We start from the raw sequence: 115,343 nt of genomic DNA, 5'->3' as shown, positions 1-115,343 counted from the left end.
CGGCGTATTTTTGGCTGAGCGGAAAGATGACAAAGGCATTGTCTCAGACATGATAAACGGTGGCAATAATAATTAAATATTATTTTCCGGTAATCAGCTTTGCCATAATAAACGCGGCCCCCGCGGCAAGAGCTCCAATAATTACTACTTTTAACGCGCCGCTTAACGCAGGCTGGCCGGTCATTTTACTTTTGAAATAGCCAAAAATGAACAAGCAAATTATTGTTACCCCGCATGAGTAATAAAGTGCCTCTTGCGCCTCATGAATAATGATATAGGGTGAAAGCGGGATGATACCACCCACAATATAGGAAATGCCAATAGTGATGGCACTTTGGGTAGCGCGGTTTGCATTAGGTTCCTCCAGGCCCAGTTCATAACGCATCATAAATTCAACCCATTGTTTCTTGTCTTTTGCCATCTCATCTGCAATCTCGTCCTGTAGATGATTTGAAAGTCCGAAATCTGCAAATACCTTCTTTACTTCTGCTTTTTCCTGCTCAGGTACACGTTCAACCTCATCATATTCCCGCTTCAACTCGGATTGATAGTGGTCAGCTTCCGTTCGCCCGGCAAGATATCCGCCCAACCCCATGGCAATAGATCCGGCTACTATTTCGGCGATACCCGCGGTAACCACCAGGGTCGACGAACTTACCGCTCCGCTTAGCCCGGCTGCAAGTGCAAAAGGCACGGTTAAACCATCAGACATACCGATAACGATATCCCTGATGGTTTCTGAACTTGTTACATGATGTTCCCGATGCATAAGGCTTTATTTAAACTTCATTGCTAAAGTTACAATATTTGAATTTAAGCCCGTCGAGCGCATGTAATGCCCCGCCCTGATCTCCAGCGAATTGAAATGCTGCCATCCAAATACGCCGGTTGGCGGTGATAACCTGATATTGGCACCAACAAAGTTACTGTGGAGTGTTGACAAATCGTAATCGCTGGTATAGTACACAGCGGTTGGATCATGTTGCCCATAAGGTGCAAAGTACCTTGTACCCTTCTGATTATTATACCGATAATATGGACTTACCGATACAAAAGAGGTAAGCTTTATGGGTATCTCCAATTCGGCTGTGTGCGCCCGGATCCCCCAATTGTCCATGTAGTACCTGTAAAACGTTCTGATCACAAAATGATCATCCAGAAAATAATTGAACCTTACTGCAATTGGCAATTTATAACGGCTACCCGGCAGGTTTTCAACCCTTTCAGATCCATCGGTAAAATAATCACGTTGATATTTTGTTGCCAGTAACCCATGCTGATAGGACGGTTCGATAATGAACAAAGCCTGTAAACGTGTGGTAAGCACCTGCGAAATTGAAAACGAGGTACTAAATGAATTGCGGGGGCTATGGTCAACGTTACCCCGCCCGTCCCTCTCTGACCCTGACCCATATCCAGGGGGCCTTAATTCAACCGGCAATATAACCTTCCACGTATCAAGAAACACCTGTCCCTTAAAATCAAACTGCGTGTTTTTATCTTTTGTTACCCTGGTTAGGTTGATACCCCCGCCGAAAGACTGGTAATCAAACTCATGTGAATAAGACCCTGTTAAGCCAAATGCATTTCCCGTTTTATCATTAGATACTGTCCAATTTAGCGAGGGGTATACACGGGTGTCCTGCCTGGATGCGGAAGAAATACTGTAAGGATCGATCTTATCTGAAGAAGCGGACGTATAATGGTCAACACCCAATTCAAAAGTGAATGTGTGTTTATTTCCTCCTATTCCATATTTGGATAATTGCAGATCGAAGGTATTAGCAAAGTCAGTAAGTTTTTCTGTGCCGATACCACCTGTAACTGCCGAGTTGTTACCATCCTGATGGTAATAGGCAGATATGATGTTAATTTCATCAATTTTAAGCTTACGTGCCTGGTAATTGCTGCTATCTTTAACGGGCAAGGCTTTAGTTTGCGCATGCGAAGCAACTATTCCTAAATACAGAGCGGCAACGCATAAATATATTTTCCTCATTTCCGGTCGCCGTTTTAATTACATCCGCAGCCACCGCCGCTCTTTCCGCCATTTGCTCCTGAACCACCTTCACGGTACAATTGGAAACTTTGCTCAAACTTTTGCGATTTACGGGCTGATAGCTCCATCTCTGCATCATTAAGGCGATTTTTCTGATATGCTTTTACCGACATGCAAGATGTAAGGCCGAGCGCCGGTAAGCTACTTACCAGCATTAATTTAATCAGGGGTATTTTTTTCATGTACTAATTTTTAATATTAATATTACTGGAGGTGTAAAGGCGGTTATTGTCGTCGATGATCACACAGGCAAGTTGCTGTAGTTGATTTACCAGGTCCAATCCAACGCTGATCCCCATTACTGTTACGGGTGTGGCCATAGCGTCGGCAAACTCCGCGCTCGGACAAATAATGCTTACGCTTTTAATTCCGGTTACCGGCAAACCTGTTTTAGGATCGATGGTATGGGAATATTTTTTTCCATTTATCACAGCGTACTTTTCATAGTTACCGGATGTGGCAATGGCCATATCACTGATATTGAGCGTTGAAAACGGCGTCATCTGCTTATTCGGATCTGCTATTGCTATAGTCCATGGCTTACCATTAGGTTGTGTTCCCCAGGTAATCAGGTCGCCGGCTGCATTTACTATCCCGCTGTTTACTCCATTTTGCTGTAAAATGGCTTTCGCCCTATCAGCTGCATACCCCTTCCCTATCCCTCCAAAACCTATACGCATACCTTTTTCTTTAAGCATCACAGTCATGTGATCAGAATCCATGATCACATTTTTATAATTGATCAGTCGTACAGCATTTCGCGCGGTTTCGGCATTAGGCAGACTTTTCATATTTACATCAAAATTCCATAGGCTTTTATCAATTGATCCGTAAGTAATATCAAATGCTCCCTGCGTAAGCTCTGATATCCTTAGCGAACGCTGAATAAGTTGAAAAACCTCATGATCTATTTTTACCGGCTTTATTCCGGCGGCGGCATTGATCTGGTTGGTTTGGCTATCGTCACTGAATGTAGTTAGTAATTTTTCTATGCGGCTTATCTCCGCTACAGCCTGATCAATACATTTTGCGGCCCATTGCCCGTCATCTCCTACAACGCTTATCTCAAAACGGTTACCCATCAGTTTCAGCACACGTTGATGTACGGTTGCCCCGCTGCCAATGGCTGTCATTGGACAAACGCCTTGATCTGGTCAATAAACCGTTCAGTGGACTCATTTGGATAGCCGTCCCACTCTTTTAGTACCTTACCATGTTCGTCAACAAGCAGCGTAAATGGGAACTTACCGTCAGGATTGTATTTATCTGCAAGCGCTTCATTTAATTGTACCTGCTCCTTGCTTAGTTGATTTTTCTTTTGGCGGGGAAAATCAGCCCTTACCAGAACAAGTTTATATGCAGCGAAATCATTAAATTTTTCGGATTCCAAAATCTCTTTCCGCAGCCGGATGCAAGGGCCACACCAATCAGAGCCGGAAAAATTTATTACTATGAGCTTATGCGACGTTGCCGCTTCCGTCTGCGCTTTCTTAAAATCACCAAGCCATGTAACCGGCTTGCCTGTAAACAACAATAATGAGATGATTAGTAATTTCATTTTATTAACTGGTTAAGAGAATATCCGCAATGAGGTGCCGGTTAAAGTTGTTTGATATACGGTAAGGTTGCGGTTTGCAGGCGAATTTTTAACAACTCCGGCTTCCGTGAAAGCGGAACCATGATTATTGCAAAAAAACTGCTGTCCGCTGCTCTGATAAATAAGAGGATAGCTTTCATGGGTGCAAGATTGCTGAACAGCAATATAGCTGCCGGTTGTTGTTTTAGCCACTATTACACCTTTTGAGGCAAGATAACCGCCGTTCACGAGTAAAGCCGAGTTTGCCGAAAGGCTGAGATCAAGTGTAAAATCCACGCCGGTTGGCCCGGTGATACCTGCCGACGCATTGTCGGATTTTTTACTGCAGCCCATACAGTTAATCAGCGCGAATGACGCTGCCGTAATTCCGGCAATTGATAGAAATTCTTTTCTGTCCATAAATTTAAGATCGGGGTATATCAATAAATCTCAACTAACTTAAACAAGCCTCCTGAAGGTAAATCTCTGCGTAAAGCAATTCAGCTTCAGGTGCGTTTATTTAATTATTGCAATAGTATCTTTACATTCTGTAGTTTAGATGAAATCTCGGGTATTTAACAGATTTTAACAGATCGCGAATTTTAAAATATTAAAAAAGGGGCGAGAAAGAGAAAAAAGACCTGGTGCTAAAAAAGGTACGCAGAAGATCACGGTAAAAATCAAATTTGCTCCTGGTGTTAATTAAAGTCAACTATATTTCAAAACTATGTTGGCTTATTGTAAACACAATTATTGCCATTTAATATACATAAAACGATCACCATTCAATATCCATTCAGATTGTCGAAATCACATTCCACGAAAAAACAGAGCCAACAACAAACTATAAGCCAATAGCTTACAGAGCGTACAATAATACCGCAGGGGGAGAAAGATAGAGAATCCTTTGGTTGATAATGAAGCCTGTTGCAATATTAAAAAAAAGCGGAACCGGTTTTTCCGGTTCCGCAACGACGTCGGACAATGGTTCAATCCCTGCCCGCGATCATTTACCGAAACAGGAATAAATTCCATCCATCGGTTGATACAAAGTTAATCCGCCGCCCTAAGCCTGGCCAGGATAAAGATCAACTATAATGGTGACGCTCATCATTCAAAATGATTTGCCCTTTGCAGACATGTCTCAAGGCCTTCATGTGCAATACCATTGCAGATAAACCGCCCACATGTTTAATATACAAATAAAAAGTCAATTACCTGTCATTTTCAAATAGTGATATATATCATTTATTTACCTGACCACCAACATCATAAAAAAATAAAACAACAGCAATTTTGTGCTTAACATAAGTAGGTTAAAGCAGAAAATATGAAAGCATTAGTTTATCACGGCCCAGGTCAGAAAGCCTGGGAAGAAAAGCCCAAACCGGTACTGTTATCAACAAACGATGCCATTGTAAAAATCCTCAAAACAACGATTTGCGGTACAGATCTGCACATTATGAAAGGTGATGTTCCTGAAGTTGCCGATGGCAGGATCATAGGGCACGAAGGCGTGGGCGTGATCGAAGAAGTGGGGACCACTGTTAGTAATTTTAAGCCGGGCGACCACGTGATTATATCCTGTATCACATCTTGCGGTAAATGTAACTACTGTAAAAAGGGGATGTATTCTCACTGTACAGATGGCGGTTGGCTATTAGGGCACCTGATTGATGGCACGCAGGCAGAATATGTTCGTATCCCCCATGCAGACAACAGCCTTTTTCTGGTACCCAGCGGTTCTGACGAAGAAGCATTAGTGATGTTAAGCGATATATTGCCTACAGGCTTTGAATGCGGCGTGTTGAACGGCAAGGTACAACCTGGAGATACTATAGCCATAATAGGTGCCGGCCCTATCGGGATTGCCACTTTACTTACCGCACAATTTTATACACCTGCGGAAATTATCATGATCGATCAGGATGATAACCGGCTCGATGTGGCCAGGAAATTCGGCGCAACACAAATTATTAATAGCCGCAATGAAAATACAATTGAAGCGGTAATGAAACTCACCAACCAAACCGGCGTTGATGTGGCGATAGAAGCTGTCGGCATCCCCGAGACATTCGAGCTATGTGAGGCGATTATCGCCCCTGGCGGCCGTATCGCCAACATTGGCGTTCATGGAAAAAGTGTCCGTTTACACCTGGAAGACCTGTGGTCGAAAAACATTACCATCACGACCAGGCTCGTGGACACAGTGACTTCACCAATGTTGTTAAAAACGATACAATCAAAGAAAATAGCGCCCGCCAAACTAATCACACATCGTTTCAGATTAGATCAGGTGGCAGAAGCATACGATACATTTGGCAATGCCGCCGAAGAGAAAGCGCTGAAAGTTATTTTAAGTTCTTAAACAACACGCATATACATGCCGAATAAAACAACATCACAACAGTTAAACCTCGAATAAATCATGGAAAAGATATTAGTTACAACAGATCAATCCGTTAATTCCAAAGCGGCTATCCGTTTTGCGATTAAACTGGCCAGTCAGCGTAAAGCGCAATTAACCATCCTTCACGTATACCATCTTTTAAAACCCTTCAAATGGACAGACCACGCTTTTGCGGAGTATACAAATGAATTCAGAAAAAAAACGACAGAAGAATTGTCATCATTTATTGCAGGCATCTATCGTGATATCGATGAACGCGAAATTAACTACGAATTAGTTTTAGTATCCAATATCGATGTGGTTGATGGCATCACAGATTATGCCAGCAGGAACAGTTGTTCTTATATCTGCATCAGTACTCGTGGAGCGGGCACTATTGCAAAAATATTCGGCACGCATACCGCAAAATTGATCAGCTGTTCAACTGTGCCTGTTATATGCATACCAAGCGCATACCATTTAAAAGAATTGAAACACATCCTGTATGCTTCGGATATGACCGATTATGAAAACGAATTAAAAGAGGTTGTCGATTTTGCCAGGCCAATTGGTGCCAGTGTCGAGATGGTACATATCGCCTATCCTAATGAATTTGCTTTTGACAAAGAGTTGGCTGAAGCCACCTTACAGAAAAAAAACAGTTATAAAATTAGCCTTTTAAACCTGCAAAGAGATGTCAACAATAATTTACTGGAAGATATAGATCACGCTGTTAAGATCAGCAAACCGTCCCTTTTGGTCTTATTCACCCATCAGTCCAGATCTATGCTCGAAAAGCTATTTTTCCCTTCTAATGCCACAGAATATTCCTTTTATGGAAAGGTACCTTTACTCACCTTTAAAAAAAAGGATGGCAAATAATTTTGCCAAGGTCCCGTCCCTGAGTAGCGGTAAATAAAACCATTTTCAGCATGACCATGAAATACCCGATAGATCAGCCGTTTTCGTTAACAGTTGAAGAAGTTGCTAAATTGGTTCAAGCCAACACCGTTGAGGGGATTACTTATTATGAAGCAAAAAAGCGCAGCCGTGTTTATGGCTTAAATAGCTATAAAACTCAAAAACAAAAAAGCCTCTGGTTAATTCTGCTATATCAATTCAAAAACCCCATCGTCTATCTCCTTATAGCCGGATCACTCGCTTCACTTTACTTTAAAGATATTTTGGAAACCACAGCCATCCTGGCGGTTATCTTAATTAATGCGCTGATCGGCTTTTTTATGGAGTTTCAGGCACGCAACTCTATGAATGCGCTAAAAAAAATGGATATAGTAACGGCAAAGGTTATTCGTGGTGGTAAATCCAGATCGATCCCCTCCGAACAATTGGTACCAGGCGACCTGATTCCACTCGAAGCTGGAGATATTATACCTGCGGACGGTCGTTTAGTTGCTGTAAACCGTTTACAATGCGACGAATCATCGCTCACCGGCGAGTCCCTTCCTACTGATAAAACTGTTGAAACATTAAAAAAAGACACCGTTGTTGGCGACCAGCATAACATGGTTTTTAAGGGTACCTCAGTTATTAATGGTAACGGTAAAATGGTAGTAACCGGTATAGCGGCAAATACACAGTTGGGCACAATAACTTCGCTTGTAGAAACTTCGGTGGATACAATCACCCCGCTGGATAAAAAGCTGAATAGGTTAAGTCGGAAATTGATTTGGGTTACACTGGTCATGACCGCAATATTTTCAATAACCGGATTTATCCAACGCAAAGCCATATTAACCATTATAGAAACATCAATTGCGCTGGCAGTGGCAGCTATACCGGAAGGCTTACCTATCGTTGCTACCGTCGCGTTATCCTATGGTATGCTATTGATGGCCAGGCGTAATGCAATTGTCAAGAAACTATCTGCCGTAGAGACGTTGGGAAGCACCGGGGTTATCCTAACTGATAAAACCGGGACCCTAACCGAAAACAAGATATTTACCGATACTTTGGCGTTTCCGGAAGAAACCGTAAAAGCACAAGTAGAAAACAACCTGCTGAAATTTCCTAACGGAGCAGTTAAAAGCGCCGAAAATCTGGACAAACTACTTTTAACCGGTATTTTATGCAATAATGCTACTATTGAAGAAAAATATCCTGAGCCGGACCAACTTTCCGGTGACCCTGTAGAAGTTGCGTTAATAAAAACGGCCATTGCAGCGGGTTTAGACAACCATTTGTTAAGCAAACAATTTGTGCGTATTGCAGAAGTACCCTTTAGTTCGGAGATCATGATGATGGCAACTTTACATAAAACATCGTCAGGATACTTCACTGCTGCCAAAGGCTCGGTTGAAAGATTGCTGGATAAATGCAACTATTTACAGTCGGGTGCACACATCAAAATACTTGATAGCGCATCCCGTAAATCCATCCTGCTACAATCGGAGAAGATGGCGGCTGAAGGGCTGCGGGTGCTGGCATTTGCCTATCGGTCGGGTAACAACCTTGATACGCACAATTATTTAAATGACCTTGTTTACATTGGAATGACCGGCTTTCTTGACCCACCCAGGGTAGATATTAAAGGTGCTATGCTTAGTTGCAGAAAAGCAGGCATCAGGGTAGTGATGATCACTGGCGACCACCCGAAAACTGCTTTAAACATTGCCCGGAAGGTAAGCTTAATTGATGAGGACGACAAAGAGGTAATTACCGGCACTGAGTTACCACGGGCCGAGCTATTGACAAATGATTGGCGGCAGCGTATTTTGGCTGCTGCTGTTTTTGCAAGGGTTTCACCCAAACAGAAACTGGAAATCGCTCATGTATTTCAACAAGCCGGATCAATAGTTGCAATGACAGGAGATGGTGTAAACGATGCCCCGGCATTAAAGAATGCAGATGTGGGTATTGCAATGGGTATCAGAGGCACCCAGGTAGCGAAAGAGACGGCGAGTATTGTTTTGAAAGATGACTCTTTCACTTCAATCGTTCAGGCAGTGGCGCACGGGAGGGAGATTTTTCAAAACATTCAAAAGTTTGTGGTCTACCTGGTATCTTGCAACTTAAGCGAGATATTCATTGTTACCGTTTTAGGTGTAATTATACCTGGTGCCACGTTATTGCCATTACAAATTCTGTTTCTGAATATGGTGACAGACATATTTCCTGCATTGGCGCTGGGCTTAGGCACAGGGGATAAGACTGTGATGTCCAGACCGCCAAGAGCACCAGGAAAGAATATCATCACTAACAAAAAGTGGCTGGCAATCGCTTTGTATTCGGCTTCAATCACCTCAACTGTGGTTATTGCAGCTGTTTATTGCAAAGAAGCGCTGCATAGTGATGATCAAACCTGCAATAATATCGCGTTTATCACTCTTACCCTTGCTCAACTATTTCACGTATTCAACATGTCTTCGGAGGGCTCTGGATTTATAAATAATGAAATTACCCGGAACAAATGGATATGGATTGCCATTTTGATTTGCAGCGGTCTTCTTTTACTGGTTTTTGCACTGCCCGGCCTGCGTTTAGTATTAGGGTTATCGCAGCTCTCATTTAAGTTGTGGCTGTCCGCTACAACCGCCAGCCTGTTACCATTAGTTGTTTTTCAGGGCTACAAGGCTTTCCAGAAAATATATAGCCGAGAGAGTTAAACCTGCATCTGGCTCTTTACAGGCCGCTCATCGCCCAATAATACACCCCATTGCCTATAATTTTCGCTACGGTCAAACACGATCTTTAAAATGGATAGTACCGGCATCGCCAGGAACATGCCCGAAAGCCCCGCCATGCTTCCGCCAATAATAATACCAACGATGGAAACAAGCGGATTAATTTTTACCTGCGACCCTACGATACGCGGCATTAAAATATTGTTATCCAGAAATTGTACTACTGTAATAGCTCCCAATACAATCAGCACATCTGCAATACTATCTGACGAAGCGAGCGTTAACAGCACACCCAGGATATTGCCGATCAGGGCGCCCAGGTAGGGGATCAGGTTCAGAAAAGCGAAGATAATACCAATGAGGAGTGCATTCTGAATATCGAAAAACCATAATAGGCTACCTAAAAGAATAATGATATAGGTAATCTGTATCAGCAGCCCCACAAGATAACTTTTAACCATTTTTTCAGTTTGCCTTACTGCTTCTTCTACATTTAGATACTGCTCTTTTTTAAACCACATCAGCAGAAATCTTAAAAAAAGGTTCCTGTATAGAATGATCAGGTAGATATAAATCGGCAATAACCCAATAAATATAACCATGCCAGACAAAGATCCAGCCGCGCCGCTTAAAACTCCGCCTAAGGAACTGAATAACTTTTTGCTTTGCACATTAATGAATTTCACTTGTTCTGCCGGAGAGTATCCAAATGACTTGCTGATCCAGATACTTAGGTCATCCAGGTGTTTGGCCACGGTACGTTGAATCTGCGGAAAATCATCTAACAAAGCACCTATCTGACTGGAAAACAGCCAGATGATCAGCGCCACGACAATCGTTAATAACAATATTGGCAAAAAAACCGCAATAACCTCCGGCACTTTGAGCTTCCTGAAAAAACGAAAGACGGGTAAAAGTACCAGGCTGAAGAAGAACGCCATTAACAAAGGCATAATGATCGTATTACCAGCTATGATAATAGTTCCTAAAACAAACAGGCCAATTAGTTCTATGGCCCGCTTCACGGTCACCGGCATTTCTTTTACCATGGGGTGCAGTTTTACACTTTTGGAAGTGCGCTTTTTTTGATTACCCAATATAAGCCTTTTATATCAGTTTCCCATTTCGGAATAATAAGTACGAGTACTATCTCCTCTAACAAATCAAGAATGGTTAAAGCTGACACAAAGTAAAACAATATGTAAACCGGTTGGGGTAACCAATAGAAGAGCATAAGGAATACAGCCTGAAAAACCGCAACAAATTTGGCTAGGTAGGTATGGAAGCTACTAATCTTACGGTAGCGAAATAATGCTGCCGCGATCTGCGCGAAAAAGAGAAACACTTGAATTACAACTAATACGAGTTCCTGTTTAAGAAACGCAGGGTTCACCAAAACAATACCGATAATCGCTACCGCGATGGTAAGGTCGTCAGAGACAGAATCAAGAATTGAACCAAACGCACTGGTTACCTTGAATTTGCGCGCCAGATGGCCATCCACCGCATCTGTAAGAAAACTTACAATAAGCAACCATTTAAAAATTGAAAGCCGCTCATAAAATAATAATGTCAAAAGTAACGGAGCTGTCAATAACCTATAAAAGGTAATGCCATTTACTATATAATAACTCCTTTTATGCGCAAGGTTGACAAACATAACTCTATTCAATCATTATCCTTATCATTTTTCTCTTTTGATGCAGACATCGTATCAGTTCTGATTTCCGAATGCCTGATTTGTCCACCTAAATAGCCCGTCCTTGCAATCAGTCCAAAGCTTATCAAGGATACAGTGAGCGATATTAATGCTACACGCCTAACCTGTGATGTATTTTTCAATGTTGCAAAAAGCCCAATCAGTGAAACCCCACCTGTAAGTATTAAAGCGATCAAAGATACCAGGGCAGACTCCTCATGATCTTCAATGAGATATTTAGATATTCCTTTTAAATGTTCAATGGTTTCTTCAGCACCCTCGCCGGTTGCATAGGCTATACCGGCCCCAATTGCTGAGACAATCAAAACATTATAAGCAGCGATTAGTGTACCTTTGTTTCTTTTCCATATTCCATGGATCAGGACAAATGCACCCAAAGCCGTACCAACGATAGGCAGGTGCGTGATCAGCAGGTGGATGTGTGTTTGGTTCATGACTTTTTTATCAAAGGTGATCAACTAATAGCACTGTTTAAATAATAGTAATCAAGCCAATAAATGATCTTAATCATTTATTGGCGAATAATGAACGGATAGCTTTACAATCTAAAGAATTACACCATGAACACAATTCTAATGCTCACTGACTTTTCGGAAAATGCAAACCACGCCGCAAAAACCGCCGCAAAAGCTCTGAGGAATTTAAATGCAGATATATTGCTTTACAACACTTATTATGACCACCCTATACTTCCTACATATGCTGGCGGCCCCTGGGTGGTAGAAGAATTCGTTTTTCGTAAAGACGAAAGCGAGGTACGGCTGGGCCAATTGGCTAGTCAACTAAGGCATATTATTGCAGATCTAACTATAGAAGGCGTTGAACCTAAAATTGATTATCAAATTGGTGAAGGTTCACTTGGTCGAAATACAGCGGCGGTTATTCAGGATAATAATATTGATCTTGTTGTAATCGGCAGTAGTACAGATAGCTCTTTAGACCACTTAATCTTCGGCAGAGATACGATGCAGGTGATAGATCATTCGTCCCGCCCCGTATTGATCATCCCGCCAAAAGCGGATTTAGCCCAGCTTAAAAAAGTAACATTAGCCACGGCTTTCGAACTGGCCGATATCAATGCAATCAATTACTTAACCGGCTTACAAAAACAGTTACACTTTCACCTGGAAATTGTCCACGTATCCGCCATAGAAGAGGAAGGCGATACTGTAAAAGAAAAGGCTTTACTTAACCATATTGATGCAATTAAACAGGATAATATAACCTTTCAGGAAATAAGGGGAAAAGACGTGATTAAACGATTAAATAGGCTATGCAAAGATAACGGATCGGATATACTTACACTTGTTCATCATCAAAACTTTTTTTTGTCGGGGCTGTTTGACAAGTCTACAACGGTGGCCGCTTTAGACAACCAGCATTTACCTCTGATGGTCATTCCGTCTGAAATGATCTGATCAGTTCGTAACTAACTATTAGCTGATCAGATAAATGGCAATAAATAATTTCAATATACATGGCCTGAGCGAACAGGAAGTACTTGCGGCGAGATCTAAATACGGAGCGAACAGCCTTTCGTTTAAGAAAGAAAACGGATTTGTTAATGCGTTGATAGGATTGACAAAAGAACCGATGGTAATCTTATTGTTAGTTACCTCATGTATTTATTTTATTAGCGGAAAGGCGGGCGACGGTATTTTTTTGGCTTCAGCAATTGTACTCGTGTCGGGCATATCTTTGTATCAGGACTCCAGAAGCCGGAACGCGCTCGAAAAATTGAAGGACTTTTCGCAACCTAAATGCAAAGTGATCAGGCACGGAGAAGTTTTAGAAGTAAAAAAAGAAGAGCTTGTTATTGGCGACAGCCTGATAGTAGAGGAAGGCACTTTTATTACTGCTGATGGTGTTATTGAACATTCCAATGATTTTTCAATCAATGAAAGCATTCTCACAGGCGAATCCCTGGCTGTTTTTAAAGACAAATCCTCAGCAGACAATCTGATTTTCAGTGGCACAACAGTAGCAAGCGGACTGGCCATTGCAACCGTAACGGCAATAGGCAACCAAACACGATTAGGTAAAATTGGCAGGAGCCTGGAATCTATAGCAGAAGAAAAAACACCCCTGGAAATACAGATCAGCAATTTTGTAAAGAAAATGGTGATCGTGGGGGTAATTGTGTTTCTGACGGTGTGGGGGATAAACTATTTTCATTCGGCAAATATCTTAGACAGTCTCCTTAAAGCGCTTACGCTGGCCATGAGTATCCTGCCCGAGGAAATCCCTGTTGCATTTACCACCTTTATGGCGCTGGGGGCCTGGCGGCTTATGAAAATTGGGGTCGTTGTCAAGCAAATGAAAACGGTGGAGACTTTGGGCAGCGCATCGGTGATATGCACTGATAAAACCGGCACACTAACCGAGAATAAGATGAGCCTGGCGAAAGCGTATGTCCTGAAGGAAGATTGCATTTATAATCTTAATGAAAAGCTATCGACCGGCGCAGCAACAGAGCTAATCGCGCTTGCCATGTGGGCCAGCGAACCGATCCCTTTTGATCCGATGGAAGTTGCCCTGCACAATGCCTACACCCACACAAATCTGACAGATGAGCGTTCGGATTATAAAATGATCCACGAATATCCGCTGGGCGGCAAGCCGCCTATGATGACCCACCTTTTTGAAAATGGAAAAGGGAATCGCATTATCGCAGCCAAAGGTGCACCTGAAGCATTGATCGGCGTCAGCAACCTAAATCAAATCGAGAAAGAACACGTGACTGCTGCAATAGCGGCTTTGGCAATCGAAGGCTACCGGGTATTGGCCGTAGGCGAAGCAAATTTTGTGGGAAGTGATTTTCCTGCTACACAGCAGGAGTTTCATTTTGTATTCAAAGGGCTGGTTGCATTTTATGATCCGCCCAAGAAAAACATCACTGCTGTATTACAGGGCTTTTACAAAGCTGGCATTAAGGTTAAAATCATCACGGGCGATAATACAGAAACCAGCGGCGCTATCGCGAAGCAAATTGACTTCCATGGAGCAGACCAATGCATCAGCGGAGACATGCTGATGCAATTGTCAGAACAGGAACTTAGGGAGAAAGTAAAGAAAGCGAACATTTTTACACGTATGTTCCCGGATGCCAAGCTAAAGATCATCAATGCTTTAAAAGCCCAAAATGAGATAGTAGCAATGACCGGAGACGGAGTTAACGACGGCTCCGCACTGAAGGCGGCGCATATTGGCATTGCGATGGGAAAAAAGGGCACAGAGATAGCGAAGCAGGCTGCTTCATTAATTTTATTGGAGGATGACCTTTCGAAAATGGTTGATGCTGTAGCCATGGGCCGGCGTATCTACACTAACCTAAAAAAGGCCATACAGTATATTATTTCTATCCACATTCCTATCGTATTAACGGTATTTATACCACTGGCTTTAGGTTGGATTTATCCGAATATTTTTTCACCGGTGCATATTATTTTCCTGGAACTGATTATGGGGCCGACTTGTTCGATCATTTATGAAAACGAGCCAATAGAAAAGAATGCAATGTTGCAAAAGCCACGTCCGTTCAGCACCACATTCTTTAATTGGAAAGAGTTGGCGACCAGCATAGTACAGGGTGCAGCCATAACAATAGGAACACTCACGGTCTACCAATATGCCGTAAGCAAAGCAGCAGATGAACAAGTGACCCGTACCATGGTATTTACCACCCTGATATCGGCTAATGTTTTGCTCACCTTAGTCAATCGTTCGTTTTACTATTCGCTGTTTACAACTATCAAATATAAAAATAACCTTGTACTGCTGGTTATCGGGCTTACAATCTTTATATCATCTTCACTGATATACATCCGCCCTTTGGCAGTTTTCTTCGGTTTCAACTCGCTAAATATCAGTGACCTGGTGATGAGTACAATTATAGGGTTTACCTCCGTTATTTGGTTCGAGCTTTATAAAGCATGGTTACGTAAGGACTCAGAAGTAAAAACCTCGTGATAGAAAGTACGTTGATAGTACATTAAGATTTTGAAACAAGCATTTTAGATGGATAATTAATCCTGATGACTCCCTTATCAATTGATTAAGACATGATCTTCTTCGGTTCCATATTACCGGTTTTAGTTAGTATCGGTTAATATTTTTCAGAGGTTCTACAGCTTCATTGTGCCTCTTGTCACCACCTCCGGTTTTTCCGTGCTTAGCAACTTGTATATTCCCTACAATACTTACGCTTAAGAAATTTGACATACTTCATAAAGAAACATTTGTTAATTCATTTTTTTGTCTAAATTTGAATTGATAAAACTTAGACAAAATGAATTATTCCATTTCTGATCTTGAGCAATTGTCAGGTGTTTCTGTCCATAATATCCGTATTTGGGAAAGGAGGTACCGGGCATTTACCCCTTCAAGAACAGCTGGGAATACGCGCTTTTATGATGATGACCAACTAAAGAAATTATTGAGCATAGCCGGACTTTACCACGCTGGCTACAAAATTTCTAAAGCCTGCGCGTTAAGCCGGGAGGAAATGAACAAACTACTCAAGAATGAAATAGATAAAACGCGGCCAGCGCAACATCAGCATGAGTATTTCATTTCTCAGATCATCAGCAATGCATTAATTTTTCATGAGTATGCGGTAAATGAACTTATAACCAAATCGTTCGAGCAGAATGGAGTTTTAGGAACATATAAATTCGTGATATACCCCATGTTAGTCCGTGCCGGTTTAATGTGGCTAAACAATTCGCTTTGTCCATCACAGGAGCATTTTCTTTCGTCCATCATCAGGCAAAAGCTATTTTCAGCAATCAATGATTGTTTGGAGCAACAGCAAAATAGCAAACCGTTATGGCTGCTATTTTTACCGGAAGACGAAGATCATGATATTGGCCTGCTCCTTTCAAGCTATATGTTGCGGACTGCCGGCCATCGGGTGATTTATTTAGGTGCGCAGGTGCCAATGTTGGCTTTAAACCATACGGTTGAAAGCACGCAACCCCACAATCTCCTTTTTTTTATGACGCGTGTAAGGCCAATTGCTAATGCACAAGTATATATTGACCAGCTCGCGTCTACTTTCAAATCTGTTAAAATATACTTATCTGGCAACAAGCAAGTTATAAATAGTGTTCATTTTCCCAAAAACGTGTATTGGTTGGAAACGCTTCCGGATTTTGAACAAATAATCGCGCCGGTTATATGAGCAAAAAGGAACGAAAAGGGTACGCGATAACAGGCACTGACATTGCCGGATTAAGCGCCGCGGCGTACTTATTTTTGCAGGACACCCGAGCGTACCAGAACAAGGTGTTCCGCCTGCCAGCGTTTATGGCAATGTTTCAATACATCAATTATTAAACTATCTGAAAATCTAATCGATGAAAGAAAAATTTGACCGCCTTTCTGCGGAATGTAGTAAACTGGCAACACGCAGGTACAGTACCAGCTTTTTTCTGGGCATCAATTTTCTTGATAAAGAATTGCATAAGCCTATTTATGCCATCTATGGCTTTGTAAGACTTACTGACGAAATCGTGGACAGCTTTCATAATTATGACAAGCGTGAATTACTAAATAAATTTAGAAAGGATTGCTTTGAAGCGATAGAACTGGGTATCAGCCTAAATCCCATTCTTAACGCTTTCCAGGAAACAGTCAATAAATACCGTATAGATCACCAATTGATTAACCAATTTCTGCATAGCATGGAAATGGACCTGGACGACCAGCTTTATGATCAACAAAAATTTGAGGAATATATCCTTGGATCTGCTGAGGTGGTTGGCCTGATGTGCTTATACGTGTTCACAAACGGCGATAAGGACAGTTACGAAGCTCTTAAGCCGGGAGCCATGCGCTTAGGCGCGGCCTTTCAAAAGATTAATTTCCTGAGAGATATCGGCGCGGACTATCTTCAGCTCAACAGAAGCTACTTTCCGGGGATTGACCTTAAGCATTTTTCCGAAACAGATAAAAGAAATATAGAACAAGAGATTGAACAAGACTTCAATGAAGCGTTGAAGGACATCCGAAAGCTACCAAAATCTTCCCGCCGGGGCGTCTATCTGGCTTACCAGTATTATCGCGAGTTGTTTAAAAAGATTAAGCTTGCGAGCGCCTGCGTGGTTTTTTCTAAAAGATTCAGAATTTCTAATCGCAGCAAACTTATATTGATATTTGATACTTTGCTTAAACACCAACTCAATTACCTTTAAAAACCGTTTTTCAGATATCCAATTTTTCAGAGATGTGCCTTATAACTTTATCAATATTATCGCAGCAAATGAAATGTGAAACCCATATTTGATCATAGGTCTGTTTTTTATAAAACTACGTTTCAAAACCGGAAAATAATCTGGAGTGCCTGCCTTTCTAAAGTATAAATAAATTGTCCTGAACTATCCAATTTATTTAACAACAGGAAAGATCATAGTAAAACAAGTTTCTTTATAAGGGGTGCTCCAAAATTGGAGTGTACCGTTCATTAACTGAACATACCGCTTCACAATATTAAGCCCTAATCCCGTTCCGGAAATATGCCCGGTATTATTGATTCGGTAAAATTTTGAAAACAGTTGCATTTGATCCTGTTTTGCAATCCCTATACCATTATCTCTCACACTGATTAACAAATTTTCGGCGGTCAAATTGGTAACCAGTTCGATATTTGTTTCATCACCCGCATACTTAATGGCATTTGATAAAAGACTATTGATTGATTTTGAGATCAGCATCCGGTCCAGGCAAACAACGGTATTTTCCTGAACCGGTTTGTAAGTTAATTCCTGGCCGGGCCGGGCCATTTGTTTCATAGCAGCCATAATCTCTTCACAAAGCGGTACCAAATCGAAAGATGAAAATTCGGCTTCAGTCAAACCTTCTTCCAGCCTTTCAACAGATAAAAAATCTTCAAGGATATCTTCAAGATTATGAACTACCTGTTTGATCTTGGCAACATGTTTGACAATTGATGTTTTTTCATCTTTTTCCAGGTATTTAGCGATTAGGGTGGCTGACAGTAAAATAGAGCTTAACGGTGTACGAAATTCATGTGATGCCAAAGTCACAAACGTGCTTTTTAATTGGTTTAATTCAAACTCTTCCCTATATGCCCTGATACGGGCGTTTAATTCCTTCAGAATTAGATAAACTAAAAAAGATACAATGACCATTATTAAAACAGAACCGGCGACTATAACAACCCGGGTTTGTTTAGATGATAGTTTATAACCGGCCTCTTGCGAAGACAGGAACATTTCTTCCAGGTGCTTAAAGCGGCGGATGGTTTCGTTAATTTTTTCAATTTGTAACCTGAGGCTACCGCTTTCTGAAAAGGTCGTTCTCCGCAGCGTGTCTATTTGATGTTTCAAGTTAGTAACCTTTGTTAATTGATTATCATCAATTAACAAAGCTTTTAAGGAATTAACTTTTGTATTAAGCCTTTCATACTGCTGCGTATTTAAGCCGAAACTATCTTTAGGCGCTAACGGCTTTGAATACGTTTGGTACACCATAGCCTGATTAAACAGCATGTTCAGCGAGTCAGTTTTTCTAAGCACCTGGTAGGTACGTTCTATCCGTTTTTCATTTCTTTCTTGTTGGATTAACGTATTATAAGAAACTGCCCCTGTTAATATAACAAGTATAATTGAAGCAGCACAACCGATGTAAAAATCGAACCGAAAGCTTTTGAGCGCGGTTGGGGCCAATTGTCTGGTTATACGTAATCCTCCCTGGTTAAAATATTCCTGCTTTCGCTTCCTTCAGGGATTTTCATTGATTATTTATTTATCATCAAAAATCGCTCCTCAGAATATTAGAACAAATGACCTTGGGCACGCTATTTTAAATAGTTTATCACATATTGATAACAAATATTTAGTTAAACCGACTCCTGCAGCGAATGCCTGATGGCTTGAAAAAGTTCTTCAGGGTCAAATGGCTTGCGGATGTAGCCGCTTGCTCCCATCTCCAGGCCGATCGCTACATCCTTTTTTTCAGCACTGGCCGTTAAAAATATAAATGGAATAGCCCTGGTCGCGGCATTGTCTTGCAAATATTTAAGAACCTCATAACCATTAGCCTCAGGCATCATAATATCGCAAAGTATTAAATCAGGCAGGTGTTCAATAGCTAATATTAATCCTGTTTTTCCATTCAGTGCGGGGATGACGTTATAGCCTTCTAATTCCAACAATTCGCAGGTATTTTCGCGAATGTCGTTATTGTCTTCTACCAGTAAGATCGTTTTCATAGCCTTAGATTCATTGGAAATTCAATAATGAAAGTTATTCCGAGGTTAGCGTTGCTGATAAAACTGATGTTACCGTTCAATAACTCTACGTATTGTTTTACAAAAATAATTCTACCAATTGCCCTTCAAGCTCGGATTTATCATAGCCGAACAATTTTTATGCACATGGGTTAGATAACTCGATCCTCCCCCCCTTCACTTATCACCAAAACCCAACTGTAGTGTGCTGAAATAAAGCTTTAAACCCCGCTTCATTTTCAAAGAGATAAAGTATTTAACTCGTTCATAACACGAGAGATTGAGGTATAAGATGTTTTGCGATTGTTTAATAAAGTTAAAAAAATTCCCAAAAGTTTTAAACAAAAACTAATAGTAAATAAGCATTAAAAAATTACGAACTTACAAATTAACAAAAGGTGCTGTTAATTGAATGTGTGCTTTTCATGGCCGATTGGCATTCGCCGATCGTTTTATCAATTTGTCAGGAAAAAAAAGAGAAACACAGCCATTCCTATAATGATAAGTAATACAAATGAGAGCAAAAGAATAAGCGGCCAATTGCCGCGCAACCAGTTGGGCGACTTTTGGGCAATTTGAGTTAAATATTTTGTTTTCATGGTCATGGCTTTTATTTAGTTGAGGTTTTATCCGGATCGCTTTTCCACACTTTGGGTGTATAGCTTGTGCAGCGGCTTCAATTGCGTAAAGATAATTTACTCAACAGCTCACTTAAACTTTTTCAAACTAATCAGCTTTTGTCGGAGTTACCAATGGGTAATAAACACCGGAAGATTATTTAATTTAATGATCAGCTCTGCTGTACTGTCTTTAAAAAAATTAGACAGCCAGTTACGCCCATACGCTCCCATAACCAGGCATGCATTGTTCTCTCTAAGGGAATAATCAAATAACTCATCCTTTGGTTTTCCCCGTAAATCTTTAAAGTTGATCAGGTTATAATGCACCCTGAGGTATTCATAAAGCTTTTCCTTTTGCTCTTCATTAAATGCAGCATTTTCGTCCGCCTGCAGCACCATCATCTCAGCATCTTTCAATTCAGGAAATAAATAGGTAAACTGCTTGATTGCGAATAAAGCCGAAGCGCTGCCGTTAAAAGCAAAAATGATCTTATTGATTGGATGGGTATGGTGTGGTGCTATGATCACCGGGCATTCTGACTTCGCCAGCAGGTTTTTTACAAAGTCAGCCGGCATTTCGAGAGCGGACGAAGCGAACAATACAGGTCCTGAAACCAGAACATCCGCATATCGGCTTTCATTGATCAATTCCGTTTGCGGGACACCCTGATCACGATGGACCCTGCAATTGATACCCTGGGCTTCGCAGGCTTCTTTGAACACGCGTATGTTCAATTGAGCAGCTTTCTCCTTAAAAGCCTTTATTGGTTCTTCATCTGCATCTATGGTTTCTACATAAACACTGCCGTAGGCGAACTTAACACCAGCCTCGTGCGTAGGGGCCTGATCTTCTAAGAATATTCCGCAAAGCTGAGATCCTGTTAACCGGGCCAAATAAACACCGAATGCCACAGATTGTGGGTCCGGATTTTCTGCGTTTAACGCGAGCATAATCTTTTTCATAACCGTTTGTTTAAAGGGAAGCTTCCGTCTTTGACTGCCAGAGCTTCCCTTATTGTGACAGGGATGCAAGGTATTGAGGTCAGTTACTTAGCGAAATTCTCCCTTTTCGTTGAGTTTTACTTTCATGCGTTTATCGCCGTTTTCCAGCAGGAGCTTGAAGGTTTTATCAGCCTGATCCTTATGATCAAAATAATTAACCTGGTAAACATCCTGCGAAATACGCCAGTTTGGAAAGCGCTGCGAAACAGCAGTCCTGACTGCCTCGGGCAATTTTGTATTTTTAAACTTTTCGGCTGTTCGAAGGAGTTTGCCATCCTTATCATAGGCCGCGAGTATTTTCCCGTCAGGTATATAAAATGAGATATAGTACCCATCATAGTCATCATCATAAAATTCTGATTTTTTCACATCGTAACTGGCAGCTTTAAATTCGAGCATCCTAACTGGTTGCGACATTTCACGGTTATCTGTGGCATTTAAATATTTGTAAGTCGAAGCAACAATCCGCACTTCAGGTAAAATTACCTGAGCCGATGAGCATAGAGCAAAACCGACTATCAGCGCGGTTAGCATAAGCATGGGTTTGAACGTTTTCATGTTGTTTTGTTTTTAATGAATTAATAGACAAATTCCGGTTCTTCAATAGTCAGCTTATTTTCTACATGGCGTACACCGGGAGCTTCCCACGCAACATCTTCGGCATCTTCACTTTCGGTAAGGGAACGTACCTTCCCGGTCAGGACAACTTTGTTTCCGATTGTATCCACAGTTACTTTGCTGGCGTCGACAGTTGCATTCCTGCGGAAAGCATCTGCAATCTTTTTTTCCAACTCCAATGGGGTTAATTTCGGTTTAATGGTGATCCGGTTGAACACCGAACGCACTCCTGAAAGGTATTGAATCGCCGTCTGGGCATTAACACGCTGGTATTCCCACTCAAGTTCACCTTCCAGGGTAACGTCACCATCTTCTACCTTAATTTTTATCTTATCGTCAGGTACTACCGAATGCCATTTAAGTGCATTTAGTACTGCCTCAGCAATTTCTGCGTCTGTTCTCCAGTAGGCTGGCGACACACCAATATGAATATCTTCAGCGATGGCCTTGACACCGGCAACTTTTTTGGCCGCCCGCTCGGCAGTTAGCTTTTTGGAAAAGGAATCTACATTGCCTGATAATGTCACGATGCCATTCTTCACAGCAACGCCAATTTCAGATGAATTTAGAAATGGCTGCCATTTCAATTCATCCATTACATCTTTTTGGATTTGATTGTCTGTTCTCATAATTTTTGAATGTAATTAACTACAACAAAGAACCGAATAGCCGGCAGCTATCACCATGATGGTGATCATAAACTGATATGATGTTCATCATCAATGAGATAAGGCCACCAAACATTATCTTTCTGAGTTTCCTTAACCTGGCTACTATCAGGCGGCCAAAGCCCCCTCTTTGATTCCTTTTACTTCAAACTAATGGAGTTTTGTCACACTTCATTACGACACAAGTCACATTTTCGGCAAACACCCGTCATTTCAGGTTTGTCCGCTTCAACTCATCTTTATTTTATGAAAAAAGCGATACCAACAGTAAATAAAAACACTAAAAAAAAATATAAACCAACATTCAGTTGGGCTTGGGTATATGTGATCATTTTGCTGTATTTGATTCTTTCCCCATTCTTGTCCGGAGATAATGTTAAAGAGATCACCTGGCAGCAATTTTCGAAAGATATGCTAAGCCGAAAAGCTGTTGAAAAGTTAGAGGTGATCAATAAAGAGCATGTTAACGTATACATCAAAAGTTCATTTGCAGGCGATACCGCTTTCAAAACCGCATTTAAACCAGTAGTTGGCCGGGGCCTGAACTACGGGCCACATTACACTTTTACAATAGGATCAGTTGAATCTTTTGAACTTAATCTCGATAAAGCGGAGCAAGGTTTCCCCTTAAGTGAAAGGGTTTCGGTAAGGTATATCAACAAAAGCAACTGGTTCGTTAATATCCTCGGTTGGACTGTACCTTTCATCCTGATGTTTCTTATTTGGAATCTCATCATGAGGCGTATGGCGGGTACCGGAGCGCCCGGGGGATCTTCGATTTTTAGCTTCGGAAAATCAAGGGCTACATTGATTGAAAAACAAAACAGCACTGTCACCTTCGCCGACGTTGCCGGGCTGGAAGAAGCCAAGGTAGAAGTAAGTGAAATTGTCGACTTTCTAAAAACGCCTGACATATTCACCAAACTCGGGGCAAAGATACCTAAAGGTGTAATTTTAGTAGGGCCACCCGGGACGGGTAAAACAATGCTTGCAAAAGCCGTGGCCGGCGAAGCGCAGGTGCCGTTCTTTTCTATCTCCGGAGCTGCTTTTGTTGAAATGTTTGTTGGTGTTGGTGCTTCCCGGGTGCGCGATATGTTTCAACAGGCCAAAGAAAAGGCGCCCTGTATCATTTTTATTGATGAAATTGACGCAATCGGGCGTTCAAGAGGTAAAGGCGCATATTTAGGCGGTGTCAATGATGAACGTGAAAGCACATTAAACCAGTTATTGACCGAGATGGATGGTTTTGCTACCAATGCTGGGGTTATTGTGTTGGCGGCAACCAACCGGGCTGACATGCTGGACCCTGCCTTAATTAGGGCAGGAAGATTTGATCGTCATATTTACCTTGAGTTACCCAATTTAACGGAACGAGTGGCTATCTTTAAAGTGCACACCAAGCGGTTAACCATGGCCGATACCATTGACATTCCTGTGCTCGCGGCCCAAACGCCGGGCTTTTCAGGCGCAGATATTGCAAATATCTGTAATGAAGCAGCGTTAATTGCTGCTCGGAGGAAAGCCGACAGTGTACAAAATGCCGATTTTTCAGAAGCCATTTACCGTATAATTGCCGGGCTTGAAAAGAAAAGCAAAATCATTACGCCGGCCGAAAAGAAAGTAATAGCTTATCATGAGGCCGGCCATGCAGTTGCGAGTTGGTTGTTGGAAAATGTGGAACCATTGGTTAAAGTATCTATCATTCCCCGCGGGAAATCTTTAGGCGCGGCATTATACTTGCCAGAAGAGAAGCAACTGCGTAACAAAACTGCTTTCGTTGAACATTTATGTGCTACCCTGGCAGGCAGGGCGGCAGAAGAACTTACATTTGGCGAAATATCGTCCGGGGCGTTGGATGATTTGGAAAAAGCGACCAAAGAAGCAAGATCAATGGTTATGTATTATGGTTTTACCGAAAGGCTTGGAAACGTAAGTTATTACGATTCAACCGGTCAAACCGATCTGGCAATACAAAAACCCTTCAGCGAATCTACCAGCAAAATTATTGACGATGAAATAATTGGATTGCTGGCACAGGCCTACCAGAACGCGAAAGGAATTCTTGCCAAAAAGAAGCCTTTATTGGACCAGTTAGCAACCCTATTGTTAACTAAGGAAGAAATAGATAAAGGTGACCTCGAAAAGATTTTAGGCACACGGTCCGATTTTTTTCATTTACCCATACTTTAATAAATGATTATAAGGAGCTTGGGATTGATTGTCGGTGAATCAATTATTTTCACCAGAATTATATTGGGGATTATAGGTATTTAAAACTCAATTTACTTCGGGTATCTCAAATTCTTGTTCATAATAATAATTCATGCCATCATGTTCCCACTCAAGCATTGCCTTCCATTTACCGCTGCAGAGACCTGTTACCGAAATTTCAATTAAGCCCCCGTGCTGGTCATCAATTGGTACTACGCGTATTTCTGCCGGATAAAGTTTATTCAAAAGCCTGAGGAGGCCTTTTACGGGATGGCAAAAATTAAAAGTGAGCTTTTCCATGATCCGCACTTAATAAGTTCGCGTAACATTGCAATTTAATAACCCTGCTTTAAATGGCTTAGAAAGTAACCAGTATTCAAATATTGATAAATACCGGCTAAAGAAAAATGACGCTTATCATTAAATTAACCAATACAGTCAATTTACAGCACCAGGCACCGATTAACAGTATTGTTGCATTCAAAGTCAAGATATTACGCAGTACCACGGATCACATTACAACTGTTGATTTAAAGTGAATAAAAGTTCCTTATGGTAAGGCTTCATAATCTTTACTGTTAGTTTCAACTCATCCTGGATCTTAACCCGAAGAGTGTCTTGTGCGCATGGTTCGCCGTGTACCAGGTAAACCTCGGGTACCGAATTGTGAAACTGCTTTAACCAGGTAATCAATTCGGACTGATCGGCGTGAGCGGACAAACCTTCTATCTCCTGTACCTTCGCTACTACCGGGTAATATTGACCATGAATTTTCAATTCATGGATATGGTTAAGCAACGCCCTTCCCCGTGTGCCCTCGGCCTGGAAACCAATCAGGAGTATGGTGTTACGCGCATCGCCCAAATAACGCTTCAAATATTCCAGCACACGGCCTCCGGTTAGCATTCCACTTGCCGCAAGAACGATCTTAGGCCCTGCCCTTTTAATGATCTTTTCGGTATTCTTATAATCCTTGTTGATAGTTACGCTGTTAAACATGTCGGCACATTCTTTTTCATCAATAGTAAACCATTCGGGAAAGTGTACCAGGGTCTTTCCGGCAACTGCGGCCATAGGGCTATCAAGGTATACCGGAATGGATGACGGAATCAGATTATGTTGTTTTAAGCGATAGATCAGGTGCATCACTTCCTGGGCCCTGCCAACTGCAAAACATGGGATCAGGACATTACCCTTATTAAAAACAGTATCATTAATAGCACCCGCTAAATCCTGTGAAGTGTCATTTTTAGAGTGCAGGCGATCACCGTAAGTAGACTCCATGACTACAAAATCGGCTTGCCCTAATAACTCGGGGCCAGGTAATAGTTCTGACTGGTCACGCCCGATATCCCCGGAAAATACAATTGTCTTCTCAAAGCAACTTATTTTGACCGAACAAGCACCCGCGATGTGCCCACATGGGTACAAACTAAAACTTAGTTGTTTAGCCAGGCTGATTGTTTTGTGTATTTCACAAACTTCAAAATAGGGCAACGCAGCCTCAACATCTTTAACGGTGTACAGGGCCTTTGCCGGATGATGCCTGGAGTAACCGTATTTATTAGCCTTTTGGGCATCTTCTTCCTGTAGTTTGGCGCAGTCGCGCAAAATAAGCTCTACAAGGTCCCTGGTCGGCTGGCTCATGTAAATCTTGTTACGATACCCGTTCCGTACCAGTAAAGGGATATAGCCACAGTGATCGAGGTGTGCGTGGGTCAGTATCAGTGCACTAATATCAGCCAGGTTAACAGGCAGGCTTTCCCAGTTTTTTTCCCGCAAAGCCTTTATTCCCTGAAACAGGCCGCAATCGATCATAATGTTCCCCCCGGGGGTAAGCAGCAGATGCTTGGATCCGGTTACAGTACCTGCTGCACCTAATGATTGCAGGTAAACATTTTGTATTGCAGGCCCGGTTTCTATCGCCGACTCCCTGTCATTAAAAGATTCATTCATAATCTATTACTTATTACCATAAAGGTATTGCGATAGAGAAACCACCAAACTGACATCAATCACACCAAAGCGTGACAGTGGTCATTATACTTAGTGTATCCCATGGCGAAATTTGGATAACCAATCATTTAACAAACAAATTTATGACAGCCTTAATAAAATCACATCGCGTTCCATCATGGAAATCAATGATGGAGAATTTTTGGAGTCCAGACCGTTTTTTTGATAAAACTTCCAGCGGCGGAGAATTTCTCCCGGCTGTAAATATCCGTGAAACCAAAAATCATTATAAGCTTGACGTCGCTGTTCCCGGCTTTAAAAAAAACGATTTCAAAATCATTACCGAAGACGGCTTACTGACCATCAGTGCGGAAACCAATAAAGAAGAAAAGGAAGAGATTGATAGTTATACACGTAAGGAATTTTCCTTTGCTTCCTTCCGTCGCACATTTAAGCTGCCAGACAATGTTAAGGAAGACGGGGTGAATGCCAATTATCACAATGGCCTTTTGGAAATCGAACTTAAAAAAAGCGGCAGAAACCAGGCGGCAAAGAAAGAAATTAAAGTAGACTAAAAATTTTTGCCGGCAACACCGGCGATTTTGACAATCGGACGCTCTTCGGCCGGCTTAATAACAGTAACATGGAACATTTTATCAGAAAGTTTAGTGAAATCACCATCGGTGATATTGGCGATGTTGGTGGAAAAACAGCTTCATTGGGGGAAATTTACAATCAACTAACCAACAATGGAATAAATACGCCAAACGGCTTCGCTGTAACTGTAGCAGCTTTTCGTTATTTCATCGGGTTCAACCGGCTCGAAAAAAAGCTTATTGATTTGATGACCGGTTTAGACCGGCAGAACTTTTCTAACTTAACGATAAGCGGTGCCAGAGCCCGAAAACTGATCATGGACGCCGTTATGCCGAATGACCTGCAAATGGCGGTCATAGACGCCTACGATTATATTTTTGAAAATTCAGAACCGACTGTGGCCGTGCGAAGCAGTGCCACAGCAGAAGATTTGCCAGGCGCGAGTTTTGCAGGACAGCACGAATCCTTCCTGAATATTAAAGGTCATAGTGCTTTATTAACTGCAGTAAAGCAATGCTTTGCATCACTTTATACAGATCGGGCTATTAAATATCGGGAAGATAAAAATTTTGATCATGGGAAAGTTTATCTTTCAGTTGCAGTCCAGAAAATGGTGCGATCTGATATGGGGTGTTCCGGTATCGGATTTACTTTGGAACCAGAAAGTGGGTTCAAGGATATTATACATATTTCAGGTGTGTGGGGATTAGGAGAAAATATAGTACAAGGTACTGTTACGCCTGATGAATTCCTGGTGTTTAAACCAACTCTTAAAAAAAATTTAAGGTCCATTATCCAAAAAAACCTTGGCAGCAAAAACAAAACCATGGTTTGCGCAACTACCGACGATGCAACCAATCCAACAATAAATCAGGATACGCCCTGGGAACTCCGGCAAAAATTTGTGCTCAGCGATCAGGAAGTTGAAAAGCTTGCCAACTGGGCGTTGATCATCGAAGACCATTACCGTCAGCCTATGGACTTTGAATGGGCTAAAGACGGGTTCGATCACCAACTTTATATTATCCAGGCTCGTCCCGAAACTGTACATAATCAAGAAAAAAAGATACAGGTAAAAAGTTTTAAAATTGCCGAAAAAGGGGAAGTTATAACCATGGGGGCTGCCATAGGCAATGGCATTACAGCCGGCAGGGCACGCGTGCTCAAAACTCCTGACCAGGCTAACCTGCTTAAAGAAGGCGAAATTCTGGTTACCGAAACAACCAGCCCGGATTGGGACCCCGTATTGAAAAAGGTAGCGGGAATTGTTACTAATAATGGCGGCCGCACCAGCCATGCCGCTATTATAGCCCGGGAACTCGGCGCGGTGGCTGTAGTTGGAACAACAAACGGAACCTATAACATTGAGGATGGTGAGATGATAACCATTTGCTGCGCCGAAGGAAAGACGGGGATGGTTTACAGGGGCAAACTGGAGTGGACTGAAACGGTCAGTGATGTAAGCAAAACACACCTGCCGGTACACCCGAAAGCCCAACTAATCATAGCCGATCCCGGACAGGCCTTTAAATTATCGATGTTTCCGAACCACGGTGTTGGATTGATGCGAATTGAATTTATTATCGCGAACCAAATTGGGATACATCCAATGGCGCTCGTACACTTTAACCGGGTGTTGGACGAGCAGGAACGGGTAAAAATCGCTCACCTAACAGCTGGCTATGCCGATAAAAAAGCTTATTTTGTAGATAAACTTGTACAGGGTGTTGCCACGATAGCAGCGGCATTTTACCCGAAAGATGTGATCGTGAGGATGAGCGATTTTAAAACCAATGAATATGCCGGCCTCATTGGCGGAAGGTACTTTGAGCCAAAGGAAGAGAACCCGATGATTGGCTTCAGGGGGGCCTCCAGGTATTATGATGATCATTACCGCGACGGCTTCCTGCTTGAATGCGAGGCCATGAAAGTGGTTCGTGATGAAATGGGCTTCAATAATATTAAATTGATGATCCCTTTTTGCCGGACAGTTAAAGAGGGGCAAAAAGTCATCGATCTGATGTCGTCCTGCGGGCTTAAACGGGGCCTGAATGACCTTGAGATCTTCGTTATGGCAGAAATTCCCAGCAATGTATTACTTGCCGAGGAATTCGCGGAAGTATTTGACGGTTTCTCAATTGGTTCAAATGACCTTACACAATTAACATTAGGCATTGATCGGGATTCAGCACTCATAGCAGGCTTATTTGACGAACAGGACGCCGCGAGCAAACAACTGATCGTCATGATGATACAAAAGGCAAATAAACTGAAAAAAAAAGTAGGCCTGTGCGGCCAGGCGGCAAGCGATTCAGAAACGTTCACCAGGCTACTGGTTGAAACTGGCATCGACAGCATCGCTTTTAACGCGGACGCATTGATTAAAGGTATCGAAAATATTAATGATGCCTTGAAATCCTGCAAGAGCAAGTCTCAACCAAGTGCGGTATAAGAAAGGGAACCATGAGCTATCTCTTGGATAAACACAAACCGGTTTCTGCCTATGACACACCTGTTAAAACCATCTTCATATCCTGGTTAACCAGTTGTTCCGTCGGGCTTAAAAATGATTTGCGTCACTTATCAGTGGTATAGATATCAAAAAAAATGCTGTCCGATATCACAAATTTTTCTTCGGGCCCATATTAATTTTACCGTAGATCATTTTTTCAAATCAAGTTAAACAGATATAACGATGGCTTTCACTAAAAATATCAAAGCCTTTTTGAATGACACCGGGGATATCGCAGGATTTGCCGGCCAGTTTTTCTCTACCGGAATTAAACCGCGCTTTGAGGTCCGCGAATTATTAAACCAATGCTATATAATTGGATATAAATCGTTGCCGCTCATCGGCCTCACAGGTTTTATTATGGGCCTTGTTCTTACCATGCAGCTGCGGCCATCCCTGGTTGCCTATGGTGTTGAATCTCAACTTCCGGTGATGGTAGGCATTGCCATAGTTAGGGAGATAGGTCCGGTTATAACAGCGCTGATATTTGCAGGTAAAATAGCCAGCAGTATAGGAGCCGAACTTGGATCCATGAAGGTCACAGAGCAAATTGACGCAATGGAGGTAAGCGGAACCAATCCATTCAAGTACCTTGTCGCTACGCGTACCGTGGCAACTACATTAATGCTACCCGTGCTCACTGTCCTGGGCGACGCTATCGCCTTGTTCGGAGCATACATAGGCGTTAATATCAGGTCGGCCACCAGCTTTTATCTTTTTTTTATTCAGGTGTTTAGAAGTCTCAGTTTCGGCGACGTACTTCCTGCATTTTTTAAAACATTTTTCTTTGGTTTTGCTGTTGGAATCGTTGGTTGTTATAAAGGTTACACATCAAGCAAAGGTACCAGGGGTGTTGGAAGTTCGGCCAACTCAGCGGTTGTGTTATCATCTGTAGTAATCTTTTTCATCGACTTGCTGGCTGTGCAACTCACGGATCTGCTTGGTTTAAATTAAAGCATGAAAACACAAACAGCCACCGAAAACAACGTGATTGTGATAGAGAAACTTTGTAAGCATTTCGGCGATCATACCGTGCTGCAAGACTTTGCATTATCAGTCAAAAAAGAAGAGAATGTGGTAGTGCTTGGCAAATCCGGATCCGGCAAGTCAGTACTGATCAAATGCATTATCGGTTTGTTGAAACCTGATAGCGGAAACATTAAAGTTTTTGGTCAAAATGTCCCTGATATGTCTCACGAAGTACTCGATCAGGTCCGCGCCCGCATTGGCTTTCTTTTCCAGGGCAACGCATTGTACGATTCCATGACCGTTCGTGAGAACCTGGAATTTCCTTTACGCCGTCACTGGATTGCTGCTTCGCAGAACGAGGTGGAAGCCCTGGTTATGGAGGCTTTGGAAAACGTAGGGCTGGCGCATACTGTTGATCTGATGCCGGAAGAATTATCCGGCGGCATGCTAAAACGTGTTGCTCTCGCCAGGACCATGATCCTTAAACCGGAAGTGATATTATATGATGAACCAACAACAGGGCTCGATCCGGTTACAGCCCGGGAAATCGATAAATTAATTTTGAAACTGCAGGATAAATACCATACATCATCCATTATCATCACACACGACATGAACTGTGTAAAAAACACCGCCGACCGGGTGGCTCTGCTGCTGGACGGTCGTTGTTATGCACAAGGTACATACACCGATTTCGAACATTCGACAGATCCAAATATTCATCAATTTTTCGAATAAATTATGGCAAACCAAACAGCAGGCAATATAAAACTTGGCGCATTCGTACTATCAGGCCTATTTGTGTTAATACTTGCCTTCTATCTTATCGGCAAAAATCATAACCTGTTTGGTAGCGATTTCAACATACGGGTGAGGTTTTCTAACCTCAATGGCCTCACCGTTGGCAATAACGTACAGTTCTCCGGAATTCAATCTGGTACGGTAAAAAAGATCAACATGATCAATGATACTACAATTGAGGTAACATTATCAATCGACAACAAGTTCACATCCTATATTCATAAAAATGCGGTCGCCTCAATTGGCACAGAAGGGCTGATGGGCAATAAAATAGTAAACATAGTTCCTTCAAACTTACCGAGCCCACAAGTTACTGAAGATGATCTTCTTATAGCGCAAAAAAAAATCAGTACCGATGAAATGTTGCAAACCTTGTCCAAAACCAATAATAACGTTGCAGTTATCTCAGAAGCGTTAAAGGGCACTGTCCTGAAGGTTAACGGCAGCACATTCATGGCCCTGCTGAACGATAAAAATGTCTCCGGCAACTTACTTGCCTCTTTGCAAAATTTAAACAAAGCGAGCGCAAATGCTATCAAAATCACCAATGGCATAGATGATCTGATTGGCGGGATCAAAAATGGAAAAGGAGCGGCGGGGGTCTTGCTCAGGGACACCATAGCTGCCGGCAACCTACAGGCGGCTATTTCGAGTATCAGGAAAGCAAGCGATAACGCCGATTCGTTAACCTGGCAGCTGAATAACCTGGCGCGTACCGTAAACGGCCATTTAAACAGCGGGAATGGCTCGCTGCCAATGATTTTAAAAGATTCAGCATTTGCCAAAGACTTAAGGGCAACTATGTATAACCTGCGCCAGGGCACAGATGGATTCAATAAAAACATGGAAGCGCTCAAGCACAATTTCCTTTTTAGGGGCTATTTCAAAAGCCAGGAAAAAGCGCAAAGAAAACAACAGGCTGTGCAATCTCAATAAGCATTTGAGCAATATATTTTAATATGCAAATTCATAAATAACATATAGTGGCAAATGACTATTAACATGTTTAAAATTTTGTAATTCGCCTCTAATCACATTTTTTAATGACCGGAATCATTCTCTACATGTTGTTTACGAGTGATTTTTGTATATGTAAGTTAAACCAATTATGAAACAACTATCACAAAAAGTGGCCCTTGTAACCGGGGCCGGATCAGGGATTGGAAAAGCCATTGCAAAGCTTTTCGCCGAACAGGGCGCAAAAGTTATGCTTACCGATATCCATCAATCAAATATTGAAGCCGTCGCGGCTGAAATTCGCGCAAATGGCGGTATGGTAGCATGTATCGCTGCAGATATCTCCGTAAAGGGCGATGTGCAATTGGTGATGAAGTATGTTCACAACACTTTCGGCACACTTGATATTTTGGTAAATAATGCCGGCGTTATGGACAATTTTACTCCGGTGACCGATGTAACAGACGAATTATGGGAGAAAGTAATAGGAACAAACCTGAACGGTTGTTTTTTTGCCTGCCGTGAAGCTATACCTCTTTTCCTGGAAAGCGGCTCCGGTACAGTTATTAATATTGCATCCATCAGCGGCTTCCGGGGAGGCCGGGCCGGTGCCGCTTATACAGCATCTAAGCATGCAATAATCGGTTTAACTAAAAACATAGGATATCAATATGCGGATAAAAATATCCGCTGCAATGCTATAGCACCGGGGGGAGTGAATACCAATATCGTTTTTGGCATGGAACCCAATCCGTTTGGCTTTGAAAGGATGAACGCCGGAACAGGCAATGCACCAGGTGCTGCGGCTCCCGAAGCAATTGCTGAAGTTGCCCTTTTCCTTGCTTCGGTAAAATCAAGCTTTATTAATGGCTCCGTGCTAACAGCGGATGGAGGCTGGACAGCATATTAAGCTTTGTTGAAGAAACAATTCGGGCTTGTTTTTCTGGTTTAATTGCTGCCACCGGTTTTTACAGTGGCAGCAACAGGAAACATACCCCCGGGAGTCACTATCCCTTAAATCAATTACAACCACTCCGCAGAAAACCGGTTAAACTCGTGGCGCAAATCGTTGAATATTTTTTCTTCGTTAAGATAGCGCTCATGAACTCTTGAATGTTCGGCAGCTATACTTTCAGAAACCATAGTACCGGAAAGCAAAAGATCTGCTTTTATGTCAAGGTCATTACGGTGAATGTCTTGTTTTAGCTCCGTAAGGCATTTTTCATGGATGATGAACTGATTCTGAAAATGTTCCACTTGTTCCTGTACTTCGCGGGCCGTATTGTCGCCGGCAATCTCCTGCAACCTTTCCTGTAAAATAGCCAACTCCTGTGTGTAGAACGCGATGCCCCTTAACACATCGTTGTTAAGGTTCTTAATGTGCTTAATGTTGATTTGATTTTTCATAACACAAGGTTACAACGCGCGTTATTCCGGATGAATGACATCCGGCAACCCGGATAATGATATTGGTCATGTTATTACTGATTGTTGCTGATTTTAAGGCAAGTGACCACTATCATTTTCAAAGGTCGATAATATCATCTTTTTTTACTTGCCGAAAATCTATTTTTATGGTCGTTGGTGCGCCGGCAATGAAACGCATAGCTATGCCTCGCCGGAGGAAATGTTTTTCTCTAACCATCTGCTGGCAACAGAGCCGGAGATCTGCGATATATCGGTTACTCTCAAATGGTATATTAATGAACAGGTAACTTTCTGAAACAGGATATTAAGATTATTGTAAAGTAATAAAAGATTAATATGAAACACACTGGTAACATGCAGGCAATGGTGCTTGAAAAAGCCGGCGGACCACTGGTATATCGCCAGGTTCCCATTCCTCAGCCTTCTGACTATCAGGTACTGATCAAAATAATTGCCTGTGGTATCTGTCGTACCGACCTGCATATATTAGATGGCGAACTGGATAAACCAAAGCTTCCGCTGATACCCGGCCACGAAATTATCGGAACCGTAGTTAAAACAGGCGGTACAGTAACTGAACTTTCTTCCGGTCAGTTAGTGGGTGTTCCCTGGCTCGGTCATACCTGTGGGCGTTGTAAATTTTGCCTGTTGGGCATGGAAAATCTTTGTGATGCCCCCTTATTTACGGGATACACCATTGATGGCGGTTATTCCGAATATACGGTGGCCGACGCACGTTTTTGTTTTATATTAGACAAACGATATAATCAGCCGGCTTCAGCGCCCCTGCTCTGTGCAGGTTTGATTGGGTTTCGTTCCTATAGCATGATCGCACCATCGGCCAAAAATGTTGGTTTCTATGGATTTGGCGCTGCTGCTCATATCTTGATCCAGGTAGCTATAGCGCAGGGTAAACAAGTATTCGCGTTCACCAGAGATGGGGACGAGCGTGCGCAACGATTTGCAAAGACCATGGGTGCACACTGGGTTGGCGGAAGTTCCGACGTACCATCCGAAGTGTTGGATGCAGCTATAATTTTCGCTGCCGCAGGGGAACTTATTCCCAAAGCTTTAAAAGATGTAGGCAAAGGAGGCCAGGTAATCTGTGGTGGTATCCATATGAGCAATGTACCCGAATTTCCATATAGCTTGCTCTGGGGCGAACGATCCGTTAAGTCCGTGGCTAATTTAACCCGTCAGGATGGTTTGAATTTCTTTTCTATTTTAAAAAACATCGAAGTATTAACACAAACGAAAGTATTCCGCTTGTTTGAAGCCAATGAGGCGATAAATCAATTCAGATCAGGCCAAATTAGCGGAGCGGCTGTATTGGTTATGAATGATATATAATCAGCATTTCGCTAACTGGGCATACGTGTACGGATTGGGATAAGCAGCCACCTTTATCGATAAATGAATCCTTTTACAACACCTTGCTTTATGCATACAAACCGGTAAAAGTTAGTCATCAGCCATACGGTGAATATTTTCGATGAGAGGTTTGAGGTTGCTCCGCTCGAGATGATCAAACCCATTACGCATCACTGATTTCTTTTCAGGATCTTTTTCAATCCAGGCGCCCAATTTTAGCATAAGCCGGTCTTTACACGACAGTCCGGAAACGACACACCTGCCGGGCAGGAAAAATATTTCGGCAACATCTTTGATCTTGGTACCAAGATTATTTTTTATTATCTCCCGTTGTTGCGTCATGTCATTAACTGCGAAGCTGCAAACAATGAAAATGAAAAGCTTTTTGTCCTTTAGCCTGATGTCATTTTCCTTTAACCAATCGCGTAGTACCAGCCGGCCGATATAAACTGAACTGCCTATAACAATGGTATCATAAAGGGCTAAAACTGCAGGTGTTACATTCTCCACTTTTGATACCGGCATCTGCAATGTCTCTCCAAGCCAATGCGCATACTGCCTGGTTGCACCATATTTGCCCTGATAAATAATAATTCCATTCATAGCGGTAATTTGATTTGGTTATACAAGTTACTGAACCGGAGCTTATGCAAAAATGACAATGGTCATCCCTAAACCATCAATTACACCAAAGCCGATTATAGCGTCAGTCGATTCTTAACCCGAAACGAGATACATAAAGCTTTTATGAATACCACTCCCCTGTTATTCATGACGAGAATCAATGATCTTGCTGACAGAAATCACAGCATACATCGCTGATATATAGTTTATTTACATATTAATTACTCATTAACAGGGAGCATGAGAACAGATCAAGAAAGTCACTTAGAAAAAGCATTCAATTATTTGAAGCTGCCTGTGCAAGGTCTGGTGCAGGTTTCATCGTATCAATTACATACACTAACTCATTAGCTATGGTTACGAATCACAAAAACACCGCAATAACCTTTTGGATTGCTATCAGTTTGATAGCAATAATAGTACTGATGATGATTTTGTCTGGTATTAAAGTGTATGGTTATCCGTGGTAATTTTTAATTGGTAAAAACAGATAAATTCAGCGCGGAAATTCTGCGCATAGCGTCCCTATTGCATGCCTGTCTTTTTCGGCAAATTCAGTTTTTCATTTTAACCAATCGCTGCAGATCAAGCACTGTTATCACACTTCCATTCTTTTCAATCAGGCCCTCGTTACGAAAATCCGACAGGGTACGGCTAACTGTTTCAGTAGCCATACCTGCAAGTGCAGCCAGGTCTTCACGCGAGATCCGGACGCCTTCATTTGGGGAATCGCTTTGGCGATAAAGCCTCAGAATCGCGTCCGCCATCTTTTTTCTGACAGAATAATACGCAAGTTGCAGTAATCGCTCTTCGCTTTCCCTTATCTGGCCTGCCATCAATTTAATAAAACTATCCGTTACGTCCGGGTATAGGTTCAACATTTCCTGTAACTGCTCTTTTGGTATGAGGCACAATTGGCTATCCTCAAGGGCACTTGCGGTTTCTGAATATGCCTCACCGGCAAGCAATGCCTGAATACCAAGGTACTGGTCTGCTATATGTAAACCAGTAATCAATTCGCGCCCATCGTCTGCCAGTTTACTGGTCTTTATCTTTCCACTAAGAACAACGTATAGGCCATTTCCTCTGTCGCCTTCATAATAAATCACCTGGTTCTTTTTAAAAAAACGGATCTTGCGTTCCCGGATAACACGCTTTAGTTCGTTCAACCCATCAGTCCTGGCAACTATATTGCTCAGTTCGTCCAACCCCTTACTGTAAAATTCCTTTTGTTGCTTTTTCTTTTTCAACCTGCTTTCAATTGCATTAAGTAATTCTACGTCATCAAAAGGTTTGGTCAGGTAATCGTCGGCACCCATTTCCATGGCTTTACGTAAATCGATCCGTTCGGCTTTGGCGGTAAGAAAAATGAAAGGAATATTAGCGGTGTCGGCCGATTTTCCGAGCATAAACAGCACACCATACCCATCCATTTCCGGCATCATGACATCGCAAAGTATTAAATCAGGTAACTGGGTTTTAGCCAATTCCAATCCCATTTTACCATTACTTGCTGAAAATACGGTATAGCCGGCCAGCCCCAGTATTTCCACTACACCCTCGCGAATATCGCGGAATCTTCAATGATCAAGATTTTAAAACTCATATCGATGACCAGTATATTGTGTAATTTAAATCATTAAATTGAAGTGTCCAAATCCCGTGCTAATACAATGTATAACACAAAGCTATTGCAGCTGCCCCCATGGCAGCAAAACTGCTCCAAAGCAGCAATTTGGAAATAAACTTGCTATTGTACTCTCCCATGATTTTGGGGTTAGAGGAGATCCTGGCAATCAGGAACAATAGTGGTACCGCTGCTATCCCATTTAATACAGCCGCATAAACTAATGCCTTAACAGGATCGATGCCAATATAATTGATTAGTAATCCAATTAAAGTGGCAATGCATATCACGGCATAAAAAGAGCGCGCCTTTTTCAATTTTAAATTAAGCCCGGCCTTCCAGTTAAAAGCCTCACAAGCGGCATATCCTACCGAGCCGGAAAGTACCGGGATAGCCAATAAACCAAGGCCTATAATGCCGATTGAAAAAATTAATTTGGCCAAAAATCCGGCGTTAGGAAAGGTATGCACCAGCGGCTCTATCGCCCTTGCCGCATCAGACGCACTTTTTATGTCAGTTACACCGCTATTGTGCAAAACGGTTGCAGCAACCACTATAATACTCCAGGTTGTGAATTCTGAAAATATCATGCCGATAGTGTTATCAATACGCATTTTTTTAATTTGCATCCAACCGGGCCTGGGTTTATGCCGCGAAAGCCTTTCCTTTTCTTTCTGTTCTTCCACTTCCTGTGAGGCTTCCCAAAAAAACATATATGGAGAAATTGTGGTTCCCAATACCCCGGTTATGATAAATAGAAAATTAAAATTTAACTCAAAATGAGGGATAACAGTTGCTTTCAGCACGGTAAGCCATGGCTGGTGTACAATAAACAAAGTTATGGGATATGCCAACAAAGTTACCGCAAGCCATTTTAGTATCCTGGCGTAAGAATGATAAGAAGTAAAAATCTCCAGAAGAAGGGTTAACAGTGTAAAAAACAAGGTTAATACAACAAATGAGGCTGGGATAAGTAATTGGGCCGCAGCGGCCATGGCTCCTATATCGGCTCCGATATTGATTGTATTGGCCACTAATACGAGCCCGACAACTGCATATAAAACAGTTTTGCTGTAATGTTCCTTAATCACAGCTGATAGGCCTTTACCTGCTACCATGCCAATACGTGCGCAAGCTTCCTGAACGGCAATCATAAAAGGTAACATATATAGCGCTGTCCACAGTTGATTGTAGCCAAACTGTGCGCCGGTTTGCGAATAAGTTGCAATGCCAGAGGGGTCATCATCAGCAGCACCAGTAGTAAGGCCCGGGCCTAAAATTGAAAAAAATCTCAAAAAACGGTTCTTTTGTTTCTTAACCTGTTGATTCCCTTTCATGGTTTTGAATATCAGAAAATTATATTATTCTCGTACACTAAATGATGAATTTTCTGATGGCCTACTATGTTTTGACGCTGGTAGTAGTGGCCGCTTATAAGTTAAAGGTTCAAAATTTGATTTAACAATTTTTGCGCAAAACGAAGCTTATCTTATGCTCGTATTGCGTTGAAGCTTGCCGTAAATAGCCAATTCAAGGCTTGTGTCCATATTATAGATATCCTCAAACCTGATTAATTCACCTTTTTTTATGTCACATGTCAGGTAAGTGATTTTTATAGGAACAGGTTTATTAAGCACGAAATTATGTGTCTTTGATTTTTTAAGAATTTTAAACAATTTGTCGCTTTGCTCTGAAGCGTCATATTTGAGCAATAACGCGGCGAGCCCGGCAGCATTATCTAACCAGATACAACCATTACTTAAATCACGTTTATCTTTTTCAAACAGCTTTTGATCAGCAATTTGGTTTAAGTATATGTTGTACACATTTTGAAAATGAAAAACCAGCGATCCCAAGGTGTTATCACAGCCGGGAGCCTGTTTAGCGTAATAGCCCTGGGGTGAAGCCAATATGCTCTTAAGTTGGGCGTTAGTGATATCTGTTAATTGACCAGCCTTATTATAAATGCTGATCTGAAGCCGGTCAAGGAACAAACTATCAGCTATTGCTTTCGGGAGGATGTCGCGGATAAATATCCGGTCAGGAACAAGCCAGTCTGGAAAAGAAGTAAAATAAGTGATTTGGCTCTGCAAAGTCGGGCTGGGAGTTTGTGGCGTCCCGACAATAGCTTTAAATACCACCAATGTATCCGGCAAATGAAATGTCAACTCGTAGGTAGGGATATTGATTTGTATATATTTTTCCCCTTCATCAACGTTTGCCCACCTGATTCTTTCCATGTTGACGGCGATTTTCATTACATCATTTCCTGGGGTTCCATAGCAATCATCCGGAGCTTGTCCTCTGATTATGTGCAGCATTCCCTGAAAAGCAGTATAGAGTTTTGCATTAGGTTGTACTTCCAAAACAGCTTTCGTAAACTCCTGCGAATGTATAATGTCCCGCAGTTTAGCTTCTGCATGAAATGGTACATCCATGCCATAGTCTACCCTTTCGGATCCGTAGTCAGGATTAAGTTTTCCATAATGTAAATAGTTGAGCATGGTAATAACAGCATCGGTAAGCAAAACATCGAACTGCGCCTTTAAGGAGTCACTCACCGAGCCTGGATTTTCCAAAATATCGCGGAGCATATCAAACTGAAGCTCTTTAGGATGAAAATCATCATGCGATAATCCGTATTGTAACACACAATCTAAAAGCACCATTGCATTCCCGGTGTTTTGATGTGATTCCGGATTAGTCCATACCGGAAGGTAATTGTTTTGGCGATAAAACCGGGTAACGCTTTGTGGGTAATGTAATTGTTGCGACGTAGCAGCGCTTTTGAGCTGTTCGTTAATTACGTTATTGGTAATCCCCTTCTTTTCCTGGGCAAATACATTCACCAGAAAAAACGAACCGAAAGTGAATAACAAAAGAACCGACTTTTTCATTGCAATATTTTGTGAGTATCCAAATCTTCTTCAGTGCAGCCCATGGCTACATTGATATTGTGTAAAGTTTTGAATAACACCCAGCAAAAAGAATGACACACATCAAATAGCTTGTTGATGCAGATCATAAAATCATGACTGCCACTAAATTGGTGTGATCACCGTCACTATTCATCCTGATATTTATCAAACTTAAAATACTTAAGAGTGATGACATTAGCAATATGAAAATTGTTAGGAGCTTTAGTATTACTGATAATATAACAAACCATCAGATAAATATTGTAAAAGCGATAATTACTGCATCCACGTTTCTGTTCAGCGTTTCCTGTCAATTAAAAGGCGATAAAATAAGGCCGGTAGTTGCTTCCATATCAGAGTCTGTATATGCGTCCGGCATAATTAAAAGCGAGGATCAATATCAAGCTTTTGCCTCAGTTAGCGGTATCATTCAGGAGCAATTTGTAACTGAAGGCCAATATGTTACCGCTGGCACCCCCTTAATATCTATTAAAAAAGAAAATCAAAAGCTAAATGTTGAAAACGCGATGATATCGGCTTCATTTGCCGACTTTAAGCTAAATAAAGATAAACTGGCCGCAGCGGCAATCGTGGTTGATCAGGCCAGGTACAGAATGCTGAACGATTCGGTAATGTTGGTCAGGCAAAAAGAACTGTGGGGGCAGCAGATCGGTACTAAAGTACAGCTTGAGGAAAGGGAATTAGCTGTAGTCAATTCAAAAACAGCCTTACAAACAGCCATAATTAACTTCACAGAATTGAAAAGACAGTTGCGTTATAACGCCGCGCAAAGTATAAATAATCTCAGTATTAACAAACAACAGGAAAGCGACTTTACTGTTAAAAGCAATATAGACGGAATAGTATATAACCTTTACAAAAATCCTGGCGAAACTGTTGGCCCGCAAACGCCGTTGGCCCTCATTGGCAAAGCCGACAGTTTCTTACTTGAATTACAAGTGGACGAATATGATATCGTTAAAATAAATCCGGGGCTTACCGTTTTTGTCACGATGGACAGTTACAGAGGCAAGGTATTTGAAGCCAGAGTGACCAAAATATATCCGGAAATGAACGAACACACCAAAACATTTCGTGTTGAAGCTATTTTTACTACCCCGCCGCTAAAATTGTATCCTAACACTACTTTGGAAGCTAATATAATTATCCAAACCCGAAAAAAGGCTTTGCTTATCCCCAGAAGCTACTTGCTCAATGATTCCGTTGTGATAAGAAGCGACGGTGAAAAACTTAAAATAAAAACAGGGCTTAGTGATTACCTGCAAGTAGAAGTAATTTCTGGTCTCCAGTTAAATGATGAACTAATAAAACCGATACCATGAATTTTAAGCTGACCTGGAACATCGCGGTAGCTTTATTATTAGCCCACTTAAGACAGACGATTGTTGCCGCAACCGGTGTAACTTTTAGCATAACAATGTTTATTGCCCTATTGAGTTTTATGGGTGGCTTAAACAAGCTTTTAGATGGGCTGGTAATAAACCGCACCCCTCATATCAGATTGTATAATGAAATTGCAGCTGCACAGCATCAACCAGTGGACCTTACCAACGCATATCGCCACAGTTACAACTTTGTAAGCTCCGTCAAGCCGCAGAACAAGCGCCTGGGCATTTACAATAGCAAGGCTATAATGAAGGCTATCGCAGTCGATCCACGCGTGCAAGGACTTTCACCGCTAATTACCGCGCAAATATTCTACAATACGGGACAGGTTAATATCACCGGGCTTATTAACGGCATTGATCCGAATATGGAAAACGAACTTTTTTTATTTGGGGACTATATTATAGCGGGCAAATTCATTGACCTGAAAAACACTCCCAACAGTATTATTTTAGGAAAAGGCATTGCAAAAAAAATGATAGTCCATCTCGGAGACATCATTCACGTAACCCCGGCTAATGGCAACCAGGTGCCTTTAAAAGTAGTAGGAATTTATCAATCCGGTCTTGAAGAGATTGACAACAAGCAAAGTTATACTTCTATCGCAACAACCCAAAAATTACTTGACGAATCAAACAATTATATCACAGACATCCAGGTCAAATTAAAAAACATCACCGAAGCACCGAAAATTGCAGCTTATTACAGGCAGGTATTTAATATAGATGCGATGGATATTCAAACGGCCAATTCACAATTTGATACCGGTAGCTTTATCCGCTCGCTGATATCTTACACAGTTGGGGTAACTTTACTGATTGTAGCAGGTTTTGGGATATATAACATTCTGAATATGATGATTTATGAAAAGCTCGATTCAATCGCAATATTAAAAGCCACAGGATTTTCAGGCAAAGATGTCAGTCGCATATTTAGCACAATTGCATTAGGCATAGGTGTTTTTGGCGGCCTGGCAGGGTTGATTCTGGGTTTCATCTTATCTGTTATCATAAACCACATCCCATTTAATACAACCGCGCTTCCCACAATTAAAACCTATCCCATTGATTTCAATATAGGTTTTTATTTTGTCGCTGGTCTGTTCTCTTTTCTAACCACCTATTTTGCGGGATATTTTCCCTCTAAAAAAGCAAGTAAAGTAGATCCTGTAATCATTATAAGAGGGAAATAACATGGACTCAATAATATTAGAAGCTTTAAACATCTCAAAAACCTTTTATGAACCAAAAGCGGTAAAAGTATTGAGAGATGTTAATTTTTCGCTTCATAAAGGCGAATTCGCCTCAATTATGGGAAAATCAGGCTGCGGCAAGTCAACACTATTATATATTCTTTCAACCATGGACACTGATTATGAAGGAGACCTGAGGATTGATCATATCAGTATGAAACAAAAGAACGAACGGGAGCTGGCTTCCGTAAGAAACGAAAAAATAGGCTTCGTATTTCAGTTCCATTACCTGTTAAATGAATTCTCTGTACTCCGAAATGTGATGCTCCCAGGCCTGAGACTTGGGAAATACAGCGCAGAAGAAACTGAACACCGGGCTTTTGAAAAATTAAAAGTATTAGGCATTGAAACGGAAGCAAAAAAAAAGCCAAATCAATTATCTGGTGGGCAAAAGCAAAGGGTAGCCATTGCACGGGCATTGATCAATGATCCGCTAATTATCATGGCTGATGAGCCAACCGGTAATTTGGATAAAAAAAACACTGAAATCGTTTTTAACATTTTTAACGAGTTGATTACCAATTATCAACAGACGATACTTGTAGTTACACATGATAGTGAATTCGCGCGTAAGACCCAAAGAATTATTGAAATGGAAGACGGAACCATCATAAACTAATTGAAAAAACAGCAACCGCAACGGCATATAAGAATGCTTCTCAGCGGAATCCCATCATCCAAGGTTTTCTTGCTTTTATCCGGGCTTTCCTGGTCTTGTCGAACGATCTGCCAAGTCATTTTGTCAATCAACGAATTGGGCCATCCTGAAATTATTTCACAGTTACAGCTATCATAATTATAGTGATTTATTGGCAAAACCAGGTTTACATTAAGAGGCCGTATCAAAATAAATTGATGCGGCCTCACAGGCCGGAGGCAGCTGCTACCGGCAGATCTTTATTGATCTGCCAGTAATAATACAACTCGCTGGTGTTGTGGCCAGATGCGGTATAAACTGCCATTGGCGCTTTTTTCCAAAGTGCCCTGCCGCATGGCAAGCCGGTAGGTATGGCCATCAAATTCATACAGGGCGCTGTTGCCTGTCAATTGTTTAAACGGGGTTTTAGCGCCTTCCGTAATGCACAAGTCAAGGAACCAGTCGCCGGCCGGATGGTTCTTCGCAGTGATGGTCAGGGATTTCTCGCTCATATTGATTTCGAAAGAACCTTTACCAACAGGCCATGAAGCATGGGCCGTCGTCGTATTCAGATTTGTGAACACAGGATCTCCTCCCTGAACCGGCGCTTCCCCGCCCCCATCATTCATCATCAGGCGAAACCCCTCGGGTTTGCCGCGCTTTCCCCATTGAAAACCATCTGCCACCGGGAGCGTGTAAAAGAAACTTTGATTAACGGTGGTAACGTTATTCAGGTATTTATCCGGCACGGTTTCGTTAAACAGGTGGATATCGGTTATCCGCAACGTTCCATTTTCCCAAAGCAGGTTGGTCCTGTAGAACCTGCTGTTATACCAAACGGTTTTTTTATCGCTGTTTGTCAGGTCCCTGCTTACCGTAAAGGTAGTAGCCGGGGTTACCTTGTAGGTACGTTTAAACCATTCGCCCGACTGCGCCATGGTTTCTACGCGAACCTTGCCCTGTTTGCGGAGACGGGCAATAACGGGCATCTGCCATTCCAGCCCTTTTTTCATGGCATCCCAGGTGAATGAATTTTCCTGCCCAGCCTGCGTATAATTGTAGCCGAGCGAAGAATCGTTGGCAAAAGTTTGCAAAAACCAGTTGATCCACTGCTCATTTCCGCCAGCATGGGGGTAAACAGGCTCAAGCGTGGTTACCGAGCTGCCATCGGCATATTGCCGTATAGGGTCGCTGCCCAGCATCCTGAATACGGGCACGGGCAACTGCTTATCCGCGTGCTGGGCAGGCATATAAGCGTTTAAACGGCTCGGGTAATAGGCTTGGTTCCAGTAACCGCCCCAAAGGGTGAAACCATCGGTTCCTACCTGGTCTTTACAGTTGGCGGAGGCAACAATCTTATATTTATCATACATGTAATTCAGCGAATGCGCATCGATGACCCATGAAGCGATGGATTTGGGATAATACCCGAATACGCTTTTAAAATCAGCAAAATAAACGTCGATGATCTTTTCGCGTTCGGCAGGCGTGTAACCCACAGAAAAACCGATGTCTGAATGCCAGTCCCAGGCATATTTTCCCCGCCATTTGATCCCGGCTTTTTCAATCAGCGGTTGCGGCAGTTCCCACCATCCTCCAATCTCAAACTCACCTTTCGGAAGTGTTTTCAGCAATTCCTGGTAACGCTTATCAATCAGCGCATCGTACTGTAACAAAAAAGTTCCGCCCAGGTGATATTGCTTCATCAGCGCAATCTGGTTCACCACGGTTTGGTACAGGACATCTTTGGTGATGTTCGCATCACGTGGTTCGATATCACGGATAAAATTGACAATATTAACGATTTTAGGCGCATTGCCTGGCTTTGTTTTTTGAGCGAATAAAGGCGTGGTAACGACCGCTGCCATTACCGCTAAAGTGAAGATCAAAAGAGTTTTAAATCTCATAAACGATAGTGCTTTTATTTTATTTTCCGGGAACAGGTATCGGTAGCTTTGCGCGCGGATGATCAAGTATTCCGTTTGGCTGGTTTATAGCGATTGTAACCGCTAAGTTATAATAATTCGATTTCTTCAAATAGCCTGCTAAGATATATAATGCGTATCCGTAACCGTCCCCAACTGTCTGTCGGAGCAAACCCCAGAAGTGTTCGGAAGATTTTTAATTCCTCCACTGGGAGGGTGCGGCTGGATTTCGTGGTGGCAGGGAGGGGTTTATACATCATTTCAGGCGAATAAGTCTGTGAATGAAACCCCTCCCTACACCCTCCCAGGGGAGGGAATCGCACAATCCTCGCTTTTTTTATTTCTTCCGAACACTTCTGGAGCAAACCCGGTCGATCAACCGCTGTCTTGCCTTGCGTACCTCACCAAAGAAAACGACAACCATCAAAAACTCCGCAGATTTTGCCCCTCACTTGAACCACGCAAAATAATACACTATCCGGATCAGTTACTCCCCGTTTGCAGCATAATAGATAAGCATAAGGCAAGGTAATTATCGATTCAGGCTTAAGCTTGATTTGATTGCTGTCAGTTCCCCTAAAAGGCGCGTTTCTTTTACCATATCTTCCATGCCCAGCTCTTTGGCTATCCTTGCGATTTCCAGGTTGAGGGTGGCGATTTCCGTAGGGCGGTGTTCATTGATGTCCTGCAGGGTAGATATCAATTGTCCATCGGATGAGCGGCTGATGGCAAGCAATGTCTCGGTTACCTCTTCCTCCGGAAGGGAGACGCCACAAGCGTTAGCCACCTGGATACACTCTTTAATTATTTGTTTTCCGATTGCCAGCGTTTCATTATTACGGTGAAAAATACCGTTATCAATGTTCAGCAAAGGGCACACAGAGTTGAACACGCAGTTGACGATCACTTTTTTCCAGATCACTGCCTGGATGTTTAATTCTGGTTCAAAGGAAAATGCAGGGCTGTTTATTTCTGATACGACTGCTGCCAGACTTTCCTCATTGCCGTTGATCACCCCTAACGGGCAGGTTGCTACCGGTTTGAACCGTACCACGTTTTCGGAGGTAAACTGGCCCGTCACAAACAACACGCAACGATATAACTGCGTAAAACCAAGCATGATAAATGGCTGCTCCACATTCAGACCATTCTGCAAAAGGACGACAGGATAATGGACTCCCTTCAAAGCTAACTTCGCCGCTAAAGCGCTATTGGCAAATGATTTGGCGGTAATGACAACGATACCATCAATCGTTTTTATTTGACTGAAAGTTTTTACATCAATGTTTTCACTTACTTCTGATCCGTCGGGCAAGTTAACCCTGATCCTTTCAGATGTGCCCGGCAAGCCATCAACAGTTCCGCGGATCAACAGCACATTCTTACCGGCATGCTTTAATATAACCGCGAGCGTGCGGCCTATGACGCCCGCTCCTGCAATATATATCGTTTTCATATCTACTGTGTTTCCAGGTTATCGCTTGCAATAAACCACGAGGGAAGCTTTAGCCAGGGCTGCTTTGTTAAGCAGGTATCCTGATAACGCAGCCGGCGTGCCAGTTGCAATAACCAGTTTATCTGTATTCAACGCGTAAACCGTGATGATGTAGCGATGCGGTGCTTCTCCTTCACCAGGGCAGGGCCCCTGGTAGCCGGCAGCGCCCGTGTCGTTAATGCTTTGCAAACTACCGGCCGGCGCCGCGCTGGCCTTTGGGTCACCTGCTCCACGTTTCAGTTCTGTAACAATCGGGGGGATATTGACAATCACCCAATGCCAGAACCCACTCCCGGTGGGTGCATCAGCGTCATACATCGTAATCGCGAAGCTTTTTGTACCTGCAGGTGCATTTGACCAGCCGAGCTGCGGCGAATGATTTTGTCCGTTGCAGCCAAAATTGCCGGCAACAAATTCATTGGTAAACTGACCGCCAAGGTCTGCGCTTTTAAGGGTGAATGTCTGTGCTGAAGAGCAGTAATAACTGATTGCAAAGACGCAAAAGAGGATGAATTTTTTCATGCCTCAAATATGCCTGCGTATTGCATAAGGTAATTGTTGCGGAAAGTTCAGAATATATTGAGATAAGCTCAAATTATGGCGTTTTGCGGTAATTCGCCGGAGTTACGCCATATTTCCTTTTGAAAGCCGTGTTGAAATTAGACACGTGCTGATAACCGTAGTCCAGGTAGAGCTCGCTGGCCAACTTGCCTTTTAGCAGCTCAGTACAGGCCATTTCCAGTTTCCGCTCCCGGATGTATTTTTGAGGAGCTACCCCGTAATCTCTTTCGAAGTCACGCTTAAATGACGAGATGCTCCGGTTACTCAAAAAGGCAAGTTCATCGAGTGTAAGGCTGCTTAACAGGTTATTTTCAACAACAGTCTTTAGAGATATATCTGCAGGGTTGCAGAACATGCTGGTCAAAAGTTCGGGCGCCAATTCATGCAAAGCGGTTAGCAACTCAGTAAGTTTGAGTAAGGCCATTTCATAAGAAAGGTTTTGCCTGCCGGCGATCAGGGATTTGATGTTGCGCACATACTCATTGATATAAGTGTTGGTCTTGAAATAAATATACGGCGCATCGCCGGCGCTGGCTCCCCCCTTGCCGGAGCGGCTTACCGCGAATTCCTGCCCGATACTGCGCGGAAAAAAGACAATTACACTACCATAGGGCTCGGCATTATTGCTGTGCTCGGCAATAATTGAATTGCCCTCAGGTATCAACATGCCGTAACCCGGGGTAAGAACAGTATTTTCAGCGGCACGATAGATCTGTTTTTGACCATTTTGTACAAAGCTGACCGCGCACCGGCTAAAAAAAACGCGCGTACGGAAAGCGCTGCCCCTATCATGATAATCCACGAAAGTGATCTCACCGGCCGAAATGTGGGAATGGTGACGTGTAACTTCCGGTACCTGTATGATTTCCATGCTGTTTTTTGGAACAAATAAACCGCAAAATACGCTCAATCCAAAATGGGCGCGGATAAAAACCCGCGGTTCATAGACTAAAACCTTGACTTTTCCCTGATGCCGAATCAGCGATTCATTCCTTAGATTTGTTGTTAGTATGAAGAAAATTGGCTTTTTATCATTCGGACACTGGTCCGATCACCCTGCATATAAGACGCGTACCGCGGCTGATACCTTGCTGCAATCTATTGATCTGGCGGTTGCTGCCGAAGAGATCGGCCTTGACGGCGCTTATTTCCGCGTCCATCATTTCGCATCTCAACTGGCATCTCCCTTTCCTTTGCTATCGGCTATCGGTGCAAAAACAAGTCGGATTGAGATCGGTACAGGTGTGATAGATATGCGGTATGAGAACCCGCTTTATATGGTTGAAGACGCCGGTGCCTCCGATCTGATCTCGGGCGGGCGGTTACAGTTGGGCATCAGCCGCGGTTCTCCGGAACAGGTGATCGAGGGCTGGCGTTATTTTGGATATGAGCCTGCTGAGGACGAAAATGATGCGGATATGGGGCGTAAAAAAGCGATGGCTTTTTTGGATAAGTTAAAAGGTGTTGGGTTCGCCGAGCCAAACCCCTACCCTATGTTTCCAAATCCACCGGGCTTGTTACGTTTAGAGCCCTACTCAAAAGGACTGCGGGAACGCATTTGGTGGGGCGCCGCTTCGAACGCCACGGCCGTTTGGGCAGCCGAACAGGGAATGCACCTGCAAAGTTCCACATTAAAGTTCGATGAAAGCGGCAAACCTTTCCATGTACAGCAGGCCGAGCAAATCAAGGTGTATAAAGAGGCGTGGAAGAAGGCCGGTCATGATCGCGATGCAAGGGTGTCAGTAAGCCGTTCTATTTTTGCATTGGTAAACGACCAGGACAGGCTTTATTTTGGCCAGCAAGGGAAAGGAGCAGACAGCTTCGGTTATATCGAGGCAGACAAGCGGGCGGTCTTCGGCAGAAGTTACGCCGCCGAACCAGACCGGCTGATCGCCGAACTATCTAAAGATGAAGCCATCCAGGAAGCAGATACGGTACTTTTGACAATACCTAACACCTTAGGTGTTGATTACAATGTGCATGTGCTGTCTTCGATCCTGGAGCATGTAGCTCCCGGGCTGGGTTGGCGTTAAAACACTTGATAAGTGCTTGCAGAAAGCAGCCATCCTGATGGCAGGCGCCTATGGTTCGCGCTTCGAATTGTATGGCCCCCGCTGCCGGTGGCAGGCTATATGGTTTAACTGAACAAGATGCCTTCGCCCACAATGTCGCTAAGGCACTTGTTTATGGTCGGATCATTCCTGCCTTACCATATAACCTGCTGGCTCCATAAGCATTGCAGGAAAAAAAACAATAAAAACCGTTTTGTCATGATACATTATAATTGAATTATCCAACCCTGCTACCTAAAACTGATAAATATCATCTTTATCATTGATTTCTTGCAGGTAAAGCGGCCTGTAATGGCGGATATATTTGCATGTGCCCACACAATATCCATTTTCAGCATTTCCCGCCCGTTCCGAAGAACAGCAGCAGCGCGCGACGACGCTTTTTAAGAAAAAAAATCCCAATGATTGTTTTTTCCGCAATGATGCGGAATTTGACTGGCTCTACCCGGAGCATTTGCAGTCGTTATCACAAAAACAATGGACGCCTATTGCCATCGCCAAAAAGGCCGCCGAATATTTAGCAGTAAAAGGCGCCAAAGTACTGGATGTTGGTAGCGGCATAGGAAAATTCTGCTTAACCGCGGCGCATTTTTATCCTGATTCTTTTTATTTCGGGGTTGAACAGCGGCATGAACTGGTGCATTACGCCCAAACCACACAAAGATACCTGGATATTAACAATGTAAGTTTCATACATGCCAATATCACCCAGGTTAACTTTCATCAATTTGACCATTTCTATTTCTATAATTCTTTCTTTGAAAATTTAGACCAGGAGAATGCTATTGATGATCATATAGAGACTTCCTACGGCCTCTACGCTTATTATTCACGGTATTTAAAATCGATGCTGAATGATAAACCTTCGGGTACCAGAGTAGTAACCTATCAGAGTTTCGGAGAAGTTATTCCGATAGATTACAGCATGAAAGATCTCGCTTATGATTCCTTACTTCAGTTGTGGGTCAAAGATTAATTACGATTTAACTTAAACACATGAATAACAAACAGTTCCATTTTTTATGTATAGTGATACAATAAGCATTTCTTATTTCCGCAAAGACGCAGCTTTCGATACTTTGTATCCGATACATATCCGGGAACTATCACAAATGCACTGGACTGGCCTGGACATTTCGCTCGAAGCCAGCAATTTCCTTGCAGCCCCGGGGGCCAGAATCCTGGATATTGGCAGCGGTGTTGGCAAATTTTGCATCGCATCGGGCGTTTATCATCCGGAGGCTACCTTTTACGGCATTGAGCAGCGGGAAGCGTTGTTCAATTATGCAGAATCAGCCAAAGCGCAGATAGGTGTACCCAATGTGCAGTTTATGCATGGTAACCTCACTAACCTGGACTACGACCTGTTTGATCATTTTTATTTTTTCAATCCTTTTTATGAAAACATAGAACCAGGCATCCGGATCGATTATAGTGTCAATACTTCGTTTGATCTGTATAATTACTATACCTTGTTCATTTATGAAATGCTGAACAAAAGACCGGCCGGCACCCGGTTGGTTACTTTCCATGCACCGGAAAAACAGATTCCGGTTAGTTATCAATTAATGAACAATTCCTATAGCCGGGTGCTGAAAATGTGGATCAAGAAGTAAAGGCGGTGGTTAGCCTTGCCATAGAAAACATCAAAATCAAGCTGATGAACGCGGCAATATTTATTAAATAATAATTGAACGATAAAAAATAAAAATCATGAATTACCCCGAACATTTATTTTATACCAAAGACCATGAATGGATCAGCTTCGAGCAGGACCATGCATTGATCGGTATTACCGATTTTGCACAAAAGGAATTAGGTGATATCGTTTATGTTGATATCCCATGCCTGAACAAGATCATTGCTAAAGAGGCCATATTTGGCACAGTTGAAGCGGTAAAAACAGTCTCAGATCTTTTTATGCCGGTAAATGGTAAAGTAATAGCGGTTAATCCTTTGCTTGAAACTAAACCCGAACTGGTGAACCAGGACCCTTACGGATGCTGGATGATCAAAGTGCTGGTGAGCTTAGCAGAGGACCGCGAGTCGCTGTTGACAGCAGAGCAATACCTGGCACAGATCGGAGGTAACTAATCCTCTGCGTTGATACCATTTTGACGGTTTTAAGCCGAATATTAACCTTACCGGTTAAAAAAATAAAATCAACACATCATTTATTTAACACAAAACACAATGGAAAAATTTAAAGCGACAAAAGATTTGATAGATGCCATAGAGAAAGACATGTTCAATTTTTACGAAAAAGGCAACAAAGCTGCAGGAACCAGGGTTAGAAATGCTATGCAGCAATTAAAAGTTATGGCAACAGATATCCGTAAAGAAATAACAGAAAAGAAAAACAATAAATAATAGTTTAAGAACTGTTTTGGGAAAATAAACCTGGTCAACTTTGGCCTGGTTTATTTTATCAAGAACGGACTGATAAATCATTCTTTTTAATATATGATCGGATTTCCCTTACGTGTTACTTATCAGCAGCAAGATTTTATTTATTATATCATCGCTGCCCCGAGTAAAAAGAACCATACCCTTGAGATTCTTTTAGATGCTAAAAGTTACACCTTTATTCTGAGTTTAAATAAACTATGGATCGAAAAAGACCCGGATAAAGATCGTCCTCTTGATCAGGGGTTGGTGCTGGCTATAAGCAGAGCGGTGACCTTGCGTTATCCTATTTAATAACAGGATTATAACAGATCAAAGCCTTTATTAACCTGCATAGGATTTTTTTGAGGGATCGGTGTCCGATAAAACTTCATCTGCCCGTTTTAATGCCTTTTCAAATGTGTCCCGGACATTGCCTTTACCGATTTGAAATAATAAACGCGTCTTTTTTAATGCTCCTGTTACCTGTTCGCTGTTTGCTTCCGACAGGATAAGTTTAGTTCCTTTCTTTTTTATTTCCTGATGAACATCCCTTAATACCCTAATACCGGTTGCATCAATGACGGGTACATTCCTCATCCGGATAATCAATACCCGGGCGGGTTTTTCCAGCACCTTCATCGTGTCTTTAAATTTATAGGCCGCACCAAAGAACAAAGGACCATTGATCTCAAAAACGTCGACTCCTTTGGGGATAACTGATTGGTTAAATTCATCATCAGATAATTGATCCGGAGACAAAATCGTTTGCTGTACCGAACTGGACTGCATCATTTTGCGCATAAAAAGGAAAGCAGCAAGAATTATCCCAATTTCAATAGCTACGGTCAGGTCTACTAAGATGGTGAGGCCAAAGGTGATTAACAAAACGGAAGCATCACTTTTTGAGCCCTTAAATACGTCTATAAAATTCTCCAGTTCGCTCATATTCCAGGCTACCACCACCAATATACCTGCAAGTGTTGCCATGGGGATCAACGCTGCCCATTGGCCTATAAAAAGCATAATAAGAAGTAAGGCAATGGCATGTATGATCCCAGCTACGGGTGTACTTCCGCCATTTTTAATATTGGTAGCCGTCCTTGCTATTGCCCCTGTGGCCGGAATGCCCCCTAACACAGATGAACAGATATTGGCCACTCCCTGTGCAATGAGCTCTGTATTGGACCGATGATTTCCTCCGGTCATGCCATCTGCCACAACGGCTGATAATAAAGACTCAATACTGCACAGCAAAGCGATGGTAAAAGCAGGCCGGATCAACTGCCTAATGGTTTCCAGGCTTACATCTGGCATGACCGGGTGCGGTAAAGCAGCAGTGATCACTCCAAAACGGCTGCCAATAGTTTCTACCGGAAGATGGAAATACCGGACAAGCAGTGTGCTTATGACAATTGCGATCAGCGAACCGGGAACTTTCCGGGTTACCCTGGGCCACAGCAAAACAACCAGTAAGGTAAAAACCCCGATAAACAAGGCATAAAGGTTCAGCGAAGACAGGTGTCGGCTATAGCCGATCCATTTACTGATAAAATCAGCAGGGACATTTCCCATTTTCAACCCTAAAAAGTCTTTAACTTCTGAAGAAAAAATGATGACGGCGATCCCGGTAGTAAAACCAATGACCAGCGGATAGGGAATGTATTTAATAGTATTACCTAATTTAGCTACCCCATAATGATCAAAATGATTCCGGCAATAAATGTGGCAATAACCAACCCGCTGACACCGAACTGCTGAACGATCCATAAACCACAACGATAAATGCGCCTGTGGGTCCTCCTATCTGTACCTTGCTGCCTCCCAACGCGGATATAATTACCCCCGCAATGATAGCCGTAAAAATTCCTTTTTCGGGGATACGCCCGAAGCAATTGCAAAAGCTATGGCCAGGGGCAAAGCAACAACACCTACAATTATTCCGGCAACAACATCCTTATAAAATTGTGCAGGGGTGTAACCTTTAAGGGTGTCAATCAGCTTGGGCCTGAACAAATTCATCATCTTGTTCATTATTGAAACCATTTAAATTTATTCCCGTCCACCGGCATTTCAATATCAAGTTCGGGATGATAATGTACCTTGGGAGATAACCAGTAAAGCAATATTACGCGGGAATACCTAAAATTCAAAGGTGCAAGCAAGAACAAACCACCGAGAATGGTACTGAGATATAACCATGGCGAATCGTTATTTTGGGTTATCAGGAAAGTGGCGGCCCACAAGATGCCTCCCTCTGCTACATTCATAGCGTAGCTGATATACATCGCCGCATAAAAATAGCCGGGCTCTATCTCGAAGATCATCTGACAATGCGGGCAATTCAAGTTGATCTTGTTGGAACCAAAACGGTATGTTGCTCCTTCGAACATATTACCCCTGCGGCAGCGCGGGCATTTTGCATGGAGCATTGCCCATGATCTTGATGTTCTTACCATTAATACAAAGCTATAATTACTAATACAGGCTTGATATGGTATGACATCAGCAAACAAACTGATATTTATCAGTTTTAGACAGCAAGCCCGCGCCTGTACATGCTGTACGGGTTTCTCCGGTCATACCGGGCATACCAGCCAATAACATCGGCTTCATTAAATTTATATATTTGTAATATGAGTTTATCCGGAATTTTTCCAATTGATAAGTGGGAATTCACAACACAATCTGTTCTTAATACACTTTCCGAAGAAGATTATAACTTTTTAATCTCCCGGCAAGGCGCGCAGAAATATCAAAAAGGAGAAATCATCTTCAAAGAAGGCGTTGTACCTTCCGGTATCTATTTTATTCACCAGGGAAAAATAAAAAAATACAAAGTTGACCGGAATGGCCGGGAGCAGATCATATATGTAGCTAATAAAGGGGAATTAATAGGGTATCACGCGATTTTGGCGGAAGAGCGGAGCCCTGATTCTGCGGCTGCATTGGAAGACTGCCTGATCAGTTTTATCCCTAAAGAGGATTTTTTAACCATTCTGGACAGATCGCCGCTTTTCATGCGGCGCTTATTGAAATCATTGAGCCATGAATTTAGTGTATTGGCCAATAGTATTTCCGTGATCTCTCAGAGAACAGCATCTGAACGCCTCGCTATTTCGCTGATCATTTTGAGAGAAAAATTTAAAGGGGACGGATCAGGTGAAAAAGATGTTATTCTCAATATCTCAAGAATGGACCTGGCCGGCATGGCAGGGATCGCGCAGGAAAATGTGATCCGCTTGTTAAAAGAATTTAAAGAGGAAGGCGTACTGGAAACCGACGGCCGCAAAATATGGATCAAAGACATTAAACGCTTAGTTAAAAAATCGAACTACGGATTTGGGAACCCGTAGTTACGCAAGCGCAATTGCATCAGCGGGGAATTAATGACAATATCTTGTCAGTGTTCAATTTTTAAAAAACGGGTGTTCAATCAATTAAAATACAATTTCACAACTAATTGACTATCAATAACAATCTGTTCAGATTGCGATTTATTAGATTTTAATTAAATCTTAAATCATTGATTATCAATGGTAATTTATTTTGAAAAAATATCAACTGTTCACACTTTTAAAAGTTGAACACTCGTGAGTAAACAGTTACTTCAGCAACCTACAAGATTTAGCAGCCCCTTAATGATACCCCGGCGCCAAATGCCACCGGGGTAGTGAAGTGTAATTAGTCAGGGATAATTTATTTATCCCAAAACACAGGTGTATCCAGGTCATCCGCACCCATGCTGGCCACCGCCGCTCTGTAGTTATCGGCATTAATAGCCGCTTCTGTTTGCGGGTAGGTGTACCTGCGTACAAAGTTGCCTTTGATTTGCCTGCCCGGGTAGGTATTGGGCGCTAATGCAGGGTACCCACTCCTCCTGAAATTAGCCCATGTCTCTGCGCCGTTTCCAAACGAAGTTATCCAGTATTGTGTATTGATCAGTTTCAGGGCATTGGCGTCAGAATATGCAATTGCCGGGTTATTTAAATAGGCGTTTTGTGCATCGCTGCTGATGACAGCAGTAGCGTCGTAGCTGGTAAATTGATCCATGGCCGCCTTTACGCCGTTGTTATAATAAGTACTTGCCGTACCTGCTATATATCCCCTAAAAGCTGCCTCAGCCAGTAATAGCTGCGTTTGAGCATATGTTACAAAGAATTGCGGCGCGGTTATTTTACCAAATACACTATAGTTCACCTGCGAATACTTAAAGCCAGAGCCACTCACCCGCGAAAGCCCGGTGCTGTTGGCAATGTACCGCTATCATAGCCTATCGGCAAACCAAACTGGTTGGCTGAAGCAGTATCAGGTGCGAGGGATAATGCTTTTCCGGGTCGGCGTACATAGCCGAGATGTACTTCAGCCTTGGATCACCCGTGGATTTTAATTGCGTTATAAAAGGCTCGGCCAAATAATAAGTATTGGTTAGCTGTTGAATTTGTTGGGTAACCAGGTTAGGATAGGTATTGTTATATTTCAGGTAACAGTTATCGGCGTTAGATTGCATTACCCCTCCGGTAACAGCTGCCTGAACAATAGTTTTTGCCTTGCCCGGATCTAACTTAGAATAGCGCATCCCTATCCGAAGCAACAATGAATAGCCAAGCCGCTTCCATTGAGGAATATCTCCGCCAAAAAACACATCTCCCTTAACAAGATCCTTCGCAGGGTCTAACGCCGCGGTGGCTGCTGTCAGTTCGTTTACCAAGTCGGCATAAATATCCTGTTGCTTATCGTATTTAGGCAAAAAAGCAGAATTGAGGTAAGCCTGGCCGGCCTGGCTGTATGGCACATCTCCGTAAGTATCAACCAGCATCATATAATTATAAGCTCGCCATATCCTGGTTTCGTTGTACAAGTTAGTCCGGGAAGCGTTGCCTTTTAAATCCGGCAAAATGTGCTCAAGCAATTTTATGGTGTTTGGATAAGCGTTATTCCACCGCATCACTGTATAGGTTTGATTTAATACGTTGAAGTTAAACGCTGAGGTAACCCCACCAAAAGGATCAATAAACTGCTGAACAACCGTTGGTTCAGTTTCCATTAATGCCGCGTACGTTAAAACTTCCGCGTTGGAAAACAAAAACACCGGGTCGAGACTGGTGGTGTTGTTCGGATTGACATTTAACTCTCTGAATCCTTTATCGCAACCTGTTGCAGCAAACAGGCAGGCGGCCGATAATATGATCTTTATATATTTTTTCATGATCGTACTCTTTTAAAATTTGACGTTTAGGTTAAAACCATAAGTCCGCGTGGTAGGCAGCGAACTTTGCTCGTAACCGGTTAAAATATCACCACTTGATGAGATAGCCTCCGGATCGATATTAGGTGTGTATTTTTTAATGATAAGCACGTTGTGGCATACCGCTGAAAGCACAAGCCCTTTAATAAATTTGGTTTTCATCATTTTCGAAAAATCATAGCTAACTGAAAGGTTTCTCAACTTAATGAAGTCCGATTTATAAACGAAAGGATCCAGGATACCCTGCGAGCGATAATTGGCATAAAAGTCCTCGGCATTTACTGCTGTTGTGTTAGGTGTACCATCAGCATTCACCGCGTCAAACTTTACGCCTCCTTCCCTACCCACCAGCGACTCTTTTGACAAACCTTCTCTCAGGAAATTCAGGTTAGAACTTGACAATATTTTACCACCTTTTTTATAATCGATATGCGCCATCAGGGTAAACCTTTTGTAAGTAAATGTATTTACCCAACCACCTGTAGCTTTAGGCAATGCGCTGCCAAAAAGTGCAGGAGATGTACTTGCCACTGGTTTACCGCCTGATACGATGATCTTGCCATTGGAATCTCTGCGATAGGTTGAACCCTGGATCTGGTTTAACGGAAGACCAACCTGGTCAACAATGGAGCCGAAAAACTCCCCTGCACCCAGTGTTAATTGTTTTTGGCCGTTAGCCAGTGCTAAAACTTTAGAAGTATTTATAGCGGTATTAAACGCTGAACGCCAGCTAAAATTTGGTTTCCTGATAGGTACTAACTCCAGCAAAAACTCCATACCACGGTTTTGCAGCTCGCCAAGGTTTACAATGGTGCCAGTATAGCCCGACGCGTTGGAGATGGCAACGCTTAAGATTTGGTTAGTGGTATGCTTATCGTATGCGGCAATATCCAGGTTTACACGACTGCTGAACATACGCAGTTCAAGCCCAATTTCTTTTTCTTTTACGCTGTATGGCTTAATTGCCTGGTTTGGCGTAGTAACATTGCTGATACTCCCCAGCGGGACACCGTTGAACGCATTTTGTGAAAGCGTAAAGGTAAGTGAATTGCTGTAAGGGTTGATACCGTTGGCACTGCCCACGTTAGCGTAGGTCGCCCTGATTTTTCCGAAAGTTAACCATGAGGGCGGGTTCTTTAAAAACTCCGAAAAAACAAAACTGCCGCTTACTGATGGATAAAAATAATGGTTATGTTCGGGGCTTAGCACCGAGAACCAGTCGTTACGGCCGGTTACATTTAAAAACAAATACGACTTATAGCCAAACTCGGCGGTGCCATAAAGCGAGTTCACCGTTGATTTGGAAACCGCAAAGGCAGAGGTATTGGTTACGCCATTTCCGAGGGTATAAAAATCCCTTACGTAAAAGTTTGTGGCGGTAACAGTATATCCTTGTGATGAGGAGGGGAATGTATTTCCTCCTACCGTGGCATCAAAAGAAAAAGGGCCCCATTTGTGGCCGCCGCCTAATAAGAAGTCGGCGTTAAGCGCACGGTAGGTATTATCATTTGAGTTATAACTACCATTATAAAGGCCAACCGGTGCAGCCGCATTTGCTAAAGTACCTGTTGGCGAATTTTGTTCGTAGTAAGATGGACTGTATTCCATATTTACACGACCCTGTAAATAAAGCCAGTCAAAAAACTGGTATCGCAGGGTCGCAGTACCTAAAAGATGATCTTTAGTTTGCTTTGTAAATTGCTTTTGCATAATCCAATACGGATTGGTAAGCGTGGTGAAACGAGATGTAGGCGTTTCGTTGCCGTTGGCATCAATGGCGGCGGCTTTTAATACATCCAAACTAACCGAGTTACTATAACGGTACATGTAATTAGTAACCGATGAGCCCTGAATACCAATTACCGGAGGGTTATTATTATTCTCGTGGTCGTAATTCACATAAATTTGGGCAGACAACTTGGGGGTAAAATTATAATTGAGCCCCAAATTGAAGATCTTTTTGTGATAATCATTATTAGGAATTATGCCTTGCGCATCCTGATTTGAATAAGAAAACCTGAAGCTGCCTTTATCGTTACCGCCCGAAAACGCGATAGTATTGGTCCATGCGTTGGCAAGTCTGAAAAATTTGCTGATCCGGTTTCTTTCAGGCGCATACGGGCGTTGTACGCCATCAAACTGGAAGGTTGGAGCATTATCAAATTTTTCCCCAAAACTCCATGCGCCTGAACTTTGCGCCTGGCCCTGTGTTTTAGGGCGCACGTTATTTTCGCCTTGTCCGTACTCATATTGAAAATCGGTAAAATCAAGAGCTTGATTTTGAGTAAAGTTGGAAGTAAATTCAATACCGATACCAGCATTTTTATTACCGCTTTTAGTAGTGATGATCAACGCGCCGTTACTTGCCCTTGAACCGTAAAGTGCCGCGGCTGTAGCTCCTTTTAATACAGTCATCGACTCAATATCATCCGGGTTTATCTGCTGCATATTATCGCCCAAATCCACCGACTGGGTGTAACCGTTGGTGCTTGACGGGCTTTGTGATAAAGGAAGGCCGTTTAATACGATCAGCGGCGCATTATCTCCCTGGAACGCAGATTGCCCGCGCAGCCTGATCTTGGTGCTGCCGCCCGGGCCACTTGCCGGAGGAGATATGTCTAAACCGGCAACTTTTCCCTCAAGGGAGTTAACAAAGTTTGTTGAACGGTTAGTTGTTATTTCGCCAACGCGTACGTTTTCTGCCGCATATCCTAATTTTTTAGACTCGCGCTTTATACCTAACGCTGTTACTACAATCTCACTGATAGCAGTTGATTTTGGTTCAAGCGTAACGTTCAGCGTACTACGCCCGTTAAGGGGCTCGGTTTTTGGATTGTAGCCTACGTAGCTGAATAACAATACCGCGTTATCGGCAGATACCTGGAGTTTGTAATTACCGTTTGCGTCGGTCAAAACGCCGTTTTTTGTTCCTTTTTCGCTTACGCTAACGCCGATAAGCGGGCCGCCTTTTTCGTCGGTCACTTTACCGGTAACTATTTGTACCCTACTTCGGGGCTGGTTCGGGCTGCGACGGCGCTTTCCGCCTGCACATTCCCTGCAATCATAAGTGTAAAAAGAACACTTATTGCAATAAACAGCATCATTCCTGATACTTTGATTTCTTTTTCCACAATTTTAGGGTTAATTCAAATTGGCAAATCTTACTTCAACTTCTTTCTCAAAATTGGTAATTGCGAAAGAGCCTCTTTGGTGCGGCACTTTAAAAGCCGCTTTTTCATTTTAGTATTGTTTTCTCTTCATGTTGATGCAGGGTTTTAGTTTTAAATTGGTTTATATACAGTTTGTAGGTATAATCTATTTATAATAAAATATCTAATAATAAGACTCCGGCAAGCCCTATTACAGCTACCAGGCTTTCCATTACCGTCCATGAGCGCAGCGTTTCCTTTACCGTTAACCCGAAATATTCTTTGCATAACCAAAAAGCTGTGTCGTTTACATGCGAACCAAACAGGCTGCCCGCTCCAATAGCCAGCACCAGTAAATTGGTATTTACGCTGGGATGATGAGCTATAGGGAACAACACGCCTGCGGCAGTTACACCAGCCACAGTGGCCGAGCCGAGGCAAATTCGTAAACAAGCCGTTGCCAGCCACGCCAACAACAAGGGATGCATGGTGCTGCTGACCAGCATACCGGCAAGGGTATTACTTAAGTGGCTATCTGTAAAGACCTGCTTCAGTGCACCCGCACTGCCAATAATGAGTAATACCATGGCTATATCTTTTACTGCACCCATATAACCATCCATTATTTTTGCTAATGACCTGCCTCTACGCAAACCAAGCGTATACGTACTTACAGTTACGGTGACCAGCATCGCAATAATTGGTTCGGCGAGCCATTCAGATAAACTCTTTATCAAAGGATTATCCCTAAAAAGCACAGGCAGCAAATGGGCCAGGCAAATCAATACTACAGGTAAAAGAGATGACAGTATGCTGTTAACAATACCCGGTAGTTCATGAACAGGCAAGGCGGCCGAACTATGGGTAAATTGCAAGCCATTAGGTCCTATCTTTTTGAGGGTAGCCGAGAACATCGGTCCCGCAATTATTATAGCAGGAATAGCAATGATCAGCCCATAGCCAAATGTTTTTACAACATCTGCATGAAAAACGCTGATGAGTGTCATTGGCGAAGGATGAGGCGGTAAAAAGCCGTGCATTACCGATAGCGCCGTGAGCATAGGCATACCTACATACAACAGCGGCAAACGATAACTGGAAGCAACCGAAAAAATGATAGGCACCAAGAGTATAAACCCGACATTATAATACAAAGGGATGCCCACAATAAAGCCTGTAAGGGCCATAGCATAGCTTACATATTTAGCACCAAATAAGTCGTGCATAAAATGTGCTATGCGCTGGGCGGCGCCGCTTTCGGCAACCAATTTACCCAGCATGACACCCAATACTATAATAATTGCTACCGACCCTAAAGTGTCGCCGAGCCCTTTATTTACCGACGCGATAACCGCTGTAAATGGCATGCCGAAAAAGCAGCCCGCCAACAGTGCTACAATAATAAAGGCAAGAAATGCATTCACTTTTGCCCATGTTATCAGCACTACCAGCAATAAAATACAAAAAATCAGTATTAATATTGTCATTTACAATCAGGTTAATTTAATGCGAATCGCGGGTTACAACAGATCCTGAATTCCCAACCAGGAAATCCAGATCGGCCCCTTTATCAGCCTGCTGCACGTGGCGCTGGTACATGGATACGTACCCCCTATCGGTGTGGTAAGCAGGTTTTTGCCATAATAGTCTCCGTTTTTCCAACGCAGCCTCATCTACAAGCAGGTCAATCCTCCTCGCAGGTACATCGAGGCATATCAGATCACCGTTTTCAACAAGTGCCAGGTTACCGCCGATGGCAGATTCCGGTGAAATATGGAGCACAACTGTGCCGTATGCGGTGCCGCTCATCCTTCCGTCAGAGATCCTTACCATATCTGTAATACCTTTATCCAGCAGTTTTTTTGGCAGCACCATATTGCCAACTTCGGGCATGCCGGGATAACCTACCGGCCCAACATTTTTAAGCACCATCACACAGGTTTCGTCAATATCAAGTTGCGGGTCGTCAACCCTTGCGTGATAGTCTTCAATAGTTTCGAAAACCACTGCCCGACCAGTATGCTGCATCAGTGCTGGCGTTGCTGCCGAAGGCTTGATGACAGCACCATTTACAGCGAGGTTCCCTTTTAAAACGGCTATACCGGCCTCAGGGATAATTGGGGTATTATATGCTGCAATAACCTCATTATTATAGCAGATACCCTCGCCTTTGATGTTTTCCGCGTGCGATTTACCCGTTACGGTTATTGCACCCATATCCAGCTCATTGCTCAGTTCTTTCAAGATCACCGGTAACCCGCCTGCATAGTAGAAATCTTCCATCAGGTATTTTCCGGAAGGCATGAGGTTGAGTAACAAAGGTATTCTGCTGCCCAGCCTGTCAAAATCGTCGAGGCATAAGTCTACGCCAATACGTCCAGCAATTGCAGTAAGATGGATAATGAAATTGGTAGAGCCGCCTATTGCCGCATTTACTTTAATAGCGTTTTCGAAAGCGGCACGGGTAAGTATTTTGGATATGGTCAAACCTTCTTTTACCATTTCAACAATACGCCTGCCTGATAACTGCGCCAGCACTTTTTTCCTTGAATCAACCGCCGGGGTGGCCGCGGCCTGTGAAAGGCACATGCCCAGCGACTCCACCATACAAGCCATTGTTGAGGCGGTACCCATTGTCATACAATGGCCTGCACTTCTCGACATGCAGCTTTCGGCAGCAAGGTATTCGTCATTGGTTATTTTACCGGTTTTGAGGTCATCAGTCAGCTTCCATACTGCTGTGCCCGACCCAATATCAGTGCCACGATATTTACCGTTCAACATCGGTCCGCCCGGAACTACGATAGTAGGCAGACCTACGCTGGCCGCTCCCATCATGGTAGATGGTGTAGTTTTGTCGCAGCCAGTCAACAGCACCACTCCGTCTATCGGGTTGCCGCGTATTGATTCTTCGGCATCCATACTGGCCAGGTTGCGGAAAAGCATAGCTGTAGGTTTAAGCAAAGTTTCGCCCAAACTCATGATAGGAAATTCCACCGGGAAACCGCCGGCTTCATACACCCCGCGTTTAACAGCTTCGGCCAGGTCTCGCAAATGTGCATTGCAAGGAGTTAGCTCCGACCATGTATTGCAGATACCAATAACAGGTCGGCCGTCGAAAAGGTCGGTTGGCATACCCTGGTTTTTCATCCAGCTCCTGTATAAAAACCCCATTTTACCTGTTTTTCCAAACCAATCAGCACTTCTGAACTGTGACATTTTATGTTCTTTTATATTTTAATTTATCGTTGCCTTGGTACAATTACTTGCCAACCTGGTTTGTAAGCGTACCTATGTTACTTATTGTGATAGCTATTACGTCGCCATAGTTAAGTGTGAAAGAATCTGGCGGTACTATACCGGTACCGGTCATGAGGTATGCACCCGCAGGGAATGACATCTCCATAAAAAGGTAATTGGCAAGTTCCTGGTGTGTACGCTTCATTCTGCTGATCAAAATGGTATCAGCAAACACCTTATCATCACCTCTCCTTATTTCAATTTGAATTTCGGTGTCCGCCGAAATAGGTGTGCCCGGCACATAAAGGCATGGGCCAACGGCTGCCGCTCCGTCGTATGATTTAGCCTGAGGAAGATATAAGGATTTTCTCCTTCGATATCCCTTGAGGACATATCATTGCCAATCATATAACCCTCAATAGTACCTGCACTGCAGATGAACAGCACTAATTCTGGCTCAGGAACGTTCCATTTCGAATCTTTCCGGATACGAACGCTCCCCCTGGGCCAACCGCACGGGATGCCGAAGATTTAAAAAAGATTTCGGGACGTTCGGCGCTGTAAACCCTTGCATAGAAATCACCTCCACCGGCATCTTTAGATTCTTCCATCCGGGCATCCATGCTGCGCAGATAAGTGACACCCGACGCCCAGATCTCCTGATTGGCAATGGGAGCGCTTATGTTTTCCAGATCATAAGCAAGCGAAGGGTTGGCTGTAATACTTTGAATCTCTTTTAAAATTTCGCTGTGCAATGCCTGGCGGTTTATAAAATTGTCCCAGGTCCAATCCGGCGAACTGTAAAGCAGGCCGGCGTATTTCACAATAACTTTTTCGTTGGTTTTAAATATGTGCATAGCTATTTATTACTACCGGCATTTATGCGGCAGTTATTCCTTTATCAAAAAATGTAACAAATCGGTTACTTGGTTATGTACAAAGAATGCTAAAGCAAATCGCTTAAGCTTCCAAAAAAACACAGCGTTGATTTTTACACAAAAAAAATAACGCTCCCTCCACCTCAAGCTTCAGCAGGATTTTGCAAAGTAGCCTCGTGTGCGGGGCCGGGCTTTCTTTTATGCCAGTAAGAAGCCAATAAAGAACCGGTAATATTCATGAAGGTTGAAAAGATAACCGGCGCCAGGCCCAGCGTAGCAATTTTGCCCATCCCTTTGGCGAGGCCCGCGGCCATACCGCCGTTTTGCATTCCAACCTCAATAGCAATAGTACGACAGTCCCGCTCTTCCATCCCCAATGCCTTTGCCGACCAAAAACCCAATAAATAGCCTCCTATATTATGCAGCAATACCAATGCGGCCAGCAGTACACCCACTTTAAGCAGGCTATCCCGGCCCGCTGCGGTTATAATAATAATAATGCCGATGATACCGCCCATAGAAATAAAAGGCATTATCCTTTTTAGCCAACGGCTGTGTTCTTTAGCTATCGATGAAAACAGCACACCCAAAGCAATAGGTATCATGACCATTTTAAAAATATCCACCACCATTAACCAGGGGTCTATTTTAATAAGCGGACCGGCAAGTAAATTCATTAAAAATGGTGTCAATACCGGCGATAGCATGGTGGAAATGCTGGTTATAGTAACCGATAGCGCGAGGTTTGCCCTGGCCAGGTAGGATACCACATTAGATGCCATGCCGTTAGGACAGCAACCAATTAGTATAATACCAGCTGCTATCTCGGCAGGCATTCCGGTTAATTTTACGCTGAGGGTTGCAATACTGAAGCCAAGTAAGGGCATTATAATAAAATGGCTCACCACCCCTATGATGATTCCCCCGGGCGATTTTAATACGCCGAGAAAATCCTGGTAATGCATGGAAGTGCCCATACCAAACATGATGAGCTGTATTAGCGGGATAATAAGCGTAGCATATTTAAAATTGCCATAACTGATAAAAAACTCAGGATAATAAAGCGCCATGGCGGCAGCTCCGAAAATCAGTACCGTATATGCAAAACTTTTGGTTTTTGGGGAGGAACAAAGGCTTATGGCAAGCAGTACAAAAAATGTAAGTACATAAGGCCCGGTGTGCTCCAAACCTTTAGAAAGCATGATTAATACCGCAACCAATGCAGCGATGGTTAACGCGATGGTAACTTTGTAAAAAAATTTCATACCCGGCATTGATCAAGCAAAGAAAGGGACTCCGGGCATCGCGTATTTCTTCAACCCTTCCTCGTTGATCTCAACACCTACTCCGGGCTTATCAGATAACACCAGGAAACCTTTCTCAATAAAGGGTTTATCATAGTGCACTATTTCCTTCCATTTTGGCTCGGTATCGCTCAACGTTTGCCATTCCAGGATATGAAAATTGGGCACCGAGGCACAAACATGCGCGGTTGCCATAGCCCCCAGGAAAGATCCTACCATGTGCGGCGAAAAGGGCACGTAATATAAGTTGGCAAGGTTAGCTATCCGCTGCCCCTCACCCAGCCCGCCGCATTTTTGAAGATCGGGCATTACAATATCAATTCCGGCTTCCGAAAGCAGCCTGGTATAACCATAGGCCAGGTAAAAATTTTCTCCGGCACAAATTGGCGTGCTTGTTTCCTGGGTTATTGTTTTGTACACATCAATATTATCTGCAGGTACTGGTTCCTCCAGCCACATTAAATTAAGAGGTTCCATCATTTTTGCAACCCTACGGCCAGTCGTAGCATCGTAACGGCCGTGCATATCTACGCAGATATCAATATTGGGCCCTACCTCTTTCCGCACGGCGGCTATGGCATTATACATCCTGTCGAGCTCGGCATTACTGGCAGTCCAGTTATAACGGTCGAATTTATTCGGATCGCGGGCATCATCAATATCAAATTTCACGGCGGTATATCCGCGGTTAACCGCGCCACGGGCAGCCTTTGCATAATCATCGGGCACCGGGTTGGTGGCAGTGTATAATTCCGTATCGCAATAAACACGGCATTTATCGCGGAATTTGCCACCTAATAACTGGTATACGGGCAAGCCCAAAGCTTTGCCTGTCAAATCCCAAAGGGCTGCCTCAACCGCAGTAAGCACTGCGACAAACATACCAGACTGCGCGCCGGCAAAAAAATGAGCTTTCCTGATCTCCTCGGCTATCCGGTTTGGGTTTAGTGGACTCCGGCCTTTCAGCATCCATTCCAGCCGTTTAACCAGGTAATACGTTCCCGCTATGGCATCAACACCTTCGCCCGAACCCCAGATGCCCTGGTTTGTATATATTTTTACAAAAAGTCCGCCGCCCGCGTAGGCGCACTTAACTTCTGTAATTTTAAGATCGGACGGGGATGATGCCTGCGGGGTGCGTTCTTTGGCTTCTATCAGCCCTTGTCCAAATGTTTTATTTAATGGTGCTGCCAGTACGGCTGCACCGGCTAATACAGTTTTCGAAAGAAAGCTGCGCCTATTTTGATAGTTTGACATATTTTATATTTAGGGTAGATTTGTTTACCAGGTCCGGTTTTTCAGGATGTTTTGAATCTGCTCTTTAGGTACCGGCAATTCATTAATGTGCTGGTTAAGCCATGCAGAAAAATCTTTTTCAATGTCAGCGCTCCAGCGGGCATCTATTTGCCCGGCTGTGTATTTACCTTCTTTTAACCGCAGGTGGCCAAACATATCCCTTAACCTCACCACTTCTGAGGTGGTTACCACTTTCTCGGCAAGGTGCGGTGGGATAAATATGACTACGCCATTCTCACCTAAAACCACGTCTCCAGGCATCACAGTGGCCTGTTTGATCCTGGTAGGCTGATTGATCCCAACAATCATGGTATTCAGGTCTCCGGGCGGGTTATGGTACGAGGGATCGTAACTTTCAACAAAGGATGTAAAGCCGCCAATTTCTTTCAACCCGCGCAAATCCCTCACTGCGCCATTGTAAACTATGCCGTTACCGGTTTTTGCGTAGATGGCATTACCCACATTATCACCAATGGTGGGGCCGTTTTTATGCGCACCAAACTGATCGGCAACATATACATCTCCTTTTACCAGCAAGTCTACAGGCCAGGTGTTTTGCCCTTTTTTGCCCTGAGCTTTGCCCCTGTCATCAATCGCCTTCCATACATCCGGGCGGGCGGGCATGAAAACAGCAGTTACTGCGCGGCCAACCAAAACGCTATCCGGGTTTATTACCAGCCAGTTTTCGGTGAGCTGGTAGCCGTAGCCTGCGTTTTTTAAAACGGCCCAGGCTTCTTCAATACTAACGTGCTTCATCCGGGCCAAAATATTGTCGGATACCTTCGGACGCCCGTCGGCAAAGCGCTCACCTTTCCATTCCGGAGTAAGGAAAAGTAACTCGTCCCTGGAAATTTGCTGCGCGAAGGCATTATGAAAAAACAAACAGCATTGCAGCAACGCAATGCCCGCAATACGGTAAAGAAGAAAACATTTTCTCATCGTAATAAATTAAAAACGCACACTATTAAGGGGGGTAGCGGCTTTGGTTTTGGTTGTAACTGGTTATAATACTTACAAAGTATCATAATATTTAACCCGGAAAATACCATTAAAAAACAGCGTTGGTTTTTATACAAATTTTTGTTTTGTAATGTGTAAACTTGCTTTCAATGGCGCCCACTGTTGGATGCCCGATAACCGTTGAAGTACAGAAGTGGCAGCAACGTATACCAATTATTATACTGAATGAATCAATTGATACTTCAGCAGGGCATATCTAAAGAACTTATGCATTTTCCGCATATTCTGGAGTTTACCCACAAAAAGAACAATACCATCCAACTCAACTCCTTTAACAGTAACGTTACGGACTGCATTTGCCTGTATTATATTTTAGAGGGAAAATTCAGTTGGATGATTGACTTACAACAACATACCTTATATCCGGGCGATTTTGCCTTAGTATTGCCCGGGCAACGCATTGGCGGCGAAAGCGGAATATTAAATATCGGCGCTCTGTTTGGGTTAAAGATCTCTGCCGAAGATTGCGGGAAGATTTTGCTGGGCAAATGGAGCGGGCTTACTAAAAAGGAAAAACTATCCATCAACCAGATTTTGCTTGTAAATAAGCAACAGCTTGTTTTGAAACTGAAAGAAGCGCAGGTTTTAATGCATAATTTACAACTTGAATTACAAAATGAGGAAGTAGGCTTTTACACACGTGTAAACCAGCTGCTTGACGAGCTTTTTGTGTTGGTGAGCAGGCAGTTGATCAGGCAAAACAGTTCCAGGAGAGATTTCCCTCAAACATTCCTGAAGCTGGAGCAAACATTACGGCAAAACCTTGCCCATCAATGGACGGTAGAAGAAATGGCTGCGCTAATAGGTATGGGAACTACAGCTTTTACCGAAAAAGTAAAAAACTATTCCGGTTTTTCACCACTGAATTACCTAATCAACATCAGGATAACCGAAGCTACCAAACTGCTTAAAAAAAACGAGGTAAATGTTACCGACATAGCGCTGAGCACAGGATTTTATTCGTCTCAGCATTTTTCTACAACCTTTAAAAAACTTACCGGGTACACCCCAAGCGAGTTCAGAAAAAAATAAAACACCAGATCATCAGTTATACGTCATGAATTGTATTATCATCATAGAAATGGGCACAGACGCAGTAAAGGTCTTCGCCTTTGATCTTTCCGGTAACTTAATCAGTTCGTCGAAGGGCATTATCCCACCTTTCATGAACAACCCGACCATAGCGAACAGGACCCTGAGCAAATGTTTATTACCATGCTCTATATTTTAAAAAACCTGCTCATTGAAAAGATCTACCCAAAAAAATATACTGTAACCTGTATTTGCTTTGGCTCGTCAATGCATAGTTTGCTGGCAGTAGATAAGGAAGGAATACCATTGGGCAATGCTATCACCTGGGCAGATAACCGGGGCAAAAAAGAAGCTGCCGACCTTAAACAAAGCAGCCTGGGCGAGGAGATTTACCGAGCCACCGGAACACCCATTCACCCGATGTCGTCACTAATAAAAATTTCATGGATGAAAAATCACGACCCTGAAAAGTTCAGGCTGGCGAAGAAATTTATGCCTATAAAAACCTATATCATTCAGCAACTGACCGGCGCATGCGTGATAGACTATAGCATAGCCTCTGCAACCGGGCTAATGAACATCCACAATTTAACCTGGGATGAAGCCGCACTGGAATTTGCAGGGATCACACCAGAGGAGCTTCCGGATCTGCATTCTGTTTTTTATTCAGGAGTTACGCTAAAAAAAGAATACCAGAGGGTTTTGAAACTGTCACCAACGGTTAAAATCCTGATCGGATCAAGCGACGGATGCCTGGCCACCCTGGGTGCCGGCGTCTGGGAAAACAGTATGGCAACGATTACCATTGAAGATAGCGGCGCGTTCCGGATCATTGGCGATAAAATAATAGAGGACCCCAAACAACAGATTTTCAATTACCTGCTTACCGAAAAACATATCATCACCGGCGGCCCTACAAGTAATGGCGGTGTGATATTCAATTGGTTTGCTAAACAATTCGGTGATTTTACCGAAGCTTTTGATATCGATCAATCAATGGAAATGTTGATAGAGGAAGCCGCCGGTGTTGAAGTGGGGTCTGGTGGGTTGATCTTCCTTCCCTTCCTGCATGGAGAACGGGCCCCTATCTGGAACCCAAATTCCAGGGGATGCTATTTTGGCGTTAATATCAGGCACGAGCGTAAACATTTTATACGGGCTACCATAGAGGGCATTTTATATGAGATGTACAGTATTGGCCGTACCCTTGAACCACATCGGCATATTGAAACTCTATCTATCAACGGCAGCTTTGCATCTATACCGTTTTGCGCTCAAATCATCGCAGATCTGTTCAACAAGCCGGTCAGCACAATTAGCCATGCAGACAGCATCGGCATGGGTGCTTTCCTGCTAAGCGCTACCGAGATGGGCATTTATCCCTCTTTAGAAGAAGCCTCCAAAACGGTAACCATGCATCAGACCTATCTGCCAAACGCCGAAAATCATCAGGTCTACGCACAATATTTTAAAGTATTCGAAAGCCTGATAACAAAAGTCGCTGATGAATTTGACGCTATTTCTGATTTGCAACAACGGTATAGTCAATAAATTAACAAGGTGGCCGGGGCTGGGCTGGGATTGACACAGTTTATTTTACAGCCCCGGTTTTAGCTCAACTTTAGGATATTTGAAACAGTTAGCTACCTTTTGTTTTTAACTCCAAAGTGGTTACCACTGAATCGAGTTTTACTGTGGCTAAGTCAAGACTGATACCCGTTGAATCCTGATGAAATTTAACTTTTTTACCATGCAGTACCCTGCAACGTGTAATAGTTTGTTTAACAGGTGGTAATTTGATGACAGTATCTCCCGCCGGCATTTTCAGCACGTGGATATATATTTTATCACCTCTACTTGTGGCCCCGTAGAAATCATCAACAGGTTGAAAAGGTCCCGGACGCGTTTGATATATGCTCTCGCCATTTTTTGCCAACCACTGCCCCACTTCTCTCAGGCGATCCACATGAGCAGGGGGAATAACACCGTCCGGATCCGGCCCAACATTTAATAACATATTTCCACCGCGGTCAACGGTATTAACAAGCATGTTTATAATCTTTTTCAGCGGCATCAATCGCTGAGCCTTATTGTATCCCCAACTGGTTTCATTAAGGTTCAAGCATTTTTCCCATGGGAAGGGAATAATAGGCCCTTTAACATCCGCGCCACCTTCGTCGGTCTGGAAATCTCCCACCATCCCTGATCTTGGATTAATGACCACATCCGGGTTGTAGCTACGTACCATAGCATTAAGTTTTAATGGTTCCCAAAACCAGGCAGCGTCGGCATCGGTACCTTTATGCGCCAGCCAACCGCCATCGTACCACAAAATATCTATTTTGCCGTAATTCTTCATTAGCTCCTCCACCTGCCCATATGTTTGTTTTTTGAGCAAGGCAGCGTTGTCAGGAAGCCCCTTAGGATCGAAATAACCAGGAAAACGCCAATCCAAAGGAGAATAATAAATGCCTACATAAAGGCCTGCTTTACGGCACGCATCAGTATACTCTTTTACAAAATCACGGTGAGCGGCAGTTTCCCAACTATCAAAATGCCGGTAACTTGAGGGGCTGTTCCAAAGGGCAAAGCCATCATGATGGCGGCTAACCATTACCATATATTTCATACCTGCCTCCTTGGCTACCTTAGCCCATTCTGTGGCGCTAAAATGTTTTGGGTTAAACTGATCGGCTAACCTGGCATATTCCTCTGCCGGTATCTTTTGATTGAACATGGTCCATTCACCCGTGGCCGGAATTGCATATAAGCCCCAATGTATGAACATCCCAAATTTCTGATCCTCCCACCATTGCATCTTTTCGGGCGGAAGATTAGAACCCGGGCCCGATACACCCTGCCCTGCACCCTTTAATGCGGGGTACACCTTACCTTTTTCCATTGATTTTCTTTCTGCGTCGCTCATTTGCTGGCTCTTTACCATAAAAGAATGGCTCAATAGTGTTAGCAGCAAACAAGCTGCCTTGATCGTGGTCTTTCGGTTAAACATAATTAGGGTTTTCAAACAGTAACAATTCAGGCAAATAGCGATGGTTTAAACCTTTTGTATTATAATAAACCCAACGTTTTTCAGGGCGATTTAATAATTAAGGTATACGCCACGCTAAATTAATTAAAGCCAGCGATGCAGAATTACCTAAACCAGACTTTATTTTATACAAAAACGACCTCCGGCCGGTGCACCCCGGCTCTGCAAAACTCATCAACTCTTATATGTGAGCATTTTCGCCCGGCTGCAAATCCAAAAACATTGCCCATCTTCAAGTTGTCAAGCGTAAGAAAATTTATATTGATATATGAGCCTTAGATTACATTACATTTATTAATTTGCTTGGCTCCGATCTGTTCAATATGATTGCTATTATAAATATCATTTTCTGTCTCTCTTTCCTGGTTTTCGCCTACCTTAACCTGAACGATGTCGATCCGTGGCTTTGGGTACCAATCTACCTTAGTGCGGCGGTATGTTGCGGGCTGGTAGTTTTTCACCTGGTTTATCCGAGGTTGTATCTATGCCTGATCGCGATATACCTTGTTCACGCAGGCACCATTTATTTTTCTAAAGATGGTGTACGCGACTGGATAACGAAATATAACAGGCCAAGTTTGGTAGAAACGATGCAGGCAGACAAGCCTTATATAGAAAAAACGAGAGAGTTCTTTGGCCTGCTGATCATTGCCGGCGCATTGCTCATCAATTATATCGCGGCCTGAGCAACATGGATCGGTCAACCCTGATGATTTGAAGATATGTTCACTTATGATATAGAAAAATTTAAGCCTCTGCTTACAGACCTCATTGCAAGACATGTAAGCCCGGATGCCAAAGACTGGCTGCTGGCCCAGGGGAATCACGCCGCATCTGCCGCAGCATTTAACGCTGCCTTCGCTGCTTTGCCGCGTAAGACGGGAAAAGCGCCGGTCAATGCCGGTCCTGAAAATGAAGCCGATTTATCGGCTATCCGTAAAGATTTTTCGATCGCAGGATGGTCGGTTGACAGGCTTGCCAGGGTATGGCTGTTGTTAACGCTTGATACCACCGATAAGGAGCGTTATCAACGCAATATCGAAAACCTATTTTTGGCTGCTGAAATGAACGAATTGGTGGCTTTATATTCGGCTTTGCCTCTGCTTGCTTACGCCCCGATATGGGTACAACGCTGTACGGAAGGTAACCGCAGTAATCTGGGCGTTGTGCTCGAAGCGATCATGTATCGCAACCCTTACCCTGCGGAAAACCTGCCCGAGCCGGCCTGGAACCAAATGGTGCTAAAGGCACTTTTCACCGAAAAAAAGCTGGAACTGATCACGGGATTGGACCAGCGTGCCAATGCCGGCCTTGCACATACATTGATCGATTACGCGCGAGAGCGCTGGTCAGCCGGCCGGAGTACAGATCCTATGCTATGGCGATTAGTAAGTCACTTTATGGATGAAGCGATACTGCAAGACATCAGAGAAGGATTACCGGGTTTAAGCGAACTTGAAAGGGAAGCGGTGGCATTAGCTATTGCCGAAAGGAGTTTTCAGCCAGCAAAAGAATTGTTGAAAGTTGATCCTTTAAAGATGGCGGCGGGCAGAAAAACGAGTTGGAACGAATTTATTAACGATACAAAAAATTAATTTTGGGATATGTGTTGCAGCAATTTTGAAAACAGAGAGCAAATACCTGGCGAAAAACCAGAGTCATTTGACATAACCGCCGTAAAAGGTATGCGGTTTTTTGACCCGCATGTACATATGACATCCCGTACAACAGATGACTACCAGGCTATGGCTGATGCGGGCGTAGTTGGGCTGATAGAACCGGCTTTCTGGCTGGGACAGCCCCGGACGGGCATTGACAGCTTTCGTGATTATTACAGCAGCCTGGTTGGCTGGGAAAGGTTTCGCTCATCGCAGTTTGGCATTAAACATTATTGCACAATAGGGCTTAACTCCCGCGAGGCAAACAATGAAAGCCTTGCAGAACAGGTGATGGAAATACTTCCGCTGTTTGCTTATAAAGAGGGAGTTGTGGGTATCGGTGAAATAGGTTTCGACGATCAAACCGCGGCTGAAGAAAAATATTACCGCTTGCAACTGGAACTGGCCAGGGAAGCCGGCCTGCCGGTACAGGTCCACACGCCGCACCGCGACAAGAAAAACGGCACACGCCGTAGTATGGACATCGCGATAGAACATGGCATCGATCCTTATAAGGTCATCATTGATCATAACAACGAGGAGACCGTTAAAGAGGTCCTTGACCGGGGTTTTTGGGCCGCATTCACGATTTACCCCTTCACCAAAATGGGGAATGAGCGCATGGTTGAAATCGCCAGGCAATATGGCCCAGAGCGGATCATGGTCAATTCGGCTGCTGATTGGGGCATCAGTGATCCCCTGGCTGTGCCGAAAACCGCCGCACTAATGAAAATACGCGGTATCAGTGACAAAGATATCCAATTGATCACCTACGGTAACGCAATTACCGCTTTTGCCCAAAGCGGACAGCTCGATGAAACTGATTTCGCTACGGTCAGGAACGTTGATCAAAGCGTAAAATTTGAAGGTAACAGTATATTGCGCGGCGGCCAGCAACCGAGAATCGATAAATCATCCATCATCATTAGCTAATCGTGATCTTGAGGAAACTGTACATTTATCTTCAGCTCATGCGGCCCGCCAATATTGTTACTTCGGTCGCAGATATTCTGGCAGGGATCGCTATTGCCAGTGCCCCAGGTACTTTAACGGAAAGAGCCTGGCCAACGGCCCTCCTCCTTTGCCTTTCCACAGCTTGTCTCTACGGCGGCGGTATTGTTTTTAACGATATTTTCGATGTGGAGACTGATAAGACTGAACGGCCTGAAAGGGCTATCCCCTCAGGCAGGGTTAGTTTACCGGAAGCTTCAGTGCTCGGCATGTTGTTGTTAAGCGCAGGCATTTTATTGGCATTTCTCTTTTCGGCGGCATCTGGTATACTCGCGGCAGCTATCGCGCTCTGCGCGCTGCTCTACGACAAGTTTGGCAAGCATCATCCCTTTTTCGGGCCGCTTAATATGGGGATGTGCCGGGGATTAAACCTGTTGCTCGGAGTCAGCATCATACCGGATGTGCTCAACCATTGGTCAATGTTAGCATTGGTGCCTGTGGTTTACATATTCTCAATCACCCTGACCAGTCGTGGCGAAGTTCATGGGGGCAAAAGGAACAACTTGTATGTAGCGGCATTTTTGTACGCCGCGGTCATCGCCTTTATCAGCTACTTTTCGTACGTTAATAACCGGCTGCTATGGTCACTGCTTTTCATCTTACCCTTTACCTGGATGATATTCAAACCGTTGCTCATAGCTATAAGAGAGCCAATCGGCAAAAATATTGGTAATGCCGTAAAGGCCGGGGTGATCTCCCTGATATTGATGGACGCTTCCTGGTCTGCCACATTCAGCTCACTTACATTCGCCCTGATGATCGCCTGCCTCTTACCGCTCTCGATGTGGCTGTCAAAAACCTTTGCAGTCACCTAATTAATTTCAATAACAATAGATCTTCCTCCGATGGAACATTTGCAACAGAACTTCAGCGTAAAATATAGTTATAACGTCTTTTTTACGTCGGCTTTATTCGCAAAGGACAATACCCTTCTAAACGGTTTTCTGACAACCGCTGCTACTTCAGGCGCGTTAAGGAGGATTCTTTTTGTGGTGGATCAGGGGGTTGCTGACGCCCATGGGGATTTATGCTCTGATATTAATTCCTATTTTCAGGCGCATACTGCTGTTCAGCTGGTGCCCGAGATCTTGCTGATACCCGGCGGCGAGTACGTAAAAAATGATGAACGCTATTTTGATATGATCCTCGAAGCGGTAAATAATTACGGTATAGACCGGCATTCATACATCGCCGTAATCGGTGGCGGAGCCGTATTGGATATGGCAGGTTACGCCGCTGCTGTGGCCCACCGGGGAGTAAAGCTTATCCGCATACCAACAACTGTGCTGTCTCAGAACGATTCAGGGATCGGGGTGAAGAACAGCATCAATTATTTCGGGAAAAAGAATTTCCTGGGCACATTCGCACCACCTGCCGCTGTTTTTAATGATGACCAGTTTTTGACCACACTGACCGACCGTGACTGGCGTTCCGGGATATCCGAAGCTATCAAGGTTGCCCTGATCAAAGACCCTGTTTTTTTCAACTGGATAGAACAGAACGCACCCGCCCTCGTGAGCCGCGACGCGACAGCAATGAATTACCTGATTTGGCGCTGCGCGCAGCTGCACATGCAGCACATTGCCGGCGCCGACCCCTTTGAAAGCGGCTCATCACGCCCTTTGGATTTCGGGCATTGGAGCGCGCACAAACTGGAATATCTTAGCGGTTTCGACGTTCGACATGGTGAAGCAGTAGCCATGGGGATAGCCCTGGATACGGTTTATTCCTGCCTTTGCGGCCGTTTAACCGTTGCGGACAGTGAGCGCGTGGTAAGCCTGATCCAAAACTTAGGCTTTGAAATCAGCCATGGGCTCTTAAAGATCAGCGGAGATGACAGCCCATTATTGCAGGGCTTGGAGGAGTTTCGCGAGCATTTGGGCGGAGAGCTCACCATTACGTTACTCAATGCTATTGGCGAAGGTGCCGAGGTGCATGAAATTGATACCGAGCTTTTGAAACAAGCGAGTATTGAACTATACAACCGGCAACTCGAACTTCAGCAAACGCAAATTTAAACAATACAAACATCTGCCCTCATGAAAATAAATGCAGCGCACCTGACCTATTGTACCAATATCCATCCCGCGGAGAACTGGCCGGAAACTTTCGGAGCCCTGAAAAACCATTTCCCGGCAATCAGGGCGGCCCTTGCGGGGAAGGAACGAATGGGTATTGGCCTGCGTCTTTCCAATATGGCCAGTCTCGGTTTGCTGGCAGAGGAAGATAACTTAGCGGAGTTCAAACAATGGCTGTTTGATCATGATGCTTATGTATTCACGATGAACGGTTTCCCCTATGGCGGTTTCCATAACACCGTAGTCAAGGACGAAGTACATGCGCCTGATTGGACAACAGTTGAGCGCGTGGATTATACCTTACGCCTGTTTCATATATTAGCCGAATTACTTCCTGAAGGTTTGCAGGGAGGGATTTCAACCTCACCCTTAAGCTATAAACCATGGCATGCGGCCGGTGAGGCCAGGAACAACACAAGGGCGATCGCCACGGAGAATATTTTAACGGTGGCAGCTGCACTTTTTAAAATACACCGCTCGGCCGGGGTCCTGATGCACCTGGATATCGAACCCGAGCCGGATGGCTTCCTGGAATCAGGTCGGGAGTTTATAGATTGGTTTGAAAACGACCTGTTGCCGCGGGGTATTTTAGTGCTGGGAGAACAGTTTGGCCTGTCTCCGGCTGATGCAGAAGCAGCTGTAAAACAACACATTAACCTATGTTATGACGTTTGCCATTTTGCTATCGGCTATGAGGAACATGAGAGCGTTATTGATGAACTGGCCGCGAAAGGTATCCAGGTAGGCAAGATACAAATCAGTGCTGCCTTAAAGGCCCATCTTCCGGTGGATCTGGCAATGAGGGACGAGGTGACCGACGCGCTTGCCAGATTCAACGAGCCAACCTATCTGCACCAGGTGATCGCGAAAACCGCAAAGGGAGAATTGATCCGCTATCCCGATTTACCGGAAGCCCTGGCAGATAGCCGGAACCCGGTAGTCAATGAATGGCGTGCGCACTTTCATGTGCCTGTTTTTGTTGAGGATATGGGTGTGGTGCAATCAACACAAAACGATATTATCAGGGTGCTCAACAAGTTCAGGAACACTGCTTTCACACAACACCTGGAAGTGGAAACATATACCTGGAGTGTATTACCGGATGAGCTGAAGGCCCCCTTAACGCAATCGATCATCCGGGAATTAGATTGGGTTAAAGCGCAGATATCATAAGAAAGAAGACAATTATGAATAAAACGGTAGTTATCGATGTAGTAGGTTTATCCACGTCTCTGATCGGCGAGCATACGCCATTTCTTAAATCTTATATCAAAGACAGACATCTGACGCATATAACGCCTGTATTGCCTGCTGTTACCACCGCCATGCAGTCCGCCTACGTCACCGGCAAATTTCCTGTTGACAATGGCATTGTAGGTAATGGGTGGTATGACCGCGCGGATTGTGAAGTAAAATTCTGGAAGCAGTCAAACAAACTCGTTGAAGGACGGAAAATATGGGAAAAGGCCAAAAGCGAAGATCCATCTTTCACGAGCTCGATAATGTTTTGGTGGTACAATATGTACTCCTCGGCGGATTACTCCGTGACGCCCAGGCCAAACTACCTTGCCGACGGACGAAAAATACCGGATTGTTACTCGGAGCCTGCCGACCTGCGTGACCACCTTCAGGCGAAGTTGGGGCAGTTTCCGCTTTTTCAGTTTTGGGGGCCCGGCGCCAATATCAAATCAAGCCGTTGGATAGCTGACGCTGCAATGGAAACAGATACGCTGCATGACCCGACGCTAACACTGATATACCTGCCTCATCTGGACTATTGCCTGCAAAAATTCGGTCCGGATTTACCAATTATTGCCAAAGAACTGAATGATATTGATAAAATTATCGAAGATCTGGTTTCGTTTTACAGGAAAAAAGATGCCGAGATCATTATCCTTTCCGAATATGGTATCTCCCCGGTGGACCGCCCGGTTCATTTAAACCGGGTATTGAGGCAAAACGGCTTGTTAGGCATCAGGATTGAGCGTGGACTGGAGATACTTGACCCTGGCGCTTCAAAAGCCTTTGCGGTAGCTGATCACCAACTGGCACATGTCTACATCAACGATGCGAGCGTAACGGCAAAAGTCAAAGCGTTGCTTGAAGCCGTACCTGGTGTTGAAAGGGTGCTGACCCGGGAAGAGCAGGTCGCGTATCACATCGACCATCCCCGGGCCGGAGACCTCGTCCTTATTGCTGATGAGAGAAGTTGGTTCACTTATTATTTTTGGCTGGATGATGCGCTTGCCCCGGATTACGCGCGCGTAGTTGACATCCACAAAAAACCGGGTTATGATCCTGTTGAGATGTTTATGAGTTCAAAGCTCCGCGCCGGCTACAAGTTGCTGCGCAAAAAGGCTGGTTTCAGGTATGTGATGGATGTTATTCCACTGGATGCCGCCCTGATTAAAGGCTCTCACGGCCGGGTGGATGTACCGTCAGAATATCAGCCTGTGATCATTACCGATAACCCATTGGAAAAACAGGACCTGATAGCGACCGACATTCATGATATCATCTGGAGGCACCTGAAAAATTGATTAGCTAAGCTGGCCTTGTATACTGATTGCCGGTTGTTCAAATGGTCATCCTGCCATCGGATATGATCCTTCTTATTAACTATTCAATATTACAAAAGCAGTTATTCAAAATTCCACCATGCAGACTGTTTGAGGGGATTGCCTAAAGTGTAAGGCTCGCCAATACGCGGAACGTTTAGTTCGACACCCAACTCCTTTGCTGCAGGCACAAGCCTCTTTATCGGTTCGTTCCAGGGCTGGTTAGCTTCAATAAACTTAGCCCAGTGAATAGGCTGTAACAAACGGGCATGCAGGTCAGCAGCAGCCTGTGCGGGTTGCCCTAACCACAGGTGCGTCCATGGCCAATTGGGGCTATACTGCCCGCATTCCAAAAACGCCAGATCAAATGGCCCGAATTGCTGGCCTATTTGTTTAAAATGCGGACCGTACCCGCTATCGCCACTGTAAAACAGCCTATAATTGCCAATCTGAAAAACGTAAGAGGCCCATAATGTTTTATTCTCATTCTTATACGTACGATTGCTGCGATGTTGGGCCGGGGTGGCGGTAATCCGAATACCACCGGACAACGTAATCGATTGGTTCCAATTAAGTTCGATGATCTTTTTAGGGTCAAACCCCCAGTATACCAGATCAGAGCCTACTCCCATCGGCACAACAGCCATTTTAATACGATCTTTTAGTTTTTTCAAAGTACGATAATCCAGATGATCGTAGTGATCATGAGAAATGATCAGCGCATCTATTTGAGGCATATCATCGGCATGATAATGCTTTGTACCCGGGAATGCGGTAATCAATCCGGGCACCGGTCCGGCATGATTGCTAAAAACCGGATCAATGAGCATATTAAACTGCCCGCTTTTTATAAGTAAAGATGAATGTCCAAACCAAACGATCGTAGGTGCAGGAGCAGCTAATGAATTCAGATCGGTTTTAATCCACGGAAGTGCATGAGAAGGCCTGATGGTTTCAGGACGTCTGCTCAAAAAAAGAAATTTACGTTTGACCGTAGAATCGGAAAGTTCAGCCAAATTTATAAAAGCTCCATTTTTATAATTTGGTAAAGAATCCAACCGGGTAAGTTCTTCGCCATCAGGATTTTTACCCAAAGATTTAACTACGCCGCAACCGCCGACCGTCAATAATAACAGTGCAGCCAACACAATTCCCAAACACGCTCTTTTCATGCACTAAATGATGAATGTAACGCTTAAAAACAACATTTATTTTATAAATGCGTAATCTGTCTTCGTGGCTGCCATATTCCCGCAATTTGAGATGACCGTTCTGAATTTATTTCAAAACATAGCAAAAGACGAATTTTAAAGCAGGTGAGTTTCCGACGCAAGCCGGCCAGTGTCCGAGAACGATGTTGTTGGCTATCGACGGCGAGGCGAAATTATCGTGGGAACAAGGGCAGACCCAGAAACGACTCTAATAACACTTTACTCCACCTCAATTCAACGTAACCTGATCCCCAGGACGTGCTATTCTTCCCGGTTTTTAATTACAAGGTTATCTACGCTGAGATTACCAACATGGAGGTTTCTGACCACAGCTTTTTTAACCATGATTCGGCTAATCATCAATGCACCTATAGCAATAGCACCAATAGCCATAGATCCCAATGCCAACACAGCGATTGCTGATGCCCCTGTTGCAGAAGCTCCGGTTACCCCGACACAGTTTGTTTTGCCCGTTTCTTTTTCAAAAAGTTTCATGTGATTTTTAATAAAGTCTATCAAATACGTAACACGACTTGCCTATAATCATTTGTAATTTCCAATTCACCGAACGGTTATTATTTAGTTGCGGAATAGCCAGACTTGCCATCCGCTACCGGATCATGTGAAAATATTTCTCCCTGTTTTCAAATAGCACCCAGATGAGCACCGCCCAAAGCACAAGCACCATCGGTATTCCCGAAGATAAAGAAATAACAGTTAACAATATGCCAACCATAACGGGAAAAATGATTACCGCGCCTAAAGCCCTGAAACGGGGAATAATCACCAGGATCCCCCCGATAATTTCGGCAATGCCGATAAGTGGCATCAGCCATTTAATCTGCATAATTGCGCCAAACATGGCCATGGCATTTGGCGGCATGTCTTTAGGTACAGGCATGTAATTTAAAAACTTGTTCAGGCCTGCATTGATAAACATCAGCCCGAATAACAGGCATGCAATAAATAAGATTTTCTTTTTCATTACTTTATGTAATTTAATTGTTTTTTAGCAATTCAATGAATGGCCTTACACCTTCACCTTTTTCCAGTTCCCTTTTTTGAAGTAATACCAGGAAACCAGAGCTAAAAGCGCCTCGGCCGCAGGTACCGCTGCTATGGCGCCTGCCGAATGCAACCCTAAGCCTTTGGCAAGTAAGTAAGCTAAAGGGACCTGAAAAAGCCAGAAGCACCCAAAATTGATCCATGTAGGCGTTTTGGTGTCGCCGGCCCCATTTAAGGCCTGGCTCATGACCATGGCTATAGCATAAAAAATAAATCCAGAACCGATAATCCGGAGTGCCGTAGTGCCAAAGTTCAAAATAACCGGTTCGGTTGTAAAAATGCTGATGATGGGACGGGCGAAGAACAGGAACAGCAGCATAACAAAACTCATCAATACGGCATTATATCGCGCTGTAAGCAATACACTTTGAGCGGCCCTGTCAACATGACCTGCACCTAAGTTTTGCCCCACCAGGGTTGCTGCAGCATTACTTACCCCCCAGCATGGTAAAATAAAAAAAACAAAATTCCGGAAAGCGATCTGGTAACCGGCTGAAGCTGCTGTACCGCCGGTTTCAGCAACCAACCGCGTCAAGATGATCCAACTGCCGCTTGCAATGATAAATTGAAAGGTTGCCGGCCAGGCTACAGCGATGATGGTTTTTACCACAGCCGGATCCCAATTAAAGTGAGCACTGCGAAACTTCAGAATGCCGCTGCCTTTAAACAGGTGATATACCTGGAAGGTCACCCCGCAACTCCTTCCAATTACGGTGGCCATGGCAGCGCCCTTCAACCCAAAAAAGTGGATGAAAACCGGGCAGAGAATAATGTTGATAATGCTTGCGATCCAAAGGCTTTTCATCGCCATGGCGGCGTCACCAGCGCCGCGAAAAATTCCGTTAATCAGAAACAACAGGATAATAATAAGGCTACTGCCCAGCATGATGCGGGTAAAAATAACTCCATCCCGAACCACTTCTTCGCTTGCACCCATTAACTTCAAGATCTCAGGTGCATATAAGACACCGGCCAGGCTTACCAATATAGTTGTGATCAGGCAAATTACCAGCGCCTGGGCTCCTGCATGTGCCGCGGCTTCCAGTTTCTTTTCACCAATCCTTCGCGCTACGATTGCCGTGGCCGCGGTGCTTAAGCCAATAGCGATGGAATAGACAATGGTGATCACCGACTCAGTTAAACCTACCGTGGCTATAGCGTTTTGCCCAAGTTTACCTACAAAGAACATATCTACCACCGCAAAAACGCTTTCCAGGCTTAATTCCAGGATCATTGGGATAGCCAGTAAAAAGATGGCTTTCGGGATACTGCCTTGAGTATAATCCTGCTGCTCGCCATTAAGAGAAAGCTTAATGGCGTTCCAGAGCTTTGACCTTGTGATTTGTATTGTACTCATTGTTATTTGCTTGTTTAAAAATCCTGTACGGTTGCCGGTTCACTTTGTTATTTTTCGGCACATGATCCTAATTGATCATAAACTTAATCAACGATACAAAGATGGGATACACGCCGGTGTTTCGCAGTGTGCAAAAGCGACAATCCCGGGGGTAATTCGCGACAAGATTATTTCCGCTAAACGCCCGCTTCGCTCATAATCTCCACATACCCTGCGGTTCCATGCACACGGATGCGTTGACCGTCTTTAATCAGTTTGGTTGCGTTTTCCACCCCAACAACCGCCGGCAAACCGTACTCACGGGCTATTACCGCGCCATGTGTCATTAGTCCGCCAACTTCTGTAACCAGTCCTTTGATGGCTAAGAATAAAGGTGTCCAGCTTGGGTCGGTAAAGGTTGTAACCAGGATATCGCCATCTTCCAGATCAGCACTCTCCACGTTTAGCACCACGCGTGCGCGGCCTTCAACTATGCCTGAAGAAACAGCGAGACCGGCCAGGGCCCCTACCGGGATATTTTCATGCCTGTAATGACCGGTTATCACCTCACCTTCAGACGTAATAACTCGTGGCGGCGTCAGTTTTTCATAAAATTGATAATCCGCTTTTCGCTGGTCAATAAGCTGGTAATCTACTTTTCCGGTACGCGCCGCCTCTTGCAGCTCTTCAAAATAAAGATAATAGCTATCTTTTTCGTCATGAAGCACACCGGCTTTTACAAGGCGTTCGGCTTCCTGAAGCAAAGCCTGCTTATAAATAAAGTATCTGCTCACGATATCGTATTTCGGATATTCGCGATAGCCGATAAAATTCCGCAACAGGTCAATCATTTGCTTCGTTTCCAGGGCTTTTTCTTCACCATCAGGCAATTGTTTCAGACGCAATATCGAGTCTTGTTCTTTTTCTAAGGCTGCCTGCTTCCCCTGCTCAAATCTTCGGGTGCTCTCGCCCGGTTCAAGGTTTTTGATATTACTCAGGATCATCGGAACCAGCGCACCTGGATTTTCCCTCCATCGTGTACGGGTAATATCGATCTCGCCGGCGCAACGCATACCATATTTGTTAAGATAAGCAATGAGAGCGTCGTGTACCTGCCATCCCCCCTCCAACTGATATAACCCATTCAATAAGTTATCCTGTTTTGCCTCCTGTAAATAGGCAACGACCTCCGGATAAGGCCGGATCACATCCGCAAGGTCCAAAAGTTCAAGGCCCATTTCTGAAGTAATGTTATTTGGTACAGAAAGCGATAAAATATCTGCTGCGTTGATTTCACCAAGCCACTCTTTCATCTTGTCATTGATCCAGGCCGAAGCATGGATAGCCGCCATGATCACGTTCAGATTTTTCTTTTCTAAAGACAACTGCCTCCGCTGCTCCATATCATTGAGGATATAATCAAATACATCCGGTCCTGTTTTTATCCGGATGTTATCTTTCAATGCTGATACCGACCTTTCGCTGCTGCTGATGAGATCGGCCACAATCCCGGCATCAGCTTCCGCTTCCGCAAGTATATCCGCCGCTGACATCCCGTGATGACCTTTAACCTGTCCGGGAATATTGGCTTCAGGGTCCTTTTTTATAAAGTTTCGATCGATTACAGTCATCAGGGCATCTTTTATCAACGGGTCTGAATGCCCTAACACATTCAACAGATTTTCCCTGCCAGCCGGCGAAGCGAGGCCCTTCGAGATATCTACAAATAACCTTCCGCCAGCCATTTTGAATATCGCACGGTTTCCGGTTAACATCCAAACAGATATGCCGAGTGGTTTAAATGCATCAGTCATCATTTGTTGATGTCCTACAGATACATAAACCCGGTTCTCCTGGCTGTCTGACCCGGGCACAGGATATAATGTGGTGATCGGCCGGCTTTGCACGATATAGAATTTATCGTCACTTAAACACCATTCAATATCCTGAGGATCGCCGAAATGTGCCTCGATCATCCTGCCCGTTTGTTCGAGTTGTAAAATTTGCTCGTCAGTTAGTGCTTGCTTATGTTGTTGCTCCAGCCCTATCTCTTTTTGCTCAGTACCGCCATTTATAATGATCTCAATAGCGATCCTTTTCTCCGAAATCTTCTTTTCAATAATTCTTGAAGCACGGACCTGGTAATTATCGGCGTTAACCAAACCAGCAACCAGTGCTTCCCCCAAGCCAAAGCTCGCATCTATCGAGCTCACTTTCCTGTTACCATTAACAGGATGGGCCGTAAACAGTACACCCGCTACCTTTGCAGCTACCATTTGCTGTACAATAACAGCCAGGTAAACCTTGCGGTGATCAAAGCCATTCTGAAGCCGGTAGATGATGGCACGTTCCGTAAAAAGAGATGCCCAACATTTGCTGATGTGTTTTAAAATGGCGGCTTCGCCGATAACGTTCAGGTAGGTATCCTGTTGTCCGGCGAACGACGCGGTGGCTAAGTCCTCCGCTGTCGCACTTGAACGAACGGCGTAAGCATAATCACCACCATATTGGTCCATACGCGCAACGATCTGGCTTTTCAATTCCTGAGAAAGAGCTATCGATTCTATCAGCGTTCTGATCTTTTTGCTTATTTCATGGATCTCGTTCCTTTGGTTTCCGGTTAGCAATGCTAATTGCTCCAGCAGTGAATTAAACTCCTGATCGTTTCCGACAGTTTCTTTAAACGCTTCAGTGGTTATACAAAAACCGTCAGGCACATTAAGCGCCTTAATCTTATATAATTCTGCCAGATTTGCGCCCTTGCCCCCAATTAACCTATTAAACGTTTTATCGGCCTTTTTTAAATCAACAATATATAAACTTCTGTTTTTCATTATACTTTACTTGTCTTTAAACTGGTTGACCGTTTCACTCATAATTGCAATCGATCCTTCCAAAAATTTTTCGATGATTTTTAAATCTTCTTCAGCGAAAGAACCGATCAATTGCTCCGAATGGCTGCGATAATCCTTGTAAAGCGGAGCCATGAGCTGCATTATCTTTTCAGTATCCGGCACTACCAATACTTTTCGCCTGTCCGTTTTCGAAAATTCTCTTTTGACCAGGTCTTTTTTCTCAAACCGGTCAATCAAACCTGTAACAGCGCCGCTGGTAAGCCCGGTTACTTCCATAAGCTCGCCGGCTGTCATGGCCCCTTTCACCAGGAAAAAGCCCAGGTATTTCTGATCGGTACCTGATAGTCCGGCTTTTCGAGCGATATTTTCATGCATTTGAATGGATGTATAAGCATACAACTGGCTTAGTTTTCTTATCCGGGTAATAGCTTCGCTTTTCACAATATCTTTGTAACTTTGATTATCTTAGTTACAAAGATAATTTTATTTTATTAATTGAAAGAAGTAATTTAAAAATCGGTGAATATAATTACGTTGTTTCCGCCTCCCGACCTTGACTAATATGTCACTGGTATACTGATCATTGAAAGCAAAACCCCCAGTGCTGATTTTATCTTGCCGCTTTATGCCAATGGCTGCCTTACACTGGTGTTTCAAACGGCATTAGGAAAGCGTTCTCGATCTGATACCGGATATCTTAACCTCTATGGACAAACAATCCAACCAGAAACGCTCATGATCAGGTAGCCTTTTACCTTGATTGCCTTTTTTATGCGCCCACAGATCATCCAAAGCTTATTTGGTGTAGATGCCTGTGAATTAACTGACAGCTATCTCGATTTAAGCGAGATCTCACATTTTCATCGCCATATTATTGATACTAAGTTTTTTTAATTGAACCAGGGCCACTTTCCCTTTTCCTTCCGTAATGTGGTAGAACTGGTTTACTTTCAAATTACGAAACCGTTGAACGCTATGGCTGCCAGCCCATGTTATTTCAAGCTCTTCGATAAGCCCGGCATGCCCTACACCTATTTCCGCCTGTATAGGTGATGAACCAAAACTGCCACCCGAGTTTAAGTCGCGGTAAACACTTCTTTTAACACCATTGTCAACAAATGTTATTTTTAACCGACTGCCAATGGCAGCTTTATTACTTTTTATCCCTTCTGCCTTTATACTTATCCAGTTGTTATCATTTTGACCAGGGTTTACATACAAGGCGCTGGTATAGGCATCGCCGGCGTAAGCCCCGCCCATTTCAATGAATATATCCTGTAAGCCACGGTTCCTGAAATCTGCAAACGCTACACCGTGACCTTTTTGCAGGTTTCCCGTTCCGGAGACGCCTGTAACGTCCTCAAACCGCTGTCCGTCTACGTTCCTGAACATTTTATTGGGTATAAGAGAGCCAAAATCGGGGTTGCCTGTGCCAAAATACAGGTCGGGAAAGCCGTCATTATCAATATCACCAAAGTTTGCACCCATGCTGAACACTACTTTATCAAGACCCGTTTGTTTGGTAACATCAGTGAAAGTGCCGTTATGGTTATTTTTATACAGGTAAATGTTTCCTGCATTGGGTATGGGCTTTCCGAGCGCTTCGGCAGCCGAATAATACCCCAGCGGGGCCTCGAATTTGTAATCTGCAATCAGGATATCCTGCCAGCTATCATTATTATAATCAAAAAACCAGGTAGTAAAAGTGCTGTTGGTATTTGCCAATATCCAGGATTGCTTGGTAACGTCTTCAAAGTCGGGGATATTCCCGCTGTTACCTTTATTTTTTAAAAGGTACTTACGCCCGTCCATTGTCGAAATAAAAACATCTGGCCATCCGTCATGGTTAAAATCTGCCGATGTAACCCCTTTTACGTATGACATTACATCGCAATGCGCTTTATGGCCAACCTCAGTAAAGGTACCGTTCCGGTTATTTATATAAATCATGCTCCGATGGATATTGACGCTGTCGCCGTTGTTAAAACCCTCCGCTCCTACAAATACATCGAGCCATCCATCGTTATTAAAATCAGCCCAAACCGCCGCCTGTGTAGGGTGATAAAAAAGTAGCCCGGCGGGTATCGTCACATCCGTGAATGTGCCATCGCCATTGTTGCGCAGCAGGGAGGCCGGCTGGTTACCAAAACCGTTCTTTTTCCAGGCACCCCTCAGTACAAAAATGTCCATCTTCCCGTCGTTGTTGTAATCAGTTTGCTGAATATTCAGCCCCCCGGTAAACTTCCGCAACCCGCTTGTTTCAGACTTGTCAATAAATGTTCCGTCCTGATTATTTTGAAAATAATGCATGTGATCATCAAGTTCCGTTCCTGAAGTTACTATGTCAAGGTAACCGTCGTTATTGAAATCATCTGCTATAACGCCACCCGCCCTGCTTTTCAGTTTAATACCAACATCGGCAGCCATATCGATAAACGGCTTTATTTTTGTCGCGGATGTTTTATCGAGATCTGGAATTAAAAACGGCTTGGGCACACTATCGGGGTAGTGCCCCAGTGTCATGTAAGCGATATTGAGCATCCAGCGGGATTCCAGGTCAGCCGGATGCTTCTTCAAAATACTTTCATAAACCGCAATAGCATGTCGCGAACCGGTTTGATTTACATGAATCGCGTTGTCCCTTATTGGGTAGGTACATGACATCCGGTTGTGGTTCAACATACAATTAGTCCGCTCGCCTAACCTCATATAGGCCAGTGCCATATCCGGTTCAAATAAATCACGTTTTGAGCTATCGGTCCCCCTCACCATCTTTTCGTAGATGGCAACAGCCTGTGTTTCGTCACCGGTTTCCAATAAAAGCTTAGCCTTGGTATTTAAAAGATAAAAATCATTTTCCCTGCCCGGCAGTTTAAGTAAGCTATCGCACTGCGCCACTTTCGCTTCAGGACAAAACGGATTGCGGCTGTTGTAATCCTTTTGGTTCAGACCGGCAATGATCTGGATCATTTTACCCTCGGATGATTCGCGGCATGACGTAATAAATGACATGGCAAGTATCAATAGCAAAAATTTTGCATAAATATTTAACGACGTTTTTCCGCGGGCCAAACTCAAAGCAAAATTGACAATTACATTCTTCGGCATTTCGTTCAGTAAAATTAGCTACACATTATTTTTTCTTAAGACCCGGATCAATATTGAAGGTGTTATATTTTGAATACCACAAACGGATTATTAAAGCTTAATTTCCCTACACCGGCCATCGTTAGATACAATCTTAACTTTCTGCACGTCCGGGCTTATTTTCAGAAACCTTGCCGATTGTGATAAAAAAGACGAGCCATAATAAAACTCTCGCCGGGTAACCGAACCATCTTTTGCAGATACTTCCGCATAGGCATCCTGCGGCCCGATCTTTATGGTTTTTCCCGGTGCGTTGAGCTTTAACAACTTCAAATTGCCGTTATGCTCGCTGGCCGCGAGGTAGTAACGGCTATCTTTCCCCTTAAGTTTTACCAGGGCTTTCCCATCGCCGAGAAAGCAGATCCCGCTTTGCAAAATCGTTAATGGCTTAAATCTCCCTTTACCATCGCCTTTTAAAAGCAATCCGTTTAAGGCATCGTACCGGCCTACCGAAACATTTGTGCCGTAATCATTCCCGTTTATGGCTACGTCTAAATTGCCATCACCGTCAAAATCATCCACCACCATTCCGTTAATGGCAGAAACCTGCGCATAGTTTGGCAGAGGGTACATTTTGAATTTTCCGTTTCCTAAATTTTCAAGATAGCATGAAGTAAGCGTATTGGCTTTTAATCGCAAAGCATTTTTCAGTTGTTCCGGCGATAACAAATCCTCCAACGTTGCGTGGCCAAAGGATCTGTAATTCACAAACTTTTTCCGGAGACTGACCATTTGCTTAACAGCATCGTCACGAACAAAAGATGGAAATTCACGTTTCACCCCGTCAGTGTCGGGGAGGAATAGGGATGGAAAGGCATCAGTGGTTTTACGTTTATCAAAATCGCCTGCCGTGATATATACGGGCTCTTTATCGCTGGCTTTGAAAAAACTATTCTTTCCCAGGTTGCCAACAATATAGTCTATCCTACCGCAATGCCTGAAATCGCCGGCCGCGATGGAATTCCACCAGCCGATCTTATCAGCAATACCAGACGCTGCTGTGGAATTAACGAATTTGCCCCCAACGTTTTTGATAAACGCAATGGGCATCCATTCACCCGCTATAACAAGATCCGGCCAACCGTCATTATCATAATCTGTAACCAGGGCATCACAGGTTAGCCCCAGATTTTTTAAGCAAGGGGCAACTGATGCCGTTACATCTGTAAATTGCAGCTTCCCGGGTTTACTGTCGTTTCGTAAAATAAAACTGGATACCGGGTTGGGATAATGCCAGGGATCAACCCGACCGGTTACCAGCAAGTCGAGCTTGCCATCCTTATTATAATCGAACGCTCTGACACATAGCTTACTTGTAAAATTGCCGGGCAAGGCACCTTTTTGTTCGCTGAAACGCCCGCGGCCATCGTTGAGGTAGATGCGATCTGCATAATTTTTTGAACCCGGCGTGCTTTCATATCCCCCGCTGGCCATATACAGATCTGGCTTCCCATCGCCATCTGCATCAAAGAACAATAAACTTTCATCCTTATAATTTGCGCTATCCGGTTTTCCATCAATTAAATTTCGTTGATTAAATTTACCGTTAGCCTGCTGCAGGAAAACCTGGGCGGGAAATTTCCTGTTACCGCCAATAGCGATATCATCAAGCCCGTTGCCATCAATATCTTCGGCTGCAAGCGCCGGAGCGTACGCTGAAAATTTATGGGGCAATAATTTCTGAATGGTAAAATCCGGAAAATCATCCTCCTTGTGCCTGTAACTAATACCTGCCGTGCCTGTAACTTCAGTAAACAGCGCCCCCCTGTTTTTTTGGGGTATAACCCAACTATAAGGCTGACGCGCATCATTGATATTTACTTTCAGCGTTTGATTAGCGCTTACATTTTTTAATACCTGCTTATAATTATTCGGCCATCTCACTACAACAGAATCGAGCTTATTGACTTTGCCGAGGCCAAAGTGCGCGACGTTTTGGATAGACGATAAATATCCACGATAAGGATTGTTCTCGTATACCTGGTGTTGCTTGCCTGCATAATAGATATCTACCCAGGCACCAATACCATCCCTGTTAAAGTTGTTGCCATTCAATTTTACCTGCAAGTAATTTGATGGTTTGGAGGTAAGTGCGCGGCTATTGTTTTTATAGATAAGAGCCTCGTCATTGATGTTATTGATCACCATATCCATTGCCCCGTCATTGTTCAGATCTGCATAAGCAGCGCCGTTTGAAAAGGTCGGTAAATCCAATCCCCATTGGCTGGAAACATCACCAAAGTTTAGGTCGCCATTATTTTGAAAAGCATAATTGTGGATCTTGACTGTAGGAATCTGGTCAATAACAGTTTTTTTTGAAGCCGTAGCATAAGGATTGTTTCTGAAAACTATAAAATCGTGATCAGTAACATCCTTCGGAAATCCATTGGTTACAATGATATCGCGGTAACCATCATTGTTGAAATCTGTTATCAAAGGCGTCCAGCTCCAGTCGGTCTCTGTAACTCCGCTCAAGAACCCGATTTCACCGAATACGGGGTTCTTGATAGAATCATTCTGCCCCAATCCCGGCCCCTCGTTTATCTGCAAGGTGTTACGTGCATATTGATATTGGTATGCATAATGATTAAATAACTCGTACGACTGGTAGCTTTCCGGCATCGACATCATTTTTTTCCGGTAATTATCCGGTGGTGACATGTCCAGTTCAAATACATCGGCCAAACCATCGTTATTTAAATCTTCGATGTCCTGCCCCATCGAGTTCATCGAAGTGTGCTTAAAGTATTCTTTAGATCTGTTGGTGAATGTACCATCACCATTATTGATGTAGAGAATATTGGGCGATATAAAATCGTTGGTAACATAAATGTCCTTCCACCCGTCTTTGTTTATATCCACAATAGTTGCCGCGTGCCCATAGCCTTCAATGGATATACCGGCTTTTTTGGATACATCGCTAAACACCGGGTGTTTAAGTTGGGCATCCCATTTGCTTTCATATAACCTCCCTGTACTCTTACCGCTGCCGTCCGCGATTATCGGGCGAAACTGGTTTGCGTAATAGCCGTCCCCTGGCCTGTTAACGGTAAGATACATATCCAGTTTGCCATCGTTATTGTAGTCAAAAAAGGTTGCCATTGTAGAATATGCGTGTATATTTAGGCCATATTCTTTACCTTCTTCCTTAAAGTGCGGTATCCCCTCTTTATCTGCCCCCTGGTTTATGTAAAGCAAATTTTGCCTTTTAACGCTATCCTGCAGCAGCGAATTGCATACATAAATATCCTGAAGGCCATCATTATTAATATCGATAACAGCAACCCCTCTGCCCCATTTTCCTAAACCATTAACTCCGGCTTTATCTGTAATATCATCAAACTTAAAGTCGCCGCGATTTAGGTACAGCTTGTTTGATACCATGTTACCCGAAAAGTAAATATCCTGTAAGCCATCGTTATTGAAATCGCCTATGCCAACTCCACCGCCGTTATAAACATTGGCATTATCAATCGGGTTGATTGAATCGTTCTCGGTAATTAAATTATTGAAAGTAACGCCCGAATGTGAAGACGGTATCAATTCGAACAGTGCTGTTTTCTTTTTAGCGCATGAAAAAAGAACAACACCAACGAGCAATAAAGCCGGGTAAAATTTCTTCATTTATAAATTGGTTTATATGGAAAAGATAGGCTGCTATGCGCAACCTATCTCTTTTAACGAGTCCGAACTCTATAATTTTTAACTGCTATATAAGCAAGTTAAGTATTAATAGCCAGGGTTTTGATGTCCGTTTACCTTAGGGTTATTATCCAGCTCGGCCTGAGGAATTGGCAATAATTCATCCCGGCCTTTCTTGAAATAAGGGAATGGATCGGTTGTAAAGTATTGCTTTTTCCTCCAGCGAAGAATGTCGATATTTCTTATTTCTTCGCAACCCATTTCTACCATTTTTTCGTGCATAATTGCTTTTACAACATCAGCTTTTGAGCCAACCGGATATTGTGCAGTTGGATAAGGCGGCATCGCAACATCTGCACGGGCCCGTATCATATTAAGATAATTAACTGCGGCGGCAGTATTACCCAGCTCATTTTCACATTCGGCCAGCATCAATAAAACCTCGGCATAACGAATAATGCGTTGATTATTGCCTCCCGGGTGGAAACCTGCTGCCGGCAAACCTTCCTTGTAGATGATCATGAACTTACGGAAACTGATCTTTTTGGTTACGCCGTTCATCACTGACGAGTTGCCGTTCTGGTCGCCGTCAGTTAGCACCGACGCACCTTTATTATAAGTGTCGCCCGATTGGTAACAGGTGTAGTGAAAACGGGGATCAGATTTGGCAGCACCTGTAGCCGTATTTTCAAACTCATTAATTAATTTATTTGAAGGAATAAGGTTTCTCCAGGCAATTGGGTTATACTCCTGGTTACGCACAGTAGATTGTGCTTCAGTAGGGCTATCGCCGCCCCAGTTAAACCCGCCGTCACCTTTGTCAACAAAAACGATCTCGAAGATGGATTCGCTGTTGAATTCGGTCTCTTCTTCAAAGTTATCAAGATATCTGCTGGTAAGCGTATATCCGTTTACTCCGGTTGTAGGAATTTTTAAGAGCGCAGCCTTTGCACCTGCATAGTCGCCGTTTTGCATCAGTGCGCGGCCCAGCATGGCATTTGCTGCAGAGGCAGTCGCCCGTCCCTTGTCAGTACCTGATTTTTCAGGTAGAACGGCGGCCGCATCCTGAAGGTCCTTTATGATTAGTGAATAAACTTCAGATTCAGACGCGCGGGGTTGAAAATCGCTGGCAGTTTTAACGGGTGTCGTAAGAAGCGGCACTCCTCCCCATTGCGAAACCAGGTCAAAGTAAGCCCATGCACGCAAAAATTTAGCTTCGCCAACCAGTCTGTCGCGCAACGGTCCATTATCGGTTACAGCTGGTCCGTTTTGAATAACTACATTCGCTCTGAATATTGCTGTGTACCAGGCATTCCACACCGAGTTCAATACTGAGTTGGCAGGGTCTGCATTGCCATTAAGCATCTGGCCCCTGGGTGCTTCGAGCTGTCCGCCGCCGCTTGCAACCTCATCGCTTCTGAGATCGTGAATAAAGAACCATTCCCTTGATACCAGCCCCAGCGAATGAATAGCAACATATATAGCATTCACGCCTTTGGTTAGCTGGTCGCTGGTTTTATAGTACTGATTGGTTGTTACGTTATTAGGGTCGCTGGTATTGAGAGATCCCTTTTTACAGGAATTGACCGTAGCCGTTACTATGATAGCTGTAAGGGCCGACCACACGAATATTTTTTTATTTTTCATCGCTGTATCTTTTTAAATTAATCATTAAAAGGTTGCCTGCAAACCCAACTGAACTACTCTTGGCTGCGGATACTGGCCATAATCAATACCGTTGGTGAGGGTGCCGTTACGTGAGCCTATTTCGGGATCGAGACCTTTGTATTTTGTAAATGTCAAAAGGTTGGTTGAAGCCACATAAATCCGGAGCCTGTTAAGCGCGTTATCTGTTTTTGCCCTTAACCATGACGTGGGGAAATTATAGCCAAGCTGCATGTTTTTAACGCGGAGGTATGAGCCACTTTCAATCCATCTTGTTGAAGGCCTTTTGTTTCCGTTCGGGTCGCCGGAAAAGGCACGCGGAATATTTGTACCGGTATTTGTAGGCGTCCACGCGTTTAAAACATTCGTGCCCGCGTTGAAAAGCCTTGGCATACCTTCCAGGATAATCCTTTCGGCATTAAATATTTTATTGCCGTAAACACCCTGGAAAAATACCACCACGTCGAAATTTTTATATGATGCGCTGTAGTTTAATGAATAGGTAAATTTGGGCAGATAGCTACCTATAAAGGTACGATCGGCATCATTGATAACACCATCATGGTTTACGTCCCTGAATTTGATATCACCCGGAGCCGCCCCTGTTTGCGTGGGCGAATTAGAAACCTCGGCCGCGTTTTGAAAAATTCCGTCAACAATAAGGCCGTAAAATGACTGTACCGGTTGCCCGACCACCGTATTGGTTAGAGGGTTACCGCCACCATAATCCGCATCGCCACCGGCGGTAATTGAGGCATTTGCAGTATTAAGCGTTAAAACCTTGTTTCTGTTCAAGGCAAAGGTTCCGTTAATATCGTATTTAAACTCGCCACTTGTTTTATGATAACCTAAAGTAACTTCAAAGCCGCGGTTCCGCATCGAACCTACGTTTGCTAATGTACCGGCCCCGCCAAAGCCATAGCTGGGCGGTGTAGGTACTGTCAATAAGAGGTTATCGGTTTGCCTGTTATAAACCTCGGCAGATAGGGTAAACGCTTCCTGGAATAAACCCAGATCCAAACCGATATTTGTTTGCTTGGTTGTCTCCCATGACAGATCGAGGTTACTTAAACCACTGTAAAATGATGCATTTCCAAGATCGGCCAATGAACCGTTGAACGGATAGGTAGCAATATTAGATGATATAGGCTGCAGATAAGGATAGTTGCCCAGTACGGTACCATTGATACCCGTTACACCATAACCCGCCCTAAGCTTTAATGAAGATATTGATTTGATTCCCTTCATGAAATTTTCCTGGTCTACCTTCCAGCCTAATGACGCCGCAGGAAAGCTTTCGTGCTTGTGTCCCGGTGCAAATACAGATAAACCATCCCGTCGGATAGAACCAGATATCAAATATTTACCTTCAAAGTCGTACCCTACACGGGCTACCTCCGATACGAGGAGATTTGTACCATAAGTGTAATTAGTGTAAAGATTAGTCGCGCCATTTAGTGTTCTTACCGTGTTGGTATTTTGATTACCAGAAGATACCTGGTTATCGCCGCGCGAGCTCTGGGCCTCGTAAACTAAAACGGCGTTAACATGGTGCTTGTTGCCGAATGTTTTATCGAAGGTAAGCTGTTGAGAATACAGTTGAGTTGTGCTGGTGCTCCTACCGTAGTTAATAACTGCTGTTGTGGATTTTGAAGTACCACCGTCATCGTAAATAGGCGTGTAAGTATTGTTTTGATTGGTATTGTAGTCAATACCATAAATTGATTTAAAGTTAAGCCATGGGGTAAACTTAAGCGTTGCATAAGCGTTACCATGGATAGTGAAGCCGTGGTTGGTATTATCGATAAGTTTGGCAGCTTCAATTGGATTGGTAGGATCCGATCCGTCGAAGCTATTTTGCGGCCCCATAAACCCTCCTGCGTTGTTGGGATTGTAAATAGGCAGATACGGCTGCATCCTCACCACATTGGTAATAGCGGTACGGTTACCCGCGTCAACGCCATAGCGCTGATGGTTTTCAATAACGTTGAATGTTTCGCCAAATGAAAGGAACTTACTGATGGTATGATCGGAATTAGCACGGAAAGCCTTGTGGTAGGCACTTAGTCCCTGGGCAATACCCTGCTGATCGAAGTAATTGGCCGAGGTGTAAAATCGGGATACCGCATTGCCGCCGCTCAACGCCACATTATGCTGCTGTATTGGCGCGTTGCTTCTAAAATAAGCATCCTGCCAGTTAGTATTGGTTTGGGCAAAGGTTTGAGAACTACCTGCGTAAATCGGCTTATTAAAGTTATCTGGCTGCAGGCGCGGCGGTAAAGCTATTCCAGCAGACCCGTTAAGGGCGCGCTCGTATTGCAGGTATTGCTGGGTGTTAAGCAGGTCATATTTCTTGTTAACGTTTTGTATACCGTAATATGAGTCGATAGTAACCTCCGTACGGCTATTATTGTTACCTTTTTTAGTGGTGATGATGATAACACCGTTGGTACCGCGCGAACCATAGATCGCAGCGGCGCTGGCATCCTTCAACACATCGATACTTTGAATGTCTTTAATATCAACGCCCGTGAGGCTGCCCGGGTAACCATCAACAATATATAAAGGATCAGATCCGAAATTTACAGAACTGATGCCGCGCAACGATATAATAGCCCCGGTTCCCGGACCGCCATTGTTGGTAACAGTAAGACCAGAAATACGGCCTTGTAGCGCTTCGATACCACCAACAGGTACAGAGGCCAGGGTTTTCCCGCTAACTGATGAAACCGCCCCGGTAACTTTGGCACGTTTTTGCGATCCGTATCCAACCACAACAACTTCCTCCAGGTTCTTGGTATCTTTTTTCATTTGCACTTTTAGCTCAGTACCATTGGTAACCGTGATCTCTTGCTGGGCAAAACCGATTAACTTGAACACGAGCACCGCTGAATTGCCGGGCACTGCTATTTTAAAATTACCGCCGGCGTCAGTTGTTACGCCTTGAGTTGTGCCTTTTATGGAAACCGCTACGCCGGGCAGGGGTTGGTTATCATCATCAGTAACTTTGCCCGAAACGTTGAATGCAGGCTTCATTTTCAAAGCGCCATTTTCATTAATGGTAATGCCATTCAATGAACCTGCCGAACCACGGTTATGCGCAATTGACACCGATGGCATTGCGAGCGCACATCCGGTTAAGATGAGCGTTGCGTAACGCCACTTGTTATTATAAATTTTTTGTAAAGAATACTTCATGTTATTAAGGTTTTAAATTTTCGATTCGATTGGGAAAACGTTGGCCTGATTTGCGCTCAGCACAACATTTACCTGCATCGTTTAAGCTCATATGCCTAAAATTATCCTGGTGTCACCCTATGGTAACTACCAGATTTAAATGAACGACGAAACCTATCTGTTAGCTGTTCCGTACTTATCCAGGACCTGAAAATCTCTTTTTTGTCTTTCCATAATTTTTTTTGTTAGTTAATTGATTGATAATTGGTATGTCGGTGTTATTAGTTTTCAATTTCAAACGGTATGCCACGCCGAACCGGGCAGCAAATGACAAATGCCACGAATGCTCCATTATTGGTCAACATGTTTATAATTGGTAATCTATACGTTGTAATGCAACGGTACTTATTGTTACAGCCGGCTAAAAGCAGGTTGTAATAACAGAGGTAAAATTATCTTTCGCGGTTGGGCAGGTAGCGCAGTATTTATCTTAATCTTACAACATTTGTTTAAGCAAGTTCCCTACAACAAGGTTTTCTTTCCATGTTAAAACAGTTTTCCGGCATACTATATAGCATGTTCCAACGTCGGTTTTTGAGATCTCAAAAAACAATAAATTATTGATTGTCAATAATTTAAATGCAAAATAAAAAACAAAATAAGTTGAAGTCAGGTGCTTTTCTTTACCAGAAACTGGCACCGGCTTGTTAATTTGCAGGTAAAAATACCACCAGCAACAATCGATTGCGAAACTTACCCAAAATGCGGTATTTAGGTATAGTTAAAACAATAAATCTTATTGATTTATAGCGATAGAATAATAAATATTTTTAGCATACCTGCTTACAGGAAACAAATAAGGACAGCCTCGCGCTGTCCTTACAACCAATTTTAAAAAAAGAAAAGTAATAAAGGTGAGGTATTATATCTTGTAAGTATGTGATAAAGTATTTGCGCGTTAACGCAAATGCTACAAATAATTATTGATCATATCAGTAAACTTTGTTAAGGTTATGTAATCCAGGATTAGTACACCTCAAGCAATCAAATGTATTAAGGATGGTAAACTTTAAATGACACACATGTTGAAAAGGTTAACACATTGGTTTACTAAACGCACAATCGCTCCCCCATTTCCAACTTATTGCTGTTCATTGTAGACTATTGCAAAATGCACTAAACAACTGTTATAACAACTTCAACAATTGTTGTAATAGTATGACTATAGGTTGACCTATTTTTATCAGCAAGCCGGCCGCCAATTTTGACTGCCGCGAAACCTAAAAGAACAACCAATGAATCTAAGGATCTTTTTTCTCGTCGTGTTGGCAATCGTCTTGTTATTTGTTGGCGATACATCAGCCCAAAACAAAAAATTTTATATTTTCTTGTGCTTCGGCCAATCAAATATGGAAGGTAACGCCCGCATACAGCCACAGGATACCGTAGTTGATCCGCGTTTACAAGTACTGGAAACTGTGGACTGCCCTAACCTTAAACGCGCCAAAGGGAGCTGGTATACCGCCGTACCACCATTGGCACGCTGCAATACCGGCCTTACCCCTGCCGACTATTTTGGCCGTACCCTGATAGCCGCCCTACCCACTGATGTAACAGTGGGTATTGTGAACGTATCGGTAGCTGGTTGTAAAATTGAATTGTTCCAGAAAGACAGTTATAAGGATTATGCAGCCACCGCACCTTCCTGGATGGTGAACATGATCAACGAATATGGAGGCAATCCCTATGGCCATTTGGTCGAGATGGCTAAACTGGCACAAAAATCCGGCGTGATTAAAGGCATCTTGCTGCACCAGGGCGAATCTAACGCAAATGATACACTTTGGACACTGAAAGTAAAAGGCATCTATGATATGCTATTGAAAGATCTTCACCTAAAGGCCAAAAAAGTTCCTTTGCTGGCTGGCCAGCTTGTTAATGAAGACCAGGGCGGCAAGTGCGCTGCTATGAACCACATAATTGATAAGCTTCCTGAAGTTATCCCCAACGCATATGTGATTAATTCAATTGGCTGTCCGGCTGCATCAGATAAGCTGCACTTCACTGCTGATGGCTATCGAATTTTAGGCACACGATACGGATTACAAATGCTCAATCTGTTGGGTTACAAGGCACCGGCCACTACCAATCCTTTACCTATTCAAACAACAGGGAATACCGGCAGGTAATATCGATATTTTTCTATCCGATAAAATGAAAGCTTGCTTAAGCCACACTTTTGACATCTATTTTTTTCACCCGGTACTCGGAAGGCAGAACATTATATTTTGCCTTGAATGATTTGGTAAAATAATGAGGCGTCGAAAAACCGATGGAGTATGCTATCTCTGCAATGGTCAAATCGGTTTTTTCGAGCAATATAGCTGCTTTATCCAGTTTTATGGAGCGGATAAATTCTACAGGCGGCTCACCGGTTAGTTCGGTGATCTTACTATAAAATGATCCCCTGCTCATACTAAAATGATGGCTGATCTCCTCGACGGAAAACTTAGGGTTGTTGATGTTTTTCTCAATATACATCACCACATCTTTAATGAACCGTTCTGACGAGGATTCAATATCCATGTCTGCCGGGATAACTTTTATTTTTTTCTGATAGGTTTCTTTAAGCGACTTATTTAGATGAAGCAGGTTTTTAATTTTGATATTCAGGATATCGAAGTTGAAAGGTTTGGTCAGGTAATCGTTCACGCCCAATTCCAGCCCTGCAAGTTGCTCCTTTTGGCTGGTCATCGCTGTTAATAATATAATGGGGATATGGCTGGTCCTTTTATCGGCCCTAAGTTTACAACTTAGCTGGATCCCATCCATATATGGCATACTGATATCACTAACTATCAGGTCGGGATGTACGGCAAGTGCTTTATGCCACCCTTCACGGCCATTAGCCGCCTCCGAAACTTTGTAAGTTGCAGCCAGACTTTCTGACAAGTATTGCCTCATTTCATCATTATCTTCAATGACAAGAACATGGAGCCGGTTAACACCTGTGGCAATCGCTGTCTTCGGTTTATTGTCCCCGTCATCGTCGATAACGACTGGGGCAGCCTCAGGCGTATTTTGCTCATGCATTGCTGTCTCCGATAGATTAATTACAGGCAATGAAATTGATAAGGAGAAAATTGAGCCTTTGCCTAATTCACTTTTCACACCAATCTCGCCGCCATGCAACTGCACAAGCTCGCGTGTTATCGATAAGCCTATCCCGCTTCCCTGGTTAAGTATGGCAGGCTGGGCATCTGCCTGATAAAACCTGTCAAAAACATGCTTAACCTGCTCGGCTGCTATACCGGTACCTGTATCCGCAACCGAGATACCCAAGCGGTATGAATTGCCGTCTTCTGATATAACAGGGGCGGTAACTTCAACAGTAATTTGCCCGCCAGGCATCGTAAATTTAAATGCGTTGGATAGCAGGTTAAATAATATTCGCTCCACCTTATCATGATCAAATTTTACAAATAACCTTTCACCGACAGTTTTAAATACTGTAACGATTTTTTTTCTATTGGCCAGGTCATAAAACGAATCTGCTACTTCGCGAACAAAAGAAATAAACTCTCCCTCAACCAAATTCAACTTAAGCTCATTCTCTTCAAGTTTCCTAAAATCGAGTAGTTGGTTAACCAGGTTAAGCAACCTGCGCGAGTTTCTTTTAATAACGCCTAATTGTTCGGTAACAGGCCCGCTGTTAGGCTGCTCCAAAAGCTTATCAACAGGCGCCATTATCAAAGATATCGGCGTCCGGAATTCATGGCTCAGGTTGGTTAAAAACTTAATTTTCATCTCATCCAGCTCATGACGGGCTTTAGCTGCTTTACGTTCCTGCTCATCGTGCAATTTCTTTTTAAGCTTTTTAACACCCTGCCTGCGGATGAGCAACAACACGCCAAAGGCCAGCAAAACATAAAGCACATAAGCATATACAGTCCTCCAAAAAGGCGGCTTCACTATAATTTTCAAGGATGTACCGGTATCATTCCATTTTCCATCATTATTGGATGCCCGTACCCTGAATGTGTATTCTCCCGGATCAAGGTTGGTATAACTGGCCGTTGTTGATGTTCCTGCATTTTTCCAGGTATTGCTAAATCCCTCTAAAATGTACGAATATCGATTTTGCTGTGGAAGTGTATAATTAAGCGCCACAAAGTTTATGGAGATGTCTTGTTTATACTTTATGGTGATCTCTTTTGCCTCACTGATATTAACAGGCAAGGGGTTATCACGGTTGGGCGAAATACGTTTATTATCTATACTCAGCGTAGTTAATACAACCGGCGGCAGGTTTTTATTAAGCCTTACATCTGATCCCTTAAAATAATTGAACCCGTCTACCCCTCCAAAGTAAAGCGTGCCATCTGCGGCAATAATACCCGATCCGTTTAAAAAAACATTGTTTTGAAGTCCGTTATCGTTACAATAAATATAAAGTTTCTGATCAACAGGATCAATTCTTCCAATACCCTGGTTTGTACTGAACCATATATTATTGGTTTTATCCTGCAAAATTTTACAAATTACACCATTCTGTAACTGGTTATTGTATTTAAACGGGGTTATTTTTTTTAACCGATGATCATAAAAGAAAAGACCATCGCCATTGGTACCTATCCACATATTGCCGTTAGTATCGCGTTTTAAAGACAACACCTCTGCTATAGGCAGACCTGTATTGATTGGATTAAGTGTATCGAACACTTTGGTAGCCGGGTTATAAATAGCGATGCCCGTACCGTACGACCCGATCCACATATTACCGTCATTATCCTCTTCAAAAGCCCTGATATAACCATTTGATGGCATTTTATAGCCTTTTACGGATACTAAAGCGGGTTTAAACCGCCTGAAGCTATCAGCCTTCGCGTCAAAAATATCGATACCTGCACCGTTAGTTCCTATCCATACATTACCAAGGTGGTCTTCCCTGAAGCAGAAAATATTATTTTGACTAATATTTAACTTTCCGGTACCGCTGGTGAATTGTGTATAGCCATTGTTTGCGGTATTGAGTTTAAAAAGCCCGTGGCCGAATGTTCCTATCCAAAGTTGTTTTTTATGATCCAACAACATAGCCAGAACAGGCAGGCCTGCCGAATTTATTTTTTCCTTAGGCTGGATTGCGATATGAGTGAAACGGTTGGTTTTGTTGTTGAAAATGCTAAGGCCGCCACCGTCCGTCCCCACGTATAGTTCATTGTCATTTTTTTGCGCGAAAGATGATACGATTGGCGCGCGTAAACCATAAGGGTCTAACTCGGTTGGTTGCACATAATTAAACAATGTGAGGTTTTTGTCGTATTTATTGATGCCGCCCATATAGGTACCCACCCAATAAATACCTTTAGGGTCGATATAAATGCTGCGGATGGATTTACTGTTAAGACTATACGGATCTCGCGGATCATGACGGTAACGGATGGATTTACCGGTGTGGATATCCATAACATTCAAACCGCCTTCGGTACCAACCCAGATGTGGTCTTTATCATCAGCGGCAATGCTGTAGACAATGTCACCACATAACGATTGTTCATCTTTATCATTATAGCAGTAATTAACAAAGTGTTCACCATCCTTATCCAGGCGGCTTAATCCATTTGCTGTACCTACCCACAAATCGCCCACTTTATCCTCCGAAACTGTCATTACAACATCCGAGGGTAAACTATGGGTATCGTTTTTTTGATGACGGAAGGCTTTAAAACCTTTATGCGTATCATCATATAAATACAAACCTAAATTGGTGCAAACCCACATCCTGCTGTAACTATCCTCAAAAATATAGCCCATGCTTTTAACCGGTATCAGCCCTGGTTTGCCTGTCCCGGTTTCAAAATGGCTGATATGCTTACGATCGGGACTGATCACATCAAGGCCGTTTACCGTTCCCACCCAGATCTCATTTTTATCGTTTGCACAAACCGCGGTAATAACACCCTGGCTTAAACGCTGCCCTTTTAAGGGCGAACTAAAGCTTTTGAAATCATCCGCCACCTTATCGTAATAATATAAACCAAAACCGATAGTGCCTACCCATAGCGTACCGGCACGATCCATACTGATACTACTTATTTCGTAGGAACCTGGCTCTACCTGCCTTTTGGCACCCAATGTATAAACTTTAAACTTCCTTCCGTCATATCTGTTCAGGCTTTCGGAGGTGCCTATCCACATCATCCCGTTATTATCTTTTACGATGGCGTTTACGGCGTTACCCATTAACCCTTGCCTGGTGGTTAATGCGGTAAATTTCAGGTTAGGCTTTTGAGCATTTGCCAGAAAACTGAGGTTGGCCAAAACGACTAAGGTGAGTATAATGCGCATAGTGCCTGCCAGCACTGTATTGATCTTTTTGCGCATACACAAATCGGGTACAGAATGCATCATAACAAACAGGTTACTTTTTTTCCGGAGCGTAGTCCGCAGGAAAAAATTGTTGATGAACTATGGTTTTAAAATTGGTGTGATTGACGTCTTCGAACAAACATCATTATCCAAATCTACATTTTATGATGATTAAACAGGCAAACATTTGTTCAAAGAAATAACACACTTGTTCAATTGAACCGGTAATTATTGTACAAAAGTACATATCGAACAGTTTGCGGCAACGATATTGCCCGACCTGCTATCGACAAATGTTGTAAAATTATGCTAAAAACTGCGTGCCTTTTTTTTGACATAAAAATACTTTTATAATAAAGAAAGCCGCCCAAAACAACAGGAGAGCCATTATAAATTATTTTTAAATATTTCATCCCGGATCAACTTTTCATAAATAATGAAAACTGGCTCCGGTTAAAGTCAAAACGAAACAAACTACTTAATATGTGTAACAATAACAATTAATCACAATTTAATCATTTATCATATTCCGTGTATTTACCGGATCAAAACAGCCTGGCACTTTACTATATCCACAATTTATAAACCTCAATATTCTATTATGAAACCAAAATGTTTACTTGCCTTGTTGGCCGTTACATGTGCCTCCAGTTTCTGCATGGCGCAAACAACTTCAATTGCCGAAGATTTCAAACCATCAACTTTTAACCAGCCGGGACAAGAGTACCCTCAGGTAAACTCGCAAGGCTACGCGCGCTTTCGTATTAAGGCTCCACAGTCCGACAGTATAAAAGTTAGCCTTGGTCTTGGCGGGCGTGGGGGCACTAAGCTCACAAAAGGAGCTGACGGCTTCTGGACCGGCACTACAGAAGGACCGATGGATGAAGGATTTCACTACTACCATTTAACCATCGATGGCGGGGTATTTAACGATCCGGGCACATTAAATTTTTATGGATCCACACGTTGGGAAAGCGGCATTGAGATCCCCGCGCATGACCAGGATTTTTATGCGCTTAAAGATGTTCCGCATGGCAATGTGCAGCAGATCCTTTTTCCTTCAAAAAGCACCAATACCCAGCGCCGGGCTTTTGTTTACACACCACCAGGTTACGAAAAGGATAAATCAAAAAAATATCCGGTACTATATCTGCAGCATGGCTGGGGCGAAGATGAAACAGCATGGAGCAACCAGGGCCATGCCAACCTGATTATGGATAACTTAATTGCGACCGGTAAAGTACAGCCATTCATTATTGTAATGACTTACGGCATGACCAACGACGTGAGGCCCGGCCCTGGCGCATTTAAAAGTTTTAAGATTGATCACTTTCAAACAGTTTTAACTGACGAGCTTATCCCCTACGTTGATGCAAGCTTCCGCACACGTGCAGACAGGGCTCACCGTGCGATGGGGGGATTGTCAATGGGCGGTATGGAAACGCATATGATAACACTAAACAAGCCCGAGCTTTTTGCCTATTATGCCCTGCTTAGCGGCGGAACTTATTCGCCGGATGAGCTTAAAGACAAAACCAAACCTAAACTGATATTCATAAGCTGCGGCAGCAAGGAACGGCCCGATGGCGTTAAAAATGCCGTAGTTGCTTTAAAAGGTGCGGGATATGACGCGGTATCTTACATTTCTGAAAACACCGCACATGAGTTCCTGACCTGGCGCCGTAGTCTTTACGAACTTGCGCCTTTGCTATTTAAAGAGTAAATACCAATTACATTCACATGGCCATACACAAAGAAGCCCTGCCGGCAAAATGCCGGCAGGGCTTCTTTGCAATAAACGGGTTGACCTAAATCCACCTCCCCGATCGCTTCTATTCGAAATCGGGAAGTGATTGTTTAATTGAAATAATGCTCCTTTAACTTGTTAATTATGCTGACCTAACTGATTAACAGCTCCTGACAAAACAATGTACTGCGCACAGCCGGCTATTGTAACTTCATTCTCCCCCAGAAAAACGGCCAGTCTTCCTTATTCTCCGGAAAATCGGGTTTAAGCAGCAGGATACCGGGCACTACGCCGCCGGCAATAAACCTGAAGTCGGCCCGGTTATTACCGTAGGTTACTTTTTTTGAACGTACACCTACCGCCGATACAAACGAAAGGTTGGAATAAGGATGACATCCAAAGATATAATTCAAGCCTTTGTAAACATATTCCGGACCGATTATATTAGGAAAATACTTATTTGCGTAATAGTTGGTAATGGCGTAGTTAATAACCTGCCCGCTACCACCCCAGCCTCCTGGAGTAACCGGCACACCGTAGGGGTTCTGTTTATCGTACTCATCGCATGACGCCTTGTACTTTTGCATGTAGACTGCAATTTTATCCTGGTAATCTTTATCCATGTAAGGGTAAGCATGCAGCGCGCTTATCATAACAAAGCCGGGAAAGCGATCAAGCATTGGCATAATCAGCTTTTTGAAATGGTCTGCATACTGCTGATCTTTGGTTGTGATATACAATTGGAGCGCGGCAAGCATTTCGTTACCGGCAAGGAACCTGTTACGTGCCCGGGCAGCCGAGTCCATGTGCATTTTGAGGCTGTCATCTTCGTGCCAGAGTTTCAAGGCACTTTGCAAACTTTTAGCAGAGAGCGTATCATTGTACCCTTTTAACGCCCTGCTGGCAGCGGCAAGGGCGGCGGTAGCCTGGTAGTCCAGTGCTATATTCCTTGTAGTGAACGCCCATCTGTCATCCATGGTACCACTTGATTTACCGTCGGTTTGGTAGGGCTTCAGAGAGGCGTTATAAGGCAGGTTATCTGTTTCGTTAACGGCGTCTCCGAGGTGATGATACTGGTGCAAATTAGGCACTATGATTCCGCGCGCCGGGTGGCCAATGTTCACGACCTGTGCCACCAGGTTAAGCGTACCGTGTTCAATTTGCTGTAAAAGATCAGGCTTACCGTCAGGGCGGTGTATATCGACGTACCGGGTTGGGTAATCTACATATGTTTCGTCGCGATCGATTTTAAAATTCTCCCAGGCTTCAACAAAATTCAACACAACGCTGCAGTGCGATGGCGTTTCAACATCAAAATCGCCGGCGTCAAACCAACCGCCAACATTAAGCCCGGGGATCCGTTCAAGCGGTTTATATTTGGTATCAGTAGTTGGCCCCATCTGGTACGTATCAAAATGCTGGTGGTTTGGAGGAGCCTGCAAGGCATCATCAAGGAAAGGCGCGCCATGCCATACGCGGTAGGCCTCATTAACCATCATGTGATCCATCTGAACCGGGAACCAAACATCCATTGTAGGATGCCCTATATTTTCATAAACATTTGCATTGATGGGGAAGGCATTAGTTTTTTGGTCGCCGTAGGCTATCACATATAACCCAGCCTTTTTCACACTGCTGAAATCAAATTTCAAATAATTATAACGGGTAAATTGCCCCCAGTGCTGTACCGCTGCTTTAAGCCGCTCAACGTATTTCCCATCGGGAGTTACCTCAAAAAGTGTGGCGGTTTGTAATGGCGTGTCATTTTTATCCAGTTCTATTACCGCAGTCTTTTGCTGCTCCGGGCGGTAACCTACCTGCGAAAACTCAATTACGGGCGCTCGCTTCCAACCAGGTACGGCATTTGGCTCAATATACCAAGTTAATACTTTGCCCGTTTTTCCTGCCGGCAACAAACTGCGTACGATAAACCATCCGTTTTGCGCAAGGCTTCGGCCGTCAAACAACTTAAGGTCGGTATCAAACGATTGAATCTTAATGGTACGCTCAGGATCTTCGGGCGCCATCACCAGTGTTTTACCGGTAGCCAATGGCGCGGGCTCGATAAATTCGTTGCGGCCACGATCATCAAATGTGCTGTGGCCGGCAAACTGCAAGATTTTTTGGCTTGAAGGAAGCATTTTTGTTAAACCTGCCGGGTACAGCGGAAACTCGCCCGGTTTTCCATCAATCAAAAATGTTTTCTCAAAGTAAGCAGATGGTATAATTTCCAGGTTGAAACCTGCCCTGCCTGCTAACTTTTCCGGTACCGGTTTATCAAGGAACAAGTTCAATTCAACACCATTGCCTTTGGGTGTAACGGTGATCCTGGAATCAAAATCATAGTCAGCATAACGCATAGTTACATCAATTTGATGGTTGATGCTATCAGCCTTACGGTTAACCAGTGTGGGGACCAGGTCCCATTGCTCGGGTGTGTTTTGCAGCCGCACCGCGCCGCCTGTAATTGTACGCACGCCGTGGTGTATCAGCTCAACACCTGCTGTTTTTTCGTCCTGAAATATCCCGTTATACTGGTTACTGAATACGAGGACATTTACGCCGGGCGTTTCGAAATAACCCAACTTGTTTAGTTTTAGTTTTTGAGCCGTGCCCCGGAGGGATGACAGGCAAAAAATTAATGCCATCACCATCATGACCGGCTTCGGTAAGTAAATTTTCAATTGCATGGTTTATAAGATTTATTAAAGAAGTTTATTAATCGGAATACCGATTACGGACCGTACGAAAGTATCCGTACAGAAAATGGTTTGCTACCACAATCCAATATTTTGATACCACGAATGTATCTGCATGGCTTCGTTCCAAAAAATGCTATATGATTGTTACAATCAGCCACAACCAACCGCCGCCGCAAGCATTCCAGATATCCAAAACAAACTGGCCATCAATACAATTAACTATTAAAAAAAAAGAATAGCGGGCGTATTTTCCGGCTTCCTATCCACTTACACAAACCGGGTTGACGGTTCATTTTTCAGGTCTTAAACATTCGTGCTATTATTATCATGATTTGTGTTAACCGCGGCAAAGTGCTTGCCCTACTTTCGGGTATTCCTCAAATGAGCAAAAACTAACACAATTTAACCCGCTTTAGCGTCCTTAATCCGAAAGGCAATCAGTTTAGCGGATTAACTGACAACAAAATTATGAAGAAGATAGCCTACCTCACCGTCATCGGCATTTTGCCTGCCTTGCTGGCCCTTTCACAGCCAGCTCTTAAACATTCACCGGCCGGTTTCGACACTTATCGCGCTGGTATAGCACACGGAAAATTAGACACCGTTACCTACAACTCAAAAACAGTTGATTCCAAACGGCGCGCGGTAGTTTACCTGCCGCCTGGCTATACCGCTAAAAAAACATATCCTGTTTTGTACCTGCTGCATGGTATTGGCGGCGATGAATTTGAATGGCTTAACCAGGGCACGCCCCAGGTGATATTGGATAACTTGTATGCCGATAAAAAACTGGAACCAATGATCGTTGTGTTACCCAACGGCCGCGCCATGAAAGACGACCGTGCCACCGGCAATATAATGGCCCCGGATAAAGTTGCCGCGTTCGCAACTTTTGAGCATGACTTGCTGGATGACCTGATCCCATTTATTCAAAAAAAATATCCAGTTTATACCGACCGCGAGCATCGGGCACTGGCCGGATTATCAATGGGCGGTGGTCAATCACTTAATTTTGGGCTGGGCAACCTGGATAAATTTGCCTGGGTTGGAGGCTTTTCGTCGGCACCCAACACTAAAAAACCAGAAGAGCTGTTACCTGATCCCGATGCAGCCAAAAGCAAACTTAAGCTGCTTTGGATCTCCTGCGGCGATCACGACGGGTTAATGTCGTTCAGTAAACGTACCCACGATTACCTCGAACAAAAAAATGTGCCGCATATCTTCAATGTCGAGCCGGGAATCCACGACTTTAAAGTTTGGAAAAATGATCTTTACCTGTTCTCGCAGTTCCTGTTCAAACCTGTGGATATCGATAAATATAACATGATGATCTCGGGCGGCCCTGCATCTACCAATATCAGAGGCTCAAAATATCCTTTTATCCAGCCCGACCACCGGGTGCTTTTCCGTGTCAAGGCGCCGGATGCTCAAAAAGTTCAGGTTGACCTGGGCAAGAAATATGACATGGTAAAAGACACGGCCGGTTATTGGACAGCTACAACAGATTCAATTGGCGAAGGCTTCCATTATTATTCGTTGATTATAGATGGCGTTGCTACAACCGATCCCTCCAGTCAAACCTTTTATGGCATGGGGCGCATGGCCAGCGGGATAGAAATACCTTTTGACGGCGGCGATTATTATGCACTAAAAAACGTTCCGCATGGCGATATCCGTATCAAAACCTATTTTTCAACTGTCACCAAATCATGGCGAAGGCTGTTTATTTATACCCCGCCAGGTTATGATGCAAGCCAGGTTAAGTATCCTTCATTATATATATTACATGGCGGCGGCGAGGACGAAACCGGTTGGGCAACCCAGGGCAAAACCGATATGATTATGGATAACCTGATTGCGGCCGGGCAAGCGAAACCCATGTTAGTGGTAATGCCCGATGCCAATTTCGGCGGAGGTTTTGGTGAAGCCGGCCTCAAAACTTTTGCAAATGAAATAAAACAATGTATAATTCCCTTTATAGAAAAGAATTACCGGGTTAACCGTACCGCGCAGGGCCGTGCGCTGGCCGGGCTTTCTATGGGCGGGCTCAACACCCTATATACAGGTATCTATAATACCGATACATTCAGTTACCTCGGCGTATTCAGCTCGGGGTGGATTTTACCTGTACAAAACAGCATCGCTGACACACAGTATGACTTTATGAAGCAAAATACAGCCAAGATCAATACCAACCTAAAAGCATTCTGGATTGCGATGGGCGGCAAGGAGGATATCGCGTACAAAAATTGCCAGGTTATGCTGGGCAAGCTGGACGAGATGAAGATAAAACATACCTATTACGAGTACCCTGGCGGCCATACCTGGCCTGTTTGGCGAAATGATCTTTACAAATTTGCCCCCATCCTGTTTAAATAATTAATAATAAAAAAAATCAGATCAAAGACATTCCGTACATGAAAAATATTAAGTTCTGGCTATTACTATTCGGATCAGTACTGGGCTTCACCGGGCGATCCATGGCACAAAACCCATTAATCAGGGACCAGTTTACGGCCGATCCCTCAGCCCGCGTTTTTGGCGACAGGGTGTACGTTTATCCATCGCATGATATTAAGGCAACACCCGGCCATGGCCGCCCTGGTTGGTTTTGCATGGAAGATTACCACGTTTTTTCATCAGCAAACCTCACCGACTGGACTGATCACGGCATGATCATCAGCCAAACAACAGTGCCCTGGGCCGACCCTGCTTCGTACAGCATGTGGGCTCCAGACTGCATTTTCCGCAACGGCAAGTATTATATGTATTTTCCTACTACCATGAAAGGCAGCGAAAACGGTCGCGGCTTTACCATAGGTGTTGCCGTGGCCGATAAACCTCACGGACCGTTTACCCCTCAGCCGGAACCTATAAAAGGGGTGCATGGCATCGATCCTAATGTATTTATTGATAAAGACGGACAAGCCTACTTGTATTGGGCACAGGGTAACCTGTATGCTGCAAAACTTAAAGAAAACATGCTGGAACTTGCTTCAGAACCAATAATTTTAGCCCAACTGCCTGATAAAGGGCTGAAAGAAGGCCCATACCTGTTTGAACGCAATGGCATTTATTACCTCACCTATCCGCATGTGGCCAATAAGATTGAGCGATTGGAGTATGCTACCGGCAACAATCCGATGGGGCCTTTTAAATTTGCAGGCGTGATTATGGATGAGCCAGCTTCCGGCTGCTGGACCAATCACCAGTCTATTATCCAGTTTAAAAATCAGTGGTACTTGTTTTATCACAACGACGACCTATCGCCGAATTTCGACAAAAACAGGTCGATAAGGTGCGACAGCCTGTTTTTTAACGCCGACGGAACGATCAAAAAAGTTATTCCGACCCTGCGTGGCGTGGGGATCACCAAAGCCTCAGAAAAAATACAGATAGACAGGTACAGCGATAAGGACAGTACCGTTAAAATCTCCTTTCTTGATACCACAAAAAGATTTGACGGCTGGAAGACTACGTTCAACAATGCAGGTAGTTGGATCAGTTACAATCGTGTTGACTTCGAAGGCAAAAAGTTTAAAGAATTGCAGATCCTGGCAAATGCAGCAAGTAAAGCAACTATAGAAGTGCGGCTTGGCGATCCCAACGGACGTATATTGGCTTCGGCAAACATTGCCGAAGGGAACGATTGGCAAGTTATACAAACCCGCCTCGCTTCTCTCCCATCTAAAACCGCCAACCTGGTAATAGTATTAAAAAGCGGCACCGGCGTTAATATCGACTGGATAAGTTTCAAATAAATTAAAATTACACCTGCAACTGATCCAACATGAAATTTAACACCATTACAACATTAAAATTCCCGCTGTTACTAACGGGATTTGCCGCTCTGGTATCCTTTACGAACCGACAGGCCCTACATCATAATACAGATTATGGCCGGGCTGCAACCTCATCACATAAGGCTGATAAGGGATTGAAAGATTATTACCGAAAGTATTTTCCTATCGGTGTTGCAGTAAACGCGGCCGCAATAAACGGGCCTGAAGCGGAACTGATTGCAAAGGAGTTTAACAGTGTTACGCCGGAAAACGATATGAAAATGGGCCCCATTCATCCGCGCGAAAATGAATATAACTGGAAAAACGCCGATGCTATCGTAGCATTCGCGCAAGAGCACCACATGAAAATCAGGGGCCATAATTTGCTTTGGCATGCACAGGCACCCGTATGGATGTTTAAAGACAGCACGGGCAAACAGATAAGTAAGGATGTGTTACTGAAGCGGCTTAAGGATCATATTACCATAGTAGTCAATCATTTTAAGGGTAAAATATACGCGTGGGACGTAGTTAACGAAGCCATTGATGATAAACCCGACAACTATCTGCGTAACTCATTATGGTATCAGATCTGCGGCGAGGATTTTATTGCCAAGGCGTTTGAATACGCCCATGAAGCCGATCCAGAGGCCCAGCTTTTTTACAACGATTACAACAGTGAGGTTCCATCCAAACGGGATAAGATTTGTAAATTGCTCAGGAACCTTAAAGACGCCGGGGTGCCTGTAACCGGAGTAGGTTTGCAGGGCCACTGGAAATTAAATGACCCCAGTTTGCAACAAATAACTGAAGCTATGGATAAGTATGCAGCACTTGGATTAAAGCTGCAGATCACGGAGTTGGATGTTACGGTACGTACCGGCCCGCCGCGTAAAGCAGGCGATCAAACGCTAACGGATTCCGCTTATACGGAAACTATGGCCGCTCAGCAAACCGAAAGGTATAAGGCCATTTTTGAGATCTTCAGGAAATACAAAAAGGTAATAACCGGGGTTACATTTTGGAACGTATCAGACCGGTACAGCTGGCTTGATTTCCGTGGTGGCGGTATTGCCGGAGGCGCGGCTGCGACCGGGGGCACAAGCCGCAAAGTTATCAAAGCCTATCCGCTGTTGTTTGATGAAAAACTTCAGCGTAAAAAGGCATATTGGGCAGCGGTTAACTTTTAACGTAAAATGGAATGAAAACAAAAAATATCGCATTTCTTAAACTGGCAGTTACCTGCCTGTTATGGCGACTGGCAGTTATGCCTTTAAACGCGCAGACCGCACAAAATCCTATCATATATGCAGACGTTCCGGATGTATCGATGATCAGGGTTGGCGATACTTATTATGCAAGCAGCACCACTATGCATCTCAGTCCCGGGTTGCCAATCATGAAATCAAAAGATTTGGTGAACTGGCATATCGTAAGTTACGCGTATAATACGCTTGATGGTGGAGATGCCCTCAACCTGGCAAACGGAGCAAACGCATATGGCAGGGGATCATGGGCAAGCAGCTTGCGTTATCATAACGGTACTTTTTACGTTTCTACATTTTCGGGCACTACCAACAAAACCTATATCTATAGCACAAAAAACATTGAAAAAGGCCCATGGAAAGAAATGTCCTTTAAACCGGCATTACATGACCACTCACTTTTTTTTGACGATGACGGCAAAGCTTATATGATATATGGGAGCGGTAAGATCATGCTCGCCGAACTGAACGATGATCTATCAGGCGTCAATCCTGATAAAAAACCGCAAATCCTGATCGAGAATGCAAGCGCTGCTGCCGGCCCCAATATTGGTTTGCCTGCCGAAGGCTCGCAGCTATTCAAAATTAAGGGGAAATATTACCTTTTCAATATCAGCTGGCCTAAAGGGGGAATGCGTACCGTTTTAATCCACCGGGCCGACAAATTGACCGGCCCTTATGAAGGGCAGGTAGGGCTCCAGGATAAAGGTGTGGCCCAGGGCGGGCTTATCAATACCCCCAAAGGCGATTGGTATGCCTATTTATTTCGTGATTTTGGCGCCGTTGGCCGGGTGCCATACCTGGTACCGGTTACCTGGACAGATGGATGGCCTGTATTGGGTGTTGATCACAAAGCACCAGATACGCTGGATTTACCTGCAAATAAAAGCCTGATCCCGGGCATTGTATCCCCGGATGAATTTAGCCTAAAAAACGGCGAGCCAATGCTGCCTTTGGTATGGCAATGGAACCACAATCCGGACGATCAGTTATGGTCGTTAAAAAAACGGCCCGGCTACCTGAGATTGACCACCGGGCGACTGGACAGCACAGTACTATCGGCACGTAACACATTAACGCAGCGCACTATTGGCCCCCAATGTTCGGGAACAACTTTAATTGATGTCGCCAACATGAAAGATGGAGACTTTGCAGGTTTGGTTTTACTGCAAAAAAAGTTTGGCTTCGTTGGTGTAAAATCAGATCATGGCTCTAAACAAATAGTTATGATCAGCGCGCAATCAGGATCGGCTATTGAAGCGGCCAGTATACCTCTAAAGCAACCAACTGTTTATCTTAAAGCAAGCTGCGATTTTACTAACCGGGCAGACAAAGCCTACTTTTTTTATAGTCTCGACGGGCGCAAATGGGAACCTATTGGCACAACGCTGCAAATGGTTTATACCCTCCCCCATTTTATGGGATATCGCTTTGGCCTGTTTAACTATGCAACCAGGCAATCGGGCGGCTATGTTGATTTTGATTTTTTCCATATCAGCAATGCACAATAAAACAACTATGCATCAGCCCGATCATTATTTCAGAATAATTAAGGAATACCACTAATGACAAAAAAGCTACTATTCTTAACCACGTTATGCTTAAGTGCA

At 43.7% G+C, this 115,343-nt stretch carries 94 protein-coding genes and 1 pseudogene (2 of these 95 running past the window's edge); 43 read left to right on the top strand and 52 right to left on the bottom strand.

Annotated elements, in window-relative coordinates:
- On the top strand, positions 1-76 hold the 3' end of the coding sequence (locus DIU38_RS08710) for a cytochrome b/b6 domain-containing protein (protein WP_112653688.1). The gene continues 587 nt to the left of window position 1, outside the view; 76 of the gene's 663 nt are visible here — the last part of the coding sequence; its start codon lies off the left edge, out of view; its stop codon occupies positions 74-76.
- Between the two features lie 3 nt (positions 77-79).
- Here DIU38_RS08710 and DIU38_RS08705 read toward each other — a convergent pair whose 3' ends face one another.
- From DIU38_RS08705 to DIU38_RS08680, 6 genes are read right to left on the bottom strand one after another with little or no spacing between them, the layout of a single operon-like run.
- Complete coding sequence (locus DIU38_RS08705) at positions 80-769, bottom strand: VIT1/CCC1 transporter family protein (RefSeq protein ID WP_112653689.1); 690 nt, start codon at positions 767-769, stop codon at positions 80-82.
- A gap of 6 nt (positions 770-775) precedes the next feature.
- Positions 776-1,999, bottom strand: a complete 1,224-nt coding sequence (locus DIU38_RS08700; RefSeq protein ID WP_112653690.1) for a DUF3570 domain-containing protein — start codon at positions 1,997-1,999, stop codon at positions 776-778.
- 14 nt (positions 2,000-2,013) lie between these two features.
- Entirely contained in the window at positions 2,014-2,241 is a 228-nt protein-coding gene (locus tag DIU38_RS08695; RefSeq protein ID WP_090526062.1) for a DUF4266 domain-containing protein, read from the bottom strand.
- 3 nt (positions 2,242-2,244) lie between these two features.
- A complete protein-coding gene (locus DIU38_RS08690; RefSeq protein ID WP_243770778.1) occupies positions 2,245-3,192 on the bottom strand; it encodes an FAD:protein FMN transferase in 948 nt (315 codons plus the stop codon).
- The gene (locus tag DIU38_RS08685) at positions 3,189-3,617 is read right to left on the bottom strand and encodes a thioredoxin family protein (RefSeq protein WP_112653691.1); all 429 of its coding nucleotides are present in this window, start codon (positions 3,615-3,617) and stop codon (positions 3,189-3,191) included. The genes DIU38_RS08690 and DIU38_RS08685 overlap by 4 nt, the downstream gene beginning before the upstream one ends.
- Positions 3,618-3,629: 12 nt before the next feature.
- Positions 3,630-4,055 carry a QcrA and Rieske domain-containing protein gene (locus DIU38_RS08680; protein ID WP_112653692.1) on the bottom strand — a complete coding sequence of 142 codons (426 nt, stop codon included), beginning with the start codon at positions 4,053-4,055 and terminating at the stop codon, positions 3,630-3,632.
- Between the two features lie 910 nt (positions 4,056-4,965).
- Here DIU38_RS08680 and DIU38_RS08675 point away from each other — a divergent pair.
- From DIU38_RS08675 to DIU38_RS08665, 3 genes are read left to right on the top strand one after another with little or no spacing between them, the layout of a single operon-like run.
- Entirely contained in the window at positions 4,966-6,003 is a 1,038-nt protein-coding gene (locus tag DIU38_RS08675) for a zinc-dependent alcohol dehydrogenase family protein (protein ID WP_112653693.1), read from the top strand.
- 60 nt (positions 6,004-6,063) lie between these two features.
- Positions 6,064-6,906 carry a universal stress protein gene (locus DIU38_RS08670; protein ID WP_112653694.1) on the top strand — a complete coding sequence of 281 codons (843 nt, stop codon included), beginning with the start codon at positions 6,064-6,066 and terminating at the stop codon, positions 6,904-6,906.
- Positions 6,907-6,962: 56 nt separating this feature from the next.
- Positions 6,963-9,647, top strand: coding sequence for a cation-translocating P-type ATPase (locus DIU38_RS08665; protein WP_243770881.1), 2,685 nt, complete (start codon positions 6,963-6,965; stop codon positions 9,645-9,647).
- Here DIU38_RS08665 and DIU38_RS08660 read toward each other — a convergent pair.
- Genes DIU38_RS08660 through DIU38_RS08650 form a run of 3 tightly spaced genes read right to left on the bottom strand, consistent with a single transcriptional unit; the run spans position 9,644 to position 11,819 of the window.
- Positions 9,644-10,714, bottom strand: a complete 1,071-nt coding sequence (locus DIU38_RS08660; protein ID WP_112653778.1) for an AI-2E family transporter — start codon at positions 10,712-10,714, stop codon at positions 9,644-9,646. The genes DIU38_RS08665 and DIU38_RS08660 overlap by 4 nt on opposite strands.
- Positions 10,715-10,725: 11 nt before the next feature.
- Positions 10,726-11,325 (bottom strand): CDP-alcohol phosphatidyltransferase family protein, encoded by a 600-nt coding sequence (locus DIU38_RS08655; RefSeq protein WP_112653696.1) that lies wholly within the window; start codon positions 11,323-11,325, stop codon positions 10,726-10,728.
- Positions 11,326-11,333: 8 nt separating this feature from the next.
- Entirely contained in the window at positions 11,334-11,819 is a 486-nt protein-coding gene (locus DIU38_RS08650) for a hypothetical protein (protein ID WP_112653697.1), read from the bottom strand.
- Between the two features lie 126 nt (positions 11,820-11,945).
- Here DIU38_RS08650 and DIU38_RS08645 point away from each other — a divergent pair, with 126 nt between their 5' ends.
- From DIU38_RS08645 to DIU38_RS08630, 4 genes are all read left to right on the top strand, one after another.
- Positions 11,946-12,803, top strand: a complete 858-nt coding sequence (locus tag DIU38_RS08645; protein WP_112653698.1) for a universal stress protein — start codon at positions 11,946-11,948, stop codon at positions 12,801-12,803.
- A 34-nt stretch (positions 12,804-12,837) separates the two neighbouring features.
- Positions 12,838-15,354, top strand: coding sequence for a cation-translocating P-type ATPase (locus DIU38_RS08640; RefSeq protein WP_112653699.1), 2,517 nt, complete (start codon positions 12,838-12,840; stop codon positions 15,352-15,354).
- A 319-nt stretch (positions 15,355-15,673) separates the two neighbouring features.
- The gene (locus tag DIU38_RS08635) at positions 15,674-16,567 is read left to right on the top strand and encodes a MerR family transcriptional regulator (RefSeq protein ID WP_112653700.1); all 894 of its coding nucleotides are present in this window, start codon (positions 15,674-15,676) and stop codon (positions 16,565-16,567) included.
- Positions 16,568-16,742: 175 nt separating this feature from the next.
- Positions 16,743-17,579, top strand: a complete 837-nt coding sequence (locus tag DIU38_RS08630; RefSeq protein WP_112653701.1) for a phytoene/squalene synthase family protein — start codon at positions 16,743-16,745, stop codon at positions 17,577-17,579.
- A gap of 192 nt (positions 17,580-17,771) precedes the next feature.
- Here the strand turns inward: DIU38_RS08630 and DIU38_RS08625 are convergent, their stop codons facing one another.
- From DIU38_RS08625 to DIU38_RS08605, 5 genes are all read right to left on the bottom strand, one after another.
- Entirely contained in the window at positions 17,772-18,923 is a 1,152-nt protein-coding gene (locus tag DIU38_RS08625) for a sensor histidine kinase (protein ID WP_149354064.1), read from the bottom strand.
- 323 nt (positions 18,924-19,246) lie between these two features.
- Positions 19,247-19,618 (bottom strand): response regulator, encoded by a 372-nt coding sequence (locus DIU38_RS08620; protein ID WP_091164195.1) that lies wholly within the window; start codon positions 19,616-19,618, stop codon positions 19,247-19,249.
- Positions 19,619-20,382: 764 nt separating this feature from the next.
- A complete protein-coding gene (locus DIU38_RS08615) occupies positions 20,383-21,219 on the bottom strand; it encodes a universal stress protein (RefSeq protein WP_112653703.1) in 837 nt (278 codons plus the stop codon).
- Positions 21,220-21,306: 87 nt separating this feature from the next.
- Positions 21,307-21,816, bottom strand: a complete 510-nt coding sequence (locus DIU38_RS08610; RefSeq protein ID WP_112653704.1) for a nicotinate-nucleotide adenylyltransferase — start codon at positions 21,814-21,816, stop codon at positions 21,307-21,309.
- Between the two features lie 20 nt (positions 21,817-21,836).
- Positions 21,837-22,505 (bottom strand): BON domain-containing protein, encoded by a 669-nt coding sequence (locus DIU38_RS08605; protein ID WP_091164186.1) that lies wholly within the window; start codon positions 22,503-22,505, stop codon positions 21,837-21,839.
- 285 nt (positions 22,506-22,790) lie between these two features.
- On the opposite strand from DIU38_RS08605, the gene ftsH reads away from it, so the two are divergent.
- Entirely contained in the window at positions 22,791-24,734 is a 1,944-nt protein-coding gene (ftsH, locus tag DIU38_RS08600; protein ID WP_112653705.1) for an ATP-dependent zinc metalloprotease FtsH, read from the top strand.
- A gap of 87 nt (positions 24,735-24,821) precedes the next feature.
- On the opposite strand, the gene DIU38_RS08595 is transcribed toward ftsH, so the two are convergent.
- Together DIU38_RS08595 and DIU38_RS08590 are read right to left on the bottom strand one after the other, a co-directional pair.
- Complete coding sequence (locus DIU38_RS08595) at positions 24,822-25,055, bottom strand: hypothetical protein (protein ID WP_091164184.1); 234 nt, start codon at positions 25,053-25,055, stop codon at positions 24,822-24,824.
- A 216-nt stretch (positions 25,056-25,271) separates the two neighbouring features.
- Positions 25,272-26,711, bottom strand: coding sequence for an MBL fold metallo-hydrolase RNA specificity domain-containing protein (locus DIU38_RS08590; protein WP_208057550.1), 1,440 nt, complete (start codon positions 26,709-26,711; stop codon positions 25,272-25,274).
- A gap of 143 nt (positions 26,712-26,854) precedes the next feature.
- Here DIU38_RS08590 and DIU38_RS08585 point away from each other — a divergent pair, with 143 nt between their 5' ends.
- The 6 genes from DIU38_RS08585 to DIU38_RS08560 all read left to right on the top strand — a co-directional run bounded on the left by DIU38_RS08585 (position 26,855) and on the right by DIU38_RS08560 (position 33,457).
- Positions 26,855-27,286, top strand: a complete 432-nt coding sequence (locus tag DIU38_RS08585; protein ID WP_112653706.1) for an Hsp20/alpha crystallin family protein — start codon at positions 26,855-26,857, stop codon at positions 27,284-27,286.
- A 68-nt stretch (positions 27,287-27,354) separates the two neighbouring features.
- Complete coding sequence (gene ppsA, locus DIU38_RS08580) at positions 27,355-29,760, top strand: phosphoenolpyruvate synthase (protein ID WP_112653707.1); 2,406 nt, start codon at positions 27,355-27,357, stop codon at positions 29,758-29,760.
- Positions 29,761-30,003: 243 nt separating this feature from the next.
- Positions 30,004-30,774, top strand: a complete 771-nt coding sequence (locus tag DIU38_RS08575) for an MlaE family ABC transporter permease (RefSeq protein WP_112653708.1) — start codon at positions 30,004-30,006, stop codon at positions 30,772-30,774.
- 3 nt (positions 30,775-30,777) lie between these two features.
- Positions 30,778-31,527, top strand: a complete 750-nt coding sequence (locus tag DIU38_RS08570; protein ID WP_091164175.1) for an ABC transporter ATP-binding protein — start codon at positions 30,778-30,780, stop codon at positions 31,525-31,527.
- A 3-nt stretch (positions 31,528-31,530) separates the two neighbouring features.
- Entirely contained in the window at positions 31,531-32,526 is a 996-nt protein-coding gene (locus DIU38_RS08565) for an MlaD family protein (RefSeq protein WP_112653709.1), read from the top strand.
- 172 nt (positions 32,527-32,698) lie between these two features.
- Positions 32,699-33,457: an SDR family oxidoreductase gene (locus tag DIU38_RS08560; protein WP_112653710.1), complete on the top strand. Its 759-nt coding sequence runs from the start codon at positions 32,699-32,701 to the stop codon at positions 33,455-33,457.
- Positions 33,458-33,570: 113 nt separating this feature from the next.
- On the opposite strand, the gene DIU38_RS08555 is transcribed toward DIU38_RS08560, so the two are convergent.
- Positions 33,571-33,954, bottom strand: coding sequence for a hypothetical protein (locus DIU38_RS08555; RefSeq protein ID WP_112653711.1), 384 nt, complete (start codon positions 33,952-33,954; stop codon positions 33,571-33,573).
- Between the two features lie 148 nt (positions 33,955-34,102).
- On the opposite strand from DIU38_RS08555, the gene DIU38_RS32970 reads away from it, so the two are divergent.
- Together DIU38_RS32970 and DIU38_RS08550 are read left to right on the top strand one after the other, a co-directional pair.
- Positions 34,103-34,270, top strand: coding sequence for a hypothetical protein (locus DIU38_RS32970; protein ID WP_167516119.1), 168 nt, complete (start codon positions 34,103-34,105; stop codon positions 34,268-34,270).
- 41 nt (positions 34,271-34,311) lie between these two features.
- On the top strand, positions 34,312-35,325 hold the full coding sequence (locus DIU38_RS08550) for a zinc-dependent alcohol dehydrogenase family protein (protein ID WP_208057551.1): 1,014 nt from the start codon (positions 34,312-34,314) through the stop codon (positions 35,323-35,325).
- 111 nt (positions 35,326-35,436) lie between these two features.
- Here DIU38_RS08550 and DIU38_RS08545 read toward each other — a convergent pair whose 3' ends face one another.
- From DIU38_RS08545 to DIU38_RS08530, 4 genes are all read right to left on the bottom strand, one after another.
- Positions 35,437-35,949 (bottom strand): flavodoxin domain-containing protein, encoded by a 513-nt coding sequence (locus DIU38_RS08545; protein WP_112653712.1) that lies wholly within the window; start codon positions 35,947-35,949, stop codon positions 35,437-35,439.
- A gap of 575 nt (positions 35,950-36,524) precedes the next feature.
- Complete coding sequence (locus DIU38_RS08540; protein WP_317132429.1) at positions 36,525-37,523, bottom strand: response regulator; 999 nt, start codon at positions 37,521-37,523, stop codon at positions 36,525-36,527.
- Positions 37,524-37,635: 112 nt separating this feature from the next.
- Positions 37,636-38,934 (bottom strand): NRAMP family divalent metal transporter, encoded by a 1,299-nt coding sequence (locus DIU38_RS08535; protein WP_112653714.1) that lies wholly within the window; start codon positions 38,932-38,934, stop codon positions 37,636-37,638.
- Positions 38,935-39,081: 147 nt separating this feature from the next.
- Positions 39,082-40,494 (bottom strand): L,D-transpeptidase scaffold domain-containing protein, encoded by a 1,413-nt coding sequence (locus tag DIU38_RS08530; protein WP_112653715.1) that lies wholly within the window; start codon positions 40,492-40,494, stop codon positions 39,082-39,084.
- Between the two features lie 224 nt (positions 40,495-40,718).
- Here DIU38_RS08530 and DIU38_RS08525 point away from each other — a divergent pair, with 224 nt between their 5' ends.
- From DIU38_RS08525 to DIU38_RS08515, 3 genes are read left to right on the top strand one after another with little or no spacing between them, the layout of a single operon-like run.
- Positions 40,719-41,858, top strand: coding sequence for an efflux RND transporter periplasmic adaptor subunit (locus DIU38_RS08525; RefSeq protein WP_112653716.1), 1,140 nt, complete (start codon positions 40,719-40,721; stop codon positions 41,856-41,858).
- Positions 41,855-43,114: an ABC transporter permease gene (locus tag DIU38_RS08520; protein ID WP_112653717.1), complete on the top strand. Its 1,260-nt coding sequence runs from the start codon at positions 41,855-41,857 to the stop codon at positions 43,112-43,114. The genes DIU38_RS08525 and DIU38_RS08520 overlap by 4 nt, the downstream gene beginning before the upstream one ends.
- A gap of 1 nt (position 43,115) precedes the next feature.
- Positions 43,116-43,793 (top strand): ABC transporter ATP-binding protein, encoded by a 678-nt coding sequence (locus DIU38_RS08515; RefSeq protein WP_112653718.1) that lies wholly within the window; start codon positions 43,116-43,118, stop codon positions 43,791-43,793.
- A 278-nt stretch (positions 43,794-44,071) separates the two neighbouring features.
- Here DIU38_RS08515 and DIU38_RS08510 read toward each other — a convergent pair whose 3' ends face one another.
- From DIU38_RS08510 to DIU38_RS08495, 4 genes are all read right to left on the bottom strand, one after another.
- Entirely contained in the window at positions 44,072-45,718 is a 1,647-nt protein-coding gene (locus DIU38_RS08510; protein ID WP_146750400.1) for a hypothetical protein, read from the bottom strand.
- Between the two features lie 550 nt (positions 45,719-46,268).
- Complete coding sequence (locus tag DIU38_RS08505; protein ID WP_112653720.1) at positions 46,269-47,192, bottom strand: ketopantoate reductase family protein; 924 nt, start codon at positions 47,190-47,192, stop codon at positions 46,269-46,271.
- A gap of 18 nt (positions 47,193-47,210) precedes the next feature.
- Complete coding sequence (locus DIU38_RS08500; RefSeq protein ID WP_112653721.1) at positions 47,211-47,753, bottom strand: YbhB/YbcL family Raf kinase inhibitor-like protein; 543 nt, start codon at positions 47,751-47,753, stop codon at positions 47,211-47,213.
- Positions 47,754-47,826: 73 nt separating this feature from the next.
- Positions 47,827-48,663 (bottom strand): helix-turn-helix domain-containing protein, encoded by an 837-nt coding sequence (locus tag DIU38_RS08495; protein ID WP_112653722.1) that lies wholly within the window; start codon positions 48,661-48,663, stop codon positions 47,827-47,829.
- A gap of 139 nt (positions 48,664-48,802) precedes the next feature.
- On the opposite strand from DIU38_RS08495, the gene DIU38_RS08490 reads away from it, so the two are divergent.
- The 6 genes from DIU38_RS08490 to DIU38_RS08465 all read left to right on the top strand — a co-directional run bounded on the left by DIU38_RS08490 (position 48,803) and on the right by DIU38_RS08465 (position 52,564).
- Positions 48,803-49,825, top strand: a complete 1,023-nt coding sequence (locus DIU38_RS08490) for an LLM class flavin-dependent oxidoreductase (RefSeq protein ID WP_112653723.1) — start codon at positions 48,803-48,805, stop codon at positions 49,823-49,825.
- Between the two features lie 349 nt (positions 49,826-50,174).
- Entirely contained in the window at positions 50,175-50,840 is a 666-nt protein-coding gene (locus tag DIU38_RS08485; protein WP_167516118.1) for a class I SAM-dependent methyltransferase, read from the top strand.
- A 46-nt stretch (positions 50,841-50,886) separates the two neighbouring features.
- A complete protein-coding gene (locus DIU38_RS08480; RefSeq protein WP_112653725.1) occupies positions 50,887-51,480 on the top strand; it encodes a class I SAM-dependent methyltransferase in 594 nt (197 codons plus the stop codon).
- Positions 51,481-51,577: 97 nt separating this feature from the next.
- Positions 51,578-51,958, top strand: coding sequence for a glycine cleavage system protein GcvH (gene gcvH, locus DIU38_RS08475; protein ID WP_112653726.1), 381 nt, complete (start codon positions 51,578-51,580; stop codon positions 51,956-51,958).
- A gap of 99 nt (positions 51,959-52,057) precedes the next feature.
- Complete coding sequence (locus DIU38_RS08470) at positions 52,058-52,234, top strand: histone H1 (RefSeq protein WP_112653727.1); 177 nt, start codon at positions 52,058-52,060, stop codon at positions 52,232-52,234.
- A 93-nt stretch (positions 52,235-52,327) separates the two neighbouring features.
- Positions 52,328-52,564: a hypothetical protein gene (locus DIU38_RS08465; RefSeq protein ID WP_091164133.1), complete on the top strand. Its 237-nt coding sequence runs from the start codon at positions 52,328-52,330 to the stop codon at positions 52,562-52,564.
- A gap of 30 nt (positions 52,565-52,594) precedes the next feature.
- Here DIU38_RS08465 and DIU38_RS08460 read toward each other — a convergent pair whose 3' ends face one another.
- From DIU38_RS08460 to DIU38_RS08455, 3 genes and pseudogenes are all read right to left on the bottom strand, one after another.
- Complete coding sequence (locus DIU38_RS08460; RefSeq protein ID WP_208809227.1) at positions 52,595-54,019, bottom strand: SulP family inorganic anion transporter; 1,425 nt, start codon at positions 54,017-54,019, stop codon at positions 52,595-52,597.
- A pseudogene (locus tag DIU38_RS34835) lies at positions 53,952-54,271 on the bottom strand (SulP family inorganic anion transporter). Before DIU38_RS34835 ends, DIU38_RS08460 begins: the two are co-directional and overlap by 68 nt.
- Positions 54,272-54,282: 11 nt before the next feature.
- The gene (locus tag DIU38_RS08455; RefSeq protein WP_317132428.1) at positions 54,283-54,642 is read right to left on the bottom strand and encodes a DUF983 domain-containing protein; all 360 of its coding nucleotides are present in this window, start codon (positions 54,640-54,642) and stop codon (positions 54,283-54,285) included.
- A gap of 243 nt (positions 54,643-54,885) precedes the next feature.
- On the opposite strand from DIU38_RS08455, the gene DIU38_RS08450 reads away from it, so the two are divergent.
- Positions 54,886-55,605, top strand: a complete 720-nt coding sequence (locus DIU38_RS08450; RefSeq protein ID WP_112653729.1) for a Crp/Fnr family transcriptional regulator — start codon at positions 54,886-54,888, stop codon at positions 55,603-55,605.
- Between the two features lie 343 nt (positions 55,606-55,948).
- Here the strand turns inward: DIU38_RS08450 and DIU38_RS34415 are convergent, their stop codons facing one another.
- The 11 genes from DIU38_RS34415 to DIU38_RS08410 form a co-directional block, all read right to left on the bottom strand.
- On the bottom strand, positions 55,949-56,449 hold the full coding sequence (locus DIU38_RS34415; protein ID WP_208809225.1) for a SusD/RagB family nutrient-binding outer membrane lipoprotein: 501 nt from the start codon (positions 56,447-56,449) through the stop codon (positions 55,949-55,951).
- A gap of 73 nt (positions 56,450-56,522) precedes the next feature.
- Entirely contained in the window at positions 56,523-57,458 is a 936-nt protein-coding gene (locus DIU38_RS34410) for a SusD/RagB family nutrient-binding outer membrane lipoprotein (protein WP_208809224.1), read from the bottom strand.
- A 12-nt stretch (positions 57,459-57,470) separates the two neighbouring features.
- A complete protein-coding gene (locus DIU38_RS08440; RefSeq protein WP_167516117.1) occupies positions 57,471-60,479 on the bottom strand; it encodes a SusC/RagA family TonB-linked outer membrane protein in 3,009 nt (1,002 codons plus the stop codon).
- Positions 60,480-60,490: 11 nt separating this feature from the next.
- Positions 60,491-60,628, bottom strand: a complete 138-nt coding sequence (locus DIU38_RS32965; RefSeq protein ID WP_167516116.1) for a hypothetical protein — start codon at positions 60,626-60,628, stop codon at positions 60,491-60,493.
- Between the two features lie 188 nt (positions 60,629-60,816).
- Positions 60,817-62,133 carry a gluconate:H+ symporter gene (locus DIU38_RS08435; RefSeq protein WP_112653732.1) on the bottom strand — a complete coding sequence of 439 codons (1,317 nt, stop codon included), beginning with the start codon at positions 62,131-62,133 and terminating at the stop codon, positions 60,817-60,819.
- Between the two features lie 16 nt (positions 62,134-62,149).
- The gene (locus DIU38_RS08430; protein WP_112653733.1) at positions 62,150-63,865 is read right to left on the bottom strand and encodes an IlvD/Edd family dehydratase; all 1,716 of its coding nucleotides are present in this window, start codon (positions 63,863-63,865) and stop codon (positions 62,150-62,152) included.
- A 43-nt stretch (positions 63,866-63,908) separates the two neighbouring features.
- Entirely contained in the window at positions 63,909-64,187 is a 279-nt protein-coding gene (locus DIU38_RS33895; RefSeq protein WP_244311273.1) for a fumarylacetoacetate hydrolase family protein, read from the bottom strand.
- A 145-nt stretch (positions 64,188-64,332) separates the two neighbouring features.
- Positions 64,333-64,743, bottom strand: a complete 411-nt coding sequence (locus DIU38_RS33890; protein ID WP_244311272.1) for a hypothetical protein — start codon at positions 64,741-64,743, stop codon at positions 64,333-64,335.
- Between the two features lie 164 nt (positions 64,744-64,907).
- Complete coding sequence (locus DIU38_RS08420) at positions 64,908-66,029, bottom strand: bile acid:sodium symporter family protein (protein ID WP_112653782.1); 1,122 nt, start codon at positions 66,027-66,029, stop codon at positions 64,908-64,910.
- Between the two features lie 12 nt (positions 66,030-66,041).
- Positions 66,042-67,325, bottom strand: coding sequence for a mandelate racemase/muconate lactonizing enzyme family protein (locus DIU38_RS08415; RefSeq protein WP_112653735.1), 1,284 nt, complete (start codon positions 67,323-67,325; stop codon positions 66,042-66,044).
- A gap of 24 nt (positions 67,326-67,349) precedes the next feature.
- Positions 67,350-68,303: an RraA family protein gene (locus DIU38_RS08410; protein WP_112653736.1), complete on the bottom strand. Its 954-nt coding sequence runs from the start codon at positions 68,301-68,303 to the stop codon at positions 67,350-67,352.
- Positions 68,304-68,549: 246 nt separating this feature from the next.
- Here DIU38_RS08410 and DIU38_RS08405 point away from each other — a divergent pair, with 246 nt between their 5' ends.
- Positions 68,550-69,416 carry an AraC family transcriptional regulator gene (locus DIU38_RS08405; protein WP_112653737.1) on the top strand — a complete coding sequence of 289 codons (867 nt, stop codon included), beginning with the start codon at positions 68,550-68,552 and terminating at the stop codon, positions 69,414-69,416.
- 183 nt (positions 69,417-69,599) lie between these two features.
- On the top strand, positions 69,600-70,967 hold the full coding sequence (locus DIU38_RS08400) for a gluconokinase (RefSeq protein ID WP_208809223.1): 1,368 nt from the start codon (positions 69,600-69,602) through the stop codon (positions 70,965-70,967).
- 88 nt (positions 70,968-71,055) lie between these two features.
- Here DIU38_RS08400 and DIU38_RS08395 read toward each other — a convergent pair whose 3' ends face one another.
- Positions 71,056-72,426: an alpha-L-fucosidase gene (locus DIU38_RS08395; protein ID WP_112653739.1), complete on the bottom strand. Its 1,371-nt coding sequence runs from the start codon at positions 72,424-72,426 to the stop codon at positions 71,056-71,058.
- A gap of 362 nt (positions 72,427-72,788) precedes the next feature.
- Between DIU38_RS08395 and DIU38_RS08390 the strand changes: the two genes are divergently transcribed.
- From DIU38_RS08390 to DIU38_RS08360, 7 genes are read left to right on the top strand one after another with little or no spacing between them, the layout of a single operon-like run.
- Entirely contained in the window at positions 72,789-73,151 is a 363-nt protein-coding gene (locus DIU38_RS08390) for a transmembrane 220 family protein (RefSeq protein ID WP_112653740.1), read from the top strand.
- Between the two features lie 36 nt (positions 73,152-73,187).
- On the top strand, positions 73,188-74,060 hold the full coding sequence (locus DIU38_RS08385; protein WP_208057553.1) for an EboA domain-containing protein: 873 nt from the start codon (positions 73,188-73,190) through the stop codon (positions 74,058-74,060).
- Positions 74,061-74,069: 9 nt separating this feature from the next.
- Positions 74,070-75,056, top strand: a complete 987-nt coding sequence (locus DIU38_RS08380) for a TatD family hydrolase (RefSeq protein WP_112653741.1) — start codon at positions 74,070-74,072, stop codon at positions 75,054-75,056.
- An 8-nt stretch (positions 75,057-75,064) separates the two neighbouring features.
- Positions 75,065-75,949 (top strand): UbiA-like protein EboC, encoded by an 885-nt coding sequence (gene eboC / locus DIU38_RS08375; RefSeq protein WP_243771206.1) that lies wholly within the window; start codon positions 75,065-75,067, stop codon positions 75,947-75,949.
- A gap of 30 nt (positions 75,950-75,979) precedes the next feature.
- The gene (locus DIU38_RS08370; RefSeq protein WP_112653743.1) at positions 75,980-77,152 is read left to right on the top strand and encodes a 3-dehydroquinate synthase; all 1,173 of its coding nucleotides are present in this window, start codon (positions 75,980-75,982) and stop codon (positions 77,150-77,152) included.
- A 21-nt stretch (positions 77,153-77,173) separates the two neighbouring features.
- Positions 77,174-78,385 (top strand): metabolite traffic protein EboE, encoded by a 1,212-nt coding sequence (eboE, locus tag DIU38_RS08365; RefSeq protein WP_112653744.1) that lies wholly within the window; start codon positions 77,174-77,176, stop codon positions 78,383-78,385.
- A 14-nt stretch (positions 78,386-78,399) separates the two neighbouring features.
- Positions 78,400-79,752, top strand: a complete 1,353-nt coding sequence (locus DIU38_RS08360) for an alkaline phosphatase family protein (protein WP_112653745.1) — start codon at positions 78,400-78,402, stop codon at positions 79,750-79,752.
- Positions 79,753-79,853: 101 nt separating this feature from the next.
- Here DIU38_RS08360 and DIU38_RS08355 read toward each other — a convergent pair whose 3' ends face one another.
- The 10 genes from DIU38_RS08355 to DIU38_RS08310 all read right to left on the bottom strand — a co-directional run bounded on the left by DIU38_RS08355 (position 79,854) and on the right by DIU38_RS08310 (position 97,889).
- On the bottom strand, positions 79,854-80,942 hold the full coding sequence (locus DIU38_RS08355) for an MBL fold metallo-hydrolase (protein WP_112653746.1): 1,089 nt from the start codon (positions 80,940-80,942) through the stop codon (positions 79,854-79,856).
- Between the two features lie 300 nt (positions 80,943-81,242).
- Positions 81,243-81,476: a hypothetical protein gene (locus DIU38_RS08350; RefSeq protein ID WP_112653747.1), complete on the bottom strand. Its 234-nt coding sequence runs from the start codon at positions 81,474-81,476 to the stop codon at positions 81,243-81,245.
- A gap of 115 nt (positions 81,477-81,591) precedes the next feature.
- Positions 81,592-81,966, bottom strand: coding sequence for a DoxX family membrane protein (locus tag DIU38_RS08345; protein WP_112653748.1), 375 nt, complete (start codon positions 81,964-81,966; stop codon positions 81,592-81,594).
- A 45-nt stretch (positions 81,967-82,011) separates the two neighbouring features.
- Positions 82,012-83,403 carry an MATE family efflux transporter gene (locus DIU38_RS08340; RefSeq protein ID WP_112653749.1) on the bottom strand — a complete coding sequence of 464 codons (1,392 nt, stop codon included), beginning with the start codon at positions 83,401-83,403 and terminating at the stop codon, positions 82,012-82,014.
- Positions 83,404-83,579: 176 nt separating this feature from the next.
- Positions 83,580-86,216, bottom strand: a complete 2,637-nt coding sequence (gene ppsA, locus DIU38_RS08335; RefSeq protein WP_112653750.1) for a phosphoenolpyruvate synthase — start codon at positions 86,214-86,216, stop codon at positions 83,580-83,582.
- Between the two features lie 6 nt (positions 86,217-86,222).
- A complete protein-coding gene (locus DIU38_RS08330) occupies positions 86,223-86,678 on the bottom strand; it encodes a MarR family winged helix-turn-helix transcriptional regulator (protein WP_112653751.1) in 456 nt (151 codons plus the stop codon).
- Between the two features lie 411 nt (positions 86,679-87,089).
- The gene (locus DIU38_RS08325) at positions 87,090-89,345 is read right to left on the bottom strand and encodes a CRTAC1 family protein (RefSeq protein ID WP_112653752.1); all 2,256 of its coding nucleotides are present in this window, start codon (positions 89,343-89,345) and stop codon (positions 87,090-87,092) included.
- Between the two features lie 90 nt (positions 89,346-89,435).
- On the bottom strand, positions 89,436-93,008 hold the full coding sequence (locus DIU38_RS08320; RefSeq protein WP_112653753.1) for a VCBS repeat-containing protein: 3,573 nt from the start codon (positions 93,006-93,008) through the stop codon (positions 89,436-89,438).
- Positions 93,009-93,113: 105 nt separating this feature from the next.
- Complete coding sequence (locus DIU38_RS08315; RefSeq protein WP_112653754.1) at positions 93,114-94,673, bottom strand: RagB/SusD family nutrient uptake outer membrane protein; 1,560 nt, start codon at positions 94,671-94,673, stop codon at positions 93,114-93,116.
- A 24-nt stretch (positions 94,674-94,697) separates the two neighbouring features.
- Positions 94,698-97,889 (bottom strand): SusC/RagA family TonB-linked outer membrane protein, encoded by a 3,192-nt coding sequence (locus DIU38_RS08310; protein ID WP_243770782.1) that lies wholly within the window; start codon positions 97,887-97,889, stop codon positions 94,698-94,700.
- Between the two features lie 1,274 nt (positions 97,890-99,163).
- Between DIU38_RS08310 and DIU38_RS08305 the strand changes: the two genes are divergently transcribed.
- Positions 99,164-100,057: a sialate O-acetylesterase gene (locus DIU38_RS08305; protein ID WP_112653756.1), complete on the top strand. Its 894-nt coding sequence runs from the start codon at positions 99,164-99,166 to the stop codon at positions 100,055-100,057.
- A gap of 37 nt (positions 100,058-100,094) precedes the next feature.
- Here the strand turns inward: DIU38_RS08305 and DIU38_RS08300 are convergent, their stop codons facing one another.
- Entirely contained in the window at positions 100,095-104,279 is a 4,185-nt protein-coding gene (locus DIU38_RS08300; protein ID WP_112653757.1) for a hybrid sensor histidine kinase/response regulator transcription factor, read from the bottom strand.
- A 559-nt stretch (positions 104,280-104,838) separates the two neighbouring features.
- Between DIU38_RS08300 and DIU38_RS08295 the strand changes: the two genes are divergently transcribed.
- Complete coding sequence (locus DIU38_RS08295) at positions 104,839-105,960, top strand: alpha/beta hydrolase-fold protein (protein ID WP_112653759.1); 1,122 nt, start codon at positions 104,839-104,841, stop codon at positions 105,958-105,960.
- Between the two features lie 224 nt (positions 105,961-106,184).
- Here DIU38_RS08295 and DIU38_RS08290 read toward each other — a convergent pair whose 3' ends face one another.
- On the bottom strand, positions 106,185-108,674 hold the full coding sequence (locus tag DIU38_RS08290; protein ID WP_208809222.1) for a glycoside hydrolase family 9 protein: 2,490 nt from the start codon (positions 108,672-108,674) through the stop codon (positions 106,185-106,187).
- A gap of 480 nt (positions 108,675-109,154) precedes the next feature.
- Between DIU38_RS08290 and DIU38_RS08285 the strand changes: the two genes are divergently transcribed.
- The 5 genes in view from DIU38_RS08285 to DIU38_RS08265 are tightly spaced (at most 54 nt apart) and all read left to right on the top strand, a layout consistent with a single transcriptional unit that may run on beyond the window.
- Entirely contained in the window at positions 109,155-111,065 is a 1,911-nt protein-coding gene (locus tag DIU38_RS08285) for an alpha/beta hydrolase-fold protein (protein WP_112653761.1), read from the top strand.
- Between the two features lie 38 nt (positions 111,066-111,103).
- Positions 111,104-112,447 (top strand): family 43 glycosylhydrolase, encoded by a 1,344-nt coding sequence (locus DIU38_RS08280; RefSeq protein ID WP_112653762.1) that lies wholly within the window; start codon positions 111,104-111,106, stop codon positions 112,445-112,447.
- Between the two features lie 29 nt (positions 112,448-112,476).
- Entirely contained in the window at positions 112,477-113,658 is a 1,182-nt protein-coding gene (locus DIU38_RS08275) for an endo-1,4-beta-xylanase (protein WP_112653763.1), read from the top strand.
- 11 nt (positions 113,659-113,669) lie between these two features.
- The gene (locus DIU38_RS08270; protein ID WP_112653764.1) at positions 113,670-115,244 is read left to right on the top strand and encodes a glycoside hydrolase family 43 protein; all 1,575 of its coding nucleotides are present in this window, start codon (positions 113,670-113,672) and stop codon (positions 115,242-115,244) included.
- 54 nt (positions 115,245-115,298) lie between these two features.
- Positions 115,299-115,343: the 5' end (the start) of an alpha-L-arabinofuranosidase C-terminal domain-containing protein gene (locus DIU38_RS08265; RefSeq protein ID WP_112653765.1), read on the top strand. 2,055 nt of this gene lie beyond the right edge of the window; 45 of the gene's 2,100 nt are visible here — the first part of the coding sequence; its start codon is at positions 115,299-115,301; its stop codon lies off the right edge, out of view.

Source organism: Mucilaginibacter metallidurans (assembly GCF_003286435.2).
Lineage (GTDB): Bacteria > Bacteroidota > Bacteroidia > Sphingobacteriales > Sphingobacteriaceae > Mucilaginibacter > Mucilaginibacter gossypii.
This window is presented reverse-complemented; position numbering and strand designations above follow the sequence as displayed.

What these genes read in the sequence shown, in the direction of transcription:
- DIU38_RS08395 (WP_112653739.1), bottom strand. Translation starts at nt 72,426, where the DNA reads ATGTTTAACCGAAAGACCACGATCAAGGCAGCTTGTTTGCTGCTAACA.
- DIU38_RS08500 (WP_112653721.1), bottom strand. Translation starts at nt 47,753, where the DNA reads ATGAAAAAATTCATCCTCTTTTGCGTCTTTGCAATCAGTTATTACTGC.
- DIU38_RS08480 (WP_112653725.1), top strand. Translation starts at nt 50,887, where the DNA reads ATGTATAGTGATACAATAAGCATTTCTTATTTCCGCAAAGACGCAGCT.
- DIU38_RS08705 (WP_112653689.1), bottom strand. Translation starts at nt 769, where the DNA reads ATGCATCGGGAACATCATGTAACAAGTTCAGAAACCATCAGGGATATC.
- DIU38_RS08310 (WP_243770782.1), bottom strand. Translation starts at nt 97,889, where the DNA reads ATGAAGTATTCTTTACAAAAAATTTATAATAACAAGTGGCGTTACGCA.
- DIU38_RS08370 (WP_112653743.1), top strand. Translation starts at nt 75,980, where the DNA reads ATGGAACATTTGCAACAGAACTTCAGCGTAAAATATAGTTATAACGTC.
- DIU38_RS08700 (WP_112653690.1), bottom strand. Translation starts at nt 1,999, where the DNA reads ATGAGGAAAATATATTTATGCGTTGCCGCTCTGTATTTAGGAATAGTT.
- DIU38_RS08460 (WP_208809227.1), bottom strand. Translation starts at nt 54,019, where the DNA reads ATGGATCGTTCAGCAGTTCGGTGTCAGCGGGTTGGTTATTGCCACATT.
- DIU38_RS08385 (WP_208057553.1), top strand. Translation starts at nt 73,188, where the DNA reads ATGTTCACTTATGATATAGAAAAATTTAAGCCTCTGCTTACAGACCTC.
- ppsA (WP_112653707.1), top strand. Translation starts at nt 27,355, where the DNA reads ATGGAACATTTTATCAGAAAGTTTAGTGAAATCACCATCGGTGATATT.
- DIU38_RS08450 (WP_112653729.1), top strand. Translation starts at nt 54,886, where the DNA reads ATGAGTTTATCCGGAATTTTTCCAATTGATAAGTGGGAATTCACAACA.
- eboE (WP_112653744.1), top strand. Translation starts at nt 77,174, where the DNA reads ATGAAAATAAATGCAGCGCACCTGACCTATTGTACCAATATCCATCCC.
- DIU38_RS08635 (WP_112653700.1), top strand. Translation starts at nt 15,674, where the DNA reads ATGAATTATTCCATTTCTGATCTTGAGCAATTGTCAGGTGTTTCTGTC.
- DIU38_RS08660 (WP_112653778.1), bottom strand. Translation starts at nt 10,714, where the DNA reads ATGGTAAAAGAAATGCCGGTGACCGTGAAGCGGGCCATAGAACTAATT.
- DIU38_RS08650 (WP_112653697.1), bottom strand. Translation starts at nt 11,819, where the DNA reads ATGAACCAAACACACATCCACCTGCTGATCACGCACCTGCCTATCGTT.
- DIU38_RS08585 (WP_112653706.1), top strand. Translation starts at nt 26,855, where the DNA reads ATGACAGCCTTAATAAAATCACATCGCGTTCCATCATGGAAATCAATG.
- DIU38_RS08655 (WP_112653696.1), bottom strand. Translation starts at nt 11,325, where the DNA reads ATGTTTGTCAACCTTGCGCATAAAAGGAGTTATTATATAGTAAATGGC.
- DIU38_RS08390 (WP_112653740.1), top strand. Translation starts at nt 72,789, where the DNA reads ATGATTGCTATTATAAATATCATTTTCTGTCTCTCTTTCCTGGTTTTC.
- DIU38_RS08515 (WP_112653718.1), top strand. Translation starts at nt 43,116, where the DNA reads ATGGACTCAATAATATTAGAAGCTTTAAACATCTCAAAAACCTTTTAT.
- DIU38_RS08285 (WP_112653761.1), top strand. Translation starts at nt 109,155, where the DNA reads ATGAAGAAGATAGCCTACCTCACCGTCATCGGCATTTTGCCTGCCTTG.
- DIU38_RS08645 (WP_112653698.1), top strand. Translation starts at nt 11,946, where the DNA reads ATGAACACAATTCTAATGCTCACTGACTTTTCGGAAAATGCAAACCAC.
- DIU38_RS08490 (WP_112653723.1), top strand. Translation starts at nt 48,803, where the DNA reads ATGAAGAAAATTGGCTTTTTATCATTCGGACACTGGTCCGATCACCCT.
- DIU38_RS08320 (WP_112653753.1), bottom strand. Translation starts at nt 93,008, where the DNA reads ATGAAGAAATTTTACCCGGCTTTATTGCTCGTTGGTGTTGTTCTTTTT.
- DIU38_RS08345 (WP_112653748.1), bottom strand. Translation starts at nt 81,966, where the DNA reads ATGAAAAAGAAAATCTTATTTATTGCATGCCTGTTATTCGGGCTGATG.
- DIU38_RS08675 (WP_112653693.1), top strand. Translation starts at nt 4,966, where the DNA reads ATGAAAGCATTAGTTTATCACGGCCCAGGTCAGAAAGCCTGGGAAGAA.
- DIU38_RS08465 (WP_091164133.1), top strand. Translation starts at nt 52,328, where the DNA reads ATGATCGGATTTCCCTTACGTGTTACTTATCAGCAGCAAGATTTTATT.
- DIU38_RS08410 (WP_112653736.1), bottom strand. Translation starts at nt 68,303, where the DNA reads ATGAGAAAATGTTTTCTTCTTTACCGTATTGCGGGCATTGCGTTGCTG.
- DIU38_RS08545 (WP_112653712.1), bottom strand. Translation starts at nt 35,949, where the DNA reads ATGAATGGAATTATTATTTATCAGGGCAAATATGGTGCAACCAGGCAG.
- DIU38_RS08350 (WP_112653747.1), bottom strand. Translation starts at nt 81,476, where the DNA reads ATGAAACTTTTTGAAAAAGAAACGGGCAAAACAAACTGTGTCGGGGTA.
- DIU38_RS08590 (WP_208057550.1), bottom strand. Translation starts at nt 26,711, where the DNA reads ATGAATGAATCTTTTAATGACAGGGAGTCGGCGATAGAAACCGGGCCT.
- DIU38_RS08570 (WP_091164175.1), top strand. Translation starts at nt 30,778, where the DNA reads ATGAAAACACAAACAGCCACCGAAAACAACGTGATTGTGATAGAGAAA.
- DIU38_RS08670 (WP_112653694.1), top strand. Translation starts at nt 6,064, where the DNA reads ATGGAAAAGATATTAGTTACAACAGATCAATCCGTTAATTCCAAAGCG.
- DIU38_RS08300 (WP_112653757.1), bottom strand. Translation starts at nt 104,279, where the DNA reads ATGATGCATTCTGTACCCGATTTGTGTATGCGCAAAAAGATCAATACA.
- DIU38_RS08550 (WP_208057551.1), top strand. Translation starts at nt 34,312, where the DNA reads ATGAAACACACTGGTAACATGCAGGCAATGGTGCTTGAAAAAGCCGGC.
- DIU38_RS08505 (WP_112653720.1), bottom strand. Translation starts at nt 47,192, where the DNA reads ATGAAAACGATATATATTGCAGGAGCGGGCGTCATAGGCCGCACGCTC.
- DIU38_RS08435 (WP_112653732.1), bottom strand. Translation starts at nt 62,133, where the DNA reads ATGACAATATTAATACTGATTTTTTGTATTTTATTGCTGGTAGTGCTG.
- DIU38_RS08275 (WP_112653763.1), top strand. Translation starts at nt 112,477, where the DNA reads ATGAAATTTAACACCATTACAACATTAAAATTCCCGCTGTTACTAACG.
- DIU38_RS08295 (WP_112653759.1), top strand. Translation starts at nt 104,839, where the DNA reads ATGAAACCAAAATGTTTACTTGCCTTGTTGGCCGTTACATGTGCCTCC.
- DIU38_RS08270 (WP_112653764.1), top strand. Translation starts at nt 113,670, where the DNA reads ATGAAAACAAAAAATATCGCATTTCTTAAACTGGCAGTTACCTGCCTG.
- DIU38_RS08560 (WP_112653710.1), top strand. Translation starts at nt 32,699, where the DNA reads ATGAAACAACTATCACAAAAAGTGGCCCTTGTAACCGGGGCCGGATCA.
- DIU38_RS08430 (WP_112653733.1), bottom strand. Translation starts at nt 63,865, where the DNA reads ATGTCACAGTTCAGAAGTGCTGATTGGTTTGGAAAAACAGGTAAAATG.
- gcvH (WP_112653726.1), top strand. Translation starts at nt 51,578, where the DNA reads ATGAATTACCCCGAACATTTATTTTATACCAAAGACCATGAATGGATC.
- DIU38_RS08525 (WP_112653716.1), top strand. Translation starts at nt 40,719, where the DNA reads ATGAAAATTGTTAGGAGCTTTAGTATTACTGATAATATAACAAACCAT.
- DIU38_RS08630 (WP_112653701.1), top strand. Translation starts at nt 16,743, where the DNA reads ATGAAAGAAAAATTTGACCGCCTTTCTGCGGAATGTAGTAAACTGGCA.
- DIU38_RS08405 (WP_112653737.1), top strand. Translation starts at nt 68,550, where the DNA reads ATGAATCAATTGATACTTCAGCAGGGCATATCTAAAGAACTTATGCAT.
- DIU38_RS08695 (WP_090526062.1), bottom strand. Translation starts at nt 2,241, where the DNA reads ATGAAAAAAATACCCCTGATTAAATTAATGCTGGTAAGTAGCTTACCG.
- DIU38_RS08510 (WP_146750400.1), bottom strand. Translation starts at nt 45,718, where the DNA reads ATGAGATTTAAAACTCTTTTGATCTTCACTTTAGCGGTAATGGCAGCG.
- DIU38_RS08420 (WP_112653782.1), bottom strand. Translation starts at nt 66,029, where the DNA reads ATGAAATTTTTTTACAAAGTTACCATCGCGTTAACCATCGCTGCATTG.
- DIU38_RS08400 (WP_208809223.1), top strand. Translation starts at nt 69,600, where the DNA reads ATGCTCTATATTTTAAAAAACCTGCTCATTGAAAAGATCTACCCAAAA.
- DIU38_RS08665 (WP_243770881.1), top strand. Translation starts at nt 6,963, where the DNA reads ATGAAATACCCGATAGATCAGCCGTTTTCGTTAACAGTTGAAGAAGTT.
- ppsA (WP_112653750.1), bottom strand. Translation starts at nt 86,216, where the DNA reads ATGAAAAACAGAAGTTTATATATTGTTGATTTAAAAAAGGCCGATAAA.
- DIU38_RS08615 (WP_112653703.1), bottom strand. Translation starts at nt 21,219, where the DNA reads ATGAAAAAGATTATGCTCGCGTTAAACGCAGAAAATCCGGACCCACAA.
- DIU38_RS08520 (WP_112653717.1), top strand. Translation starts at nt 41,855, where the DNA reads ATGAATTTTAAGCTGACCTGGAACATCGCGGTAGCTTTATTATTAGCC.
- DIU38_RS08620 (WP_091164195.1), bottom strand. Translation starts at nt 19,618, where the DNA reads ATGAAAACGATCTTACTGGTAGAAGACAATAACGACATTCGCGAAAAT.
- DIU38_RS08495 (WP_112653722.1), bottom strand. Translation starts at nt 48,663, where the DNA reads ATGGAAATCATACAGGTACCGGAAGTTACACGTCACCATTCCCACATT.
- DIU38_RS08415 (WP_112653735.1), bottom strand. Translation starts at nt 67,325, where the DNA reads ATGTCAAACTATCAAAATAGGCGCAGCTTTCTTTCGAAAACTGTATTA.
- DIU38_RS08470 (WP_112653727.1), top strand. Translation starts at nt 52,058, where the DNA reads ATGGAAAAATTTAAAGCGACAAAAGATTTGATAGATGCCATAGAGAAA.
- DIU38_RS08360 (WP_112653745.1), top strand. Translation starts at nt 78,400, where the DNA reads ATGAATAAAACGGTAGTTATCGATGTAGTAGGTTTATCCACGTCTCTG.
- DIU38_RS08555 (WP_112653711.1), bottom strand. Translation starts at nt 33,954, where the DNA reads ATGAAAAATCAAATCAACATTAAGCACATTAAGAACCTTAACAACGAT.
- DIU38_RS08685 (WP_112653691.1), bottom strand. Translation starts at nt 3,617, where the DNA reads ATGAAATTACTAATCATCTCATTATTGTTGTTTACAGGCAAGCCGGTT.
- DIU38_RS08605 (WP_091164186.1), bottom strand. Translation starts at nt 22,505, where the DNA reads ATGAGAACAGACAATCAAATCCAAAAAGATGTAATGGATGAATTGAAA.
- DIU38_RS08380 (WP_112653741.1), top strand. Translation starts at nt 74,070, where the DNA reads ATGTGTTGCAGCAATTTTGAAAACAGAGAGCAAATACCTGGCGAAAAA.
- DIU38_RS08610 (WP_112653704.1), bottom strand. Translation starts at nt 21,816, where the DNA reads ATGAAAACGTTCAAACCCATGCTTATGCTAACCGCGCTGATAGTCGGT.
- ftsH (WP_112653705.1), top strand. Translation starts at nt 22,791, where the DNA reads ATGAAAAAAGCGATACCAACAGTAAATAAAAACACTAAAAAAAAATAT.
- DIU38_RS08325 (WP_112653752.1), bottom strand. Translation starts at nt 89,345, where the DNA reads ATGCCGAAGAATGTAATTGTCAATTTTGCTTTGAGTTTGGCCCGCGGA.
- DIU38_RS08565 (WP_112653709.1), top strand. Translation starts at nt 31,531, where the DNA reads ATGGCAAACCAAACAGCAGGCAATATAAAACTTGGCGCATTCGTACTA.
- DIU38_RS08595 (WP_091164184.1), bottom strand. Translation starts at nt 25,055, where the DNA reads ATGGAAAAGCTCACTTTTAATTTTTGCCATCCCGTAAAAGGCCTCCTC.
- DIU38_RS33890 (WP_244311272.1), bottom strand. Translation starts at nt 64,743, where the DNA reads ATGCACATATTTAAAACCAACGAAAAAGTTATTGTGAAATACGCCGGC.
- DIU38_RS08530 (WP_112653715.1), bottom strand. Translation starts at nt 40,494, where the DNA reads ATGAAAAAGTCGGTTCTTTTGTTATTCACTTTCGGTTCGTTTTTTCTG.
- DIU38_RS08290 (WP_208809222.1), bottom strand. Translation starts at nt 108,674, where the DNA reads ATGCAATTGAAAATTTACTTACCGAAGCCGGTCATGATGGTGATGGCA.
- DIU38_RS08315 (WP_112653754.1), bottom strand. Translation starts at nt 94,673, where the DNA reads ATGAAAAATAAAAAAATATTCGTGTGGTCGGCCCTTACAGCTATCATA.
- DIU38_RS08340 (WP_112653749.1), bottom strand. Translation starts at nt 83,403, where the DNA reads ATGAGTACAATACAAATCACAAGGTCAAAGCTCTGGAACGCCATTAAG.
- DIU38_RS08535 (WP_112653714.1), bottom strand. Translation starts at nt 38,934, where the DNA reads ATGAAAGGGAATCAACAGGTTAAGAAACAAAAGAACCGTTTTTTGAGA.
- DIU38_RS08280 (WP_112653762.1), top strand. Translation starts at nt 111,104, where the DNA reads ATGAAAAATATTAAGTTCTGGCTATTACTATTCGGATCAGTACTGGGC.
- DIU38_RS08690 (WP_243770778.1), bottom strand. Translation starts at nt 3,192, where the DNA reads ATGACAGCCATTGGCAGCGGGGCAACCGTACATCAACGTGTGCTGAAA.
- DIU38_RS08305 (WP_112653756.1), top strand. Translation starts at nt 99,164, where the DNA reads ATGAATCTAAGGATCTTTTTTCTCGTCGTGTTGGCAATCGTCTTGTTA.
- DIU38_RS08355 (WP_112653746.1), bottom strand. Translation starts at nt 80,942, where the DNA reads ATGAAAAGAGCGTGTTTGGGAATTGTGTTGGCTGCACTGTTATTATTG.
- DIU38_RS08640 (WP_112653699.1), top strand. Translation starts at nt 12,838, where the DNA reads ATGGCAATAAATAATTTCAATATACATGGCCTGAGCGAACAGGAAGTA.
- DIU38_RS08680 (WP_112653692.1), bottom strand. Translation starts at nt 4,055, where the DNA reads ATGGACAGAAAAGAATTTCTATCAATTGCCGGAATTACGGCAGCGTCA.
- DIU38_RS34410 (WP_208809224.1), bottom strand. Translation starts at nt 57,458, where the DNA reads ATGAAAAAATATATAAAGATCATATTATCGGCCGCCTGCCTGTTTGCT.
- DIU38_RS08455 (WP_317132428.1), bottom strand. Translation starts at nt 54,642, where the DNA reads ATGTTCGAAGGAGCAACATACCGTTTTGGTTCCAACAAGATCAACTTG.
- DIU38_RS08575 (WP_112653708.1), top strand. Translation starts at nt 30,004, where the DNA reads ATGGCTTTCACTAAAAATATCAAAGCCTTTTTGAATGACACCGGGGAT.